This is a genomic window from Lignipirellula cremea (assembly GCF_056501455.1).
Window position 1 is genome coordinate 5,632,941 of sequence record NZ_CM151415.1, and the last position, 115,343, is coordinate 5,748,283.

Here is a 115,343-nt window from a genome sequence, read left to right on the forward strand (position 1 = left end):
GCCCCGAACCCGTCATAATGACGCGTTCGCTTCGCTCCGCTCTCTCGATCGATCGCATGGCCCGCAAGAAGTCCGAATCGCAAGGCCGCCTGGAATTCGGTTCGGGCGAGGCGAATCCCGGCGCTGCGGAAGCGCGGCCGGAGACAGCAGGGGGCGAGGTCGAATCCCGAAATGCCGCTGCGGCCGCGAAGCCCGCGGTCGAGCTTTCTGCCGCCGTTTCTGCTCCGGCCGCTCCGGTCGCTGCCGTCGATTCGGGCAAGTCAGAGACGGGCGGGTCGCGCAAGACGGTCTACGTCCTCGACGCGTACGCGATCCTGTACCAGGTTTTCCACGGCATGGGCCCGATGACGAGCCCGTCGGGGCAGCCGGTCGGAGCGATCTACGGCTTCTGTCGCGACGTGCTGGACCTGTTCGACAAGCGCAAGCCGGACTATCTGTTCTGCGCATTCGATTCGCACGGCGTCGGCTTTCGCAGCGAACTCTTCGCCGACTACAAGGTCCATCGCGAGGAGATGCCGGCGGACCTGCGGTTCCAGGTCGGGCGGCTGAAGGAGACCCTCGAAGCGCTGGCGATTCCGATTCTGGAATGCCCCACATTCGAAGCCGACGACGTGATGGCGACCGTGGCTCGTCGGGCCGTCGAGGATGGACTCGACTGCTATCTGGTCACGAACGACAAGGACTGCCGCCAACTGCTGAACGAGCACGTTTCGCTTTACTACATCCGCAAGCAGGAGATGTACGGCCCCGAGCGCCTGCTAGTCGACTGGGGCATCCGACCCGAACAGGTGGTCGACTTCCAGACCCTGGTGGGCGATCCGGTCGACAACATCCCGGGCGTCCCGCTGATCGGGCCGAAGACGGCGACCGCCCTGCTTCAGGAATTCGGCACGCTCGAAAACCTGCTCCAGAATATCGACAAGGTCCCCGGCAAGAAGAAGCAGGAGAACCTTCGCGACTCGCAGCCGACGCTTCCGATCAGCCGCGATCTGGTGCGCCTCCGCGACGACGTGCCGGTCGAAATCGATTGGGAACGCGGCTGCGCGGGCGGAGGCGACCCCGGCGCCGTCGATGCGATCGTGCGCGAGTTCGGCTTCCGCGGGCTCGGTCAGCGGATGATGGTTCTGGCGAATCGGGGCTGCGACAACCCGCTCTCCCTCGATCTGCCGGCAGACTTCGAGGTCTCGGGCGGAGCGTCTTCTTCCGACGATTCGCGGCGCCTGAGCAAGGTCGGCGACGCCGAATGGAAAGCCGACTATCGCCTGATCGACGACGAAGAGAAGTTCCAGGCCTTCCTGGCGGAGCTCTCCCAGGTCGAGGAGTTCGCCTTCGATACGGAAACGACGTCGACGCATCCGCGACACGCGATCGTCGTCGGCCTGTCGTTCTGCTGGAAGGAAGGCGAGGCGTACTACCTGCCGGTGATGGGGCCGCCCGAGTCGAAGCTGCTCGACCGGGAGTCGACCATCTCCAGCCTCAAGCCCATTCTGGAGGATCCGAGCCGGCGCAAGCTGACGCATCACGGCAAGTACGACGTCCAGGTGCTGCGCACCGCCGGGATCGTCGTTCGCGGGATCGTGTTCGATTCGCTGGTGGCCGATTACCTGCTTCAGCCGGGCGCGCGAGCGCACGGCATGGACGAGCAGGCAAAGTACTACCTGCGACACGAGAACATCTCGATCACGTCGCTGATCGGCACGGGCAAGAAACAGATCCGCATGGACGAGGCGGAGGTCGCCGACGTCGCCATCTATGCCGCCGAGGACGCCGACGTCACGTACCGTCTGGGGAAACTGCTTCGCGAATCGATCGACGACGCGGGTCTCGCCCTGCTGTTCGACGAGATCGAGATGCCGGTCTCCGAAACGCTGACGGAGATGGAATACCGCGGCATCGCCGTCGACGGCGATCGCCTGCGCCTGCTGGGCGAAGACCTGGGCCGGCAGATCGAGGCGCTGCGCGAACGGTTGTTCGAGATGGCGGGCGAGCTGTTCAACCCCGACTCGCCGAAGCAACTCGGCGTGCTGCTGTTCGAAAAGCTCAAGCTCCCCGTCATCAAGCGGACCAAGACCGGTCCCAGCACCGACGCTGAGGTGCTCGAAGAGCTGGCCGATCGCCTGGGCGAAGGATCGCTCCCCGCGGCGCTGATGGAGTACCGGCAGCTTACGAAGCTGAAGGGAACGTACATCGACGCGTTCCTCGACCCGACCTGCCAGATCATCCATCCGAAGACCAATCGGATTCACACCTCGTTCATGCAGGACGTCGCCGCGACCGGGCGTCTGAGCTCGAAGGATCCCAACCTTCAGAACATCCCGATCCGCAGCGAGAACGGCCGCGCGATCCGCAGCTCGTTCATCCCGGGCGAACCGGGGTGGAAGCTCTTCTCTGCCGACTATTCGCAGATCGAACTGCGGGTGCTGGCCCACTTCTCCGGCGACGAAGCGCTTCGCGACGCCTTCGCCCGCGAGGAAGACATTCACACCCGCGTCGCCGCCCAGGTCTTCGGCGTGGCGCCCGAGGAGGTCGACCGGGAGATGCGGCGCCGGGCCAAGGCCGTGAACTTCGGCATCATCTACGGCCAGAGTCCGTTCGGGCTGTCGAAGGGGCTGGGCATCTCTCGCGAAGAAGCGGCCTCCTTCATCGACGCCTACTTCCGCGGTTATCCCGGCGTGCAGGAATTCATCCTGCAGACTCTTCGCGACACCAGGCGGCTGGGATACGTCTCGACGCTGTCGGGCCGCCGACGACCGGTCGACGGCGTGCGGGATCCCGATACGGTGAAGGATCCGTACCAGCGCACGGTGCCCGAGCGGATCGCGGTCAACACGGTCATCCAGGGGACCGCCGCCGATCTGATCAAGGTTGCCATGGTTCGGCTGGAACAGGCCATCGCGTCGTCGAACCTTCGCGCCCGGCTGCTGCTCCAGGTGCATGACGAACTGGTGCTGGAGACCCCGGAGGAAGAGGTCGACGCGGTCGCCGCGATCGTGCGCGAGACGATGACCGGCGCCGATCGACATCCGTGCCTGCAACCGCTGGCCGTTCCGATCAGCATCGACGCCAAGGTGGGCGACAACTGGCGCGACGGCGTGCCCTACAAGTTTTCGAACTGATCGATCTCCTGTAGGGCAGGCGCCCCGCCTGCCATGAACGCTTCCTGCGCTGCGGCGGCAGGCGGGGCGCCTGCCCTACAAGACGCAGTTCGCGACTAAGACCACGACCCAGACGATACGACAGCGCATGATCATTCTCGGCGTGGCAGGCGGCATCGGAAGCGGGAAGAGCTTCGTCACGCAGCTCTTCGAGCGCAACCACGGCGCGGTCGGGATCTACGCCGATCGAATCGCCCATGAGCTGCTGGACCGGGAGGACGTGATCGAGGAACTGGCCTCCCGATTCGGTTGCGAAATCCTCGACGATGCGGGCAAGGCGGTCCGCTCGCGACTGGCGACGCTAGTGTTCGGCGACGACGAATCGCACACGGCGAATCGCAAATTTCTGGAGAGTGTCCTGCATCCCCGGGTGCGAAAAGAAATCCTGCGACGGATCGAGGAACTCCGACACGAAGGGGTCGCATTGGTGATCCTCGATATTCCGCTGCTCTTCGAGTCGGGGTGGGACCGCGACTGCAACGGCGTGGTTTTCGTCGATGCGAGCGAGGCGACGCGGATGGCCCGGACGGCTGCCCGGGGGTGGAGTTCGGCGGCCCACCGGCAGCGAGAGGCTCATCAACTGCCGCTGGAAGAGAAAAAAAATCGTTCCCGCTGGACGGTCGCGAACGAGGGGGACAGTTCGGTGACGGAGCGGCAGGTCGCGGACCTGCTACAAACACTTAAGGGGCATTAATCTCCTTAAACCGGTTTCTTCACGGAATTTACGGAACTCATCGCCCGCATCGGCGTTAGAAAAAGGCGAGATGCTTCGTTCCGTCGGAGCGCGGGAGTTTCTAGAATAACCCCACACCGCGAACGAACACGCCACTAAGGACGCGCTGCCGCCTGGCTCGGAATGCTCGGCGGCCCTTATCAACGCCCGGCCCCATTAGCCCCTCGTCGTTCGCTGCAGCGCCTCCGCTGCTTTCGCCGTTTCGCCTCCCCCGAGCGGGGCGATCGAAGCGATCTGATTCGGAGTCTCGGAAAGAACCGGACCGTCGTCCGGGACGTCTATTCTGCAAGTCGTCGGCAAGGTCGCCTCGACAACCTGACCCCCCTTGTCTCTCCGTTGCCGCAGGATCGCGACGCGGTCCCTCAATGCTCACGTCGAAATCCTGCAAGGCGGCGGCTGTCCCCAGCTTCGCCTGCCGCGCCGGTTGCGACAGAACTTGAAGGCGACGAGGAAGCCCCGCCGACCTCGTCTTTTCTCCCACTATCTGGTCGAAGGCGCCCGAACTTCGGTTCGCTTTCCCCAATCCACGATTTAGCCCGCGCAAGGAGCGATGCCGTTATGTCTGCGGACCACGGCGCCAATAGTTACCCGTCCGAAGATCGCCGTAACGGAGATAGCGACGGCGATGGACGCCTTCGCCGTCTGGCCGAGGAGCGACCCTCCTGGCGAACGGCCTATCGGTCGAACGGCGCCGATCGAACGGAAGCGCCTCTCCGGGGACCGCTGCGCGCGGCGCGGTTTCGCCGCGAACCCGGCGAGGGCGACCCCGTGTCGCCCGAGGTCGCGCAGCGTATGCGCGAACTGGAGGCCGAAGGCGAACCGCTGAGCCTGGCCGAGGAAGTCGCTCGCGAGGCCGACCGTCGGCGCCGGCGTCGCGAACCGGAAGGCGAAGTCGAGGTCGATTCGAGCTTCACCGAACTACAGAAGCTCTCGATGCCCGAATTGCTGGAAGTCGCCCGCAGCGCCGAATTGAACGACGTAGCCGATCTGCCGCGGGGAGATCTGATCGTCCGGATCATGAAGCGCCGCATGCAGGAAGCGGGCCTCATGTACGGCGAGGGGACGCTGGAGATCCTGCCGGACGGATTCGGGTTCCTGCGCAGCTCGGCCTATCACTATCTCTCCTGCCCCGACGACATCTACGTTTCGCCGAGCCAGATCAAGCGCTTCCGCCTCAGGACGGGTTCGACCGTTTCGGGACAGATCCGTCCGCCGAAGGAGAACGAACGCTACTTCGCGCTCCTCCGCGTCGAGGCGGTGAATCGGCAGGATCCGAACCTGGCGTCGAGCCGGCGGGAGTTCGACGACCTGACGCCTCTGCATCCGAACGAACGGATCGTCCTGGAACATGAGCCGGAAGATCTGGCGACGCGAGTCGTCGATCTGGTCGCGCCGATCGGCTTCGGTCAGCGCGGACTGATCGTCAGCCCTCCTCGTGCAGGCAAGACGGTCCTCCTGCAGAAGATGGCCCGCGCGGTTCTGGAGAACTACCCCGAAGCCTACGTGATCATGCTTCTGGTCGACGAGCGACCCGAAGAAGTGACCGACATGGAGCGGCAGGTCCGCGGTCGCAACTGCGAGGTCGTCAGTTCGACCTTCGATGAACCGGCGTCACGCCACGTCGCGGTATCGCAGATGGTCCTTGAAAAAGCGAAGCGGATGGTTGAAGCGGGGATCGACGTCGTCGTCTTCCTCGATTCGATCACGCGTCTCGCCCGCGCCTGGAATTCGGAATGCCCGCAGTCGGGCAAGACGCTGACCGGCGGTCTCGACGCGAACGCGCTGCAGAAGCCGAAGAGCTTCTTCGGCTCCGCCCGCAAGGTCGAAGAGGGGGGCTCGCTGACGATCCTCGCCACGGCGCTCATCGAAACCGGGAGTAAGATGGACGACGTGATCTTCGAGGAGTTCAAAGGAACCGGAAACCTCGAGATCGTGCTCGATAAGAAGCTCGCCGACAAGCGGATCTATCCCGCCATCGACATCAGCGCCTCGGGCACCCGTCGCGAAGAGATCCTGCTCGATCCGGAGGAACATCGCCGGATCACCCTGCTCCGCCGGGCGCTCAGCGAACTGAGCCCCGTCGACTCGATGGAGACCCTCGTCGGCAAGCTGACCAAGAGCAAGTCGAACGTCGAGTTCCTGATGGGAATGAACGTGAGAACGTGAGTCGACCGCAATCGGCGAGCGGGGGACGCGAGTCCCCCGAGTCCGACTTCCGTAGAGCAGAGCGCCTGCACGGCGACGATGCCATGGTCGAAACAACTCCGATCGCATCGCCCAAGGAAGCCGAGCCGACCACGTCCGCAGACAACGAAGGGCTGACGCCCTCCGCTCGCCAGGATGACGGGTCGCCCGTTCGCGAAGCTCCCGAACCGGCGCTCGAACTCGCTCCCGGTCGTCCCCTCGCGGCGACGGAGTCGGGCCATCATCTGTTTCGCTTCGGCATGAGGGCGTTCCTGATCGGGAGCGTCCTTTTTTCGTTGCAGTTCCTCGCCTGGAACCTGCTGGGCGTCCTGTTCGGTTCGCTCGTCAACCTGCTCCTGATCCTGATCGTCACCGCCGGCACGATCGCTTACGGAGCGATCGCCGGCGCGAAGAACAAGGGGCACGACCGGGCCTGGGATCAGGCGCTCGTGAGGGGGATGCTGGCCTTTTATCTGATGGGGGCGATCGCCCTCCTCGCCGGCGGCGGCAAGGCGGTCAACGATTTCGTCCAGGCGCGGCGCGTCCGCTACCTCGTCCAGGAGCGCTTCGGCTTCACGGCGAGCGAACGCTTCGCGATCGACGGGGCGAAGACCGTGGAACTGATCTCCGTCACGGACGCGAGGCCGGACGGAGCGTTCGCCCAGGCGGGTATCGCCCCCGGACAGGCGATCGTCGCCGGAGAATCGGCGGACGTTCTCTACGCCCGGATGCTCGACGCCGAGAGCGATTCGATCACGCTGACGCTCGTCCCCGCCCCGCTCGGCGGCTCGGTAGCGCCCGATATCTCGCGACTCCCCGCGCGTCGCGCGAAACTGGATCTTCGCCCTGCTCCGTAAAGGCCCATCTCGGGCTCGCATCCTTGTCCCGCTTCGCCCGGCGACGGATACTGGTCGGTTCGACTCGGGTAGAGGGTCAGGGCCGGTCGATTCGTTTCGGGCGAGGAACGTCAGTTTGGAGACAAGAGCTCAGGCGTCAGACGCCGCCGACGCGTCGTACGCCGTCGTCGTGTCGCGATACAACGAATCCATCACCGGTCGCCTGCTGGAGGGCGCTCTCTCCACCCTGCGCCAGGCGGGCGTCGCGGACGAACGCATCGGCGTTTTCTGGGTGCCTGGCGCCTGGGAGCTTCCGATCGTCGCCCAGGCCGCTCTCGAATCGCACGACGCCGTCATCTGCCTCGGCGCCGTGATCAAGGGCGAAACGACGCACGACGAACATATCAACCGTCAGGTCTCGCTGTCGCTGGGCGAACTTTCCCTGCGCACGGGCAAACCGATCGGATTCGGCCTGCTGACCGTGCTGTCGCTCGAACAGGCCCTGCAGCGTGCCGGCGGAACCGTCGGCAACAAGGGCGTCGAAGCGACCGAGGCCGCGATGGAGACTCTAGCCGTCCTGAGACGGGCGAAGCGAGCCGCCGAGTCATGAGCCGACGCAGCCGCGCCCGGGAAGTGGCGCTTCAGGTCCTGTATCAGGACGACCTCAATCCGGGCCAAAGCGCCGAGCGGGAAGAGGCGTTCCTCAAGAGTCGTCTTCGCGGCGATCCGGAGAACATGGCGTTCGCCCGCGCGATCGTCGCCGGCGTGCGCGAAAAGCGTCCGGAAATCGACGCCGCGCTCGGCGCCCGGGCCATCAACTGGTCGCTCTCCCGCATGGCGGCGACCGATCGCAACGTCCTGCGATTGGGCGCCTGGGAGGCGCTTTATTCAGAAACGCCCGCCGCGGTCGCGATCGACGAGGCGATCGAACTGGCCAAGCGTTACGGCGACCGGCGTTCGCCTTCGTTCGTGAACGGCATTCTCGACAAGGTCTCCCGTCAGGATCGGGAAGTCTCCCGTGAGGAACGCGGAGAATGAGCTATATCGAGCGGCTTCGGTCCGCGCTCCGCAAGACGATCGACTGGCTCAACCGCGACGTCCGCGACCTCTTCCAGAAGGGGGGCCGCCTCGTCGACGACGAGTTCCTGACCGAGCTCTACGCGATCCTGATCCGGACCGACATGGGCGTCGCGACGGCGCAGAAGATCCGCGACCGGATCGGGTACGAGTACCGCGCTCGCGTGCTCGAGATGGAGGATCTGATCCGGATCGTCAAGGAGGAAGTCCGCGAAACGATGATGCAGCCGGAGCATCCGGTCAAGTTCGCCGCGAGCGGACCGACCGTGATCCTCGTGGTGGGCGTCAACGGCTCGGGCAAGACGACGTCGATCGCCAAGCTCACGCACTGGTTCCGTTCGCAGGGGAAAACGGTCGTCCTCGGCGCCGGCGATACGTTCCGCGCGGCCGCGGTGCAGCAGCTCTCCGTCTGGGCCGGAAGACTCGGCGCTGAATGCGTGAAGGGCGAATCGAACGCTGACCCCGCCAGCGTCGCCCACCGAACCGTCGCCCGGGCGCTGGAAGTGGGCGCCGACGTCTGCATAGTCGACACTGCCGGTCGTTTGCAGACGCAGACGAACCTGATGAGCGAACTGGGCAAGATCCGCCGCGTGATCGCCAAGCTCATTCCCGACGCGCCGCACGAGTCGCTGCTGGTCCTCGACGCGACCGCGGGACAGAACGGCCTGAGCCAGGCGGCCGGATTCGCCGAAGCGGCAGGCTGCACCGGCATCGTGCTCGCCAAGCTCGACGGCACGGCCAAGGGGGGCGTCGCCATCCCGATTCGCCAGAAGTTCGACCTGCCGGTCGTGTTCGTCGGTAAAGGCGAAACCGAGAAGGACCTGGAACGGTTCGACGTCGACGACTACGTCGAAGCGCTGTTCAATTTCGAGCGCCGCTAAGCACGACGTCGTGCTCGCTTCACCGCTTTCGGCGCCGCCCGCAGGCGATCGTTCCCCCGGGGGGACCCAGAGCGCTGAAGGAAGCGACATTCACTGCTTGATGTCCTGGCGCCAAGCTGTCGTGCGGCAGATCCCGACAGAAACTTGCGTAAAATCGCAAGAAGTTAACTGCTTGCTCACGCGGTCGTTAGGCCCGCTCTTCCCTTGACGCCCCGGTTCTCGCGGCACGTTCCTTGCTAAGGGGAACGTTCGCCGCGCAGCAGGCGGAATGCTGCGGAGGCGGATCGTTTCACCACCGCATGCGCTCGAACGCGCGGAAGACCGACATCCTTCAATCAGGCAGGCGATTATGAAGTGGAAGCAATGCATCTGGGGATTCGCGCTCCTGGTCGCAGTGACCGGAGCGATGTCGGCCTTGGCGCCGACCGCGTACGGCCAGGAAGCGGACGCCGCAGCAGCGGCCCCCGAAGCTCCCGCCGCCGATGCGGCGCCCGCTGATGGCGAAGTCGTCGTCGCGGAAGAAGTCGTCGAAGAAGAGGCGCCCCTCACTGCTGAATCGGTGCTCCACGACGCGAACATCCTGTGGACCTGCCTGGCGGCGTTCCTGGTGTTCTTCATGCAGGCCGGCTTCGCGCTCGTGGAAGCCGGTTTCACGCGAGCGAAGAACGCCTGCAACATCATCATGAAGAACGTGATGGACTTCTCGATGGGGTCCATCATCTACTGGCTGGCCGGCTTCTCCCTGATGTTCGGGACGATGCAGGTCGGGCATTTCTTCGCCTGGGGCGGCGAAGGCGTCGCCTTCGTCTGGTCCGGCCAGACCGACGACCAGTTCAACTGGGCCTTTCTGATCTTCCAGACGGTTTTCGCCGCGACCGCGGCCACGATCGTCTCGGGCGCCATGGCGGAACGAACGAAGTTCGTCGGCTACCTGATCTACTCGGTCCTGATCACGGCGTTCGTCTATCCGGTGTTCGGGTCGTGGGCCTGGAACGGCCTCTTCTCGGGCGGCGGCTGGCTGGAAGCGCCGGAAGGCGGACTGCTCGCGGGCATGGGTCTGCCGGCCTTCAGCGACTACGCCGGTTCGACCGTGGTTCACTCCATCGGCGGCTGGTGCGCTCTGGCCGGCGCCATCGTCCTCGGCCCGCGCATCGGCAAGTACGGCAAGGACGGGAAGATCAACCCGATCCCCGGCCACAACATTACGCTCGGCGCCTTGGGCGTGTTCATCCTGTGGATGGGATGGTTCGGCTTCAACCCGGGTTCGACGACTGCGATCGGCGGCGGCGAGTTCGCCCTGATCGCCGTCACCACGAACCTCTCGGCCTGCACCGGCGCCATCGGCGCGATGGTGGTCTCCTGGATCGCCTTCAAGAAGCCGGACCCCTCGCTGACGCTTAACGGCGTTCTGGCGGGGCTGGTCGGCATCACCGCCGGCTGCTACACCCTCTCGCCGATCTCGGCGGCGATCACGGGTCTGGTCTCGGGCGTGCTGGTCGTCGGGTCGATCGTCTTCTTCGACAAGATCAAGATCGACGATCCCGTCGGCGCCATCTCGGTCCACGGCGTCTGCGGCGCCTGGGGCACGCTGGCTGCCGGTCTGTTCGCGATGGAAGGCGGTCTCCTCTGGGGCGGCGGATTCGCCCAGACGGCGACCCAGTTGATCGGAATCGGCGCCGCGTTCGCGTGGGCCTTCCCGACCAGCATGATCATCTTCCTCGGAATCAAGTACACGATCGGTCTGCGGGTCACCCAGGCGGAAGAGATCGAAGGCCTCGACATCGGCGAGCACGGCATGTACGCCTACCCGCCGCACCTGGTCGCGGACGGCATGACCAGCGGCGTGAGCCATGGTCATGGCGCGGCCTACTCGGCCCCGGTCGGAGCCCCCGCCGGCGCTCACAACTGATCGATTCGAAGTCGATGAAGAAAGCCGACCGCAAGACGCGGTCGGCTTGCGACGGCGCTCGCGAGCCAGGACAGCTCGACGGATCGCAGCGAAAGGCGCTTCTCAGGGAGATCGAGAGGCGAGAGTACGGCGAAGGGATTTCGTCATCGACCTCGGGCGTTCGCCGGACCTACGGGAACGCCCGCTGCACCAGGCGCTGACACCGTACAGCTCGAACTTCTTCGGCCTGCCTGGGCCAGAAGGATACCCCAATGGTCTGGGCGAACGTCCGCCTCGTTCGCTCAGACCGGGGTGTTCCTTCTTTTTCGAGCGGCCCTGCTGCGGGCGCTCGGATCGACCGTCTCTGACGCCCTTCGATCGCTCTTCGGCCGGCTTCCTTGCGGCGCTTCCGCGGGAGGACTAGACTTGCCCCGCGCCTGCCGTCTCCGAAGTTCCCGCTGACTGCTCCGTCATGAAGCTGATCATCGCCGTCATCCAGCCCAGCCGACTCGAAGCCGTCAAGGCGGCGCTGACCGATGTGGAAGTCTTTCGCCTGACCGTCGTCGACTGCCAGGGCTTCGGAAGACAGAAGGGTCACACGGAGATGTACCGCGGGCACGAAGTCGCGGTGAACCTGCTCCGCAAGGTGCAGTTGCAGATCGCGGTGAACGAAGAATTCGTTCAGCCGACCGTCGACGCCGTGATCAAGGGCGCCCGGACCGGCGACAAGGGAGAGATCGGCGACGGCAAGATCTTCGTCCTGCCGATGGACGACTGCGTCCGGATCCGCACCGGCGAACGCGGGCCCGACGCGATTTGACGCGTTCAGAATTCCTGAGCGGGGGACGTGAGTCCCCCGAGGTTTACGCGCAGCGCTCGTCGTCGATTTAGGCTCGGGGGGCTCACACCCCCCGCTCAGAGAAGACTGCTGCTTACGCCGGCTCGTAGGCTTCGCTGAACCGGCTGCGGCCCTTCGGCATGTACTTGCAAAGCAGGATTCCGACGCCGTACAGGATCACGAGCGGAATGGCCATGAAGAAGATGCTGTACGGATCGGACGGCGTCAGCACCATCGAGATCACGAAGATGGCCATGATCGCGATCCGCCAGTTCTTGATGTAGGCGTCCATTTCCAGGATGCCGATCCGGTTCAGGAACAGCATCACCAGCGGTAGCTGGAACGAAACGCCGAACCCGAGCGGCAGAAACAGCACGAAGCCGAGCCACTCGCTGATGCGCGGATCGGGGTCGATATTGGTCATCCGGTTGAACGAGAACAGAAAGCTCAACACCGGCTCGAACACGAACGAGTACGCCAGCAGCACGCCTGCCAGGAACAGCCCCAGGCTCATCGGCAGGTACATGAAGACGTACTTCTTTTCGTGCGGATAGAGGCCTGCCGAGACGAACAGCCAGATCTGATAGAAGACGTACGGACTCGCCAGCACCATGCCGGTGAAGAAGGCCGCCTTCATCCAGATCATGAAGCCTTCGGAAGCGCCGAGGGCCTGCACCCGCACGTCGGAGAGCTTCCACGTCGGCAGATCGACCAGCGGAATGCCGCTGCCGACAAGATCCGTCGGGAAGGCGGTCGAGATGGCGAGTTGATTGAGCGTTCGTACGTCCGACGGGTCGCGGGTTTCCAGCGCCTTCTCGCGAAGCTCGACGGCGGTCGGATAAACGACCTCTCCGTACGTCTTCTCCAGTCCGGTCACCAGGTCGGCCTCGAGCGCGAGCGACTCGTCGCCAATCAACCGATTGAGCGTCTGCAACATGCGCACGCGGGTCTCTTCGCCTACCGGCTCGGCCACGTCGAGCTTCGCCGTTTCCTCGACGAACTTGCGGTCTTCGTCGGTGAGATGTTCGCGCAGCGTCGCGACGATCGACGGCTCCTTCGCGGCAGCCGGATCCGCGGCGGGATCTGCGACCGCGGGCGCGGCCGACGGTTCTTCCGTCATCCGCTTCGCGAGCGGCACGACCCGGTTCAGCGGCAGATCGTTCGGTACGAAGACCGACATTCTCGCCGGCAGGTCGCCGAAACCCTCGGGCGCGACGGTCTTGAGCATCGTCAACAGGTGCGAAACGTCGACGCGGATATTGTTGTCGGGAACCAGGCGCTCGGTCCGGATCGCGATGCGGACGTCCTCCGCATTCACGCCGGGCGGAAGCTCCGTCGCGTCGACCTCGCGAATGGCCTTGTCGACGTAGTACTGCTCCAGCGCGTTCTGCAGCGGATGGGTCAGGATTTTGACGACGTTGTTCGCCGCCAGCATGCCGACGAGGAACCCCAGCACGATGCCGATCACCGCCCGGAACAGGCACGCCCGCAATTCCTCCAGGTGTTCCCCGAAGGTCATCGAGGTCCCTTCGAACAGGTCGTCGTTGGGATAACGGGACATAATGCTCGAACGGAGTGAAAGGGGTCGATCCGCGCAGGCGGAGGGACGGGAACCGGGGCGACGATCAGGGGGCGACCGGCGGGAAATGCCGAACGCTCCACGCAACGCCGAGAGGACGCGCGGACGTTCCGTCCAGATGGGATACGGAACGTGACGGCGGGCCCAGGCCTGCGTTTTTCGACCGCTTCCGAGCGCCGCCGGTTCTCGCTAGCGAAGCAGAAGGGGAAGAAGCGGTCGAGCGGCCGGCTCTTCGACGCGACCGAAGGAGCATTTCTCCCCCGTCGCGGCGCAGGAGCCGACCTGCTAGAGAAAGTCTATTCTCTCGCGTCCGGGAATTCAACGTTGCGACGGGCGCCTCGACTGCGGAGCGCGGTTCGCGGGCGGCTCCCGGCGCCGAGGATCTTGCATCCGCTGACGCGATTCGGTTGATCCGTGTGCCATAGCTGGCTTGTCCAGCCGTGCCGGAAGCGGGATTCATTCGCCCCAAACGCCTCGCGCTTCGCGATCGAACAGCGTTGCGCCCGATGACTCCGCAGGGACGAACGAAACCTGGGGCCCTGCACGGCTGGACAAGCCAGCCATGGCACACGGATCGTTCAAGACGCGCCGGAGAGAACAGCGCCTTACCGACCCTGCCAGGTTTCGGCGAACCAGCGGGCGCGGGCAGGTTCTGCGGAGGGCTGCTGGAAGTCGCGGGGGCGAACGCCTTCCATTTCCGGGCCCGCGTCGGGCAGGCCGTACGGATCGTGGATCGAAGCGGAATAGCGCTGCTGCTCGATGGTCCGGGGCTCGAACAGCCCGGGGCGATAGAGGTTGCAGCCGCCCACGATGCCGCCGAGCAGCGGCGCCGCCAGCGACAGGGCGAGGATCCGGCGAACGTTCCGACGACCGCGAGACATGGTGGACCTGGGGCAGTCGGATTCGGAGGAAGGGTTCGCCGCCGCTGCAATAGCGAATCTTGCCGGGGCGGGCTACAGCGATTTTCGACGCCTGGCGGCGAGCGACTGCATCCCGTGCCCGAGGGCGACGCGAAATGTCGCTCCCTCCGGTACGCAAGCGCCGCCCGAAAGGGTCGCCCGACCTTCGACGGCGGGACCGACAGGCGAAGGGGCGCCGTCCGGCGCGACGAAGCCGAAAGGAGCGGTTCTGCCGGCGACGAGCGATCCGAGCGGCGTGGGGCAGGCCCCCGGTCGTTACGGCAGCGACACGACGAGGGCGGTCAGCATCTCCCGCGGTCGCAGTTCGAACTTGCCGACCGAGGCGGGGATCAGGCAAGTCGCGCCCTTCGAGAGCGAGATTCCGGCGCGGTCCGGTCCCGCGACGAGGTCGCACGATCCCTCCAGCGCGACGACGATAAAGCAACTTCGGCTCGCGTCGAGCGGGACGGGCTCCGTCGTCCGGTACCGATCGAGCAGGAACTTGTCGCAATCGACCAGCCGTTCGCCCAGACCGTCGTCGGTCGGTTGCGGCTCCACCGGATTTACGGGTCCGCGGGCGAAGTCGGTCGTCTTCAGCGCTTCCTCGATATGCAGCGGCCGGCGGTTCCCCTGATCGTCGACCCGGTCCCAGTCGTACAGCCGATAGGTCGTATCGCTCGACTGCTGGATTTCGGCGACGACCAGCCCGGCGCCCAGGGCGTGAACCGTTCCTGCCGGAATGAAGACGCAGTCGCCCGGCTTCGCCTCGAAAACGTGCAGCGTCTCGGCGGCGCGACCCGTTTCGATCGCCGTTCGCAGCGTTTCGCGATCGACGTCGGGTCTCAGGCCGGCGTAGATCTTGCTGCCGGGATCCGCATGCAGGATGACCCACGCCTCCGTCTTTCCGAGGTCCGGCGGGCTCAGCGTCGCGGCGTAGGCGTCGTCCGGATGAACCTGGACGCTCAAGTCCTTGTGAGCGTCCAAGAATTTGAAGAGCAGCGGAAACGAATCGTACGTCCGCCCCGGCCCTAGCAGTTCCTCGCCCCGTTCGCGGACGAGTTCGCCGAGCGACTTCCCCGCCAGCGGACCCTCCGTCACGACGCTCTGATCGTCGCCGTGGTCGACGATTTCCCAGCTTTCGGCGTAGCGGGCCTCCGGGCCGAGCGGCTTGCCCAGCAGGCTCTTCAGCCGGCGACCGCCCCAGAGGTAGCTGCGGTAGAGCGGTCGGAACGTCAGCGGATAAAGCGGCGGCATGGGTCGAGTCGGGTTAGCGGTCAAGCACAGTTCGCAGTTGGCGCGGAGAGGAGTTCGACGTTCGGGCCTGGTCCGTGTGCCATGGCTGGCTTGTCCAGCCGTGCCGAATCTGGCGAATCGCCGACACGGCACAAGCTAACGCCGCTACCGCCTAAAGAAACTCGCGTCAGCCGCGGGTCGGCGTCTGCCGGGCGATTCTCGCCTCGTGCGATTTCACGGCGACGTACGCCAGCTTGAGCAGCGACCGATCGAGCGTCGTCGCCGGACCGCGTCGGACCAGATCGCCCAGGATATGGTCGGCCTCCGTGCGATGGCCCCGTTCCACGTCGGCCAGCATCGAAGCCGTCATCGGCGAACCGGCTGCCGTCAGACGCTCCCGGAATCCCTGTACGACGTCCGGTCGAGGCGCCGCGCCGGATCGCTCCGCGATCGATCGGCATTCCTCCAGCAGGCCCACGATCAGGTCGATTCCCCCCGCGGCGACGATATCGCCGACGGACGCCCTGGCCAGACAGGTCGCCCCGGCGAGCGTGGCGAGGAAGGTCCACTTCTCCCAGAGTTCGAGTTCGATCCGGTCGCTGGCCCGGGATTCGAACCGGGCGCCCGACATGGTCCGTTCGATGGCGTCGACTCGCTCCGAGCGTTCGCCGCTCCGTTCGCCGAAGGACAGTCCATGGACGTCGCTGGAGTGGACGATCGCGCCGGATTCTTCCAGGCGCGCGACGATGAAGCACCATCCGCCGAGGACGCGTTCGGCGCCGAAGCGCGCGTCGAGCGTCTCGAAGTGCCGCATCCCGTTCAGCAGCGGAAGGATCGCCGTGTCCGGTCCCACTGCGGGCGCGAAGTCCTCAAGCGCCTGCTCCAGGTCGTACGCCTTACAACTCAGCAGGATCAGATCGTAAGCCTCGCGCAGGTCCGACGCCTGAACCGTCCGAGGCGGCGGGAGCGCGACGTCTCCGAACGGACTCCGAATCGTCAGACCGTCGCCGGCGAGTCGCTCCGCCCGGCGCGGACGGACGAGAAACGTCACGTCGCAGCCCGCTTCCAGCAGGCGACCGCCGAAATATCCGCCGGTCGCGCCGGCGCCGATGACCAGGATTCGCATGGATGCCTCGCGTTCTTCACCTTCGCCACGGCGTCAATCCTTCGCCTTCACGAAGCCCGCTTTGACGAGCGCGTTGTAGTCCACGTCCAGCGGTTGCACCCGGTAACCCTGCTTCTCCAGCAGTTCCCCTGCCGACGCCGCGCGCAGGCCGATGGCGCAGTGCAGATAGACGACCTTTTCCTTGGGCAGCTTGGCCGCTTCTTCCTCGTTGAGCCCGTCGGCGATCGATCCGAGCGGCAGGAAGACGGCCCCCTGGACGTGGCCCGCGTCCCACTCCCGCTTCTCGCGGACGTCGACCAGGATCGCCCTTCCGGAATCGACGTCGGCTTTCACGTGGGCGAGCGGCGCATCGGTCGGATCGGCCGCGAAGAGCGTCGAGGCGACGAGACTGGTCGCGAGGAACAGGGCGAATCGGGCGGAAGGCATCGCAGATCTCCGATCGGGGTTCGGGAGGGCAGGCGCGAGCAGGCAGGCCATGGTTTAGTCTACCGACGACGGCCCTCCCCGTGCGTCCTCTTCGTGCGCCCGCCCAGGCGGCACGCCCTACGCGAACCGCCCCGGTCGCGGTAGACTCCACCCAAGAGTTCAGGGTTTCTGAAGCGGCAGGAGCGGGCGAATGAGCGACGACGATTCTCCATCGGGCGTTCGCCTGCAGAAGGTTCTCGCCGTCGCCGGCTTCGGCAGCCGACGCGAATGCGAGGAGCTGATCACCGACGGCCGCGTCGAAATCGACGGCAAAGTCGCCGACGAGCTCGGCGTGCGCGTCGACCCGCAGCGGCAGAAGGTCCACGTCGACGGCGTCCTCGTGAAGACGCCGAAGATGCGGTACTACATGCTGAACAAGCCGAAAGGCGTCCTCTCCACGAATCGCGATCCCGACGGACGCCCCCGCGCGATCGACCTCGTTCCGGAGGAGGATCGCGTCTTCACCGTCGGTCGGCTCGACAAGGAAAGCGAAGGCCTGCTGCTGCTGACGAACGACGGGGAGCTGGCCAACCGCCTCGCGCATCCACGCTACGGCGTGTCGAAAACGTACCTCGTCGCGGTGCAGGGCTCGCCGGACGAGGATACCCTGCGGCAGTTGAAGGAAGGCGTACCGCTGGCGGAGGGCATCGCCCGCATCGCCCAGTACAAGATCCGCCGGAAGACGTCGAACTACACCGAACTGGAACTGACGCTCCAGGAAGGGAAGAACCGCGAGGTCCGCCGCGTCTTCGCGAAGCTCGGACACAAGGTGCTCCGGCTGCGGCGCATTTCGCTCGGCCCGCTCAAGTTGGGCGAACTGCCCGTCGGCGCTCACCGTCTGCTGACGCACGAGGAACTGGACAAGCTCCGCGAAGCGGCGGGCACGGTGACCAAGCGACGGCCCTCGCGCCCCGGCACGAAGAACTCCCGCCAGGTGCTGGAAGAAGGCAAACGTAAGGCCGCGCTTCGTGCTTCCGAAGAGGAAGGAGCCGCGGAACGCCCCAGCCGACCGAGCGGCTTCCCGAAGAAGTCGAGCCAAGGCGGACCTCGCTCGGCGCCTCGCAGCGGCGCTCCCGGCAAGAAGGCGCCGTTCCGTCGTTCCGAAGGCGACGGTCCCGGCTATCGACCCGGAGCGGGCGGACGACCGAGCGGAGCGGCCGGACGACCGAGCTCTTCCCGGCCAACCGGTCCGCGCGGCAAGTTCGCCGGTCGGAAGCCTGTGGGCGAAGGACGTCCGGCGCCTCGACCCGCCCGCCCCGGCGCTTACGACGGCGGCGAAGGGGAGGCTCCCCGTCCGCGGAGGAAGTTCGCCGACGGCCCGCGTCCCGCGGGAGCCCGTCCGACGGGAACGCGTCCCGCTGGCGATCGCCCTGCGGGCAGTCGCCCCCCCGGCAAGCGCCCTGCCCCGCCCCGAGCCGGCGGCGCCAGACCGACCGGAACGCGACCTGCCGGAGCTCGGCCTGCCGGCTCGCGACCGGGGGCTGGACGTCCGGCATCCGGACGCCCGACGGGCGCGGCTCCTTACGGCAAGCGACCTGTCGGCAAGGGTCCTGCGGCCGGTCGCCCCCAGGGCGAAGGTCCCGCCGGCAAGCGTGCGGTCAAGAAGGCGGCTCCCCGTCCCGGCGCTCCGAAAAAGCGTGCTGACGGTCCGCCGACTCCGCTGTCGAAGCGTCTGAAGCGGAATGCCGAGGACGATTGAGCCGTTAGAATCCGATGCGGCTCGTCGCCTCTCTCTGAGCGGGGGGTGTAAACCCCCCGAGTTCGAAACCGGCTTGTGATCGCCTAACACGGAGGGCTTACACCCTCCGCTCGCCGAAGAGGTTCAGCTCCAGCCGATGTCCGTTCACGCGAAGTACAACCCGGATCGGGCGGTCTGCGAAAAGGCTCGCGTGCTGGCGACCAGCGAAGTCGCCCGCGACACGATGCGGATGGAGGTCGCGGCGCCCGAGATCGCGCGCCGGATCCTGCCGGGCCAGTTCTTCATGATCCGCGTCGCGGGTCTGGTCGATCCGCTAATCGGGCGACCGTTCGCCCTCTACGAGCGAATCGACGGACCTGACGGCCAGCCGCAGAGCCTGAGCTTCCTGTACCTCGTCAAAGGGAAGATGTCCCGCCAGCTCGCCCGCCTGCCGGTCGGCGCGGAGGTCGAGCTATGGGGACCGCTCGGCAACGGATTCGACCCGCCCGACGTGGAGCGCCTGATCCTCGTCGCGGGAGGCATCGGTCAGACGCCGCTTCTCTCGGTCGCGAGAGAGGCGCTAGAGAAGCAGTCGTTCGGCGACGACCGGGCGGCGAAGACTCGCGTGACGAAGACGATTCTCTGCTACGGCGCCCGCTCGGCAGACTATCTCGCAGGGGTCGAGGACTTCGCCGCGACCGGCGTCGACCTGCGGATCCGCACGAACGACGGCTCGCGAGGATCCTCCGGCTTCGTGACGGAAGATCTGGAAGCCCTGCTGCAGGAGAGCAAGGAGCCGACGCTCGTCTACTGCTGCGGACCCGAAGCGATGATGCATCGCACGAGCGAGATCTGCCAGCGCTACGGCGTCCCCTGCCGGGCGTCGCTCGAAACGCCGATGGCGTGCGGCATCGGCATCTGCTTCACCTGCGTCGCCCGCGTCCAGCAGGACGACGGCTTGTGGGACTGGAAGCGAACGTGCGTCGAAGGCCCCGTTTTCGACGCCGCCACGCTGGTGTGGTGAGCTGAACCCGGGTTGCCTTCGCAGGGTGGGTCAATGACCCACCCTACGAACTCTTCCATCACCCCGACAGAGTCAGACCGCGACGGCCAGCTCCTCAGAGGCTGAGCGGTAGATCCCGGTCTCGTTCGATCGCTCCGAACAGCCGGCGCCTCAGCGCCCAGCAGCGATTCTTCGTCGCCGGATCGTCCACGCGGTCGGCCAGGTCGGACAGCGTCTCGGGGCGGATGAAGACCTCCACGCCGCGCACGCCCGCCGCTGCGGCCGCGTCGAGCAGCGTATCGCGATCCTCCCGATCCAGACGATGGGCGTCGCAGAGGTCGCGAAACAGCGCCGCGTGATTGTCCAGCGGACGCCCACGCCGCACCTGCATCGCGTAGGCGATCAGCGCCCCGACCGCCAGGACGAACGCGCCCACGCTGGCGAAGGCCAGGAACGCCGCGACTTCGTCGCTCGCGGCGGGCGTGGAAAGAGCCTCCTCCCCCGACGTCACCGCGGCGAAGAGGCGAAGGCCGTCGATCATGGCGTTCGCTCTCCGGAGTCCGCCGGTTCGCTGCCGTAGCCTTGCGACGCTGCGGCGATGAACGCGGCGAGCTGCTTCGGACGGAGCGCCGGCGGGGCCAGTCCCGTCGGTCGCGCGATCCGCTCGATCAGCAGTCGCTCGGCCAGGTCGCGGATCTGCGGCAGCTCGTCGGAAAGCGCCTCCGTCAGGGCGTCGACGGAGGCCTCGGTATCGCAAAGCGCCAGCGCTTCGAGAGCCGCTTCGCGCACGAATTTGTCCGACTCCTTCGCGGCGGCCAGCAGCGTCGATTCGATCTCCTCAACGACGCCCACGCTGCATGCCAGCCGCAGGGAGCGCAGGCGAACGGCCCGATCGGCGGAGTCGATACCGTCGCGCAGTCGCTCCAGCGCCTCGGGTCGCACGGCGAAGACCGCTCGACCGATCCCCTTCAGGTCGTCCGCCTCCATGACGTCCGCCCGCCGCATCAGCGCCTCGTACGTCAGTTCCGGAAGCGCGCGACGCAGTCCGACGAGAACCTCCGCATGCGGTCGTTCGAGCGCTGCGATCGCCGCCTCGAACGTTTCGGGCGAGCTCTTCTCCCGCAACAGGATCAGCACGTCGCCCAGCGCCTGGGGATCGGCTTCGCTGCGGGCTTCGTGCAGCAGGTCGGCGATCAAATGCGGGGGAAGCCTCCGCGCCAGTCGCAACGCCTCGCGGCGAACGTCCGGCTCGCCGATGCGGTAGAAGCCTTCGAGAATCTCCCGCATGCGCGGCGGATGGTCGGTCAGCCGCATCGCCAGCCGCAACAGCAGCGGCCCGAATCGCCGCGGAACGGCGCGCAGCGTGCGCTCGCTCGGTTCGAGCCAGTCGAGCAGCTTCGTCGCGCGCAGGCGCTCGATCAGTTCGATCCGGAAGGGGGACTCCAGTCCTCGCAGCGTCGCCTCCACGAATTCTCCGTCGCGACGCTCCGCTAGAGCCTCCGCCAGCGCTTTCGAGGCCGAAGAGGTCGCGAACAGGTCCATCACCCGGTCGAGCGCCGCCGGATTGCGAGTGCGGCGCACCGCGGCGAGCAGCGGCCCGCGCAGTTCGGAACCGCCCGCCAGCGTCGAAGCGATCCAGTTCTTATCCTCGACGAGCACGAACAGGATCTCGAACAGCGGCGAATCGGGTCGGTCGAGCGACTCGCGGATCCGCTCCTTCACCGCCGCGACGCTGCGCGTATAGACGTGCAGAAGCTGCCGCTGCGTCAGGCGAGGCTGCATCGCCAGCCGTTCCCGCGTCAGAATCCCGGCCAAATCGACTGCCGCCCGTTCCGCCGCCGAGCGATCGGCTGCCGGCCCCCGCGTCGCGGCGCGGATCATGCTGGGGAGCAGTTCGCACGCCCCGAGGAATGTCGCGGCCGCGATCGCGTGCGTGCGAAGGGCGCCGACGAGCTGCGGTAGCCGCTGATCGAGCGTCTGCACGAATTCGTACCGGCATTTCGGCGTCTCGCCGCGGAGCGCCGATCCGAGCGTCGACCAGCGTTCGAGCAGCGCGAGATGGCCTTCCGGTTCCTTCCGCTTCAGATTCGCTTCGACCGCCGCCCGGCGAATCTGGAAATAGGGCGCCGCGAGCGCGGAGATCGCCAGCCGCGACGCCGCCCGATTGGGCGACTTCGCCAGCGTACGAAAGGTGATCTCCAGCCCCGTTTCGTTCATCGACGCCTGAGCCGTTCGGAGGCCGAGCCCCTATTCCTGCCGCATTTACGGAGATTCGGCGGCGCCCGCCCGTCGTCATTTTCGGACCGCCGCGCATTCCGCCTGCACCGCTTTCCGGCGGCCGTCGCTGGGAACGGGGCTTTCGCGAAAGTACACTCGGGACGTCCGCTTCAGCCGGGCAAGTCGTTCGGCTGACGCGCCCGCATATCCCTTCCCTCCCGGAGACTCGTATGATTCGCACCGCTGCATTCGGATTCCTCGCCGCCGGACTCGTCGTCGGCGCCTCGCTGGGCCTTACCGCGCACGCCGAAGAAAAGGCCGCCTCGGGCGAGGGCGTCGCGCTGTTCGACGGCAAGACGCTCGAAGGCTGGGAAGGGAAGGAAGGCTACTGGTCGGTCAAGGACGGCGCGATCACCGGCACGACGACCGCCGACAATCCGCTCAGCCAGAACACGTTCCTGATCTGGCGCGGCGGCAAGGTCGGCGACTTCGAACTGCATCTCAAGTTCAAGATCGTCGGCGGCAACTCCGGCATTCAGTACCGCAGCAAGGAAAGCGATGACTTCGTCGTCGCCGGCTACCAGGCCGACATCGAAGACGGCACCAAGCACATCGGCATCCTGTACGAAGAGCGCGGACGCGGCATCCTGGCCCAGCGCGGGCAGAAGGTCGTCATCGGCGCCGACGGCGCCAAGGAAGTCGTCGGCAAGACGGCCAGCGACGAAGAGGTTCTCGGCTCGATCAAGGAGCACGACTGGAACGACTACAGCGTGACCGTGAAGGGCAATCACCTCGTCCAGAAGATCAACGGCCACGTCACCGTCGACGTCACCGACAACCAGTCGGACAAGGCCGCGAAGGAAGGCATCCTCGCCCTGCAACTCCACCAGGGTCCGCCCATGGTGGTGCAGTTCAAGGACGTCGTGCTGAAGAAGTAGGCGTCCGCTTCGATAAGTCGACCGAACCGAAAGCGTCCCGCAGCGACTCCGCCGCGGGACGCTTTTTCGTACGATCCGCGGGAGTCCGAGGAGCGTTCCGGCAGGCAGCGAGATTTCGCTTCGCCCGCCGCCTCGGGATCGTTTACAACCATGGCGAAGTTTGGCGTTCGCTAACCCTTTGACGCGTAGGGCGAATCATGACCGTCGGATTCTTCAGCCTGTTCCTGCTCAGCTTTCCCGTCCTCGGCCCGATCGTCGAGCCAGCGACAACGCCTAGCGTTCCGCCCGCGACGTTCGTTCAGCAGCCGAACGCGCAGCCGGAGAGCCAGCTCGCGCAGCTGAAGACCGGGAAGTGGAAGGCGGTCGAGGCGCAGATGGGAGGCCAGACGATGCCCGCCCCCGTCGTCGCCCAGATCATGCCGGGACTGATGCAGTTCGGCGACGGGAAGGTCGTCGTCACGCTCGAAGGCAAACCGGCGGGCGAGGTCCCCTACACCGTTGATGAGAGCGTCGCCCCCGCCCGGATGACGATCGACGGCGCCCTGGTCGCGAACCCCTCGGCGGCCAAGCGCGGCAAGTCGACCGTCATCTTCCGCATCGAGGGAGACAAGCTCCAGATCTGCGGCGGCAAGGATCCGGCGAACCCTCCCGCCGAGTTCGCCGCCGACGCGAAGAACGGCAACGCCATGATCACTTACGAGCGGGTGAAGTAAGCGGTCTTCAGGAAAGCGTCTCCTGACTACCCCTTCCCGTCCATCTTCTGCACGATCCGCAGGCCGATGCCCTGGTCGGGGATCGAGGTTTCGGGGAACCACGACGCCTCGGAGCAGAGCAGCACGCCGCGCTGCTCGTCGCTGACGGCGGGCGCGCCGTGGGAACCCTTCACCAGCGTCGCGTCGAGCGGCACGCTCTTCGTCGCGGCGTCGAAGAAGAGTTCCACGGGGTCGTAACCCGGCTTCTTGTGGATGTCGACCGTTCGGGCGTAGGCCGGCGCCTTGTCGTCGGCCTCCCACCAGTAATACGCCTGCCAGGAGTTCGGCGTCGAGATCGCGACGATCTCGCCCGACCGGGGATGATCCATGGCGTACTTCTTCCGCTCCCCGAGCGCGAGGACTTCGGCGAAGCCCTCGGTCGCCTCCAGTTCCTGCTTGATCGTCGCGATGACCGTCGGATCGGCGTCCTTCACGAAGATGTGCGAGAACTGGTGATCGGCCAGCGCCCAGGCCTTCGACGCCCGGCGGTCGATCTCCTCCTGGCCGTCGGTCTCCTTCAGCGTCAGCAGGCCCAGCTTGCGCAGGATCCGGTTGGGATAGGTGACGTGGTCGACCGGGACGATCGCGTACTCGCTCTGCGCGACGAAGATCGGTCGACGGTCGCCGTACGCCTGCGTCACCGCCGGGAACCAGTTGGCCAGCAGCGCGTCCAGTTCCTGCACCGCCGCGTCGGATTCCGGACTGTCCGGGCCGTACTTCTGGGCCGCGTAATCGAGATGCGGCAGATAGATATAGAAGAAGTCGGGCCGGAACGTTTCCATCGCGACGATCGCCGAGTCGGCGATCCACTGCGACGACTTGATGTTCGCCAGCGGCCCCCAGAAGTTCACCAGGGGGAAGTGGCCCAGCTTTTCGAGCAGTTGCCCGTAGAGCGCCTGGGGCTGGGAATAGCACCAGGGCGACTCGCTGCCGTCGGGATTATGCACCGGCGCCGGCATGCAGATGACGTCCGCCCGGGAGCCCTTGCTGAGCATCGGGAACCAGGCGGCGCTGCTGAAGCCCTTCTCCCCGCCGCGCAGCATCTCCCAGATCTGCGGACGCTCGATCTTGTCGTTCCACGCGGTCCACATCTCGACTTCGTCGGTATCGCGCCAGTAGAAGCCGTTGGCGACGACGCCGCTTTCGCTGGGCCCTTCCCCTGTCAGCATCGCCGCCTGTACGGGCCAGGTGACGCAGGGGAACGTGTGCTCGACCCGAGTGCGGGAAGCGCTGACGTGGGCCGACAGCGCGGGCATCCGGTTGACGTCATCCGCGGCCAGACCCGGAAGCGTGAGATAAACGACAGGTCGCGTCATCAGGGGAGTTCCTCAAGGATCGATCGGTCGCGAAGGCAGCTCGTGCGTGCGTTCGCTCGGGCGAGGGCCGACTCGGCGCCCGCCGGGAACAGTCTTGTACGAGCCTTCGATTCGATCAGGTGGAATAGACGGCCGTTCCGACCAGCAGCGCGGCGACGTAAAGCGCGGCCACCCCTGCCGCCTGCGTCGGCGTGCCCAGGGCGAGTACGAGCGTCGCGTCGAACAGGATCAGCGCCAGAATCGACCACTTCACCGCGTACTGCACGATTTCCGGCTTCGGATGACGAATCGCCCGAACGCACTCCCCGAAGACCGCGAAGGCGGAGATCACCAGAAGCAGCCCGGGCAGCAGGTAGTCGTAGCTGATCCTCAGCGGCATATCGAACGGGGCGTACCGCGGCCACCATGCCAGGAAGAAGACCCCGATGGCCATGATGACCGTTCCCAGGATCATCCAGGCCTTGGACGGATTCTCCGCTTCGGTCCGCGCGAAGCAGGTCAGACCGACGATGTAGGTCCCGATCCCCAGCGCGATCGTCCACTGCGCCGCGTCGAATCCGAGCGCGAGCAGCGACATCCCCGGAAAGGGCGCCGCGACGCTCATCCCGAGCAGCACGTTCAGGAGCCGGCATGACCCCATGACCAGCGGACCGGCGACCGTCGCCTTCGCGAAGCGGTCGTACAGCACGATCGCCCCGGCCAGCAGAATGCCGATCAGGCCGGGCCTCCAGAACAGAGAGCCCTGCCCCGTGACTTCGTCAGGCATCGCGAAGGCCCCGGCGACGACCGCCAGAACGACGCCTCCCGCGAGCAGCCCCCAGCCGAGACGCGTCGCGACGCCGAGCGGAATCTTCTCCGAAGGCAACGGGCGCTGCGGGCGTTCCTTCCGATCGATCTCGACGTCGAACACGTCGTTCAGAACCATGCCGGCCATGTAGAGCAGGGCCGACGCCGCGATCAGAATCGCCAGCGTCGGGAGCTGCACGTTACCGGCGGTCACCGCGACGTAACCCATCGTCACGTCGGCGACAGCGGTGAAGACGTTCGGCGCCCTGAGCAGGCGGAGGTACTCGATCCAGATCGGCGCCTGGGCCGCGGCAGCCTCTTTCGACGACTCGAGCGCCCTCCCGCTCGTCTCGCGACTGCCCGTCGATCCGCCTGCCGTCGCGAGTTTCGCCTTCGCCATCGAATCGCTTTCTTCCGCCCGGTGAACCTGTTCAGTCGGCGGCATCCGATTCCGCCGACCGCGTCGATTCTATCTGAGGGGGGAGAGCGCCTGAAGGACGGCTAATTCGAGCCGTCCGGTTCCTGGCGCTCCGTTGCGACCGCCGTGCGTCGTCGCCGTCGACGCACGAAATCGGACACGAAGCCCGTCGCGACCCCAAAGATGACGGAGTTGCAGACGAAGCCGAACAGAAAGCAAAGCGATATGACGAGCCCGATCCGATCCAGCGGCTCTTGAGATGGAAAAACTTGGTCGACCGGCACGAAAGGCGTCAGAGACGCTCCTAGACACAACGCCGGCAAAACAGCGAAGATCGCCAGCCAGCTTAGGCTTTGCCACTTCAGGAATAGAAAATGAAGTGCGAAAAAGACCTGAGCGGCAACGAGCGCGCTGACCCTTCCTCGAAACGAAAGCCAGAAAGCGAAGACGCAGACCGAGAGCAAAATAAGCGATAGATAGACGACCGAAACGACGAGCGGAAAAGCGAGGTCGTTCATCGCTGTCAGGCTCAACTGCTCGCGCTGCGATAACTTCGCAGAGCCGCTTTGAAGATCTGCCGGGAGGCGAACAGGCAGGCGGGCGCGGCGAGCAGAGCGAAGAGCATCAGCGGAATCTCCCACCATGCCTGCGGATGCAGGGGCCGGGCGAGCACCCGGGCGGGGACGTTCACCACCAGCAGCACCGGGATCAGAAACGTCAGCGTCGCCGAGAGCGGAACGCCCCAGCCGCGCCAGTAGATTTCCATCGGGTACCGCGAGAAGTTCGTGATGTAGAACCAGAAGTCATACAGGTTCTGGTTCCGCCCCAGCCAGATGCTCGTGGCCGCGAGCGCGATCGTCAGGCTGTACATGATCGCCACGCCGCAGGCCAGAAACGCGACGTACAGCAGGACCTGCACCGGCCCGACGTGCAGCGCCTTCTTCCGCTCGGTCGTCGTGGGCGAGAGGTCGGCCTGAGCTAGCGCGGCCTGCGCCTGGCTTCTAGGCTCTTCCGCTGCGACGGCCGCCGCGACGACGGACGGCGCGGGCTCTCGTGGATATGAAAGCTGATAGAGCGACACGCCGAGCAGCGCGAGCCCCACGGCGCCGTTGGTCAGGCTCGACCATTCCATTTTCCGGAGCGAGATCAGGAACTGGGTATCGACGGGCTTCAGCAGGGCGAAGTCGAGCCCGCCCGTGCGGATCAGTTCGCTGAACTCCTCCGCATTGGGCATGAAGAACGTTTCGACGGCGCTGTTGACCAGCATGGTCGTCGCCAGGAAGACGAAGAACTCCCACCGTCCCCAGCCCGTGTCGACGCCGATCCGGTCGGTGACCGAGAAGACGATCAGGTAGAAGCCGACGTTCATCATCGTCCACGACAACGACGAGACGCACTGGATCAGGAAGTTGGCGCGGAACGTCAGATCCCGCACCAGGCTGTTCCGCGCGAACGTCAGCCAGATCGCCAGATAGGCGGGCCGCACTCGCGGACTAAGAGTTTCGCCGTCCATGGGTCAGCCTCCGTATCCGCTGTAGCGCTGGAGGCCCCGGGCGTAGAGGACGCGCGAAAGCGCGAACAGGCCGACGACCCACGCCCCCTCGACGGCCAGACCGATCGCGAGCTCGGTCCCTTCGATCTTCCCCAGGAATACGGCTGCCGGAAAGTACGCGAGGTACTGAAACGGCAGCGCCGACACGATCGTGACCCACGGCTCGGGCAGGAAGTCGAGCGGGAACATATGGCCCGACAGGAAGAACGAAAACAGCATGTAGACGAACAGCAGCGAACTGATCTCCAGGAACCAGAAGGAGACGAGTCCGAGGCAGGTTTCCAGATAGAACCCCAACAGGAAGCCCAGCACGCACGACAGGCAGAACGCCGCGAAGATGTGCAGCGGCGGAAAGCCGTCCGGGAAGAAGTCGCGGCAGAGGAAGAAGACCAGCGCGAAGGGCAAGACCGCGATCGCGTAGTAGGCGATCTTATGCGCCACCCGCGACGCGAACAGAAAACTGATGAAGTCGATCGGCTGCACCAGGTACTTCTTGATCTCGCCGTCGCGAACCTGCCTGGCGATGCCCGACGATAGCCCCGGCATGCTGGAGAACGCCCGGCCCACCATCGTCAGCAGGAAGTAGGCGACGATCTCCTGATAGCCGAAGTTCTCGATCCGCGTTCCTTCGGCGTTGCCGTGCCCGATCGCCGAGTAGATGGCCCACCAGAGAAAGATCTGGGTCACGATCGGGAGGAACCGCATCAGCGTCCCGATCATGAAATCGCCGCGATAGACGAGCCGCTCTCCCAGAGCGATTCGCATCACGGTCCACCAGGTAGTCGCAGAATTCAAAGCGGCGGCGAACAAGGTTCTTGTCTCGATCAGGAACGACTTAACTCGCCACCGCTACCGCCGACTTCGTTCCGCTCTTCTCCTCCGGCGGGTTCACCTGCGCGAACAGCGCGGCGATGACCTCTTCCAGCGGCGGATCCTCGACCGAGACGTCCTCGACCGCGTACTTCGCGAACAGGTCGGCCAGGACTTTCGTCACCAGCGTCCGCTCGATCTTCAGCTTGGCCTTCGGCGGATGAGCGTCGAGGACTTCGCCGTAGGAGGCCAGATCCTCGGGCAGCGAGTCGCCGGCGAATTGCAGCGTCACCACCTTTGACGAGCTGAACTGGTCGACGATCCCGGAGAGCGATCCGTCGTACTGAATCCGGCCCTGCGCGATGATCACCGCCCGCTGGCAAAGGGCGGCGACGTCCTTCATGTAGTGGCTCGTCAGCAGGATCGTGATCTTGCGGATCCGCTGGTAGGCCTTCAGGAAGTGCTGGATGTTGTGCTGGGCGACTACGTCGAGGCCGATCGTCGGCTCGTCCAGGAACAGCACCTCGGGCGAATGGAGCAGCGCCGCGGTCAGCTCCATCTTCATTCGCTCGCCCAGCGACAGCTCCCGGACGGGCTGCTTGAGCAGGCGCTTCGTGTCGAGCAGCTCGGTCAACTCGTCAAGCGTCTTTTCGAACTGCCCCTTCTCGATGCGATAAATCTGCTGGTGGAGGCGAAACGACTCCTGAGCCGGCAGGTCCCACCAGAGCTGGTTCTTCTGCCCCATCACCAAGGCGAACCGCCGGCGGTACTCGTTCTCCCGCTTCCACGGAACGTGCCCCATCACCCGGGCGGTTCCCGACGTCGGGGTGATCACGCCGGAGAGGAGCTTCAGCGTCGTCGTCTTGCCGGCGCCGTTGGGCCCGAGGAAGGCGACGAACTCGCCCTCTTCCACGGTCAGGTCGATGCCGCGGACCGCCTCGACCGTTCGCATCTCGCGCTTCCAGAGGCCTTCCAGCGAGGCCCAGAGCCCCTCGCGCTTCTGGTAGACCTGGTAGGTCTTAACGAGATTCTCGATTTCGATGATCGCCATAACCGGCTCATTGTATCCGGCAAACCTCCTGGCGAGCGGAGGGCGCGAATCCTCGGAGTTCGTCGCTGCGAATCGCTATTGGTTACAATCGCGAAATATCGATTCCTCGGGACGACGATTCAGCGATGGTCGAAATCCGATTCTCCGGCGACGCCCTGTGGGCACGAATCGAGCGAGCCGTGGAGAAAGTCAAGGATCGCATGCTCCGGGCTGCCGGCGCTTTGGAGTCCGCCGGCGTCCCCTATGCCGTGGTCGGCGGGAACGCCGTGCAGTTCTGGGTCGCGCAGATCGACGAGGCCGCGGTTCGCAACACGAAGGACGTCGACGTCGCGATCCGGCGTCGCGATTTCAAATCGGCCAAAGCGGCGCTTGAAGCTGTCGGTTTCCGCCATCGCGTCGTGCAGGACGTGGATATGTTTTTGGACGGGCCCGATGCTAGTCCTCGCGACGCTGTGCACGTCGTGTTCGCAGGAGAGAAGGTACGACCGAACTACGCGGAACCGGCGCCTGACGTTGAACCGTACGCCGCCATGCCCGGCGGGCGTACTCTGCCGCTGGAAGCGCTCGTGCGGATGAAACTCACGTCTTACCGTCGTCACGACCAGACGCACATTGTGGATATGATCTCGGTCGGCCTCATCGACGAAACCTGGCTCGATCGCGTTCCGCCCTCGCTTCGCGACCGTCTGCAACAATTGCTCGACGATCCCGACGGCTAAGCCGTCGCGACCGCGTCGCCAAACTGGGCGATCTGCGGCAAGGATCGCGATTGTTCCGCTTCGCCAGCGCCGCTAGAATGCGGCCCAATTGGCGCCCAGGGTCCGTCCGCTCTCCTCGGAGAACGCCGGGATTCGGCGTCGCTTCGCCCGTTCGTTCACGGAGGACGATCCTGAGTTCTCGCCGACAGATCCGCATCGGCCTGGGCTATGACCGACATCGCCTGGGACCTGGCGAAAATCCTCTGCTGCTGGGCGGGGTCGAAGTCGCTTTCGATCGCGTTCTGATCGGTCACTCCGACGCGGACGTGCTGCTGCATGCAGTCACCGACGCCGTGCTGGGAGCTGCCGGGCTGGGCGATATCGGGGAACTGTTTCCCAACGACGACGCGCGAAACCTTCGCCGCGACTCGGCGGAGATGCTCTCCCTCGCATGGCAGTCGGTCCGCTCCAGCGGATGGAACCTCGTCAACCTGGACATCGTCGTCCTGGCGCAGGCGCCGAAGATCTCGCCGTACAAGGACGCCATCCGCCGTCGCATCGCCGAAGTTCTCGGCGTCGAACCCGAACAGATCAACCTCAAGGGCAAGACGGGCGAAGAGGTCGGGACCATCGGTCGAGGCGAGTCGATCGACGTTCACTGCGTCGCGCTCCTCGAACGGGTCACGGAAGACGACGCCTGAACTCGACCGTTCGCTTCGCTCTCCGACGGCCCCCTGCCCTGCCCCGAAACGGATTTCCCTTCTCCTACCGAGACGCTTCCCCGGTCGTTATCCATGTCGATCCGCATCTACAACACGCTGACCCGCAACAAAGAGACCTTCGAACCCGTCAATCCGGGCAAGGTCGGGATCTATCTCTGCGGTCCGACGGTCTACAAGGAATCGCACATCGGCCACATGGTGGGGCCGGTGATCTTCGACACGGTTAAGCGCTACCTCGTTCACTCGGGTTACGACGTCACCTGGGTCGTCAACATCACCGACGTCGACGACAAGCTCATCGCCGAATCGAACCGCCGCGGCATCACGATGGCCGCCGTCGCGGAGGAGATGACCAAGGACTACCTGAAGAACCTCGCCTCGCTGGGCGTGGACGGCATCGACAAGATGCCGAAGGCGACCGAGCACATCGGCGGCATCGTCAAGATGATCGAAAGCCTGATCGAGCGGGGCTTCGCCTACCCCGTCGAGGGCGACGTCTTCTTCGACGTCACGAAGGACGACGACTACGGCAAGCTCTCCAACCGCTCCGCCGAAAGCCAGCAGGGCGAAGGGGGCGAAGCCGCGTCGAAGAAGCGCAACTCGGGCGACTTCGCTCTCTGGAAGGCGGCCAAGCCGGGCGAGCCTTCGTGGGACAGCCCCTGGGGCAAGGGTCGCCCCGGCTGGCATATCGAATGCTCCGCGATGGCGAGCGCCCTGCTCGGCGAAACGTTCGACGTCCACGGCGGCGGGCTCGACCTGCTCTTCCCGCATCACGAGAACGAGATCGCCCAGTCGGAATGCTGTCACGGCAAGCCGATGGTGAAGTACTGGATGCACAACGGCCTGATGCGGAAGTCCGCCGCGGGCAAGATCGGCGGCAAGTCCGATCGAGAACCGGGCGCCGGCGACATCGACAATCCGGAGCAGGCGAAGGAAGAGAAGATCAGCCGCTCTAAGGGGGCGGGCGGTCTCGCCGAACTGGTCGCCAAGGAGGGGGCGGAGAAGATCCGCTTCTTCCTGCTTCGCACGCACTACCGCAGCACGATCGTCTTCGACGACAAGGAACTGGTCGACGCGGGGACGTCGCTGGAGACCTTCTATCGCCTGTTCGAGCGGGTCGAGCGGATCCTGGGCAAGTCGTTCTACGACCTGCCCCTCCACCAGACCCGCAAGGCGGGCGAGATCGAGAAGGGCAAGCACAAGCTGACCGACGAAGTCGCAGTGGTCCGCGAGCGCTTCCTCGACAAGATGGACGACGACTTCAACACGGGCGCCGCGACCAGCGAGCTGTTCGACCTGGTCCGCCTGCTGAACCGGTCGATCGACGAGAAGAAGCTGGAAGAGCCGACCGCTAAGTCCGAAGACAAGGCCGCGTTTGAACGGGCCTGCGTCGCGCTCCGCGAACTGACCGGCATCCTGGGCATCTTCCGCGCCGCGCCGGCGAAGGCGTCCAGCGCCGACTCGGGCATGACCGACGACCTGATGACGCTGCTGATCGATCTGCGCCAGGTCGCGCGGCAGACGAAGAACTTCCAGATGGCGGACATGATCCGCGACCGGCTGACCAGCCTCGGCGTCACCCTGGAAGATCGCAAGGAAGGCACCGTCTGGCGACAGGGTGCGTAGCGACAGGAAACGCGAGCATGACGACCGGTAGAACTGGCATGACGACTGGCAAGGCTACCGGTAAACCGAGCACGACGTTCAGCCTGAAGGCCAAGTTCGCGGACGGCGCCCGGATCGTCGGCATCGACCCCGGTCTCAACATCACCGGTTACGGCGCAATCGAAATTCAGGCCGGCAAGGCGACGCTGCTGGAAGCGGGCGTCCTGCGACCCGGTTCGGCGCGAAAGCCGATCGAGCGACGGCTGCTGGAACTGTACGACAGCCTGTCCGAAGCCCTGACCGAGATCCGCCCCGTCGCGGTCGCGATCGAGCAGCTCTTCAGCCACTACGAGATTCCGCGCACCGCGATCCTGATGGGCCACGCGCGGGGCGTGATCTGTCTCGCCGCGGCGAAGCATGACGTGCCCGTCTTCTCCTACGCCCCGGCCCAGGTCAAGAAGACCCTCACCGGCGGCGGTCGCGCGGACAAGTCGCAGATGCAGCGGGCCATCGCGCGGGAGTTCGGTCTGGCCCAGGCGCCCGAGCCCGCCGACGTCGCGGATGCCCTGGCGATCGCGCTCTGTCACTTCTTTCTGGGCGGAAGTGGGGCGAACGAAGACGAGCCGGACGAAGTCGAAACGCCGACGAAGTGAAGTCTCTCCTGAGCGGGGCACGTAAATCCCCCGAGTCTTCGGCCCAACGCAAGATTCGGACTCGGGGGGTTTACACCCCCCGCTCAGATAACACATACCGCCGAAAGCCCTCCGTGATCTCTCGCATCTCCGGCAAACTGGTTCGCGTCGAGGAAGAGTTCGCGTTCCTCGAAGTGCCCCCGTTTCAATACGAAGTCTTCATCAGCGAGAACGCCCGGCGGCACTTGCAGGGGGAGATCGGCAACGTCGTCGAACTCCACACGCTGCATTACCTGGATGGGAACGCCGCGTCGGGCGGCAAGCTGGTCCCCCGGCTGGTCGGCTTCCTGAACCCGGCGGAGAAGGAGTTCTTCGAACTCTTCTGCTCGGTCGACGGCGTCGGCGTGAAGAAGGCGCTCCGGGCGATGGTCCGCCCCGTCCGCGACATCGCGATCGCGATCGAGGAACAGGACGCCAAGCTGCTCGCTTCGCTCCCCGGCGTGGGACCCGCGACGGCGGAGCGGGTCGTCGCGAAGCTCAGGCGCAAGATGCCGAAGTTCGCCCTCCTCGTCGGTCGCGAAGACTCCCGCGCCGCCAGCGATATCCAGCCCGACGTGCTGGCCGACACGTTCCAGATCCTCCTCACGCTCGGCCACTCCGAATCCGAAGCCCGCAAGCTGATCGACGGCGCCCTCGCCGGCAAGAAGAAGTTCAAGGACGTCGATGAACTCCTCAAGACGATCTACGAACGGGAACACGGGACGGGGTGAATGGGCCGCGCAAAAACTTTCGGACGATGAAGTATTCCTTTCGGGCGAAACTGTTCGAGACGCAGGCGCTGCTCGCGGAAGCGAACGAGCCGCGGTGGTCCGGCGTGCTGGCGGACCTGCTCGCTCGCTACGATCAGTCGCCGTCGGGAGTGCGCAAAAGCCTGCTCTCGTTGTACGCGCACAACGACTCGTTCAGCGATTTCGCGCTGGAGGCAGGCGACGGAGCGACCGAAACGAGTCGCCGGTTCGATCGACTGCGGGCCGAGCTCCATCGGGCCTGCGTCGATGAGGAGAACGCGGCGAACGGCATCGCAGACGATGAAGGAATCGATTTCCGCCAGCTCGCGATCGAGATCGCGATCGTCGCCGTCCTGCTGTTCCTTCTGGAATTCGCCGTCCTGACGAACGTCGGCTACTTCGCCGGGCCGTTCGCGTACGTCGAGGCGGCGTTGCGGGCGCTCGGCGGGTCCGTCGCCGTGTGCGCTTCGTACCGCACGCTGCGCACGATCCTTCGAGAGCAGCAGCCGCAGGGACCCGGCCAGTACGTCGCGCTCGGCCTCGGCACGATGGTCGTCTACTTCGCGGCTGTCGACCTGTTCTTCGCGATCTGGTCTCGCCTGGGGCTCGGCCTTCCCGCGATCGACTCGTTCAACCTGGCGATCGACTGCGCAGGGGTCGCCCTGCCTGCCGCGGCGATGTTCTACGGCGCGGGACAGACGTCGCCGCAATCGCCGTGGCGTTTCGCGCTGCTCGCCGGAGCGTTCCTCTTCGGGACGTACCTCGTGCCGGCGGGACTGTACGCGATCCAGTGGGCGGCTCTCGTCGCGGTCGGCCCGGTCGATCTGATCGACGGAGTCGCCTTTCTGGCTTCCGTGATTTCGATGTTCGTCTTGGGGTTCGCCGGCCTCGGCTGGCTCGCGTATTTAATCGGCATCTACTCTCGCGAACGCTCGAACGGCGAACGCTTCCCCTGGATGCACTACGCCCCCCTTGCGATGTGGGGGCTGTCGCTTCTGGCACACGCGATGATTGCGGTACAGTTCGCGCTCCGCGGTTGAATCCTGCCACTCCGATGTCGGAAGCGAAGAGTTGAGAAGTCGCCCGAACGCCCTGAACTATCCCGTTTCCGGGGCCGGCGATACGATGGAGGCTTCGGGAGCGCCTGTGCAGGCGTCGGCGGAGGAGGGCTTCTGCGCGACGAAGCCCCTGGCCCCCGATTGACGGACGGTACGACCGCGAGGGAGCGAGATGGCCCGGGAAAAGATCCTTTCCGCTGCGAGCGTGCTCGCCGCGCCGACGACGGCGCCGGCGATTCAGGAAAACGAGCCCGACGGCGTTCTGCGTCCGCAACGACTGGCCGAGGTGGTGGGCCAGCGATCCGTCTGCGAACGGCTGGAGATCGCCGTCAATGCCGCGACCAAGCGGGGCGACGCGCTCGGCCACGTCCTGCTCGACGGGCCGCCCGGTCTGGGCAAAACGACGTTCGCGACCTGCATCCCGCGGGAGATGGGCGTCGAGGTCCAGCTCACCAGCGGCCCGGTGCTCAAAGCGCCGCGCGATCTGGTCCCCTACCTGACCAACGCGGGCGAGCGGTCGGTCCTGTTCATCGATGAAATCCATCGCATCCCGCGAGCGGTCGAGGAATACCTCTACACCGCGATGGAGGATTTCCGGATCGACTTCGTGATCGGCGAGGGGATCAGCGCCCGCACGATCAACATGCCGCTGAAGCCCTTCACGCTGATCGGCGCGACCACCCGCGCCGGCATGCTGTCGGGCCCGCTCCGCGACCGCTTTCACATCCGGGAGCACCTGGAGTTCTATGACGTCCCGGATCTGAAGGAGATCGTCCTTCGCAACGCGAAGAAGCTGCAGATCCCCATCGACGACGCGGCGGCGGAAGAGGTCGCTCGCCGGGCGCGCGGCACGCCCCGCATCGCCAACACGCATCTCTACTGGATCCGCGACTACGCCCAGAGCGAGGCCGACGGGCGGATCAACCTGGCCGTGACGCTCGCCGCGCTGAAGATGTCGGGCGTGGACGAGATCGGCCTCGACCGGCAGGACCGGCGCTATCTCGAGACGCTGATCCGCTCTTTCGGCGGCGGACCTGCGGGCGTGGAAGCGATCGCCCACACGATGAATACGTCGCCCGACACGCTCTCCGACGACGTCGAGCCCTTCCTGCTCCGCTCCGAGTACATCACCCGCACCCCCCGCGGTCGCGTCGCCGGCCTGAAAGCCTTCCAGCATCTCAAGCTGACGATGCCCGCAGGTTTCGGGACGGGCGGAGCGATGTTCGAGTAACGCTCGCGTACCCCCTGTAGCCGCAATGGATACGCTCGACGTCTTGATGCGAGTCCGACCTCCTCGTGTCGCCTTAGTCATCAACAAGCGATCGCCGCTGCGAAGCTTGCTGGAGGCAATTACCTTTTCGAGCCGGCTGTGGGGCGGCGCCTATCACTGGATTGTTCCCGCAAATAGCGCACAGACCTCTCCCGACGCAGAAGCTCTTCTTACGGCGTATCGGCCTGACTACGTCTTTGGGAAAGACATCGACGATCACTACTGGGCGTCGATCGCGGAGAGGGTCTGCCAGCCGAGGAGCTACATGCGGCTCACTTCTGAGCTGGCGCGACGTCCTAGCGAGGCCTACGTTCTCGACCTTCCGCACGTCTTTTATCCGCTAACAGCCCGTTGATTTTCGCCCTGCCTGCGCTATCCTCGCGTGATCTCGACGCGGGGGAGGAATCGCGATGGGCTTGGGCAAGCGGAAGCGGGAGACGCAGGGGACGTTCTGGGTTCCGACGGACAAGCTGGGGAGCGGTCCGCGAAACGTCTTCTACGACCGTCTGAACGGGCTGCTGGCCGAGATCGAATTCGACGGACGGCTCGAAGAGGCGGCCGCTCCGTACTACGAAACGACGGGGCGAAAGAGCCTGGCGCCGGGCGTCTACTTCCGGATGCTGTTCATCGGTTACTTCGAGGGGATCGACAGCCAGCGCGGCATCGCCTGGCGCTGCGACGACAGTCGCTCGCTGGCCCGTTTCCTGGGCTTCGGTCCCGGCGAGGAGACGCCGGACCATTCGACGCTCACGCTGACGCGAAACCGGCTGCCGCTGGAGATCCATCAGCTCGCGTTCGACCTGGTTCTCGGCCTCTGCCACGAGAAGGGTCTGCTCAAGGGCAAAACGCTCGGCGTCGACGCCAGCGATCTCGAAGCGAACGCTTCGATGAAGTCGATCGTCCGCCGGGAGAACGGCGACGACTGGCAGGAGTACGTTCGCAAGCTCTACGAAGCCGAAACGGGCGTAAGCGACCCGGACGACGAGGAGCTGCGCCGCTTCGACAGGAAGCGGAAGGACAAGAAGGTCTCCAACGACGAGTGGGTCAATCCGCACGATCCCGACGCTCGGATCGGGAAGATGAAGGACGGTCGCACGCATCTCAAGTACAAGGTCGAACACGCCGTCGATCTGGAGACGGACGTGATCGTCGCGGCGGAAGTCTACGAAGGGACCGCCGGCGACTGCCGGACGATCGAAGATACCGTGAACGCCGCGCGAACGAACCTGCGCGAGGCGGGCACGGGCTGCGACGTGGAAGAGGTCGCGGCGGACAAGGGCTATCACAGCGAAGAGTCGCTCGACCGGCTGCAGCACGAGACGCACGTGCGGACGTATATTCCGCAGCCGAAGCGAGCGAAGTCTCGGAAGCGAAAACGCAAGCCGCCGAGTCGTCAGGCGGCCTATCGTCGCAATCGCCGGAACGCGCGCGGACGTCGCGGTCGCAGGCTGCAGCGTCTACGAAGCGAGAAGGTCGAGCGGACGTTCGCGCACGTGCTCGAAACGGGCGGCGGCAGGAGAACCTGGCTTCGCGGGCTGGCCAAGATCCGCAAGCGCTACCTCGTCGCCGCCGTCGCTTACAACTTGGGACGGATCCTGCGCCAACTCCTCGGCGCCGGTAAGCCGAAACAGTTCGGAGAACTGGGAGCAGCGCTTTCCGCCGCGTTTGGGCTCTCCAGCTTCGCTGATTTCGCCGTCGGATCGCATCGAGCGATCTTAAGCATCTCGGTCGCCGTCCGGCTCCCGCTCCTGATGCCTCGACGCTCAGCGACCTTTTGAACGCTCAGGCTCTCGCGAACAGGGAAATCAACGGACTGCTAACCCACTTGCGTCGCGAGCAGCACATACACGCGGACAAGTGCAGAACTCTCATCGCTCGCGAGTTTAAGCACGAGTCGTTGGTCTCGGCCTGCGGTGCCGCGCTCTTTGGAAACTCGGATCCAGTGGCTGAAGCCTTTGTGGAAGGCAAGTTCTCCTCTTTTGCCAAGGAATCGACCTTCGCGGACCTAATTCGTCAGCACTCGCAAGACATACGCTGGAACCGGATGTCGTGGATCGAATGCACGATGCTTAAGCTAACTTCCTTCTGTCCAAACGCCTTCAGTTCCGAGCCAACAATTGTAGTGGTGCGACAACCGATCGAGGACCTAGCCCTGTTTTGGAATCTTCGCTCCCGCTACGGTGCCACTCGCGACAGCTGGATTATACCTGTGCCAGCATTTCAGCTCCAGAAGCCTGACGTTATTCGAGCTATAAGCGACTGGCTGAACGCGATCCGGGAACGCCGGTCGAGTTTTAATTACTGCAATCTTATCTCTGTCGGCATGAAGGCGAGCGAAGGCATCGCGCTATCGCGTCGACTGCTTAGCAACCTCAGAGCGCACAATATTCGCTTCGTTGACTTCGCCGCGACGAAATATTTTACCTCGCCAATCTTTTATCAATCGGAACACACGCAAGGCGTGCGAATTCAGGGAAGTCGAGCGACGTTTAAGCCGCCAGAGTTCGAGGAATTCGGTGAGGCGGGCGCACCACGTTCATCATTCGTCGACATCGTTGGAGCGGTTGGAAGTCGCCGTTCGTTTAAAGACATTCGACTTCCTCGGCGAACCTCGATGCACAGGCTGCTCAATTTGCCCTCACCTCCCAGCCTCGGGGCTTACAGCCTTCCCCGGGTCGGGGAGGGGCCGGACTGCATCAACGTGAGGTGCTGGTCGAGTGACAAACTATTTGACATCTCGATTCCGTCCGATGAAGAAGTAATTTGCTCACTTCTTCGTGATGCAAGCATTGTCCCGAGCTTCGACGAGAAGCGAAACCTCTATGAGCCCGCGATCCAGCGATTCAATAGCCTCGACGCATGTGCCAATGCTTTGAGCGGCAAGAGTGGAGAAATCCTTCGATATCTGTCACGACAACCGCGGATGTACAGCGAAATCCTGCGAGAGTGCCGCCTTGGAGAAGGAGTCATCACTGATACCGTGAAGTGGATCGAACCGATGCTCGATCGGTTCTCGCCAACTGAGGCCGACATTGTACGCAAGCGATTCGCTTATCAGTCTGCTGAGACGGGACACGGAGACGGGTCGGTTCGTGGCTTCCTAGACATGTGGCAGAGACAAGACGTCATTGATATCTTCGCAAAGCTCGGACCGTGTGCGACCTGCGGTCGCCATTCGTTCGTATCTGAACTGCGCCTTAGCGAGTCGGCTTCCTGCTCAAACTGCGGGGCGGTGATCCCCTCGTCTCCTTCGGTTTTCATGGCGTACAGGGTAAAGGAGAATGTTGCGCTCGCGTTAGGACAGGGCCTGACTACGGTCGCACAAACGGGTCGGCTTCTTAAGGAATTGACGAGTCGCGGCTTTCAGTGGGTGCCGGGCATCAAGTATGCCTTCGGCGAGAAGCGAGGCGATATCGATATCGCTGCGAGCTGCGATGGCCATCTGGTGCTTTGCGAGTGCAAGAGTATCCCAAGTAACGAGCGACAGGCTCGTGCTGAGTGGGATAAGTCGCACCAGCAGATTTCCGACCTGATCAACGTCGCCGCAGCATGTCGTGCGAGCTTGGTAGTGCTAGCCGTAAATGTCGACGCGATTCCCAGCGACCTCGTCGAATCCCTGACTGCAAAGGCTTGGAGTGGCCTGTCGCTCTGCTTTCTGACCAAATCGACTCTAGAGACTGGTCATATGCGCCTGCTAATAGGCGATCGCACGGCACCCGCGTCTATTGGAGATCTGATTGCGCAGAGTCATCCGCCATTGAAGCAAGTGCTTTATGACGGAACTCGCAAGCTCCGTTCAGGCGGCGGAGAATTACGCCGCGTAGGCAAGAAGTTGCCTTACGCGGCGTTGACTGCTTCCCGAGTCCGCCGGGCAACTCTTGGCAACTCCGCTGGAACAGTACGTTCTCGTCGGCCGACTCCGCCCGTCTGATACGGAGAACTAAGCTTGCGCCGAGTTCAACCAATCCTCGAACTTCGCGGCGCCGAGGCGCTTCTCGCCGCCGGGAACGAGCGAGCGATCGTCGACCGCGGCGCCGAAGTAGCGGGCGGAGGAGTCGGTCGCGACGGGGCGGGAATCGAGCTTCGCCGCGAGATAGCGCCGCGCGAGGTCGTCCATCCGGATCGGCTCGGGCCCGGCCAGATCGACGATGCCGTTCGCCGGATCGGCGAGCGCGACGTCGGCCAGCGCGGTTGCGACGTCGGCTGACGCGATCGGCTGCATCATCGCGGAGGGGAGACGAATCGCGGCGCCGTCGAAGCTTCCCTCGGCGATGGCGCCCACGAATTCGAAGAACTGCGTCGCACGCACGATCGTGAAGGGGACGCCGCCGCTGGCGATCAGGTTCTCCTGCGCGACTTTCGCCCGCATGTAGCCGCTGTCGGGAATGCGGTCGGCGCCGACGACCGAGAGAGCGACATGATGGCCGACGCCGGCCGCCGCTTCCGCCTGAAGCAGGTTGGCCGTCGATGATTGGAAGAAGTTCAGGACCGCCCCATCTTCGAACGAGGGGGAGTTCGATACGTCGACGACGACCTGCACGCCGGCCATCGCCTGGGCCAGGCCTTCGCCCGTGACGGCGTTCACGCCCGATGACGGCGACGCCGCGACGGCTTCATGGCCCTGCTCGCGCAAACGAGCGACGACTTGCCTGCCGATCAGACCGGTGCCGCCGATGACCAGGATCTTCATATCTTCTCTCCTGAAATAGGTCCCGCGATTGCGGGAAGGATCGACCGAAACGTTCAATGCGAAAGCGAGTCTGACGGAGCCTCGACAGGACGCGAGTTCCGACTCACGGCGGCCAGCAGGAACGCGGCGCCGGCTGCCGATAGGACGGAGTAATCGAGCGGCGGCTTGGGACCGAGCGCGCCGAACATCGCGAGCGCGAACGTCGTCAGCAGCAATCCCGCGGCGAGCGCGAACCATCGCAGGCGCCAGCCCGCGATCAGGCCGATCGCGAGGACCACTTCGGCGATCGTCGCCGCCCAGCCGACGGGCGAAATCAGCGACGGCGGAAGGAACCAGTTCAGCAGCGCGACGTACTCCTCGTACTTCGGCACGCTCCCCCATGCGACGCCCTCGGCGCCCGGCGGGCCCCAGATTCCGAACCGGTCGGCGACCGCCGAGAGAAACGCCGCGGCCAGCGCCAGGCGCACGAACGAGCCGGCGAGCATGACCCGTCGTTCGTAAGGGAACGCGCCGCGATCGGCGGTATCGGAAGGGTCGCTCGTCTGGGTCATTCGACGTCCACTTTCGACCAGCGGGTCAGCTTGTCAGGGTTCCGCATGACGTAGACCGCATGCACGCGTTCGTGAACGTGAAACGAGAAGATGGCCAGGATCTTCTCCTCGTCAGCGAACAGGAGCCCCGGCTCGCCGTTCACCGAGGTCGGGGTCATGCGGCTGTTCTTGTGCTTGCGAAAGACGCCGGCGAGGAACCGGGCTGAGCGGGTCGGTCCGCTGATGACGACCCGCGCGGCGAACGCCTTGCCTCCGCCGTCGGAACGGATCTCCGCATCCTCGGCCAGCATCCCTTCGATCGCCGCCAGGTCCCCTGCCCTGCAGGCGGCGACGAACTGTTCGGCCAATCGGCTCGCCCGCTCGGCATCCGCGCGGAAGCGAGTCTCCTCGAGTCCCAGCCGCCGGCGGGCCCGGCTGACCATCTGCCGGACGCTCGCTTCGGATTTGCCGAGGAACTCGCCGATCTCGGCGTACTCGTAATCGAACACCGTCCGCAGGAGCAGGGCCGCCCGCTCATTCGGCGACAGGCGTTCCAGCAGGAGCAGAAACGCCTGGGTCAGCGACTCCGCGAAGTCCGACGTTTCGCCGTGCGTTTCGACCGGCTCAGGCACCCAGGGGCCGATGTACGTCGTGCGGCGTCGGGTCCGCAGCCGATCGATACAGAGCCGGGTCGTCGCGCGGACGAGGAACCCCTCGGGCGACGTCACGTGCTCGGCCGTCTGCAGTCGCAGAAAGGCGTCCTGCACGGCGTCCTCGGCATCGGCGACGCTCCCCAGCATGCGGTAAGCGATCGACATCATCCGCGGTCGAAACTCGTCCAGCCCTTCCGCCATGACGCCCTCACCCGCTTCACGAAGAGGAACCGCGACACGAACGCTCCGCGGCCTCAAGGCTCCGCCTTCTCCGGCACGGCGATTTCCTTCTCGCCGCGGGGATGGAGCACGAACGCGATCAGCCGGGTCTTGCCCTCGGAGGAAGGATTCTTCGACACGCGGTGCAGGCACCCGGTCGGTTCGTAGAAGGTCTCGCCCGCGCGGAACGTCTTCGTCGGCTGATCGTCGATGCCGAGTTCGTATTCTCCTTCGGCAACGTACACGAATCCCGGGCCGGGATGGCGATGCGGAAGTCCGGCTTCTCCCGGTCCGATCGTCACCTCGACGACCGTCACGGCGGCCTCCTTGCCGTCGAGCTTCTCCACGATCTCGGCGGTCGAAAGGACCTTCACCGATTCGCCGTCTTCGTGATGGGGAGCCGCCGCCATGACGCCGGCTCCGATCGCGATGCCGACGCCGATTCCCAAAGCCAGTTTGATCGGACCGCGAATCATGATCGTTCCTTCGCGTTGGAGACTCCCCCTCGCGAGGCTGCTGCCTCGTCTTTCAGCAGCAAGGACGATCGAGCGACCCGTTCTGTGACGGCGCCGCGAACATGATTGCCGGGATTCGCCATTCGCCGGTGAGCGCCGGGAGGGCGGTCGCAAAGGGCTTCGACTGCGTGGAAACCGACGCCCCGGTCACGAGGTCACGGAAACGCTTCGATCCGCTTCGTGACGTCGCGGGCGACGGCGTAGATGGCGCGGTCTTCGGGCCAGGCCTGGGCGTTCCACTCGAACCAGAGGTAGCGACCGTCCGCGCGGCGATAGCGGTTGCGGAACCGCACGCACTGGCTGCCGAAGGCGAGCGACGTGCACTGGTCGACGGTCTTCTGCCGATCGTCCGGATGGACGAAGTCGATGAAGGGTCGCGAGACGAGTTCCGTCGCGCTGTACCCCAGCGCGCGCGGGAAGTTCTCGTTCACGCGCAGGAAGAAGCCGTCGTAGGAGGCGATGCAGAACAGGTCGAGCGACAGGTCGAAGAACCGGACGAGGTCCTTCTCCGCCCGACGCTGGTCGGTGTGGAGATAGGAATCGAGCACCTCGACCACCTCCGCCGCGTCCGCCGGTCGATCCTCCGGACGCTTCGACAGACACCATCGCGTCAGCGCGATCAGGTCGACGGCGACCTGCGTCGACTCGAGTCGGGCCAGCACCTCCTGGGTGTCCGCGCTGGCGGCTTTCCTGAAGACCTCGCTGCCGTAGGCTCCGTCGTAGGGCGGACGCCCGGTGAGAATCTCGCACAGGATCGCCCCCAGGCCGAAAACGTCCGACCGCTTGCTGATCCGCTCGTTCTCGCCGCGGGCCTGCTCCGGCGGAAGATACGCCGGCGTCCCGAACACCGTTCCGAACTGCGTCAGCCGGGCGTCGCCGTCCGCGGGCAACGCCATCGCGGGACAGAAGCGGTTCACGGCGACTTTCTCCGCGGGCTCGCCCAGAATCTTCGCCGATCCCCAGTCAGCGACCTTCACGATTCCGAAGGTGCCGACGATCACGTTCGAGGGCTTCAGGTCGCGATGGATGATGCCCTCTTCATGGGCGTACGCCATCGTCTCGCAGATCTGAAGGTAGACGCTCAGGATTCGCGACAGATCGGCGACCAGGCTCGCCCGGCGCCCGAGGATCCGATCGAACGACTCGCCCCGGACGTGACCCATCACGAAGTAGGGCCGCCCGTCGGATGACGTTCCCACCTCGTGGATCGGCACGATGCCGGGATGTTGCAGCCGGCTTCCGATGCGGGCTTCTTTCAGGAATCGTCCGACGACTTCTCGATTACGGTCGTGCTTCGGGAGCAGTCGCTTGATCGCCACCTTGCGATTGAGCAGCGAGTCCCAGCCCTCGTTCACGACCCCCACGCCGCCGCGACCGATTTCCGGTCCGATGAAGTAGCGTTCCAGCGGATCGAGCGGCTCGTTCGCAGCGAGAACGTGCCCGTTATGCGAAGCGCCATCCCCCGGCGGCGCTGCCGTCAGACCGGGATCGAAATCGCCGGAGTCAGTCGCATCGTTCGGAGGACGTGACATTCCGTTCGGTCGTCCTGCTGCGACATAGAGTTCGGAACCATCTTCCACGCAAACGAAAACGCATCGAATCCCTTTGTTGTATCCAGGTTTTCGTCCATCAAGCGGAAATATTGCGGCGCCAAGGGGGAAATCCTTAGCCTCAATGGGGTCCCCCTACTCTGCATGCACTACCACGTCACTGGTGCGGAGGGCGATTGCGAGAGGCGGGGAACGGGGGCTGGTTGAGGACCGCCCGTCGCGATCCGCCGCCCGTGAAATCCTGCAGCAGGGCCCCGCTCCAACGCAGGCGATCTGCGGCGGTGAGATCCTTTCCGTCGAGCACCGCGAAACCGACGCCTGACAGATCGCTTCCCCGGATCTTCGGCAGCACGTCCGTGCGGAGTTTCGACAGCAACTCCGGCTGCTCGACCGCCGTCTCGACCGCCCCCCTGCCGAGCAGGATCAGCCAGTCGCAGAACAGGGCCAGGTCGTCTTCCGTCGCGGCTCGACCGAGGAGCCGCGCGAGGGCGGCGCCCAGCGGCTCGGAATCGAGTTCCTTCGCGACGAACGCCCGATGACGCTCGAACGCGACGGCCTGCTGGACGTCGAATCGGGCCAGCCGCTTCACGATCGCGGCGACATGCGTCTTGGCGTCATCGCGGCGCGGACGCGACGACTCGATCAGGCGCCAGAATTCGTCGCGGTTCATCAGGCAACCGGCGGAAGCGAACCAGAGACAGGCGAACGAGAAGAGAGAGGCGTCGCATATCTGACGCGAGGTTCCCCTGACAGAAACCCTACCTTACGAGCCGTCCGGGCGACGTGCAGAACGTCCGGTTTCGCCCTCGACGGTCCGACTCGCGCAGAAAAAGTCGATCTCCGCCCCCCGAAAAGCTGGAACGGGATCCGCCGGATTAGTATACTCTCGATCAGTAACGCGGAGCCGCTTTCCCGAGTCCGCCGCGAGGGGCTCTCCAACCGGCTTCCTGAACGCGCCAGTTCGACGCTCGAAAGCCGCTGGAAGATCTTCGAACTTTCATGTCATCGGAGCGCGCGTTCGTTCGACGCACGGATAGAACGATTGATCGATGCAGCGTGAATCGACGGATTGCCGGGGCGTTCCCGGACCGTCGCTGAATGCAGGTTTGCCGGGAGAGATTCCATGAAGACGTCGCTGTGGGTTTCGCTGTTCTCGCTGACGCTGCTGCTGTCGGCGACCCTGATCCGGGCCGAGGAAGAAGCCCAGCAACCTTTCCCTGAGCCCGGCCCGGAGCAGAAGCTCCTCGCCAAGATGGAGGGCGAGTGGGACACGAAGATGAAGTGCCAGATGGGGCCGACCGGCGACGGACCGGTCGAGGGGAGCGGGACCTACACCGCCAAGATGGACCTCAACGGCTACTTCCTGGTTTGCGATCTCCGGGCGACGCTCGGGCCGATGCCGTTCGAAGGCCGCGCGATCACCGGCTACGACCCCTGGAAGAAGAAGTACGTCGGCACGTGGGTCGACTCGATGAGCCCGTCGCTCTACACGATCGAAGGCGAGTGGGACAAAGCAGGCAAGGTCTACACCGAGACGATCGAGGGCCCCGATCCGACCGGCAAGCCGATGAAGTTCTCGATGATCACCGAGATCAAGGACGCCGATCACATCGCTTCGAAGATGGTCATGCCGGGCGAGGACGGCAAGGAAATGGTCATGATGGAGATGACCTACACCCGGAAGAAGTAAGCCACGTAGCCGCAGCAGCGCTTACTTGACCCGACGCCGGAGCCGCTTTCCAGAAGCGCTCCGGCGTTCCGCTTTTCCGCCCGGCGGCGCCGCGGTCGCCGACTTGAGAATCAGTTCAGCGAGAACCCGGGCCCCTCCCCGAACAATCGAGACCGGCTCTCAGCGATACGAATCTAACGTTTTACTGCGCAAGGGCTTAAATCGATCTGGACAGCGCTCGTCCAGGCGCTAAGATGCCTGCGGTTCGGAGGCGTTTTCACGGACGAATCTTCGCCTCGCACGTACATCGCCAGCAGAGGAAACGGATCATGGAATACGGCAAGGTCATCGATAAGCTCAACGAAGCGCTCAAGCACGAATGGACCGGCGTCGCCCAGTACGCTCAGGCCGGGTTCCTCGTCACGGGCATCTGGCGCGAGGTTTACTCCGCCAAGTTCCTCGAAAACGCCGAAGAATCGTTCGGCCACGCCAAGCTCGTCGGCGACAAGATCGTCGCGCTGGGCGGCATCCCGACCTGCGAACGGGAACCGATCAAGCAGACGCACGATCTGAAGGAAATGCTCGAAAACGCCCTGGCGTTCGAGATGGCCGCCGTTCGCGTCTACACCGAGGCGCTGGCTGTCGCCGAGGGCGATCGGGCGCTGGTCGTCTTCCTTGAGGACATGCTCAAGGCCGAACAGGAAGGCGTCGACGAATTCGTCAAGATCGTCCGCGACCTGCCGCAGATCGCCAAGGAACAGGAACAGCTCCACAAGGCGGGCTGAGCCGGTTCGCGTTCGAGTCGATTACGAGAAAAGGCCGTCGTTCGCTCGGAACGACGGCCTTTTCTCGTTTCGTCTTATGATCGGTAGTTCGCTCAGGCGCTGCCGACGTGAACCGTTTCGCGATCGTGCGACTCGACGGCGGGGCGTCGCGGCGGACGCTTGTCGGTTTCGGCGAACGCGCCGAAAACGTTCCGCAGCCCGGCAGCCTGCTCGCTGGTGATCGGCACGCGGTGTTGCGTGAACCAGCCGATCCGCTCCGCCCAGGACTGGTAACAAAGCTCGAACGCCGCCTCGGGTTCCGGCGCCGCCTGCGGGCGAGCGTTGCGGAACGCCTCGAACGAGAGAATCTCCCCGTCGGACGATTCCTCGTCGAACGACGCGGGACCCTTCGCAGCCGCGGCGGGCGCAGATTCCACGCGCAGAGCGAGGATGCGCTCGTCAGCGGACTTGCCGGGCAAAACGGCCAGCACGGTGCGGGAGAAGGTCATCGGCGGGCGGGAAGGCAGGCTCGAACTTGAGATTCAATATCATCATGCTAAGCATTCCGCCTGCTCAGTCAAGCCAGATTCGCCGGACAGAGCTTGATGCGATCTTCCCTCATCGATGCCGGACGGACGCGCGGTACCCCGACGGTCTCCCGGAATCCGTAAGCCGGGCGCCGGTCGATCCTTGACCCATCCCACGGACGCCGATACCTTATGCCCTTTCTGATCCGGGTGCGGTTCGGCCGTTTCTCCGGGACTTTCGGCGCTCACGCCTTTTGGCGCTCACGCGCTGCTGCGACCGTTTTTCGATCCAGGACGACGTTTCGATGGCCGTTCCCAAGCGCAAGAGTTCCAATTCCCGGACCGGCGCCCGTCGCTCGCATCACGCCAAGACGCCGCGTCAGCTCTCGACCTGCCCCAAGTGCAGCGAGCAGATCCCGACGCACGTCGTCTGCCCGACTTGCGGCTATTACATGGGTCGCGTGGTCGTCGACATGACGCCCGAGGAAGAAAAGACGGCCTGATCAGGCTCGTCCGGCGTTCTCCTCGTCATCGGTTCGCTCGTGCGCGACAGGCTCCGTCGCGGCGCTGACGTAATCTCTGCGGAAGGGTCTGCGCCTTGCCTTCGATCGCCTGCCTGTTTCCCGGCCAGGGCGCTCAGTTCGTCGGTATGGGCGCCAAGCCGATCGAGGCGAGCCCCCGCGCCCGGGCCCTGTTCGATCGCGCTGCCGAGGTGCTCGGCTACGACCTGCTCGAACTCTGCCTGAAGGGGCCCGAAGAGCGGCTGAACGCGACCGACGTCGCCCAGCCCGCTCTTTTCGTTTGCAGTCTCGCCGCGCTCGAAGTCTGGCGCGAAACGTCGCCCGCGGAAGTCGACGCCTGCACGTATGCCGCCGGCTTGAGCCTGGGCGAGTACACCGCCATCACGATGGCGGGCGGGCTGAGCTTCGAGGAAGGCCTCCGCGTGGTGCAAGTTCGCGGTCGGGCCATGCAGGCCGCCGCGGAAGCGAATCCCAGCGGCATGACCAGCGTGCTAATCGTCCCCCGCGAGGACGTGCAGAAACTCTGTGACGACTGCCGCCTGCCGGGCGAAACGCTGCAGATCGCCAACCTGCTCTGCCCCGGCAACACGGTCGTCGCCGGGCACAAGCCCTCGCTGGCGAAGCTGGCCGAGCGGACCGATCTGAAGATGGTGCAACTCTCCGTCGCCGGGGCGTTCCACACGTCGCTGATGGCGTCTGCCGTGGAGGAACTCCGGGCGGCGCTCTCCTCGGCGAAGCTTGAACGGCCCCGGATCCCGATCGTCTCCAACGTCGACGCCGCGCCGCACGACGACCCGGAGGAGATCCGCGATCTGCTCATCCGCCAGGTCGAATCGCCGGTTCGCTGGGAGGATTCGATGCGAAAGCTGGTCGATCTGGGCGTCGAGAAGATGGTCGAGGTCGGCCCCGGCCGCGTGCTCGCCGGCCTGATGAAGCGCATCGACCGAAAGTTCCCTCTGGACAACGTGGAAGGCTGAGGGCGCTCCAGGAATCGACGATCGCGAATCGACGAGGCAGGCCGGGCGCCTCGCGCTGGACCGAGCTCCCGCGATTCCGACCGCGCAAAGAAGCGACCGTTTCCGCCTCCGGTAACGTGGTCTCAGGCGGGACGCCGGGCGTCATGCTCCTCTTGCGTCGCTCGCCCTGAACCGGAACAATCACCCGATCTACCGCAACCCTCCAGTCCGCCGAAACCGAGCGGGCGCATTCGCCGAACGACAAGCCGCATGTCCGACGCCGCCTCCTCGCCGTACAACCTTTCGGCGGATCTCTCCGGCCAGATCGCGCTCGTGACCGGGGCCTCCCGCGGACTGGGCCGCGCCATCGCGGTCGTGTTCGGCAAGAACGGCGCGAAGGTCGCCTGCGTCGCCCGCGACGAAAGCAAGCTGAAGGACACTGTCGAAGAGATCGAACGACTGGGCGGCGAAGCGATCGCCGTCTCCTGCGACGTGAAGGACGGCGAGAGCGTCGAACAGGCCGTCAAGGCCGCCACCGACAAGTGGGGACGCCTCGACATCCTGGTCAACAACGCCGGCGTCACCCGCGACACGCTGCTGCCCGTCATGAGCGACGAGCAGTGGGACGAGGTGCTCCTGACGAATCTTCGCGGAGCCTTCCTGTTCTCCCGTGCGGCGTCGCGTCTGATGATGCGGCAGCGTTACGGTCGCATCATCAACATTTCCAGCGTCTCGGGCGTCGTCGGCAACGCGGGCCAGTGCAACTACTCGGCGTCGAAGGCCGGCCTGATCGGCATGACGCGCAGCCTGGCGAAGGAACTCGCCAAGCGGAAGGTCACCGTCAACGCGATCGCGCCCGGCTTCATCGAGTCGGATATGACCAAGGCGCTGGGCGAAGTGGTGATGGGCGAAGTGGTCAAGCGGATCCCGGCCAACCGGATCGGCCTGCCCGAAGACATCGCCGCCGCGGCCCTGTTCCTGGCCAGTCCCGCGGCCTCGTACGTCACGGGTCAGACGCTGGTCGTGGACGGGGGAATGACCGGCTGAGGTCGATGCGCAAACTCCCGAAGCCGCACCAGTTGCGTCGCGCTTCCGTTTTTTCCTGAAAAGCGTCGCGAGGGGGGTCCGAATCGCCTTCCGGCGCCTTGACCGTTCTTCCGAACGTTTTCTATCTTGTGAGACTTCGCCGCTGCCGCGGGAGAGCCTGCTTTCCGCGACAGCCGCGGAACGAGCGAGCCGCCCGTCGGCGAGCGAACCCGATCGACGCGACCCGCGGCGCCTGCCGCATCCGTCGCATGACTGACATCGTGGCGCGTAGTCGAGCGATTCGTCTCGCGCAGTCGTTACTGAACACGCGCAAATCCCAGCGTATACGCTCCTAGAAAGGTCGAGTCGATGGCGTCCGTCGAAGAACGCGTCATTAATATCGTGTCCGAGCAGCTTGGCGTGGATAAGGCGAAGATCACGCCCGAGACGTCCTTCATCAACGACCTCGGCGCCGATTCCCTCGACACGGTCGAGCTGGTCATGGAACTCGAGGAAGAGTTCGCGATCAGCATTCCGGACGACGCCGCGGAAAAGATCCAGACCGTCGGTCAGGCGATCGATTTCATCAAGATCGCGGTCGAAGAGAACAAGTAGCGTTCGCTCCGACTGGTCCCTTTCCCGTCGCTCGCGAACGGGAATAGATTCGACTCGCGGGCGCTCGACCGACTGGCGGACGCTGAAACGTCCGCAGGAGCGTCCGCGGATTATCAGCCGAAGGCTCGCGGAGCGAGCCGGGACCGTTCGACGGCGCCGCGCATTGACGCTTCGACCGCGAACGTTCCGTTTCTCGGCCCGATCACCGTTCGCGTCCGGATTGCGGCTTTCGGGTCGCGACCGACGCCGCCCCATCTGCTTCGAATCTCGATGAAACGACGCGTCGTCATTACGGGCCTCGGGGTCGTCACCTCGCTCGCCGCGAAGGTCGATCTCCTGTGGGAGCGGCTGCTCGCCGGGCAGAGCGGCATTCACCCGCTCAGGGTCTTCGACGTTTCCGCGTACAAGGTCCGGATCGGCGGCGACGTCTACGACTGGGACCCCGCCCCGTACATCGACTTCCGCGAAGCGAAGCGGCTCGACCGCTTTTCGCAGTTCGCGATCGTCGCCGCGGCGGACGCCGTCGAACAATCAGGTCTCGACTTCTCGAAGGTCGATTCGTACCGCTGCGGCGCGATTCTCGGTTCCGGCATCGGCGGAATCAACGAGATCGAAGAGCAGATGGAAAACCTGATGACCAAGGGGCCCAATCGGGTTTCCGCCTTCACGATCCCCCGCATGATGCTCAACGCCGCGGGGGGCAATCTGTCGATCAAGTACGGCCTGCGCGGCCCCAACTACACGGTAGCGACCGCCTGCGCCAGCGCGAACAACGCGATGGGCGACGCCTACAAGACGATCGCTTACGACGAGGCGGACATCCTGATCACGGGGGGCGCCGAGGCCGCGATCACCAAGATGGGCCTCTCCGCCTTCCAGAACATGAAGGCGCTCTCGGACCGGAACGAAGAGCCTGAAAAGGCCAGCCGACCGTTCGACGCGGGCCGCGACGGCTTCGTCTTCAGCGAAGGCGCCGGCATCCTGATCTTCGAAGAGTACGAACACGCCCGGAAGCGCGGCGCGAACATCCTGGCCGAGGTCGTCGGCTACGGCGTCAGCAGCGACGCGGGGCACATCACCCAGCCGGACGAATACGGCGCCGGCGCCGCGCGGGCGATGTCCGCCGCGTTGAAGGAATCGAAGCTCTCCGCCGATCAGGTCGACTATATCAACGCCCACGGCACGAGCACGCCGCTGGGCGACGCGGCCGAGACCCAGGCGATCAAGTCGGTCTTCGGCGATCACGCCAAGAAGGTCGCGATCTCCAGCACCAAGAGCTCGCTCGGCCATTCGCTCGGCGCCAGCGGCGGCATCGAGATGGTCGTCACGACCCTCGCGATGCAGCAGGGCATCGTCCCGCCGACGATCAACCTCGACGAGCCCGATCCGGCCTGCGATCTCGACTACACGCCCAACGTTCCCAGGGAACGCAAGATCCGGGCGGCCATGAGCAACAGCTTCGGCTTCGGCGGCCACAACGCCAGCCTGGTGATCGCCGCCGTGAACTAAGCGGACGGCTCGATCTATGAGATGCGCGAACGCCGGCTGAAAGGCCGGCGTTTTTTCGTGCGCACGCGAACGCTGCGAGTCACGCCGCGTTCAGGACACGGAGGGCTGACACCCTTCGCTCGCCCCGGACTTCTGAAGCCAGACGCCAGGCGGGGCGTAAAGAAAAGTGTCGCCTTCTGGACTGGACAGCGCGTATCGTTCACTTGGCGGGGATAAGCGCCGGCCCAGGTGTCGCGGTCGAAATTCTAGATACTCGACCCTCGACTTGCCCACGACGACCGTTATCCCTATTGCGCCCCCCGCCAGCCGACGTCGGCCTTTTTCGACCACCCGAGGAGAGTCACAGCGAGTAGAAGCCGCCAATGAGCTGAGGCGTCGGCCCTCCTGGGTTTCCGGCCCGACGATCGATGCAGAGGACACGGAGGGCTGACACCCTCCGCTCGCCTGATCACGAATCGATCCCTGCATCATGCCCACGTTCGAACGAACTCGCCTTGTGCGGGATCGCCGGCGATCGCTACCCTCCCCGGCGATCTGCGTAACGACGCGGAAGTCGAACAGGAGTTCTCGCACGACGCTGGCGGATGAGCGGCTCGAAGCGATCGACGAGAGGGGCATGCCGAGGACGCGCGAGCGTCTGGTTGCCGCCGCTTGCGCTGCTGTTCGCCTCCGTCGCCGCCGCCCAGGTCGCCCCGAGCGTGCCTGCGACCGCGCCCTCCGGTGCAGGCACTTCTGCGGCAGCCGCGCCGGCGCCGAGTCCCGCGAATCAGGTTCCTCCCCCGGCAGGCTCCCCTGCCCCGACGGCTTCTCCGGCGCCCGCTCCGACCCCGCCTTCGCAGAGTCCGACCCCGCCTTCGCAGAGTCCGACCCCGCCTTCGCAAATTCCGACGTCGCCGATCCCGTCGCCTTCCGCCGCCACGGCGCCGCGAGAGGAATTTAATTCGCGAAGCGCCGCGCCGTCCGGCCTGTCGTCTTCGCAGTCGCTGGGCGGATCGTCCCCGTTCGGGAACGGGCAACTCCCCCGCACGCATGGCCAGATCTGGCGGACGTACGACCTGTCGCCCTACGTCGATCCGATCCGCAACGTGGCTCAGCCCGAACAGGCGGCGCTCGACTGGATCCTGCGAGAGACCGGTTCCGACGTCTGGTTCAGCCAGCCGTTCGGCTTTCTGTCGGTCGACCGGAAGGCCGTCCACGTATACCACACGCCGCAGATGCACGAGTCGGTGAAGGCCGTCGTCGACCGGCTCAACGCGTCCAAGGGCGAGTCGTACCAAGTCTCGCTGCGAGTGCTCACGGTCGGAAGTCCCAACTGGCGCAGTCGCGCGTTCGCCTCCCTGCAACCCGTCCCCGTCCAGTCGCCCGGCGTCGAAGCCTGGCTGCTCACGCGGGAGAACGCGACGCTCCTGATCGCCGAACTTCAGCGTCGGCTGGACGTGACCGAATTCGAAGCGTCGGTCACGCCCGTGGTCAACGGTCAGTCGCTTATCCGGGACGTGCGACGCCCGAAGCAGTACGTCAAAACCGTCGCTCCCGCGCCCGGCTCCGCCTCGCCCTACGCGGTGGTGCCCGGGTCGGTAGACGAAGGGTATCAAATACAAATCTCGCCGCTGATCGGCGACGGCGGGCGAGTCGTCGACGCGGCGATCCGCTGCCGGGTCGATCAGGTGGAGAAGCTGATCGCGGTACCGCTGGAAGTGCCGCTGCCTGCCGGGGGAAAGCAGAGCGTCGAAGTGCAGGTGCCGCAGGTTTCGTCGTCCCAAATGCACGAACGTTTCCGCTGGCCTGCCGACGCGGTGCTGCTCATCAGCAGCGGCATGGGGGCGGCTCCGGGCGACGGAGCGAGCAAGAACATGCTGGGCCTTCCCGCAGGACTGCTCGAACCGGCGCCTCCCCGGGCGGACGGACTTCTGTTCATCGAAATCCAGGGCCGGGTCCCCGATCCGGCAGCCGACGCGCCCCGAACCGCGGAGAACTGGAACGTCAGCGGCGGGAGATATTGATCCGACGCCGGCCTGCGACCGTCCGCCGAGTCGCCGCCATCGTCGCTCTCTGCCGAATCGGATGCCTTTTGATATACTGCGCCGCTTGTTCAGCCGATGAAGTCGGGCGGCACGGCGGTCGTCCGGTTTCCTCCGCCGGGCTTCGCGTACCGCGAGTTCCGAAGGCGAGATTTCTCGGACCTTCCGTCGCCGGTCGCGATCTCCTGACCACCACTACGAGTCGCCGCGCACGCTCGCGAGCGCTACCTATCACGGATCGAGCATGGATAACGTGAATCGACGGGTCGTCATCACCGGCGTAGGGCTGGTCAGCCCTCTCGGAATGGAACGATCCGCCCTCTGGAAGGCGCTCACGCAGGGACAGAGCGGCGTTCGGACTCCGCAGACGCTGCCGGAAGGGTCGATCCCGATCAGCTACTGCGCGGAAGCGATCGACTTCACCGGCGCGATCGAGGACTTCGCCGTCGAAGACAAGACGCTGCAGCGATCGATCAAGAAGAACCTGAAGGTCATGTGCCGCGAGATCGAGATGGGGGTCGCCGCCTCGCAGCGGGCCCTCGTCGACTGCAAGCTCGACCTGGGGAGCATCGATCCGGGTCGGATCGGCGTCTCGTTCGGTTCGGACTACATCATGACGTTGCCGCAGGAATTCGCCTCCGGCATCTCGCGGTGCCTGGACGAGAACGGCAAGTTCCAGTTCTCGAAGTGGCCCGAATTCGGCCTGCCGAAGGTCGATCCGCTCTGGCTGCTGAAGTACCTGCCGAACATGCCGGCCAGCCACGTGGCGATCTTCAACAATCTGCTCGGCCCGAACAACTCGATCACGCTGCGCGAGGCGTCGTCGAACCTGGCCGTCGGCGAAGCGCATACGACCATCGCTCGCGGAGCGGCGGACGTGATGATCGCGGGCGCCACGGGCTCCCGGGTTCACCCGCTCAGGACGCTGCATATGTTCCTACAGGAGGACATGGCCGACCCGCAGGCGGAACCGGCGAAGGCTTCCCGACCGTTCGATAAGGATCGCACCGGCTGCGTTCTGGGCGAAGGCGCGGGCGCGATCGTCATGGAAAATTACGACCACGCGGTGAAGCGCGGTGCGCCGATCCTGGCGGAGGTCGTCGGCTGGGGTTCGTCGACCGTGGTCCAGCGCGGCATGCACGCGAACCTCGCCAAGGCGCTCAGCAACTCGATGAAGGTCGCCCTGAAGAAGGCCCGCCGAGAGCCCGATTCCGTCGGCCACGTCCATGCCCATGGTCTGTCGACGCTGGTCTCCGATCGGGAAGAAGCGAAGGCGATCAACGACATCTTCGGCGAGGGATCGTCGTCCAAGCCGGTCGTCGCGGCGAAGAGCTACTTCGGCAACCTGGGCGCCGGCAGCGGCATGATCGAGCTGATTTCCAGCCTGATCGCCCTGGAAGCGGGAGAGCTTTTCCCGACGCTGAATTACGACACGCCCGATCCGGAATGTCCCATCCGCGTCGTCACCTCGGCCGAGCCTGCCGGCGACAGCTTCCTGAACCTGAACGTCACGCCGCAGGGCCAGGCCAGCGCCGTCGCCATCGCGAAGCTGGCGGCGTAGATCGAGGGTGAAATAGGTCGCGAGAGAGTTAGAATGGAAAGTGGCGACTGACCGGCCATCCCTGATCCGCCGGTCAGAACCGTCGCCATTCGATCGACGGAGTTCGACATGCTTCTCCGCGAACCTCAAGGCGATTCCGAAGGCAAGGCCGGCGCCGAGGCACGGCGTGACGCCGCGCGCGTTCGCTCGCTCCCTTACCGACGGATGAAATCGGAAGCCTGCACGGCGATTCAAAACTCGAAGCGACTTCCTTCGTCCGTCGCTTCAGCGCCCGAGCCGACCGTGCCCGATCCGCTCGACGATCCGGTCGCGCGACTTACGGAAGTCTTCTACGAAATGGGCCGTCCGGAAGGACGCGGCCGGCTTGCGGAATACTTCGCGCGCGGGCCCTATCCCCGGTTCGAGCCCATCGAGGGCGATCCGACGGCTTTCGTCAAAATCGACGAAGACGGCACGCGGACGACCGGACGCTTCGTCGACAATGAGTTCCGAGACGGCGCGTGACGGACCTCTCGGCGTTTCCAAGGCCCCTGCTGGTCGCTATCGCCGGTCCGAACGGCGCGGGCAAGTCGACCTTCTATCACTCGCAGCTTGCGCGCTTCGGGCTTCAGTTCGTTAACGCGGACGAGTTGGCGGCCGAGCTCTGCATCGACGCCTACGCAGCGGCCGAGGTCGCGGAAATCGTCCGCCAGTCTTACGTCCGGCAGCGGACCAGCTTCGTGTTCGAAACCGTGCTGTCTGATCCCGTCGGCGAGAAAGTGTCGTTTCTGGAACGAGCGGCAGCCGAAGGTTACACGGTGATCCTGTATTTCATCGGGATTCCCGACGCCGGCACGTCGAAGCTGCGGGTCAAGATGCGCACGATGCGCGGCGGCCACGACGTGCCTGAGGATAAGCTTCGGGAGCGGTACCCGAGGACGCTGGAGAACCTTCGTCGCGCGATCGCTCGGCTTCCGTACGTCCTCGTTCACGACAACAGCCTCCCGTATGAGTCGCATCGGCCGGTCGCCAGATTCGAGTCCGGCAAAGCGGTATGGCTTGCCGACTCGATCCCCGACTGGCTGAAGTCCTGCCTGCCGGACGCCTCTTCCTGAGTATCCTTCGCAGAGGCGACGCGACCCTCGTGCCCTCCCTTCATCTCGAACACGTCACCAAGCGCTACGGGCGGGGCGAGCCCGCGGTGAGCGACTTGTCGCTCGACGTCGCGGAGGGAGAACTGCTGGTCCTGGTGGGACCGAGCGGATGCGGAAAGACGACGACGCTCCGCCTGATCGCCGGCCTGGAGCGAGCGGAGTCGGGGACGATCCGCATCGGGGAAAAGACCGTCGATCGACTGGCGCCGCACGCGCGCGACGTCGCGATGGTCTTTCAGAACTACGCCCTGTATCCCCACCTGACGGTCTTCGACAATCTCGCCTTCGCCCTGCGGATGCGGGCCGGCGGGATCGTCCGCCGCACGCTCGGAAAGGCGCTGGCGGCTCTCGGGCAGAACAAGTCGGAGAGTCGACTGCGCGATCGGGTCGTCGCCGTGGCGGAGCAGCTTTCTCTCACAGGGCTTCTCGCCCGCCTTCCCCGGCAGCTTTCCGGAGGCGAGCGGCAGCGAGTCGCCGTCGGTCGCGCTATCTTGCGGGAACCGGCGGCGTTTCTGTTCGACGAGCCCCTGTCGAATCTCGACGTCCGCCTGCGCGAGCGGACCCGCCGGGAACTGAAACGCCTCCATCAGGCATCGGGCGCCGCGGCGATCTACGTCACCCACGACCAGCAGGAAGCGATGACGCTGGGCGATCGGGTGGCCGTGATGCACCGGGGAGCGCTGCAACAGATCGCGACGCCTATCGACGCCTACGATCAACCGCGAAACACCTTCGTGGCCGGGTTCTTCGGTTCGCCGGGCATGAACCTCGTCGAGGGCCATCTGACCGACGAAGGAGGGGATCCGGCGTTCCGCGGCGGCGGGCTGCTCGTGACGTTTCCGAAGGAGCTCTTAAGCCGGGTGCCGCGGGATCGGCGGATCACGCTCGGCTTCCGCCCGCACGAGGCGCAGCTCGTCTCGTCCGAGCGCGGCCAGGGTCGGTTCACCGTCGAAGCGGCGGAAGATCTGGGCGATACGGTTCTGGTCGCGCTCGGCGGCGCCGGTTCCGCGGGCTTAACGATCACCGTCGGCGAAAGTTCCCCGGCGTCGCCCCTGCACCCCGGGACCCCCTGCGGTATATTATTGAACGATTCACGGTTGCATTGGTTCGCGACGGAAACCGGGGACAGCCTTCGAAACGCCTGACGCGACGCATGTCGCCCGGGCGGTTCAGGGATCGCCGGTTTTTTCGTTTTCGGTTCCGATCTTCGGAGGCGGCGGTTCTCGACGAATCCGCCTCTTCCGATACGATGGAGCGCGAATCGTCCAGGGCTGACGGAGGGATGTCCGTCAGCTCGTCGCATCGACGAACGGGCGAGGCGGCGCCGACGCAACCGCCGTACTCTCGTCGTATAGGGCCGACCGATGAACGCGAAAATGATCCTGCAGATCGTCGACTCTCTCCATCATGAGAAGAGCATCGACAAGGAGCTGGTCTTTCAGGCGATCGAGTCGGCCCTCGTCTCCGCGTCGCGCAAATACTACGGCGAAGAGACCGTCATCGAATTCACGATCGACCGCAAGAGCGGCGACGTGACCGGCCACGTCGACAATGTGCCGCTCGACTTCGAAGAGGCCTTCGGACGCATCGGCGCGCAGACCGCGAAGCAGATCATCATCCAGAAGGTCCGCGAGGCCGAGCGCGACGTCCTGCTGGAAGAGTTCCGCGAGCAGATCGGCCAGCTCGTCAACGGCATCGTGCAGCGCAACGAAGGCTCCGTGACGATCATCACGCTGGGCCAGGTCGAGTCGATCCTCCCCCGCTCCGAACGCATCCCGGGCGAGACGCATCACCCCAACGAGCGGATCCGCGCGGTCATCGCCGAGGTCAAGACGCAGGGGAACAAGGTCAAGATCGTCCTGTCGCGCAGCCGCAAGGAACTGGTCGAGCGGCTCTTCGAGCAGGAGATCCCCGAGATCGCCGACGGCGTGATCACGATCAACGCCGTCTCGCGCGAGCCGGGCTATCGCAGCAAGGTCGCCGTGAGCAGCTCTGACCCCCGGGTCGACTGTCTCGGCGCCTGCGTCGGCCTCCGCGGCAACCGCATCAAGAACGTCATCGACGAACTCGCGGGCGAACGGATCGACGTGGTCCGCTACTCCGAGGATCCGCAGGAATTCATCCGCGAGGCGCTGAAGCCCGCCGTGATCAGCGAGGTCATCCCCTGCCAGATGATGGGCCGGGCGATCGCGCTCGTCGCCGAGGACCAGACGTCGCTGGCGATCGGTCGCCGGGGCCAGAACGTCCGTCTCGCCAGCAAGCTCTGCGGCTGGGACATCGACATCATGACGCAGGACGAACTCGAAAAGAAGATCGAGAAAGCGGTCGGTCAGTTCTCGTCGATCGAAGGGATCGACGAGGATCTCGCCAATCGCCTCGTCGCCGAGGGCTATCTCTCCTACGACGATCTGTCGGTGATCGAGCCGGACGATCTCATGGAGATGGGCGGCCTGTCCATGGAACAGGTCGAACGGATCAGCGAAATCGCGGAAGAACGCGGCGACGCTGAAGAAAAGATCCGGAAGGAAGAACTCGCCAAGCGCCGGGCCGAAGAGGCTCAGGCCGAAGCTCGTCGCCACGCTGAAGAAGCCGAACGGATCGCAGCCGGCGGTGACGAACCCCCGCTCGCCGACGCCTCCGACGCTTCGGACGAAGGGGCGGACGAGTCCGAAGAGCCCTCCGACGAAGCGTCCGACGTCTCTGCCGAAACGACGGAAGAGCCCGCGGAATCGGTCGATGCCGGCGAACCGAACGCTCAGCCCGTCGCCGACGGCGAACAGACCTGAGCGAACGCCGTCCGCTTCCGATCGCCGCGATCCGACTGATCAGGCGAACATAGGCGGAGCGGCGACGGTTCGACGACTGCCCTTCGTCCGCTGCTCAGGCGGCGACGAGGGGGAGGCAAAATCCGCCCTTCGACAAGCAGAGAATTGACGAATCGATCCTCGATCGGATACGATCATCGTTTCCATCGTGCGCGATTGGCCGGTCGATCCGTCTCCAAGGACGTTTCGCTGCCGTGTTTCAGTGGCGCTCGACCGTTTCCCCGCCTCAGCCCCGCTCATCGTTTCGTCGAAGGATGTCACGCTTTCAGATCGTTTCAGACAGCGTCGCCGACCTCGGTCGCGCTACCTCGTTCTTTCGTAGTCGATAGAACGTCATGAACGTCCGCGCGAATCTTTCGTTACCGCCCAGGAGTCGAGTTTCGAGTGCCTCGCATTTATTCGATCGCAAAAGACCTGAACTACGAATCGAAAGATTTGCTCGACGTCATCCGTAAGGCGGGGATTACGGGCAAGACGTCTCCGCTCGCGTCGCTGGAAGACGACGAGTACGCCAAGCTCAAGGCGTTCCTGAAAGATCAGGGGAAAGCTGAAGCCCCTGCCGCCGCCGCTCCCGCAGCGCCGCGCATCGACGCCCCGGTTCGCACGGCGGCTCGCAACATGGAACGACCGATCCCGGTCGTTTACTCCTCCCGCTCCAGCTCCCCGGGCAGCGTCAAGCCGCTTCCGGCCGGCGTCGAGCGATCTTCGCCCGGCGATCGCGCTCCGGTCCCGGTGCGAGCCGAAGCGGCTCCCAAGTTCGCGCAGCTGCCGCGCGGAAGCTCCCTCGACGAACAGATCGAAGCGGCGGTGCTCGTCGCTCGCGAGGTCGAGCGCTGGCGGACGGGCGAGGCCCCCGCGGATGGCGTCGAGGCTGACGCTCGCGAAGAATCGAACGTCGCGACGCTCGAGGCCGAGGAATCGCCCGAGGCGATCGCGACCGCTCCCGAAGAGGAAGAGACCGCCGAGCCTGCGGGCGAAGCGGAATCCGTAGACGACGACGCGGACGGCGGCGCTCCCGCGGAAGCGGAAGTTGCGCCGGCGCCTGCGACCGAACGCCCTCGCGAAACGGGCGGAATGCGTCGCGTCGCGCCGTTGGGCCGCGACCGCGGGATGCGCGTGATCGGTCCGATCGGACGTCGCAACAACAAGCCGGGCGGCGAAGAGGCTGCTCCCGTCGAAGGCGCCGCCGAAAAGCCGGCTGCCGAGAAGCCGGTCCGCAAGGCGCCGCCGCGGCCCGCGATTAACTTCGCGCCGATGCCGACGGCCAAGCTGCCGCCCGGCCCGAAGGAAGAGAAGGCCCAGAAGCCGGAGCTCGCCTTCACGCCTGATGCGATGATGCGGGCCAAGGAATCGGGCAAGCTGCACAAGCTCGAACCGGGTCAGCGGGCGCCGCTGGGCGATTTCACCAAGGGCGGCAAGAAGAGCCCCGGCGCTCCGGGATCCCCGGGCGCTCCGGGAGCCGGAGTTCCTGGCGCCCCAGGCGGAGGCTTTCGCGGACGCCGTCCCACGACCTTCATCGGCGGCGCCGAGGAAGCGAAGGACAAGCCGCGTCCGAAGCGTCGCGGTCGGGGCGACGAAGAAGGGGGCTATTCCCGGCCCCGGATCGGCACTCGCTCCCGCGGCAAGACGACGGACACGTCCGCGCCCCGAAAGCAGGCAGCCGTGCTCGAACTTCCCGCTTCGGTGCGGAGCTTTTCGGAAGCCGCCGGCGTTCCCGCCGGTCGCCTCCTGAAGTACATGATGGTCGAGCAGCAGAAGTCGATGGCGAACTTCAACATCAACTCGCTGCTCGCCGACGAAGAAGTCGAAATGCTGCTGATGCAGTTCGGCGTCGAACTGGAACTCCGGCGACCCGAGGACGCGGAAGACGCTGCAACGGCGGCGTTCGAAGGCGAAGAGGACGATCCGGCCGATCTGGTCGAGCGTCCCCCGATCATCACGTTCCTGGGTCACGTCGACCACGGTAAGACGTCGCTGCTCGACCGGATCATCGGCCTGAGCGTCGTGAAGGGCGAAGCGGGCGGCATCACGCAGCACATTCGGGCTTACCGCATCGAAAACGAAGGGCGTCCGATCGCCTTCGTCGATACGCCCGGTCACGAAGCGTTCACGGAGATGCGTGCCCGCGGCGCCAACGTGACGGACATCGCCGTTCTCGTCGTCGCGGCGGACGACGGTATCATGCCGCAGACGGAAGAGGCGATTTCCCACGCGAAAGCGGCTGGGGTTCCCATCGTCGTCGCGCTCAATAAGATCGATCTCCCGGGCGTCGACGAACAGAAGACGTTCCAGGGCCTGGCCCAACACGAATTGCTCCCCAGCGCCTGGGGCGGCGACGTCGAAGTGGTCAAGACCAGCGCCCACACGGGCGAAGGGATCGAGGAGCTCCTCGAAACGCTCCTCACCATCGCTGAAATCAACGCGTACCGGGCGAATCCGGACCGTCCGGCGGTCGGCGTCTGCCTGGAGGCCGAGCAGGAACCGGGCCGCGGCGTCATCGCCAAGATGATGGTCCAGAACGGTACGCTCTGCGTGGGCGACGTGATCGTCTGCGGCTCCTCGTACGGTCGCGTCAAGGCGATGTACGACACGCTCCAGCCGCGAAAGCGCCTGCTGCAGGCCGGCCCCTCGACGCCGGTCAACATCACCGGTCTCGAGATCGTTCCGGGAGCGGGCGACAAGTTCGTCATCATCGACGACATCGCCAAGGCTCGCGAGATCGCCGAGCAGCGCGAATCCCGGTTCAAGTCCTCGCAACTCTCCGGCGTCACCCAGAAGGTGTCGCTGGAAGAGTTCCAGCGTCGTCTGGCCTTGGGCGACTTGGCCGACAAGACGAAGGACATCGTCACCCTCAACCTCGTCATCCGCGCTGACGTTCGAGGTTCGATCGAAGCGATCCTCAAGGAACTCGGAAAGCTCGACCATCCGGAGGTCGCGGTGAAGGTGCTGCAGGCGGCCGTCGGCGGCATCACCGCCGGCGACGTCGCCCTGGCGGAAGCGTCCGACGCGATCGTGATCGGCTTCAACGTCGTGCCCGACGATAAGGCGCGTTCCATCGCCGAAGAGCGAGGCGTCGAGATCCGCCGGTACGACATCATCTACAAGCTGACCGACGAAATTCGGGCGGTGCTCGAAGGTCGCCTGAAGCCCGAGAAGCGGGAAGTCGAACTCGGCACGGTCCTCGTGCAGAAGGTCTTCAGCGTCTCGCGCTACGGCAACGTCGCGGGCTGCCGGATCCTACGCGGAACGGTCGAGCGCAACTCTCGCATCCGGCTGATTCGCGATCAGCGCATCCTGGGCGAGTACGGCATCGATTCGCTGCGACGCGAAAAGGAAGACGTGGCCGAGGTTCGCCAGGGCATGGAGTGCGGCATCAAGCTGCAGAGCTTCAACGACATCAAGGAAGGCGACGTCCTGGAGGCGTTCAAGATCGAGGAGGTCGCGCGTACCCTGTAACGCGCGGGCTGTCGCGCCGGCTGGGGCTTTCCCGGTCGGCGACTCTCCCGTGCCCTGCGGTCCTCCCGGGCCGTTTCTTCTCCAGGGCCGCTCGTATCGGAACCCCTCCATGTCTTCCCGTCGAACGCTGAAAGCCGCCGAGGCGATTCGCGAAGTCGTCAGTACGGCCATCCTTCTCGAAATCCGCGACCCGCGCGTGCGCGACGTGACCGTCACGAAGGTCGACGTCGCGCCCGACATGAAGTCGGCGAAGGTCTACGTCTCCATCATGGGAGACGAGCGAAAGCAGCGTCTGAGCCTGCTGGGGCTGCAGAACTCCGCCGGCTTTCTGCAGAAGGCGATCGCTGACAACATCGATTCCCGCTACACCCCCCGGCTCACCTTCGAGACCGACGAGGGCGTGAAGAAGTCGCTGGAAGTCCTGCGACTGCTGAAGGAGGTGCTCCCGCCGGAGGAAGCCTCCTCTGCCGGCGCAGGCGAAACGACCGCACCGGAAGATCCCGCTTCTGCCCGGGACGACTCGGACGGCGGCGACCTGTCCGATCATAATGGCGCCGACCTGAACGACGCCGATTCCGAGGACGCGGACGATCCCGACGGCGAAGCCGCTGACGATTCGGACGACCGGCGCTGAAGCGCTTCCCGTTCCGATCGACGACGCGGAAGCGTCTCCGGCGCCCGCCACGATCCCCCCCAAGACTGACGCTACGACGATTGACGCCCATGGCAACGAGCAAGCGCACTGTCGATTTCGCCAAGCTGGATAAGGCGCTGCACAAGCACTACGCTCCGGTCTGGATGCCCGAGCGGTCGCTGCTGGAGAACCTGCTCTTCGCCTGCTGCCTGGAGGATTCCGATTTCCAGGCCGCCGAGGACGCGTACGCCCGGATCCAGCAGGTCTTCTTCGACTGGAACGAGATCCGCGTCACGTCGGCGACCGAACTGGGCGAGGCCATGCCGTCGCTGACCGAGCCGCGGGCGGCGGCGCTCCGCCTGAAGAACTCCCTGCAGTCGGTGTTCGAGCAGGGGGTGATGACGGTCACCTACGACTTCGACCTGGAGTTCCTGAAGAAGGAGAACCTCGGCAAGGCGCAGGGCGAACTGGCCAAGATCAAAGGTGCGAGTCCCTTCGTGCAGGCGTTCGTCGTGCAGCGGTCGCTCGGCGGCCACGCCATTCCGCTCGACCGCTCGGCGATGAAGCTGTTCGCCGCCCTCGGCGCGGTCAAACCGGGCGAGGAAGAGACCTTCCAGATCTCCGGGCTCGAACGGGCGATTCCGAAGAACAAGGGAGCGGAGTTCTCGACCCTGCTCCATCAGGCGGCGGTCGAGTTCGCGGCGGACTCCGGCGACGCGAAGATCCGCAAGTTCCTCAAGGAAGTCGATCCCGATTCGATCAAGCGCCTCGACGCGCCTCCCGAACCGGAAGCCGCCAAACCGGCCAAGAAGAAGCCCGCGACGAAGGCGGCGGAGCCGACCGAGACGCAGGCTCCCCAGGCCAAGGCCGCGGTGCCTGCGAAAGCCGACGCGAAGCCTCCGGCGAAGAAGGCCGCGGCGCCGGCCGCCGGCGCCAAGAAGCCGGTCCCCAAGAAGAAGGTCGCGTCCAAGGCGACCGCCGCGGCGAAGCCTGCCGCTGCCGCGAAGGCGAAGCCGAAGAAGCCTCGCTGAGCGACCCGGACTTCCGAATCCGTCTCGCGACGGCGCCGCGGTCTCTCACGCCGCCGCCGTCGCGCTCCTCGCCACCCAACGTCTGGATCGACGATCGCATGGCCGGTCATTCGCATTGGGCGAACATCTCCCGCAAGAAGTCGCTCGTCGACCAGAAGCGGGCCAAAGTCTGGACCAAGCTGTCGCGCGCGATCATCGTCGCCGCGCGGCTTGGCGGCCCCGATCCCGACGCGAACTTCCGTTTGAGGAAGGCCGTTCTCGACGCCCGCGCCGTGAGCATGCCGGCGGACAACATCGACCGGGCGATCAAGAAGGGCGCCGGCGGAGGCGAAGGGGGCAACGTCGATGAACTGACGTACGAAGGCTACGGCCCGGCCGGCGTCGCGATGATGCTCGACATCATGACCGACAACCGCAACCGCACCGCCAGCGAGGTGCGCAAGATCTTCGACATCCACGGCGGCAAGCTAGGCGAGTCGGGCTGCGTCGGCTGGATGTTTCAGCGGAAGGGCGTCTTCATCGTTCCGGCTCCGTCGATCGACGTCGACCGGCTGATGGAGATCGCTCTCGAAGCGGGCGCCGAAGACGTCAGCCAGGAAGACGACAACTTCGAAGTCGTCTGCGCGCCCGACGCCTTCACTGAAGTGTCGGACGCCCTCGAAGCGGCGAAGATCCAGGTCCTCGACAAGCAGGTCACGCGGATCTCGGAGAACTACGCCGACGTCGGCGTGGAGGACGCGAAGAAGATCATGAAGCTGATGGACGCGCTCGACGACCAGGACGACGTCCAGGCGGTGACGTCCAACATGAACCTCACCCCCGCCCTGCTGGCCGAGATCGAGAAGGGTTAGCTTCGAGCGGCCGACCCGTCGCTCAGCGAACGGACCGTGCCGAGAAGCCGCGTTCCGGCTTCTCGAAAGGGAAAGGGAACTCAGTCCTTCCCCTTGTGCTCGATCTGCTTCCAGTACTCCTCGAACGCCCCCTCCTGATGGAAGTCGGGGCTGTTGTCGAGGTCGTGGCATTCGAGGCACTTCTGCTTGGCGCTGGCGAGCGGAAGCTGCATCGCGCGGCGAATCTCGGCGATTTCCTGCTCGGTCGCCTGCTTGTTCCCGCTTTCGACGGCGACGTGCACCGCGCCGGGTCCGTGGCAGTTCTCGCACCCCTGCTGCTGCATCTCGGGCGTCTCTTCAAGGCCGAGATAGCCCGTCAGATACGGGTAATAGTTCTGCGCGTTCCAGCCGGTGACGTGGCAGCTTAAGCACTCCGGATCGAAGTGCCGCGCGATGTCGGATCGCTCGCCCGGCTGCACGATCGAATCGGTCGCGTGGGCGTGCGGCGTCTTCTCCCAGATGTCATAGGCCGTCGTGTGGCAATCGGCGCACGCCTTCGACCCGACGAACCGGCGACCGTCCGGGAACGGAACGGGCGCGATCCCCAGGCCTTCGAGCCCCGCGTTCTTCAGTTGGTCCTGATACGCCGCCATCTGACGACGCATCGCGGGCGCGTCCTGGAAGCGATCGGTCATCGCGATCCGTTCGTACCGCAGCTTCGGTTCGCCGTCGGCGAAGAAGCCGACGACGCCCGCGTACATCCCCTTCACGCCCGACTGGATCACCCACGTTTTGCCGTCGTTGACTCGCGAGGGCTCGAACTCCGGTTCGCCGCCGCCGCCCGAGGTGAGGACGACGTCGAAGCCAGGAACCGCACGGGCGATCGCGTTCGATTCCTCGAGCGTTGCATGCGCGAGCAGTACGTAGAAATCGCAGCGCTCCGCCCGCAGCGCGTCGAGCGCCCGCTTCGCCGCCGGCGCGGGAGGCTCGAACGTCAGTTCGCCGCCGGTGAGATCTTTCTCGTAGCTCGCCCCGACGATCGCGGTCACGCCGATCCGTTTATCCCCCGCTTCGACGACGCGAAACTCCGGGATCAGCGTGCGATCGAGCACGTACGTATTCGCGCTGACGTACAGTCCGGGGGTCGCCGGATCGAGCGTCGCGGCGCCCGCGATCAGCTCGGTCGAATCGAGCCGGAGGTCCTCCATGCCGAAACCGACGGCGGCGTACTCCATCTTCTTCAGAGCGTCGACGGACGTCTGGAACTTGATCTCCGGCTGGCGCCCGAAGCGGCGAACCTGGGCGCCGACGTCGAGCGGCACGACCGGCCATTCCTTCGCGCGGATCTCCTCCAGCAGCGTAAACCGCCGGGCGAGGCCCCCCTTGGCGTTCGCGAGCCCCGTGCAGCCGCACGGCTCGATATAGCCCGCCTGATTCCCGGTCAGGAAGAGCGCGAACGTCGGCTGGGGCCAGCCCTGAAACAGCGGCGGTTCCGGCTGTTCCTTCGCGCTCGAAGGCGAGGCGGCGCGATCGACGGCGTCCGCTTCTTCCTTCGCAGGAGCGGCCCCCGGTGCAGCAGCTTGGCCGGCAGCACTGGGGCCGTCGGCTGCGGCGGGGCGCGCGGAAGGCTGGAACTGGACCCGTTCCTGCGGCGGTTCGCGTCCCGGAATGCGGGGGCGAGGAAGGCCGATCTGAGCCAGTTCCGCCCGATCAGTCCCCGCTCTTTCAGGCAATGCGGAGGGACGTTCCTGCGCCGCGACGATCGCCAGACAGCAGAGCGCGGCGACCGCGAAAAAGGCGCAGGCCGCCGCGATGGGGAGCGACCTGGCGCTGAGGGTTCGTCGTCGATTCATGACGTCCTGTCGCTATCGAAAGCCGAGACCGCACACGGGGGCGAGGCGACTCGGCGAAGTCCGTCGAAGGAGATGAGGCATTCGACGTCAGTTTACCGAACGTTCTCCATCGCCGCCGCGCCGAAATTGCGAGGCCGTCCGCGACCGATCGGACGCGAAGGCGTCGGTGGATGGCTCGATCAGCGCCGGTCGGTCGTGACCGAGAAGCGGACCCACAGGGGGAGCGTCGGATAGTCGGGATGCGTCGTTTTCAGCGTCAGCCTTCCGAGGGGCTGCGTCTCCGCGCCGACGCGAACCATGTTCTCCAGGCCCGGCTTCACTCGGACGGTGAAGGGAATCATGGCGGCGCCCGAGTTGAGAATCCGCTTCTCGCCGAACTCGACCTCGAACGCGTCGCCGGGATCGCTCTCTTCGGCGGAGAACGTCACGTCGACGTCCCCGGCGTTCTCCCCCTTCACCAGGAGATTCAATTTCGCTTCCTTGCCCGAGACGGAAAGGACCTCGCCCAGTTCCAGGAGTCCCCGCTTGCCGTCGTAAGCCGGTCCGATCACCTGCAGATCGCCGACGAACGTGCCGGTCATTTCCATCTCCAGCGGCGCCTCGCGAGGCGGATCGGTCTTCACCCGCAGGGTCTGCTTGAAGATCCCCAGCGGAAAGCCCCGCTCGAAGCCGATCAGCAATTTCACGCCGGACTTCGCGCCGATCTGCGCGGCGATTTCTTCGGGAGTCGCGGGAACCGTCTCCACGGTCATGTGTTCGTTCAGCCGCTCAGCCGTCAGTTCGGGCTCGATCGCGGGCATCTGCTCCAGCAGCGACCAGACGAAGGCGGTGACCGTCCGATCCTCCGCCGGGTTCATATCGGGAAGCGACATCTCCGACGGCGAGATCCAGACGTCCGCCAGCGAGGCGCCCTTCACGGTGAGCGTGATCTCCGGCCGGTTCGGGTCGTTCGTATGGACCGGCGCCGTCTGCTTGAACTCCGGAGCGACCGCCTTGGGCGTCCACTTGAGTTCGATCTCGGCCGAATCGCCGGGCGGCAGTTCGTTCTTCGTGAGACCGCTGACCGTGCATTTGCACGAAGTCTGCCCCAGCGTGAGCGTCATGGGAGCCGTCCCCTCGTTTTTGATGACGAAGGTATGGCTCAGGCTGTCGTCGCTGCTCATCACGCCGAAGTCGTACGTGTCGCTCCCTTCGACGACCGCGACCGGCCGCCCCTCGGCGGCATAGCGAAGCTCCGGCACGTACGGGTTCGACCGGTATTCGGGCGGTCGCACCTCGAACCGCTCCTCGAATCCGGCGAACTCCATCCGGGCGGCAGCGAAACCGAGAGCCGCTCCCAGACCGAGCGACACGGCAAGAATCGCGAAGAGCAGACGCACGAGGAAGACTCCCGAGTTGGCTGAACAAGACCGCCCTCCATTATAGGCGCGGCGGGCGGCGAAGCCGGCTCATTCGGATCGGCGGGAGCGGAACCGGGCGATCCATTCGCCTGCCGGAGATTCGCGAGTGGGCGAAGAGGGGTCGGCGATCCGCTGGCGTTCGAGTCGCCGGTCCTCGTGCGGGTTCAGCGCGTCGAGCCGCTCGGCCTCCGCGATCGCTTTCCGAGCCTCCTCGGGCCGCCCGGCCGCGTCGAGCGCGACCGCCAGTTGTGCATGCATCCACGAAGCGTTCGGATAACGCTCCGCCGCCTGGGCGAAACGTTCGACGGCCCGGTCGGCCAGATCCTGACGCTCCGTGACGGACGCCGCCTCGAGCAGACGTTCGCCTGCGAAGCGATAGGGCGAATAGCTGGCCGGATCGCGGCGAATCGCCTCCTCGATCGCCGCGAGGAACGCCTGCTCCCGAGCGTCGTCGGGGTCGGCCAGAAACTTCACCCACCGCGCATCGACGAGCGTCCGCGCGGGCGGAGAGAACTCGCGAACGTTCGCCAGATAGGGGTCGAGCGTCAGCGCCAGCAAGGCTTCGCGTTCCGCCTGCGGGACGAAGCGTTCGGAGAGCGATCGAGCCGCCTCGTCGCTCGCCGTCAGCGCGGGACCGGTCGGCAGGACGGGAGGCACGGCGCCGAACTGCACGACCGCGGCCATTATCGCCGCGGTCAGCGATAGAGCCACGGCGCTCCGGCGTCCCAAGCTGATCCGCGACAGCGCCCCGCCCGTCGCGAGCGCGGTGGCCAGCGCCAGCCAGGGCAGGATCCCGGGATAGCTGATGCCGCCCGACGCGGAGAGATGCAACAGCAGCGTCGCGACCGCGATCGCTCCCACGCCGGCCGCTTCGTTCGCGCCCGCCTGCTCGCGAGCCAGCGCCCACCGCGCGAGCACGAACGCGACCAACCCGACCGCCATCATCCATACGTCGTCGAGCGGGATCAGAAAAAGGATCGTCAGCAGGTAGCCCACGATCGCGCCGCCCGCGACGCCGAAGTCGTAGATCGCGAAGGGACGCCGCTCGAACAGCGACGCGTCGGAGCTCTCCGGCGCGAGGGAGGCTTTCGGTTTTGTGGATAGCTTTTCTGGTTCGTCGCCTCGGCGGAACCACGCGATCATTCCCGCGACGAAGGCGAAGGCGAACGCCAGGAGCAGCGCCGCGGCGCCGGGAAGCCCCACGGTGGCGGCGATCTCCAGCAACCACTGATGCGGGTCCTTCACCTCCTCGCTCGCCTGCGGCAGCTTCTCATGCAGGTACCAGGCGCCGAAGTTCCCGGGCCCCGTTCCGAAGACAGGACGCTCGCCGATCATCGCGGCGGTCGACTGCCAGTACTCGACGCGGTAGGCGAACGACTTCGCGGCCTCGGTGAAAACCTCCCGATCGACGGCGCCCGTCGTCCAGGCGATGCCGCCGAGCAGCGCCGCGCCCGCCGCCGCCGCCGCGAGGGTCTTCCAGGGGAGCTTTCGTTCGCGGGCGAGAAAGAGCAGCGCCAGCTCGGCGCCTCCGATCGCGGCCGCGGCCCAGGCGGTGCGGCTCTTGGTCAGGAACAGCACGAACGAAGCGAGCAGCCAGATCAGCGCCCAGGCGACGAAGCGGCGGAAGTCGCGGCGGTCGAACGCCTGCCGCAGCGTGCCGTAGCCCGCGAAGATCCAGCCCGGCAGCAGAAATCCGGCGAGCGTGTTCGTGAGCGAAAACGTCGTCAACGGCTCGACGCTGCGCAGGCGATCCTCGAATCGCTGTCGCTCGTTCGGATCGTTCGCGGCGCTCCCGAGCGTGTCGGCAAGCAGCACGAGCTTCTCCTGCTCAGGCAGCGAGGAGTAGGCGTTCGCGATCGAGGGCATGCGCACGTAGTAGTCGTAGGCGCCCATCGCTCCCCACGCCGCGGCCGCGCTGCCGATCATCACGATCGCGTAGCGACGAAACGCGGCTTCGCGAATCAGACCGATGCCCGCCGCAAGGAACGCGGCGTAGCCGATCCATTGCACGCTCATCGTGATCGCGGCCCGTCGATCGCCCGTTTCGCCGAGCACGACGATCGCCGCGCTGATCGCGGTCCAGAGAGCGAGCGACGCGAAGCCAAGACCTGTCAGGCCGATCGGCACGCGCCGGCCCGTCCAAGCCGCGACGCCGCATCGCGCGCCGAGAATCAGGATCTGAAACGTCACCAGAGGCAGCGCCGCGCCGGCCTGCACCGCCTCGCTGGGCACGATCGTCCCGGCCAGCAACGTCCCGAAGAACGTCGCCCCCACGATGCGATCGGCGAGTTCGACGACGGGGGAAGCCGGCGCTTCGCCGTCGTTATCTCCGCCCCGTTCGGATTCCGCCGGATGTTGGAAGGGAGAACCGGCGTTCGGTTCGTCGGCGTTCGGCGGCGCAACGCCCGGGGGAAAGGGAGAGCCCATCCGCTCGGGCGCCTTCGACGTTCCGCCGACCTTGTCCCGCTTTCGCGACCGAGGCGCGGAGGTCGAACTTCGCAGGACCGCCGTCACTTTTGCACCGTCGAAGGCGAGGGCTCGGCGCGGCGCCGATGCCGCTCCTTCCGCCTGGCGGCGGCTTCCAGCAACGCGACGAGGATCAGCACGCTCCCCACGATCAGCAGAATCACGACCGCGCCGAACGAATCGACGCGTTGCAGCAGCAGCGCGGAAAGGCCGCAGATGGCCGTCAGCAGGTAGATCGCGAGCACGGCGATCGTCTTGTTCATGCCCAGTTCGACCAGCCGGTGCGAGAGATGGTTCTTGTCCGCCTGGAAGGGACTCGTGCCCGAGCGGAGGCGGATCCAGATCACGCTGGTCATGTCGTACAGCGGCACGGCCATCACCACCAGCGGCGCCAGGATCGCGTGCGGCTTCGGCGACACGTAGCTGGTGTAGGTCGCCAGCAGCGTCGCCACCGCCACGCAGAAGCCGACGAAGTAGCTCCCCGCGTCGCCCATGAAGATCTTCGCCGGCGGACGGTTGTGCCACAGAAACCCGGCGAGCGATCCGACCAGCACGAGCAGGAAACCGGCCACGAACAACTGCGGGCCGTCGTTCGCCGGTTCGTACGACGACAGCGCGACCGCGGCAAGCGAAGCGGACGCGATCAGCGCCACGCCGCTCGACAGGCCGTCCATGTTATCGAGCATGTTGAACGAGTTGATCAGGCCCACGATCCAGACGACCGACAGCGCGAGCGCGACGTACGGAATCGTGACGAAGGCGGTGAGCTGCCACCCCTGCCAGAAGACGCAGAGGGCGGCGACCGCGAACTGCGACGCCAGCCGCGCCTGCCAGGGCAGGCCGAAGCGATCATCCGCCAGACCCAGTCCCATAAAGAACGTCCCCGCGCCGAGGATGGCCCAGAGACTGTTCGTCCTGGCCCGAATGCCGGGCAGGTGCTCCGCGATGGAACTCGGAATGGCGAAGCCGAGGAGGTCCGTCTGACCCTGCTCGAGCCGCGACAGAATCAGTTGACCGATCGCGAACGTGATGATCACGCCGAGCCAGATTCCGATTCCGCCTCCCAGCGGCACGGCGCGAACGTGGACCTTCCGCGGGTCGGGATGGTCCATTAGCCCCAGCTTCGGGGCCGCCGCGCGGATCGCGTAGATCGCCAGGCACGACACGACCGCGCTGGGGAGCAGCGTCCCGCCTACCAGCCAGGTCAGCAAAGCGCTTCGAAGATCCATGCGGCGGGCATCGAGCGAAAACCGGCGACTTCTCCGGTCCGCGAAAGGTCGGACGCCGCCTGCACGATTCGCCGGCAGCGGGAGGGTAAATCGCACGCCCATCGTACTCCGCAGGCGCGGCGCCCGGGAGCGGGAGAGACGCCGCGCGAAAGGCCGCCCGAAGCTTTTCCCAGCGTTCGCTGAATGCGGAAGATCACCGCCTAATGCACCGAAAACGGACGTTTATGTGAAGTTCCGCGCAATTCAAGTTCGCGGCATGTGAAAGCCGTCGACTTCTAACGAACGCCGGAGATACTTCGGCGATCCCGCTTCGGACATCCCGCCTGACCTTCGCCCTTCCGCATTCAAGACATGGTTTACCGGTTCTGTAGACGTTCGCATCGGTTCTCGACGGGTCCGCTGCTCGCGACGGCGATCGCCTCGGTTCTCCTGCTGACGGGTTGCGGCGGCGAGTTCGTGCCGACGACCGGCATCGTCAACGTCGACGGCGCTCCGGCGAGCGGCGCCACGGTCATCTTTCATCCCGTCTCGGGTTCCGATCGGGCCACCGGACGTACGGACGAGTCGGGTCGCTACACGCTCATGACCGCGACGCCCGGCGACGGCGCTCGCCCGGGCGATTACGTCGTCACGGTCGTCTGGCTGGACGAGTCGAAGCCGGCCGTCGGCGAGGCGCCTGGCGATCTCGAAAACAAGACCGTCTCCGAGGACCGGTTGAAAGGTCGCTACGCCGCCAAGAGCGATGCGTCTCCCAAGGCGACCGTTCCTCCGGGAGGGGGCGAGCTTCCCCCGCTCGATCTGAAGACCAAGTAGTCCGCTTTCATAATCTGTCGTCGCTAAGGATCCCGATCCATGCACCCGTCCCCTGCCCTGCGTCGGAGAGCGTTCACGCTCGTCGAGCTGCTCGTCGTGATCGCCATCATCGGCGTGCTGGTCGCGCTGCTGCTGCCTGCCGTACAGGCGGCGCGCGAAGCGGCGAACCGCATGTCCTGCTCCAACAATCTGAAGCAGGTCGGCATCGCGGTTCACAATTATCACGATACGCACAAGCGCTTCCCGCCCCTCGGGATCCGGCTGCCTCCCAGCAATTCCATTCAGGGCCACTCCATCCATACGTTCCTGCTTCCCTACCTGGAACAGACTGGCGTATATGACCGGATCAACATGAACGTGGGCGCTTATAACCCGCTCAACATCGATCCGGCGACGAGCGTCTACGCCACGCAGATCCCGGCCTATATGTGCCCTTCGGCCGACCAGAACCTGGCCGACTACGTCGCCGCGGGCTACGTGACGGGCACGTCGACCCTATTCGCCACGACCGATTACGGCCCTCTCTCCGGCGTCAGCACGCCTTTCACGTCGTTCATTCCGGGTGCGAAGACCGGCGCGCTGGGCATGTTCCATTACAACGGCATCAACGGCTTCGCCCAGATCAAGGACGGAACCTCGAACACGGTCGGCATGATCGAAGACGCCGGCCGTATCGAGCGCTGGGAAATGGGCAAGAAGGTCGACGGCGTCTACAGCAGCGGCGGAGCCTGGGCCGACTACAACACCGAGTTCCATATCCATGGCTCGTCCCTCGACGGCAGCGGCGGACGCTGCGCGATCAACTGCAGCAATGACAACGAGATCTACGGCTTCCACTCGGGCGGCGTGATGGCGATGTACGGCGACGGGTCGGTGCACTACATCTCCGAAACGACCTCCGCCGAGATCCTCTACGCGATGGTCACCATCCGCGGCGGCGAGAACGTCGTATTGCCGTAACGACCGCCCCTCTTCGAATCGCTCGAACCGTCTCGGACGCCCGGCTCTTCCTCAGCGAAAGCCGGGCGTTTTCATGCGCTCGCGCAGCCGCTCGCGGACCTGCGTCAGGAAGGCCTGCACGTCGGCCCGCTGATAGTCGGCGTAGGTCCAGGGATGGCTGACCCATTCGCCCCGGCGCCAGGTGAGCGTCACCTCGCCGAAGATCCCCTGCCCCAGATAGAGGCGGTGGTCGCGATCCTTCGTCGTCGCCAGGACCAGCTTCGCCTCCGTCACGTAACCGGGATCGAGATTCAGCGGACGAACCTCGTTATGAGGTCGCAGCCCCGCAACCTCCTGCTCCCAGCCGTTCGTCGCCAGCTTCCGTTCCGGCAGCGCCTCCGTCGCGAAGGGCCCTTCCACGACGAAGAAGACTTTCTTCAGCCCCTCGCCCATCTCCTTGGCGTAGTACTCCGTCTCCGTGAAGTCGAAGACGTCGCTCGCGAGCAGTACCTCCCCCCACTCCCGTTCGATCCGCTCCTGCGTCCAGACGAGCGCCGCCTCATGCCGGCTGAACGCCGCCACGAGAAGCAGGCCTGGTTTGGGAAGTTGAAGATCGCCCATCGTCTCTTCGTAGGGTGGGTCTTGACCCACCTGTCGTTCTCACGGTCCTTCGATACCGATCCGCTAACCACATTCCGCAATGGTAGTCGCTGACTCCGAAGCGCAGTCGATAGCAGGATCGCGGGCAGCCGTCTCTCGGTTAGGGCGCGAGCTCGACTCCGCATCGAACCTGGTGAACGCGACAGGTGGGTCAAGACCCACCCTACGGCTGGTAGAAAGGCCTGCTACTTCGTCCTCCAGAGCCGAACCGTCCCATCTTCGCCGACGGAGACGATTCTATGCTGGCCCGGGACGAACTCGATCGAAGTGACCGCGCCTTCGTGGCCTTCGAGCGAATCGAGGATCGTGCGAGTAGGCAGGTCCCACACCAGAAGTTTGCCTTTCTCCCCTCCCGCAGCCAGGCGCGTCGAGTCCTCGCTGAAACGGACGGTCACGACGAGGCCGTCGACGCCGACGTACGAACGGTCGGCCTGACCGATCTTCACGTTCCAGACTTTCGCGGTTCCGTCCCAGGCGCACGAGGCTAGCTGTCGACCGTCAGGACTGAACGCGACGTCCATGATTCCGCCGTGATGGCCTTCCATGCTCATCGTCAGCTCGCCCGACTCGGCGTGCCAGACGTGAACCAACTGATCCCAGCCGCCGGCGGCGACGAGCTTCCCGTCGGGGCTGAACGCGACGCAGTTGAGACCCGACGCCGGTCCCGTCAGCGTCCGAATCAGCGCCCCGTCGGCAGCGTTCCACAGACGCACGGTCTTATCCCAACTGGCTGTCGCGATCGTTCCGGCGGAGTCGATGGCGACCCCTTCGATTCGGTCGCCGTGACCTCTCAATCGGACCAGTTCCCGACCGTTGACGAAGTCCCAGACGATCGCGGTCTTGTCCGAACTGCCGCTGACGAGACGCGAAACGCGTGCATCGAACGCGAGAGCGGTGACCGTGTCGTCGTGTCCCTCGAGCGGGCCGAACTCTTTCCCGGACGGCAGATCCCACAACCGCACCCACCGGTCGACGCCGCCCGACGCTACGGTCGCGCCGTCGGAGGCGACCGCCAGCGCGATCGCCTTATCGTGATGCCGCCCCACGACGACCATGCGCGGCAGGAGAAGCGGACCCGCGAAGAGCGCCGCGGCAGCCAGGAGCGTCGCCAGCAGTACCGCGGCCCCGGTTCCCAAGAACATTCGAGCGCGCGTCATGACCTCACCTCGTCGATGCAATGCGGAGCAGCGCCGGTTCAAGAAAACGCCGACGCGGCCACGATCAGGACTGGGAGAGGGGCCTGTGTTTATAGTTCGCTGAGCTGCGCCCGGTCAATCGAACCGCTAGCGCCGTCGCTTTCGCAGACGCCTTAGTACGCCTTCGCGAAGATCGCCCGCTTCGTCGCCGGCCTTCCGCTGAACAGGCAGGGGCCGGGGTCGTCGGCGCCTTCGAGCGGGATGCAGCGGGGGGTGACCTTCAGGTCCTTCAGTACGGCGTCCATCTCCTCGCACTCCACGAAGCGGCAGGAGGCGAAGCCGGCGTGAATCTCCGGGTTCTCGGCGTCCTTCGGCGTGAAGTAAGCCTTGAACTCGTCGAGCGAATCGATGGGGCGCGTATGCTCCTCGCGGAAGGCGAGCGCCTTCTGGAACAGATCCCGCTGCACCGCGGCGAGCTGATGGGAGATATCGGCGACGAACTCCGCTCGCGGCACGGCGCTCGGCTTGCCGCCGTCGCGACGCGCGACGAAGAGCTGGTCCCCTTCCACTTCCCGGGCGCCCACTTCGATCCGAAACGGGACGCCGCGCTTCACGTGCTGCCACTTCTTGTCGCCGCCGCCGATGTCCCGGTCGTCGATCGCGACGCGAACGGGCTCCCCGTCATAGACCTGGGCCTCCAGTTCGGCCTTCACCTTCTGACAATATTCCAGCGTCGCGGTCCGCTGCGATTCGTCGCGCAGTACGGGCAGGATCACCACGTGCTTCGGCGCCAGCTTCGGCGGCAGGACCAGCCCGTCGTCGTCGCTATGGCTCATGATCAGCGCCCCGACCAGTCGCGTGGAGACGCCCCACGACGTGGTCCAGGCGAACTTCTCCGCGTTGTCCTTATCGAGGAACTTGATCTCCTGGGCCTTGGCGAAGTTCTGCCCCAGGAAGTGACTGGTGCCCGCCTGCAGGGCCTTGCGGTCCTGCATCATGGCCTCGATGGAATACGTCGACACGGCGCCGGGGAAGCGTTCGCCCGAGGTTTTTTCGCCCTTGATGACCGGCATGGCCATGTAGTTTTCGGCGAAGTCGGCGTAGACGTCGAGCATCAGCCGGGTCTCCTCCATCGCCTCGGTATCGGTGGCGTGCGCGGTGTGCCCCTCCTGCCAGAGGAACTCCGTCGTGCGCAGGAAGAGCCGCGTCCGCAGCTCCCACCGGACGACGTTGGCCCACTGATTGATCTTGATGGGGAGATCGCGGTACGACTGCACCCACTTGGCGTAGCTGGCGCCGATGATGGTTTCGCTGGTGGGCCGCACGATCAGCGGCTCTTCCAGTTCGCCGGCGGGCTGCAGGCCGGGCTTGCCGTCGGAGCGCGGTTCCAGCCGGTGGTGCGTGACGACGGCGCACTCCTTGGCGAAGCCCTCGATGTGCTGGGCTTCCTTTTCCAGGAAGCTCATCGGGATGAAGAGGGGGAAGTAGGCGTTCTCGTGCCCGGTCTCGGCGAACTTCCGGTCGAGGATCTTCTGCATCCGCTCCCAGATGGCGTAGCCCCAGGGCTTGATCACCATGCAGCCGCGGACCGGCGACGCCTCGGCCAGATCCGATCCGCGGATGACCTGCTGGTACCACTCGGGATAGTCTTCCTGACGGGTCGGCGAAATCGCCGTCTTGGCTTGCTTGGCCATGCGGATGCGAGAGCGGAACGAGAGTCGGGAAGGCGTACTAAGACGCGAAAGGGGGCATTCTACGGCCTATCGACAGGAGCCGCGAAGGGGCGGGATGGTTCGGCCCGCGACGCCAGCCCCATTGAGAGGCATCCGCATCTTGCATCGTCCGTGTGCCACGGATGGCTTGCCCATCCGCACCGGGAGCGGGAGGACGCGTCGCTATCGATTCGATACGTCACGAAGCCTCGGGCGGCCCAGGTCGCTCATCATCGGGACCGCGCGAATGAAATGAGCGGGGCATCATCCGAACCAGCCGCGCTTCGTTACGTAGCACTTCCGCTTGGGATTGAGGATCGGCGGATGCGACTTCTTGTCTAGTACGTCGAGGAAGGCGTCGAAGCTCTGGTCGATGTTGAACTGCCGCTCGGCGTTCGTGATCGGCATGACCCACAGTATCTCGACCGCGTCGCTTTCGATTCGTAGCGACTGGCTCAGCTGACCGTCCGTCCCGACGATCGGCGGCATGAAAAGATAGCAGTCGAGCGCCGATCCCTCGAAAGCCGGCTGCGGCGGACTTCCGTTCGTCATCGTGCTGCTGATCGAGTACCACGTGTTTTGACGAAACGGAAGTTGGGCCAGGAACCGCAGGAGTCGCACGTGCTCCTCCTTCGCCTGATCGACGTATAGAAGCAACTCGGCGCGCGGCGGAGCGGGGCCAGGCGGCTTGTTCATCCGGCGGTCGCTCATCCCGCCCGTGACGAGCGTCGTGAAGTCGCGATCGCCGTGCGGGGGATGGATGTAAACGTCGATGTGAGGCACGACCGGCAGCAGTTCGTGACTGACCGTCGAATAGGGGCCGAACTGTCGGACATAAGCCGCTTCCCGCACGGCGACGTAGTCCGCGGTCGACTGTTCGGGAAAACCGAAGACCGGGCCGGCAGCGCCGTCCGCCAGAGGGTCGGTCGCCGGCGAAGCGAATGTGCCGTCTTCCTCGTCCTCTGCTTCGAGCGGAGACGCTTCCGGAAACTCGAGACCTTTCACCTTCGAAGCGACGGACCATTTCTGGCCATCGAGGCTGATCGGCGTATCGGGCCCGACGGCGCCGATCGCAGCCATCATTTCAAGCTGTCGGGAGTCTATCGGTCCCTTCGTTTCGCCGTCCAGCTTCACGAACCAAGTCTTCGACATGGGAGAGTTCCCGGAAGAGAAGGATGCGACGACGAAAATAGCCCGACGCGCCGTCCGACGCGAGCGAATTCGCCCCGCCGCGTCGCCGCGGCTTAACGACTCCCCTCCCCTGCCCTAGAATCGCGGCCTTGCTTACGCCGGGCGGCTCGTCGCGAATGCGAGGGAGCGTCACGGCCCGTTCCGCTCGTAGACCGTCGCCCATGTCCCGCCGTCCGATCGCCCAACTGACCGAACAGGATGCCGTTAACCAGGTCTTCCTCGTCGCCGAGAAACAGCTTCGCACCAATCGCCAGGGCAACCCCTACGTCATGCTGAGGCTGGCCGACGCGAGCGGCTACCTGACGGCCATGCTCTGGAACGCGACGGAGAAGATCGCCGCCCTCGTCGAGTCCGGGGGCTACGCCCGGGTGCAGGGAACTCTGCAGCGCTACAACGGCACGCTGCAGATGATCGCCGTGCGGATCGACCCGGTCGACGCCAGCGAGGTCGACGAGAAGGACTTTCTTGCCGCGCCGTCGGCCAACTCGGCCCAGTACCTGGAAGAGCTGCGGGACATGCTCGGCGCGATCGCCGAGGAGCCGCTCCGCACGCTGGGGCAGGTCTTCCTCGCCGACGAGGCCTTCCTGACCGACTTCGCTCTCGCGCCCGCCGGCATCAAGAACCATCACGCCTACCCGGGCGGCCTGCTGGAGCACGTCGTCCAGGTGATGAAGCTGGCCGCGGCCATCGCCCCTCTCTATCCGCAGCTCGATCGCGATCTGCTCGCGATGGGCGCCTTCCTGCATGACGTCGGCAAGCTCCGCGAACTCTCCTACCAGCGCGAACTGGGCTACACCGACGAAGGCCAACTCATCGGCCATCAGGTGATCGGCACCTGGATGCTCGACCGGAAGATCGCGGAGGTCGAGGCGCTGACCGGCGAGCCCTTCCCCGCCGAGACCCGCGTCCACCTGCTGCACCTGATCCTGAGCCATCATGGCGAGATCGCCCTCGGCGCCGTCAAACTTCCCATGACGCTGGAGGCGCTGGTCCTGCACGCGGTCGACAACCTCGATTCCAAGGTGCACGCCGTCACGCAGATGCTGGAACAGGATCCGACATCCGACAGCCGCTGGACGAACTTCTATCCGAACTGGGATCGGAAGTTTTATAAGAAGGCGAAGAAGGGCTGAGCCGAAGCGAAGGAGGAGGCCGGTGGCGTCGATCTATCGCGTACTATCCCCGTACGATCTCTTCCCCGCGCCGGGGTTCGGCGAACTCTTCAATCAACGGGCGTGGCTCGATCGCTTGCAGGATTCGCTCAACCGCATGAGCGTCGAAGGCTGGGAACTCGTCTCGCATACCGACCACATCTATATCTTTCGGCATGACGGAGCGACGCCGATCGCTCCGCTTCCTCCTGCCGGGATGCGGCGGTCCGCGTCGCGTTCTTCGGCCACCGAAGAAGAACCCCTCGACCCGGATGCGGACCTGCGCGACGGCCCGGCCGAAGCCGTCGTTCCGACAGAACCCCCTCCGAGAGCGTCTCGCATTCCGGTTCTCCACGGCGACCTGATCAAGCTGGCGCTCGCCGGTCGGTTCGACGTGATCGTGCATGGCTGCAACTGCCGGCACACGATGGGGGGCGGCATCGCCTGGCAAATCAGGAACGCCTTCCACGAGGCGGAAGACGCCGATCTGGCGACCGAGTACGCCGCGCGCGAGAAGCTCGGCACGCTTTCCACGGCGACGGTCGTGCGTGACGGCAGAGAGTTCTTCGTCGTGAACGCCTACACGCAGTTCGAGCCGGGGGCGAACGCCGACTACGACGCGATCCGCTCCTGCTTCCGCGAAATCAAGCGACGCTTCGCCGGGATGCGAATCGGCTACCCCCGCATCGGCGCCGGCATCGGCGGAGGCGACTGGTCCATCATCTCCGCCATCATCGACGAAGAGTTGGCCGGCGAAGATCACACGCTCGTGGAGTATGAGCCCGGCTGATTCCTGTAGGGCTGGCGCCCTCGCCTGCCGGAATCCTCGTTCCCGCTTCGATGGCAGGCGAAGGCGTCAGGCCTACGGGAAACGCGAACCAGGGACGGACGCGGCGTGTCTCAGCGATCGAGCGTGGGTCGCGAACTTCAGCGTTCCCTGAGAGCCGCCCGATGACGAATCGCGAATCGATCGATACCGCCCTGCTCGACTACGCCCGCGTCGTCCCGCGGCTGCGGCAGTCGATCGCCGGACTTTCGCCGAAACAGTTGCAGGAGCGGCCGGGGCCGGGCGACTGGTCGATTCACGAGGTCGTGATTCATACCGTCGACAGCGACCTGGTCGCGTGGGACCGGATGAAGCGGATCGCCGCGATGGAGCGCCCCACGCTGATCCCGTACGACGAGACGGCGTTCGCGAAGACCCTCCACTATCACGAGCAGAGTCTCGACGACGCGCTCGCCCTGTTCGAGATCGGCAGGCGGCAGATGTCGCGGATCCTCGAACGCCTGCCGACGGAGGCTTTCGATCGCAAGGGCCTGCATACCGACGACGGCGAACTGTCGCTGCTCGAATTCGTCCGCCGCTACGTCGACCACGTCGAGCATCACATTCGCTTCATCGACGCGAAGCGGGAACGAATGGGCGTGCCGCGCGCGTCGTAAGTTCCTGTAGGGCAGGCGCCCCGCCTGCCATCGACGTTCGTTGCCGCTGCATTGGCAGGCGAGGCGCCTGCCCTACAAGAAAGACGCGCGAATCGCGGCTACCAGAACTTCCACCACGGACGATTCTGCTCCTCGAATTCGAGCAGCCAGAAGGGCTTCTCGGCGAAGGCGGGCGGGTGGTCGAGCGGGTCGCAGAGCGCGTCGGGGCCCTGCAGCATCGGCGGGCTGGCGTCGAGGTCTTCGATGCGGCTGCCGCGGGAGAGCGCGGCGTCGATCGTCTGGCGCTCCACGCTGACCAGGGCGAGACGCTCGGCCACGTCCGGCTGCGTCGCGAAGAGTTCCGGCGCGAGGGTCTGGCATTCGCGATAGACCGGCTCGTCGCTGAGCAGGCGATAGGTGCGCAGGCGACTTCGCGAGTCGAGCCGGACGTAATGGTCGCTCAGCTTCGCGCCCCGTTCGATCAGCCCGATCCGGGCCAGCGCGAGGGGGAGAAAGTCGGCGATCTCCCACGCGAGGCGATCGAAGTCCTCGGTCGACTTGCGGTGGACCTTCGACGCGCTGGCGAGCAGCACGCGCTCCTGATCCTCGACCAGCAGATCGAATTTCGCGAACGTGCCGAAGCCTTCCACCGCCCCCAGAATGGCTTCCCGCAGTTCCATCTCGCTGGCCCCTCTGTCCGGACGCGTCCCCGCTGCGGCGATTGTATCGGACGGTCGCGAGGCGCCTCCCGCCCGGTTTAACGCTCGCCGAGCGATCGGCGACGGCCTATCATTTGCACAGAGGCGAAACGGCGGACGCTCTGTTCGATCGCGAGTTTCGCCCCGTCGACCGCATGGCGGCGACGGCATCTAACCTGTTTGGAAGAGGAACGTTGCGCTCGCTGGAGCGCGAATCATGGCGGATCTGGAACAACTGAAGAAGTCCATCGCGGATCACGTCGGCAAGCCCGGTTACCAGCCGGTGAAACCGAAGGTGATCGCCAAGAAACTGGAAGTCCCTCCCGAGGAAATCGATCTTTTTCGCAAGGCGCTGAAGCAGCTCGTCAAAGCGGGCGAGGTCCATTTCGGGGCCGATCATCGCATTCAGGCCTCGCCGATCGCGAAGCCAGGCGGAACCGGAGAGCCCCGCGCGGTCTCGTGGCAGGACGGCGTCTCGAAGAAGAAGAAGGCCCGCCCGAAGAAGCCGGTCGACGCTCTGCTCGACCACGCGGAGGACGAGGCGGCGCCGGAGCACGCGGCCTACGAGCCGCCGCACGACGCGCTCGTCGAACCCGATTCGGATTCGGACTCACGCGCGCCGCGCAAGAACAAGGACGAGAAAGCCCGCGACAAGGGCTACCTGGTCGGCACGTTCCGCAGGGGTCGCGCCGGCGCGGGCTACGTCCGCGTCGACGAACGGATCCGGCTCGGCAAGGCGGGCGAGGTCTACATCCCCGCACGCTACGTCGGCGACGCCGTGACGGGCGACCGGGTCTCGCTCCGACTGCTTAAGGCACGTCGGGACTCGCGCGACGACGTCGCGGGAAGACCGGGCAAGAATCGCGGCGGTCGCCAGGATCGAAAGCCCACCCGGCAGCAACTGGCCGACGCCGACAAGGACGCGGGTCAGATCGTCCGCGTGCTGGAACGCTCGCGGCAGGGCTTCGTGGGCACCTACACCGACCACGGCACGCACGGTTCGGTGCTGATCACCGGGGCGGAGTTCCCGCATCCGATCGTCATTCGCGACACGACGGCGCACAACGCGGTCGACATGGATCAGGTCGCCGTCGAAATCACCCGCATGCCGACGCAGTGGGAGTTCGGCGAGGGGGTCGTCACCGAGGTCCTCGGCGCGCGCGGTCAGCCGGGCGTCGACACGCTCTTCGTGATGCGACAGTACGAACTGCCCGACGCGTTCCCGGAAGAGGTTCTGGAACACGCTCGTGAGGAAGCCCAGCGTTACGCCGACCTGAAGCTCGACGAGCGGATCCCGAAGGGTCGCGCCGACCTGACGGGGCTGATGCTCTTCACGGTCGATCCCAAGGACGCGAAGGACTTCGACGACGCAGTCTCGCTCGAACCGCTGGAGAACGGCCATCGCCGGCTGGGCGTCCATATCGCCGACGTGGCGCACTTCGTGCCGATCGATTCGGTTCTGGATCGCGAAGCCCGCGAACGGGCGACGAGCATCTACCTGCCCGACCGCGTCCTGCCGATGCTGCCGGAGATCATCTCCAACCACCTGGCCAGCCTTCAGCCGGGTCAGCGTCGCCTGGCGCGAACGTGCTTCATCGAGTACGGCCCGGGGGGCGAGTTCGTCGGCTCGGAGGTCGTCGCCTCGGTCATTCACAGCAAGCGGCGCTTCACCTACGAAGAGGTCGACGAGCTGCTGGACGACCCGAAGACGACGAAGGTCGAACTGACCCCCGAGATGCGGGCGAAGGTCCTGGAGATGCGGGACTTCGCGATGCTGCTGCGGGGTCGTCGCCGTAGGGCAGGCGCGATCGAGCTCTCGTCGACCGAGGTGAAGCTCGACCTGGACAAGGAGACCGGCAAAGTCATCGGCGCCACGCGCGCGGTGAACACGGTCAGCCACCAGATCATCGAAGAGTTCATGCTGGCCGCGAACCAGGCGGTCGCGTTCCGCCTGGAGGAATTGGGCCTCCCCTTCCTGCATCGCGTGCACGATGCGCCGCCGCTGGACAGGATCGAGAGCCTGCATGAGTTTCTCGTGGAACTCGGCATCGAGGCCAAGGATCTCGAGAACCGCTACAACCTGCAGGAACTTCTCCAGTCCGTGAAGGGCGAGCCGTTCGAGCAGGCGGTCCACATGGCCGTGCTGCGAAGCATGTCGAAGGCGGTCTACAGCCCCGACGAAGCCGGGCACTTCGCCCTGGCCTTCGAGGAGTACGGCCACTTCACGAGCCCGATCCGGCGCTATCCCGACCTGACGATCCATCGCACGTTCGACGCGATCGCCAGCCATCGCAAGCCGCCCTACGACTTCCGCCAGCTCGTCACGCTGGGCGTCCATTGCAGCGAGCGCGAACGCCGGGCCGAGACGGCGGAGCGGGACCTGATTCAGCTCAAGCTGCTGCACTACTTCGAAGAGCACCCGGAACGGATCTGGCACGCGACCGTGACCGGCGTCGAAGAGTTCGGCGTCTTCGCGCAGTGCAAGGAGTTCCCGCTCGAAGGGCTCCTTCCCCGCGAGGCCCTGTTCGAAGGACCGGGCGACTACGACCGCGGCAGTCACACGCTGATCTCTCGCCGAACGGGAGAGCGTTTCCGGCTGGGCGACGACCTGTACGTTCGCGTGCAGGCGATCGAGTGGGAACGCAAGCAGGTCCGCTGGTCGCTGGAGCGCCACGAACCGCATCCCGACAAGCCTGTTCGCAAGGTCGGTTCGGCGGAGAAGGCTGGCGCTCCGCGCAAGGGCGACGCGAAGGCGAAGGATTCGGGGCGAAAGCGGCGGCGCTGAAAGAGAGAGAGCGTTCCCGGAAGCCCGGGAACGCTGGTCGGAGCCGCATCGGATAAGCGGTGGCTGCGCCGATCAGGGATCGGGTGCGCCGATCAGGGATACTGCGACCGGAACTGCTTCGTCCAGTCGTAGTAATCCTTGGTGATGCGGGTCGCGCCGTTGACGCGGCGAGAGCCCAGCTCTTCCCACGCATTCACGCCCACTGCGAAGCGTTCCTTCTTCTCGATCACGTACATCGGGGAGCCGGAGGAGCCGCCCAGGATGTCGTGAAAGTGCTCGAACTGCATCTTGAAGACGTTCTGGTTCTTCGTCTCGAAATCGCGCCACTGCTGCTGGTTCTTCGCTCCGGGATAACCGGCGCTGTTGAGGTTCATCTCCTCCAGCTTCGCGTCGGTCGTCGTCTGGAACCCGAACGAGAAGCCGATCTTATTGAAGAGCGACTTCGACGGCAGAATGATCCAGCCGATGTCATAGTCCCACTGAGTATTGATGGTCGAAGAGATGTAGCCCGTCGGGATATAGAGATCGGAATTGATCTCGCCCCCGTACGGCGAGTCGTTCCCGTCGCGGCCCGGGTAGACGCGGACGGTCGTCGCCCAATGTTTCTTACGGCGGTCGTACAGATTGTGCGCGTTCGTCAGGAGAACCCGTTTCCCGACGAAGAACGCCGTACCGATGGTTTCGCTCCCGTCCGGCCATGAACTCTCGATGTAGCAGACCGCCCGGTACGGAATCGCCTTCGTGTTGGTGACGCGTTTCCAGTCGTTGTCGATGATGCGTTCCGGACGAAAGGCGTTCAGGACCGCCTGGGCGGCCTGATCGACGAGTTGGACGGACTCGTATCCGAACTGGCGGGATGCGAGTGCCGTCGACTGAGCGAAGGTTCGTCGCGGCATCCGGGCGGTTCCCTCGACGTCGGGTCCGGAGGGCGCCAGATGAGCGGCGACCGCCGCGAGCGAGTCGGCGAAGTTTCCAGGTCGCGGCTCGACGCGGATTTCGCCGACAGATCGTTCCTCGGCGTTCGGCTTGAGAACGCCGGCCTGGCCGAAAGCGGGAGCGGCGCTTACCGCCAAAACGAGCAGGAAGAGAAACGCCCGTTCCTTGCTCCGACTTGGAGCGACCGAGCTTGGTGACTTACTCATGTGCGGCCTTGGATAGAGATGATTCGCGTGGAGAACCGACCGTGCCGCGAGTTGCGGAGCGCCTGACGCCCTGAATTACGGCGAACCGAATCATACTTAGGCAAATCTGACGAAACAGCGTCGCATCGACGAATTTTGCCGCGACTGTCGAAGGGCGTGTGGTGCGGAGCTCGCTGCTCGCGAAGACCGCGTTCGCGCGCCGCTCCGTTCCCTTTCACAAGAACCGTTTCCATTTTTTCGGAAACGCTCCTGTCCCGGCTACCGGGATCGCTTAGAATCGCCCCATTAAGGTCGTGTCGCACGACTGTAAGCGGCGATCGTCGCTCCCCTCGATTCGCAGGTCGGCTTCCCGGCATGTCCGCCAGTCTCGCGCAGACCCCGCTTCACGAATGGCACGCCGACCGCGGCGGGCGAATGGTCGACTTCGCCGGCTGGTCGATGCCGGTGCAGTACTCGTCGATCATCGAGGAGCATCACGCCGTCCGCCGGGCGGCAGGCTTGTTCGACGTCTCGCACATGGGGCGCTTCGACATCTTCGGACGCGACGCCCGGGAGGCGCTGGAAGGCCTGCTCACGCGCCGCGTCGCCGACATGACGCCGGGACAGGTGCGGTACTCGCTCGTCACCGACGAGACGGGCGGGACGCTGGACGACATCCTCGTCTCGTGCGTCAGCGACGAAGAGTTCGCCCTGGTGGTGAATGCGTCGAATCGCGAGAAGCTCTGGAACTGGTTCGCTGAACGGACCGCGGGCGACTCGCTGGAACGGACCGATCGGACGCTGGAAACGGCGATGATCGCCGTACAGGGTCCGAAAGCGGCGGCGCTGACGCAAAGCGCCTTCGAATTCGCGCTCGATTCGCTGAAGCGCTATACCTTCCGGCAGGCGTTCTGGAACGGCGTCCCGGTCGTCGTCAGCCGCACCGGATACACGGGCGAGGACGGCTTTGAAGCCATTCTCCCCAGCGAGATCGCCGTCGATCTGTGGAACTCGCTGCTGGAAGCAGAGGCCGATGCGCGGGCCTGCGGACTCGGCGCCCGGGATACGCTCCGCCTGGAAGCGGGCATGCCGCTGTACGGCCACGAACTGGACGAGAGCGTAACCCCCATCGAGGCGGGTCTGAAGTTCGCCGTGACGCTGGGGGGGCGGAAATTTCCCGGTTCGGACGTGCTGGGCAAGCAACTCGCCGACGGCACGAGCCGCGTCCGGGTCGGCGCCGTCCTTGCCGGAAAGCGTGCCGCACGCCAACATTACCCTGTCCTGAGTTGCCCTGGGCCGGCCGGCGATGGCCAGCCGATCGGCGAGACGACAAGCGGCACGTACTCGCCGACGCTGGAACAGTCGATCGCCATGGCTTACGTTCCGCCACGCTTCGCGGCGGAGGGAACGACCCTGGAGTTCGATCTGCGCGGGAAGCCGGAAGCGGCGACGGTGACGACGCTTCCCTTCTACCGTCGCAGCGACAGCTGAAAGATCTTGTAGGGCAGGCGCCCCGCCTGCCATGAACTTAACTACCGCTGCGATGGCAGGCGGGGCGCCTGCCCTACGGGAAACGGCTGGCGATCAAGCGGCTACCAGACGAGAAAGCGACGAATGAAGCGCGAAGACCTGCTTTACGCCGAAACGCATGAATGGGCCGCCGTGGAGTCGGGGGTCGCGACCGTCGGCATCACCGACTTCGCCGTCGAGCAGCTCACCGACCTCGTCTTCATGGACCTGCCGCCGGTCGGCAAGAAGGTCGAAGCGGGCAAGGAGTTCGGCGAGGTCGAATCGGTCAAAGCCGTTTCGCCCCTCTACAGCCCGGTCTCCGGCGAGATCGTCGAGGTCAATTCCGATCTGCCGCACAGCCTGGAGACGCTCAACAGCGACCCCTTCGGCGCCGGCTGGATGATCAAGGTGAAGCTGACCGACGAGTCGACCCTGAAGTCGCTCCTGACGTACGACGCCTACAAGAAGCAGATCTCCGAATCGCACTGATTCGGAACCGCGACGAACCGCGGCGGAATCGAATCCTGAGCCGGGGGTGTTAATCCCCCGAGGTCGGAGGCGGTTCGCACGAGGGCGGCGCCGAAAGCTCGGGGGGGTTCACACCCCCCGCTCAGAGTTACGTTTCTCTCCCGATCTTTGACATCTTCCCGCTCCCCTGGTTCCTGTCGCGCGGGCGTCAATCGCCGCGCGACCTGGCCGACGCACGGCGCTTCGTTCCGAACGGCGCTGCCCCTGAATCCGAGGCGACAAGACGCTCCATGGGTTATCTGATCAATGCGCCGGCCGACGTCGAAGAGATGCTGGCCGCGATCGGCGCCTCCTCCGTCGACGAACTGTTCGACGGCGTTCCGGCCGACTTCCGCCTGAAGCGTCCGCTCGATCTGCCGCCGGCGCTGACGGAACTTGAACTGACGCAGGAACTCTCTTCGCTGGCAGGGAAGAACGTCGCGGCGGGAGAGCGGGCCTGCTTTTTGGGGGGCGGCAGCTACGACCACTTCGTGCCCGCGGTGGTCGATAACCTCGCCGCGCGGGGCGAGTTCTATACGTCGTACACGCCCTACCAGCCGGAGGTGAGCCAGGGCAACCTCCAGTGCATGTTCGAGTACCAGTCGCTGATCTGCGACCTGACGGGCATGGACGTCTCGAACGCCAGCCTGTACGAGGGAGCGACTGCAGCGCTCGAAGGCGTCCTGATGGCGGTCGCCGTCTCCGGTCGCACCAAGGTCGTCATCCCCGAGTCCGTCCATCCCGAATATCGCCAGACGATCCTCACCGCCACGGCCAACCTGGGCCTGGAGATCGTGACGACGCCCGCGCCGGGTCTGGTCTCCGACGAAGCAGCGCTGGAAGGGGCGATCGACGATTCGACCGCCTGCGTGCTGATCCAGCATCCGAATTTCTTCGGAACGCTCGAGAACGTCGAAGCGATCGCCGCGCTCGCCAAGAGCAAGGGCGCCGCGGTGGTACAGATCTTCGACCCCATCAGCCTGGGTCTGCTCAAGGGGCCAGGCAAGCTCGGCGCCGACGTCGCCGTCGCGGAGGGGCAGTCGCTCGGCAACTACATGGCGTTCGGCGGCCCCTACCTGGGCGTAATGACTTGCAGCGAACGCTTCATGCGACGCCTGCCCGGACGCATCGCGGGGCAGACGTTGTCGTCGAACGGCAAGCGCTGCTGGGTGCTGACGCTGCAGACCCGCGAACAGCACATCCGCCGCGAGAAGGCGACGAGCAACATCTGCACGAACCAGGGCCTGCTGGCGCTCCGTTCGGCGATCTATCTCGCCCTCGTCGGTCCGCAGGGACTGAAAGAGGTTGCCGAACTCTGCCTGAAGAAGGCGGAGTACCTGAAGCGGTCCCTCGCGAAGACGAAGCGCTTCGAGATCGTCTCGGACGGACCGACGTTCAAGGAGTTCGTCGTCCGCGACAAGAAGGGCGACGTGGCGACGCTGGTCGAAGCGGCTGCCCGCGACGGCTTCTTCGTCGGGCCGGGCCTGGGGCAGTTCTATCCGAACCTCGACGACTGCTTCCTCGTCGCCGTGACGGAGAAGCGCACTAAGACCGAGTTGGACCGGCTGGTGCAGGTATTGGAAGCGGCGTAGACGCTCTTCGTAGGGTGGGTCATTGACCCACCTTCTCCTCGGCACGGATCGCACTGCCATTGGTGGGTCAATGACCCACCCTACGAATACACAAGCACGAAACGAATCACAGCGTCATGCGCAATCGCCAAGCCGTTCAGCTTCTGACCGAACTCGCTCGCCCGGGTCGCCGCGGGGTGACGTTCCCTGCTGCCGACGTACCGTCGCCGGAGGTCGAGGACCTGCTGCCGGCGGAGTTCCTCGCCGAGGAGCCGCCCACGCTGCCGGAGGTGGCCGAGCCCGACGTGGTGCGGCACTTCACGAACCTGTCGACGCTGAACATGTCGGTCGACACGCACTTCTATCCGCTCGGGTCGTGCACGATGAAGCACAACCCCAAGCGGAACGAGCGCCTGTGCAGCCTGCCCGGGATGCTGTCGCTGCACCCTTATCAGCCCGAGTCGACCCTGCAGGGCATGCTGCAGGCGATGTACGAACTGCAACTGTTTCTGGGGGAGATCGCCGGGCTGCCCGCCGTATCGCTTCAGCCCGCTGCGGGGGCACACGGAGAGTTGACCGCGCTGCTCGTCGCGTCGGCCTACTTCCGAGAACGGGGCGAGAAGCGGACCAAGGTGCTCGCGCCCGATAGCTCGCACGGGACGAACCCCGCGAGCGCCCGCTTCGCCGGCTTCGACACCGTGACGGTCAAGAGCCGGGCCGACGGCTTCGTCGACCTGGAAGACCTGGAACTCAAGCTCGACGGCGACACGGCCGTCTTCATGATCACCAACCCCAGCACGCTCGGCCTGTTCGAGAAGCAGATCAAGCGGATCGCCGACGACGTCCACAACGTCGGCGGACTGCTTTATCTCGACGGCGCCAACATGAACGCCATCCTGGGCATCGCGCGGCCGGGGGACTTCGGCGCCGACATGATGCACTACAACCCGCACAAGACCTTCAGCGGTCCGCACGGCGGCGGCGGACCGGGAGCGGGACCGATCTGCGTCCGCGACTTCCTGGGGCCCTATCTGCCTCGCCCGATCGTCGTGAAGGAGGGCGACCGGTACGTCCTCGACGGCGGGGACGAGCATTCGATCGGACGCGTCCGCTCGTTCTTCGGCAACGTCGGCATCCTGCTCAGGGCCTACTGCTACATCCGCACCTACGGGCCGGACGGGCTGAAGTCCGTGTCGGAGCACGCGGTGCTGAACGCGAATTATCTGCTGGCCAAGGTGAAGCACTTCCTGCCCGTGCCGCAGGGCGACCGGTGCATGCACGAGTTCGTCGCCAGCGCGGCGAAGCTCAAGAAGGAGCGCGGCATCAGCGCGATGGACCTGGCCAAGCGGCTGCTCGACTACGGCTTTCACGCCCCCACGGTCTATTTCCCGCTGACCGTGCCCGAGGCGATGATGATGGAGCCGACGGAGACCGAGAGCAAGGAGACGCTCGACGCGTTCGCCGAGGCCCTGTTCCGGATCACGGGCGAAGACTCCGAGATGCTGCACGACGCGCCGCACACGACCGCCATTCGCCGGCCCGACGAAGTCCGCGCCGCCCGCTCGCCCGAAACCAAGTGGCCCAGCGCGCCGACGCCTGCCCCGGAAGAATCTCCGTCGTGAGCGAGTTTCAGTCGATCGGCGCTGCCGTCGTGCGCATCCTCGACGACGGGCCTGCCTCCGGCGCCTGGAACATGGGCGTCGACGAAGCCCTGGCGAAGAGCGCGGCGGATCAGGGCGTCGCGACGCTGCGGTTCTATCGCTGGTCGCCCGCGACGCTTTCTCTGGGCTACTTTCAGTCGCTGGCCGATCGGGAAAACCACGCGGCCAGCAGCGACTGCCCCGTCGTCCGACGCAGTACGGGCGGCGGCGCGATCCTGCACGATCGCGAACTGACCTACAGCTTCGTCGCGCCGGCGAAGATCGGCGACCGCGGGGCGGCGGAGTCTCTTTACGACCTGTTCCACGACACGCTCATGGAGACGCTCAGGTCGTTCGGCGTCTTCGCTTCCCGGCAGAAGGCGACGGAACCCTCGCTCGACAACGAGTTCCTCTGCTTCAAGCGAAGGGCGAAGGGCGATCTGATCTACCGCGGCGCCAAGATCGTCGGCAGCGCGCAGCGCCGGTCGCACGGCGCCATCCTGCAGCACGGCAGCATCCTGCTCGCCGCGTCGCGGTATGCGCCGGAGTTGCCCGGCATCGCCGAACTCGGGGGCATCGGCGTTTCGGAAGACGCTTTGATCAGCCGCTGGATCACGAGTCTCGCCTCCGCCAGCGGGGCCGACTTCAATCTCGGCGAACGTATGCCCGCCGAAGACGCCTTCGCAGCCCAGCAGGTGGCGGGTCGCTACGACGCTTCGGACTGGACCGCGAAACGCTGAATTTCGTGCCCGCTGCCAGCGATCTCAACCCGTGATAGCATGGTGCGACGGCAATGACGCATCGCCGGAAGGTGAATTAAGGTCGCGTTAAGTCCGCCCCTGCTGGGTGGATTCCTACCGCGGCCCGCATTGCCGATATCGCGGAATGTACTCACGACTGGCGGAAAAGTTTTTGACGGGGCCCCGGCGCCTCGATAACATGACCAGTGGAGGACGCGTGGACCAGGCTCTTGCTGGTCGACGAAGGCTTCCTAAAGTACTGAGCTCTCGCGACCCGTTCGGCGCTTCGGCGCAGCGGCATTCGCGTTTCGAATAGACGGAATTCGGTCGGCCTTTCGGCTGCTCGACACGATCGCCTGCGATTCTCCTATACAGGATGCTGGTTTCCGCTTCGTTCACGCGTGCCGTCCCCGCCGATCTGTTCACGGATTTTTCTTTCGACTGTCGTACGTCCGGCAAACGGCTAGGTGCGTTTTATGAAGGTGAAACTGAAAGTCCAAAACGGGAGCCATGCCGGGACCGAGATCGCGATCCCCGGCCCGGAGTTCGTCATCGGTCGCCAGGAAGGCTGCGACCTGCGACCCAAGAGCGAGACCGTCTCCCGGCGGCACTGCTCGATCACGCTGACCGATTCGGGCGTCGTCGTCCGCGATCTGAAGAGCCGTAACGGCGTCTACGTCAACAGTTCCAAGATCGAGGACGAGGTCCTGCTGAAGCCGGGCGATCAGCTCCGCGTCGGCAAGCTCGAATTCGAAGTCCTGATCAACTACGGCCTCGGCGCCTCCAAAAAACCGCACGTCGCTTCGGTGAAGGACGCCGTGAACCGCGTAGCCGGCGCCAAAAAGAACGACGGCGATATCGGCGACTGGCTGCTCGAGGCCGACGAGGTCGAACGGATGCGGCAGCTCGCCGACCCCGAGACGCGCCAGTTCCGGCTCGACGAAACGAAGAAGGTCTCCGCCGAAGATCTGGTCGAAGGCGCCGAAGCGGATGCGTCCGAGGAAGAGGCGGCCTCCGGCGAAACGAGCGCCGCCGAAGAGAAAAAGGGCGATTCCGGCTTCTTCGGAAAGAAGAAGGCGAAGAAAGTGAAGGGCAAGCTTCCGCCCCGTCCGGCGAATGATACGAAGGACACCAAGGAAGCGGCCGCCAATACCCTGCGCCGGTTCTTCAACAACCGCTGATTCCTTCGGCTCTGTTATTCTTCTGCGGAACGCCGTCGTGGCGTTCCGCAGACTCGCCAAGTTCGAAACGAGTTTCTCACGGCTCGCGAAAGGATCGTCGACTCTCCTTTCGTCGCCGCATCCTGCGACGACTCGCAGGCTGACGGCCTGCGGCAGCAGCCTTCGATAAGGACGCAATCTTGGAGACGGAGCTTCGCGATCTTACCGGCGCCTGCTTGCGCGGGGACGAAGTCGCGAAGCTCCGACTGGTCGAGCGCTTCGCTGACTTGGTGATGGCGATCTGCCTCCGCACGCTGGGTCGTCGCGAAGACGCGGAGGACGCCTTCCAGGAGACGTTCATCCGGACCTTCCGGAGTCTCCACCGCTGGGATCCCGCTCGCCCGTTCGAGCCCTGGATCGCGACCATCGCGGTCAATCGCTGCCGCACGACGATCGCGAAACGCAAGCGCGAACCGCGGGAGCTGGGCGAACTGGAGACCGATTCGCTCGCCGCGGCCCCGTCGGGCGATTATTCGCTCGCCTTCGCCGAGGACCTGGAACTGGCGCTGGCCCAGTTACGCCCGGAATACCGGCAGGCGTTCGCGATGTTCCACTTTCAGGAAAAGAGCTATCAGGAGATAAGCGAAACCTTGGGCTGTCCCCTGGGTACGGTTAAGACATGGGTCCATCGGGCCCGATGCCAGTTGCAGGAAATCTTCGAGCGACGGGGATGGACGCCAGAGCCTGACCGCGATGCAATGCCCAGAATTTGAACAGCGACTCCAGCTCGCCGCGGATCTTCGCCAGGATCCGCCGGTCGATGCGGAGTTCGACCTTCACGCCGCGCTTTGTGCCGACTGCTCGGCGAAGCGGGACTGGTTCGTCGCGCTCGCGAAGATGACCGGCGCCTTTCGCAAGACTCCCGGACTCGCCGCGACGGACGTCAGCGCTTCGGTCGCGACGTACGACCGCGTCCGCCTGATCCGCGAAACCTGGTCCCGATCGTCGCAGGAAGAAATCCGACTCGCTCCCACCCCGGTCGCCGAAGAGCCGGTCACTTGGGAGCCAGTCACTCGGTTGCCGGTCGCTTCCGAGCCCGTCGTTCTGGCGCGGAGCGCTTTTCCGCCAGTCGCTTCGTCGCTGATCGAGCCGCCGCGACGTCGGTCCCGGCTGCTGCTCGCGGGGAGCGGGCTCGCCGTCGCGGCCAGCATCGCCCTGTTCGTCACGCTCGCCCTGCTGCCGCCGCCGCAGCCGGTTGGGGGCGAAGTCGCGAACGCAGCGCCCGCCGTTGTTGAAACGACGGCGCCGGAAGACGCTCTCCCCCCGGCGCCGACCGTCGCCGAAACTCGACCGGCGAATCCTGCGGCGCCCGGTAACGCTTTCATGCTCTCGGGCGTCGACGGGACGCTCTCGCTGGAGCAGCTTCGCGAGCGGCTGTCGTCGCTCCCCAGCGATCCGTCGATGACGGGCTCGCTCCGTCCGATCACCTCGTCGTTCGGCGTCGCCTGGGAAACGCTCCGCAGCGCCCTGCCCGCCGGCCACGGCGCGACCGATCGGGCGCTCGATCAGGCGGACGTTCGCGAAGCGGGCCTGTTCGCGGTGGCCTGATCCGCTGGTCGGACCTGAAACGCTCGAGCGCGTATCTGCGATCCGCATCGCGCCGCGGAGGGCTCAAACCCTCCGCTCGCCAGGAACGCACGCTCCGGTCGTACCGCCTGTGCCGCTGGGGCGAACTGCGACGGCGCCCCTCCCTATCTTCGGCGCCGTCGTTGTCGCTTTTCTGCCACGCATGTCTTAGCCAGGTTGTAAATACTCCCCAGACGACAACCTTTCACGTCCTAACCGGGGAGTCAGGGGCATGGTCAAGGCGACGAGCAAGACGAAGAGCCAGGCGGTCGAGAGCGAAGTCGTGATGGACGCCCGCAGCGGAGAGCGACGCAAGAGCAGCGAGCCGGTCGCCGTCGAGCGTCGCAGCAAGGTGCAGCGCCGTCGCCAGATCGACCCGACGACCTGCGAACGCGACTACTCCGACGAAGAGGTCGAATTCATGCAGGCGCTCGACGCCTACAAGCGTCGCGCGGGCCGCATGTTCCCGACCTGCAGCGAGATCCTGGAAGTCCTCCGCGACATGGGCTACGTCCGGATGACGCCCGAGCAGAAGAACTGGCTCGACCAGATGCCGGGCGCCGCGCCCGTCGCCTCGTTCGAAGACGCCCCCGTCAGCGAGTCCGAAGAGCTCGTCGCCGGCTGAGCGATCGTCCGACAGCGTTTCGAATTCCGAGCACGAGCCGCGGTCAACCGATCGCGGCTCGTGCTCGTTCGGAAGTCAGCTATCGACCCGTTTCACCGTTCGATCTCCCGAATCACCCGGCAGGGATTCCCGGCGGCGAAGACGTCGCTGGGGAGGTCGCGGGTGACGACGCTGCCGGCGCCGATCACGGTTCGCGAGCCGATCGTCACGCCGGGGCAGACGATCGCCCCGCCGCCGCACCAGACGTCCGACCCGATCCGCACGGGACGCCCCAGTTCGTACTTTCGACGGGCCTCCGCGTTCAGCGGATGGGTCGCGGCGTAGATCTGCACCCCGGGGCCGAACATCGACCGCTCGCCGATCTCGACCGGGCAGACATCCAGCACGACGCAGCCGAAATTGAAGTAGACCCCCTGCCCCAGCGAAATGTTGAAGCCGTAGTCGCAATGGAACGGCAGCTCGACCGAGACGCTCTCTCCGCCCGCCGCGAAGAGTTCCTGCAGCAGGCGCCTGCGCAGCTCCGTCGCCTCCTCGTCGCTCGCGTTCAACTCCCGGCAGATCCGCCTCGCCCGGCGCCGCAACTGCGTCAATTCCGCGTCCGCCGGATCGTACGGCTCCCCCGCGACCATCTTCGCCCGTTCGCTGCGCATCGGCTCGGTTCCCTTGGCTGAGTCGTTTCGGCTGAAGATGCTTATCGACCGCACGGCGACTGTATCGGTGCGCGTGTGTGCCACTGCTGGCTTGCCCAGCAGTGCAGAGCCCCGGTGTTGATTCGGCTACCCCAACCGATCCGTCACGATGGAAATCGTTCCCTCGTGTCGATCGATCAAGCTGGAACCTCCCTCCCCGCCAGCTGCACTGCTGGGCAAGCCAGCAGTGGCACACAAGCCCATCCGCATGCTCCCCGATCCAATCCAGCTCTCTTCTGTTCAGCCCTCTACAGCAGGTCGTACGGCAGGGGCGAAAGAGCTGGCGCCTCGATCCGTCGAAAGGCCTCAGGTAGCAGGAACTGCCGAGCGCTCGACCACTCCCAGTCGACGGCCCGTTCGCAGAGACCCCGTTTGACCGGGTTCGCGTGGACGTACTCGATCGCCGCTTCGATCGCTCGGGGTTCGGTCAGATTGCGATCGAAGCCGGGGCCCTCCTGCCAGAAGCGAAAGCTCTCGACGCCGGCTCTTTGACGTACGGTCAAATCTTCTACGACGCGAGGACGCCGCTCCGTCAGACCCTGCTTGATCCGATAAGACGACGGTCGCTTGATCGCCCGGAGCAGGTCCGCCGTCGATGCATTCTCGGCGTCAGGCTGCACGATCAGATGAACGTGCTCAGGCATCAGCACGAAGGCGAAGAGGCGCCAGCCCCGCCCCTGCATCGCCCGGTCGATCGCCCGACAGACTTCGATTCGGATCCAGTCCTCGTTCAGCAACGGACGTCGCTTATAGCAGGAAAACGTCAACTCATGGACATGCAACGGCTCGTCGTAGTGACGCACTCGCTTTCGATGGCCGAGGTCCATGTCGCACTCCTGTCAGTATCCTTCGAGAGTATGTGTGCCACTGCTGGCTTGCCCAGCAGTGCAGAGCCCCGGGAGCTGTCATGCTACCTCGAACGATCCGTCACGAGGGAAAACGTTCCATCGTGTCGATCGATCGAGATGGAACCTCGGTCCCCGCCCGCTGCACTGCTGGGCAAGCCAGCAGTGGCACTCACGGAACCAGTCCGTCGGCATCTATCGGCTCCTCACGAAGCAGGAACCTACCGCCGTGCCGATCGATCGAATTCGAGTCCCCTGTGCCGGTGCTGGCTTGCCCGGCAGTGCAGTCCCCCGGGAGTTGTCATGCTACCTCGAACGATCCGTCACGAGGGAAAACGTCCTATCGTGTCGAACCGACGACAGGATAGTCGCGTGTGCCACTGCTGGCTTGCCCAGCAGTGCAGAACCCCGGCCATCGTACTGCCATTCCGACCGATCCATCACGATGGAATACGTACCATCGTGACGAATGAACGTGTTGGAAAGCCAACCTCCGCACGCTGCACTGCTGGGCAAGCCAGCAGTGGCACATAAGTTCGCTCGATCTCCGTGGCTCTTCCACGCTTCAAGTCTTCACGCCTACAGCGCGTACCGATCGTCGGGCGTGACGCGCGCCTGGCCGACGGCGACGAGGGTCTCGAGCAGCTCGTGGACCTTCTTCTTGTTCGCCTTGGAGAAACGGACGGCGACCTCGCCTGCGGAGAGGGGTCGGGCGGCTTCGACCAGAGCCTGCCGCAGCAGGCGGACCCGTTCCTGATGAGGCTGGCGGTCCTTCTCGGTCGGCCAGGGGATCTTCTTCGCCGGCACGGGGGCGGGAGCCTGCTCCTCGTCGTCGGTCTCGCCGGGAACGACCAGATCCTGCTGTTTCTTGCCGGGGTCGACCCCGGTCGTCGGGTTCTGGAACTCGGGCCGCAGCCACCGGACGTGCCCGCGACGTTCTTCCTCGGCCCGCTGCTGGTTGAGATCGACCAGCCGCTGCAGGATCGATTCGTCATCTCGCCGGGCCAGCTGTACGCGGCGGCGACGGCGGCGTCGAGGTCGTCGTGAATCTGCTTCAGGACGGAGACGAGGCCCTGCTCGTGAATCGTCTGTTCCTTCTTCGAGAGCCCTTCGCCCGAGCGGAGCTTTTCGAGGACGTTGTACATCCCCGTCATGGTCAGGGTCGGATGGAGTTCCTGCTGCCGCTTGCGATGGGCGTCGAGCTGTTCGCCCAGCTCCCGAATCCGCTGCTTCGTCCCTTCGTCGGGATCGGGGAACGGGAAGGTCTCGAAGCAGCGGGTCTTGTTGTAACGGGGATCGTTGCCGACCCCGAGCCGCCCGCCCGTCGCGAGCGCCCACGTCACATGGATGCGGCTCGACAGCACGCCGAGGAAGTAGGCGTCGTCGAACGCGAACGCGGTCAGCATATTGTCGGGAAGAACGCTTCGGTCGAGAAAGACGAAGAACCGATGCTTGGATGTCTCTACTGTCGCCACGTAACGGCTAAGCGGCGCAAGGGCGGGACGAAACGTCCCTCGGGGCTTACCGAAGATCCACCAGTTCTTAGCGTAGAGCACCGAATCCTTTGTTCCGCCAATCTTGTTATCTCGTTCAGCTTTTACGCGTTCGACTATCCATTGGTACGCCTCGGGAAACTTGTTTCGTACCTCCTCGGCATCGAGGCCGTACATGTCGATGACAAGAACGTCACGGCTGTTCTGCGTTAGCAGCCCGTTGATTTTTGCCCTGCCTGCGCTATCCTCGCGTGATCTCGACGCGGGGGAGGAATCGCGATGGGCTTGGGCAAGCGGAAGCGGGAGACGCAGGGGACGTTCTGGGTTCCGACGGACAAGCTGGGGAGCGGTCCGCGAAACGTCTTCTACGACCGTCTGAACGGGCTGCTGGCCGAGATCGAATTCGACGGACGGCTCGAAGAGGCGGCCGCTCCGTACTACGAAACGACGGGGCGAAAGAGCCTGGCGCCGGGCGTCTACTTCCGGATGCTGTTCATCGGTTACTTCGAGGGGATCGACAGCCAGCGCGGCATCGCCTGGCGCTGCGACGACAGTCGCTCGCTGGCCCGTTTCCTGGGCTTCGGTCCCGGCGAGGAGACGCCGGACCATTCGACGCTCACGCTGACGCGAAACCGGCTGCCGCTGGAGATCCATCAGCTCGCGTTCGACCTGGTTCTCGGCCTCTGCCACGAGAAGGGTCTGCTCAAGGGCAAAACGCTCGGCGTCGACGCCAGCGATCTCGAAGCGAACGCTTCGATGAAGTCGATCGTCCGCCGGGAGAACGGCGACGACTGGCAGGAGTACGTTCGCAAGCTCTACGAAGCCGAAACGGGCGTAAGCGACCCGGACGACGAGGAGCTGCGCCGCTTCGACAGGAAGCGGAAGGACAAGAAGGTCTCCAACGACGAGTGGGTCAATCCGCACGATCCCGACGCTCGGATCGGGAAGATGAAGGACGGTCGCACGCATCTCAAGTACAAGGTCGAACACGCCGTCGATCTGGAGACGGACGTGATCGTCGCGGCGGAAGTCTACGAAGGGACCGCCGGCGACTGCCGGACGATCGAAGATACCGTGAACGCCGCGCGAACGAACCTGCGCGAGGCGGGCACGGGCTGCGACGTGGAAGAGGTCGCGGCGGACAAGGGCTATCACAGCGAAGAGTCGCTCGACCGGCTGCAGCACGAGACGCACGTGCGGACGTATATTCCGCAGCCGAAGCGAGCGAAGTCTCGGAAGCGAAAACGCAAGCCGCCGAGTCGTCAGGCGGCCTATCGTCGCAATCGCCGGAACGCGCGCGGACGTCGCGGTCGCAGGCTGCAGCGTCTACGAAGCGAGAAGGTCGAGCGGACGTTCGCGCACGTGCTCGAAACGGGCGGCGGCAGGAGAACCTGGCTTCGCGGGCTGGCCAAGATCCGCAAGCGCTACCTCGTCGCCGCCGTCGCTTACAACTTGGGACGGATCCTGCGCCAACTCCTCGGCGCCGGTAAGCCGAAACAGTTCGGAGAACTGGGAGCAGCGCTTTCCGCCGCGTTTGGGCTCTCCAGCTTCGCTGATTTCGCCGTCGGATCGCATCGAGCGATCTTAAGCATCTCGGTCGCCGTCCGGCTCCCGCTCCTGATGCCTCGACGCTCAGCGACCTTTTGAACGCTCAGGCTCTCGCGAACAGGGAAATCAACGGACTGTTAGGTCGCGTCCGTTCCGATACTTCTTTATGCGTTCTTCAAGGCCGGGGACTCTGCCGAGACCGAGACGGGCTGCTTGCTCATTCGTAACGATGAAGCCGGCTCCGTGAAGCTTCACGCCCGGGCAAGCCAAGTTACTGAGTGCGCGAAGCGGAGTCGCGGCCGACGTGTCTGGTCCGGCCTTGAGGTCGGCGGCGATCGCACCGTCCAACGATCGCAGCTCAACTTTCGCTCCTTGCTCACCATCGTCGGCTTCACGAGTGACCACCTTCAGCAGACCGAGCCGCTTACCAGAATCGGCTGAGGTCATCGCTATTCGAACCTGCGCTCCGTCCGTGCTATCCACCCACGGATGGTCCGGGATCGCGAAGATGATCGAGAGCGGGTTCTTGGCAGCGAGATGCGGTTCGATGACGCGGCGGTTGAAGGTCTGGCGGATGCTGTTCGTCGTGATGAAGCCGAAGCGCTTCGCGTCGCCGGCTCGCACGATCTCGGCGGCTTTGTGCCACCAGTACATAACGAAGTCGCAAGACTCCGGCAGTTCCTTGTAAACGCTGCGCACGGTCGTCGTGTATCCGTCGCCGAGGGCGTACCGCATCCGCGACGCGCCGATGAACGGCGGGTTCCCCACGATGTAATCCGCCTTGGGCCACTCGGCCTTGCGGGCCTTGAGATAGCGGCGCTCGGTCACGCGGGCGGTCTCGTCGGGGATCTCTTCGCCGGTGACGGGGCTCGGTTTGGTGGTTCGCCCATCCCAGCGGGTGACGGGCTTGCCTTCGGCGTCCAGCACGTCCTCCTCCGCGTCCCAGACGAGGAGCGCGTCGCGGCATTCGATGTTCCGCTCCTTATCGAGGATCGGTTCGTTGACGTGCTCCCGACCGACCGAGCGGACCTGCCACTGGAGGTAGCCGATCTCCAGCACCAGATCGGCGATGGCGGCCGCGCGGGGGTTGACCTCGATGCCGTGGAACTGCGGCGGGCGGACGTGATGCAGCGGGGGCGCTCCGCCGAACTCCTTGAGCGCCAGCAACACCTCGCCCTCCAGGCGCTTGATCAGTTCGAGCGCGACGTACAGAAAGTTGCCCGTGCCGCAGGCGGGGTCGAGCACCGAGACGTCGCAGAGCGTCTGGTGCCAGTCGCTGACCAGCTTGATCGCCTCCGCCTTGTCGTCGTCCTGGTACCGGGCGAAGGCCGCGGCGTAGGTCGCCTGCCACTCTTCGCGCAGCGGTTCGATGACCGTCGGCAGGACCAGCCGTTCGACGTAGGCCCGGGGCGTGTAGTGGGCGCCCAGCTTGTGCCGCTCGACCGGGTCGAGCGCCCGTTCCAGCAGCGTGCCGAAGATGGCCGGCTCGACATGCTCCCACTTCGAATCGGCGGCCTCGATCAGCAGTTCGAGTTGATCCTCGGTCAGCGGCAGCGCCTCGCAGTCGGCGAACAGCCCGCCGTTGAACTTCGCGAGCTTGGCCTCGACGGCGTCGGAATAGGTTCCGCGGTCCATCGCCTGCCAGAGGTTTTCGAGCGAGGGCACGAACCGGTCGAGCTTGTCCCGGCGGCTCTTGAGGAAGTCGGTGAAGCCATCCTCCGGGAAGTTGCCGATACGGATGTCCTCGGCGAACATCGTGAACAGGCACCGCATCAGGAACTGGGCCACGCGGTCGGGCGCGAAGTTCTTTTCGAGCTGCTTGGCCAGCTTCGCCAGGCGACCGGCGACCTCCCGCGTGACGGCGGCGCTTCGCTTCGTCGGGTCGAGCGAGAGGGGATCGGTCCAGATCGTACGGAGGAGATCGCGGGTCGCCTGATTCGCGAGGTCAGCCAGTCGGATGCGGAAGGAGAGCGTATCGGGGAAGGGCTGGTACGACTTGCCCGACCGGCTGAAGTCGGCGTACAGATCGATGCAGTAGCCGACGTCGACCACGATCAGGAAGGGGGGCCAGGCGTGCTCGACCGCCGCGGCGTAGCGCCGGGCCTGGGCGGCGGCCTTCTGCATGGCGACGGACCAGGGCGACGTGCCGCGGAGCGCCGTGCCGACCTTCCGCCGGGCGTTGGCTTTCTTATCGGAGAGGATTTCGCTTTCGCGTTCTTCCTGGCGTTCGACGCCCTGCTTGGACTCCAGGACGAAGCAGTCCTTGCGGTAGAGATCGATCCTGCCGCGGGAATCGGCGCCCAGGTCGTGGAACAGGACGGTCTTTTCGAAGACGTACTCGTTCTTCTCCTCGTCGGCCTGCGACGGATCGGGATGCGGCACGCCGAGCAGGTCGCACAGCTCGTTCAGGAACGACTGCGAATTGGCCAGTTCCGCCCCGGCGGAGTCCTTCCAGCGGGCGATGAACTCGGCAGGCGTCTGCGACATGGCGGGAAGGAGGAAGATGAGTTGGGACGAGGCGGGCCAGGAGATTTCCTGTACGCCAGCATCGTATCGAATTTTGGAATTGGCCGTGTGCCACTGCTGGCTTGCCCAGCATTGCAGCGCCCCGGTGTCGATTCGGCTACCTCGACCCTTACGTCACGATGGAAAACGTTCCTTCGTGTCGAACGATCGGGATGGAACGTCAACCTCCGCCCGCTGCACTGCTGGGCAAGCCAGCAGTGGCACACAAGGGACGGGAGACGGACTCGCATTTTCGTAGGGTGGGCCTTGGCCCACCTGTCGTTCGCACCATCGATCGATAAGGAGCCGTGGTTCGTTTACCCGATCATTCGATCCGGACGTTCCCTCGCTTCGGAAAACGTACTCGCCCTATGCGGCAACTCGGCGATGACGGCAGGTGGGCCAAGGCCCACCCTACGAAAAAAGGGGGACTTCCATCAACCGTTCGCCAGCCGGCGTCCCAGTCCGCTAGGACCGTTTCCGCCGCACAGGTACGATAAACCCCTTCATTTCACGAGAGAAAACGGACGGACCTCAGTTCATGTTCATGAAGACGGACGAGCTACGCGAGAAGTACCTCGAATTCTTCGCCGGGAAGGGCCACACGCGCAAGGACAGCGACGTCCTCGTCCCCCGCTGGGATCCGTCGGTGCTCTTCACGCCGGCGGGAATGAACCAGTTCAAGGACCACTTCCTGGGTCGCGTGAAGCTCGACTTCACCCGCGCGACGACCTGCCAGAAGTGCCTCCGTACGGGCGACATCGACAACGTGGGGCGGACCGCCTACCACCACACGTTCTTCGAGATGCTGGGGAACTTCAGCTTCGGCGATTACTTCAAGCGCGAAGCGATCGAGTGGGCCTGGGAATTCCTGACCAGCCCCAAGTGGCTCGGCATCCCGAAGGACCAGCTCACCGTCACCGTCTACCTGGACGACGACGAAGCCTTCGGCATCTGGAACGAGAAGATCGGCCTGCCCGCGTCGCGGATCCAGCGCTGCGGCGAGGACGAGAACTTCTGGCCGGCGAGCGCCCCCAGCCAAGGTCCGGACGGCGTCTGCGGCCCGTGCAGCGAGATCTATTACCACCCGCCCGGGAAGAAGGAAGTCGAGATCTGGAATCTCGTCTTCACGCAGTTCAATCGCGTCGGCCTGCCGCCCGAGAATCTGCGACCGCTGCCGAGCAAGAACATCGACACGGGCATGGGCCTGGAGCGCTGCGCGTCGATGCTGCAGGGGGTCGATACGAACTACCACATCGACATCCTGCGACCGCTGGTCGAAGCCGCGGCCCAGTCGGCGGGAACGACGTACGACCCCGCGAGCGACGAGGGGCGCCGCTGCCGACGGATCGCGGATCACGTCCGCGCCTGCACGTTCGCGATTCACGAGAACGTGCTGCCCGGGCCGGAGAAGGAAAACTACGTCATTCGCCGGCTGCTCCGCCGGGCGACGCTCGACGGTTACCAGATGGGTCGGCGGGAACCGTTCCTGTTCGAGCTGGTCGGCGACGTCGTCCAGGCGATGAAGGTCCCCTACCCCGAACTGGCTCAGACCGCCGATCGCGTCGCGAAGCAGATCAAGCTCGAAGAGGGCGCCTACTTCAACCGCCTGGGCGACTGGATGGGCCGGATCGAGAAGCTGCTCGACGCGAAGACGTCCAAGGGGAACGCCGTCGTCGGCGGCGAAGACTCCGGGCAACTCCTCACGACGTACGGCATCCATCCCGAACTGCTCGAAACGGTCGCCAGCGAGCGCGGGCTCGCCTTCGATTGGAAGAGCCACAAGGAATGGATGGAGACCCACGGAGAGATCTCCGGCTCGGGTCAGAAGGTCCTGTTCGGCGAAGGTCCGATCGAATCGCTGAAGAAGGCGCTCGGGTCGACGCCCTTCCTCGGCTACGACGGCACGTCCGCTGAAGTTACGGTCAAGGGGATCGTGTTCGAGGACAAGCTTCACGAGGAGATTTCCTCGGCTGCCGCCGCGCAAGGCGGACAGGCGAAGCTGGTCGCGATCGCACTCGACAAGACGCCCTTCTATGCCGAAGCGGGCGGTCAGGTGGCCGACACCGGCACGCTCCTCGCGGACGACATGAAGGTCGACGTCGTCGACGTCCAGAAGAAGGGCGACCTGTACGTTCACTTCGGTTATCTGCGTTCCGGCACGCTGAAGGTCGGCGAGAAGTTGCACGCGGAAGCGAATCCCGAACGCCGCGACGCCATCCGCCGGGCGCACTCCGCGACCCACCTGTTGCAGCACGCGCTGCAGCAGGAACTCGGTACGGAAGTCCATCAGCAGGGGTCGAAGGTCGAGCCCGATCAGTTGCGGTTCGACTTCTCCTTCGGGCAGAGCGTCCCGGCGGAAGAGCTGACGCAGATCGAAGAGCGGATGAAGGCCCGCATCGCCGAAGACGCCGCCGTGTCGGCGAAGGTCATGCCGCTGGGCGACGCCCGGCTGCTGGGAGCGATGATGCTGTTCGGGGAGAAGTATCCCGACCCCGTCCGCGTCGTCTTCATGGGCGACTGGAGCAAGGAGTTCTGCGGCGGAACCCATCTGGAACATCTGGGCCAGATCGGAACCGTCGAGATCCTGAGCGAAGAGTCGGTCTCCGCCGGCACGCGGCGCATCGTCGCCCTGACCGGTCGCAAGGCCGAGGAGCATGCCGAGCGGACGATGCAGACGCTGCACGACGCCGCCGCGATTCTCGGCGTCGCCGATTCGCAGGTTCGCGACGCCGCGGCCGCGCTGGCTCGCGAGGTTCGCGAACTGAAAAAGGAACTCTCCGGCGGCCCGAAGCCAGAACCCGCTGGCGCTCTTCCTTCCGCTTCTGCCGGCGAACCTTCGTACGCGGAAGCGCGCTCGATCCTGCGCGACGTTTCGCGAACGCTGAACGTGCCGACGTTCGAAACGCCGGCGCGTCTGCAGGCGATGCTCGAAGAGCGAAAGCGCCTCCAGGCCCAACTCGCCGAGCTGTCGCAGTCGGGCGACATCTCCAGCGATTCGATGCTCGCCCAGGCGGAACGGATCGGCGAAACATCGGTCGTCGTGATCGAGACGCCGGGCGCCAATCCGAACCTGATGCGGCAGTGGATCGACCAGCTTCGCAAGAAGGCGGGCTCCTCCGCGACGCTGTTCGCCGCCAAGCAGGGCGACGATAAGGTGGTCGTCATCGCCGCGCTGAGCGACGATCTCGTGAAGCGGGGCCTCAAAGCGGGCGACTGGGTCAAGCCGGTCGCGGAGTCCGTCGGCGGCAGCGGCGGCGGCAAGCCCGACCTGGCGCAGGCAGGCGGCAAGTCGCCGGAGAAGCTGAGCGAAGCCCTCGACATCGCGCGCAGCAAGATTCGCTCGCTGCTCTCCTGAGCAAAGTTCGCGGTTCGTGATCGGCGACGCGTCGTCGGTTTCGACGAACTGCATGGTCTGGGCGGCCCGGATTGCTCGTCAATCCGGGCGGCGCAGCCGCAAGAGGCCGTCAGCGGCGGTCGAAGGTCTAATCCGAGGCCTGCCCGGAATCCTCTTGTCGAACTTCGTTCGACCCAGATTGCAAGCAATCTGGGCCACCCCTCAATCCAGCGCGTAAACCGGAAGCTTCTCCGTCCCGTTCCCGACAGAGCGTCCATTCGCTACGACGCGACGTTCTCGCCTCCCTTGCGCGGTTCGCAACAGCGACTTCTTTTCCCCAGCCGCTTCGTGCTCTTAAGACAGGCAATAATCCGGGGTTACGCAAAAGAATTCGCTGTTGCTCCCATCGAACGAGAGGCATAAAACCAAGGGTATGAGGCTCTCTCCCTTTAGCCTCACGTTCGAATCAGGCAGGGACGTCTACGGGTCGAGCGCTCGCGCGCGAAGCCCGATCGCGTCCATCGACTGTCGCAGCGAAATCAGGAGCGAACCCATGCTGCAGCTTTGCCCTGGCTGGAAAGCCACCGTGGAACGAGGCCCGAACTGCCTGTTCGTTCGCATGGAGGACTCCGACACTCTCCCCTCGCCGGGCAAGATCGCCGAGAACCTGTGGAGCCTGATGCAGGTTCACAACACGAATCGGCTGGTCCTGGAGCTCGACCAGGTTCGCCTGATGCGGAGCGCCTTCCTCGGCGAACTCCTGACGCTCCGCCGGACGATCTCCGAAAGCGGCGGCGTTCTCCGGATTTGCGGCCTGAACGAAGACAACCGTCGCACGACGACGATCGCCCGGATCGACCGCATCATCCCGCTCTACAACACGCGCAACGAAGCGGTCCGCGGCGAAGCGGTCACCGTCTGACGCGAGTCGGGTCGAAGAATCAGAAACGCCGAACGCCTTCCTCTCGGAAGGCGTTTTTCGTTCAGCGACCGAGCGGTACGAAATCTCCGTGGCCATGCGTGCCGCGACGGAGACCCGCATACGATCCTGGACCGGATGCGTCGGCAGGCGAACAGGCGCTGGAGGCAGAGTGAACGCGATGGCCTACGTCGAAGATGTTCCGGCAGTTAAACCGAGGCGATCCCGTCATTCGCTCGGCTGGATCGCCATTGGAATGCTGATCGCGATCTCGTTATTTCCTGTCGCGTTCGTTTGCTGGATAGTTGAGAGTACCGTAGCGATCTCGGAGTGGAACGATCTCGGAGGTTCGATCAACGTCGAGAACACGAACGTCATGATGTTCGGCCCTGAGTCACAGGCCTCGATCGACGAGATCGCGGCGTCGCTACGAAGGCTTCGGTGGATGCCTGGCTGCGACGGACTCTCGATCCAAGAGTTCTCTTCGGGCGATATCGGCCGCATGGTGCATGCGTTTCGCCCGGTCGACCTCGGCGTCTCGGATTCGACGCTGAACGACTCTGCCCTGCAGCGCATAGCTGAAATCTCGTGCCTCCGTCGCGTCAAGCTTCAAGGAGAACTGGACGTCACTGCTGGCGGTCTGCGGCAGCTTCTCGCCGCACGCTCAGACATCCTGATCTTTGTCGAGCGAAGTTCGTACGGCCAAGAAGACCTCGACGCGCTTCAGCGAGACTTTCCGAACCGCGTAGAAATCTGGAACCAGTAGGAAACTCGTCGCGAGCGTCGCACGGCTGGACAAGCCACCCATACACACAGACGAGAAGCCTTATCGCTTGTACGCCTGCAGGTTGGCCACGAACGGAGGAAGCTGGCCGCGCTCGGGCAGGACGAAGATCCGCACGCCCCCTTCGTGGATCCCCTCGAGCTGTTCGGTATCCTTCTCCAGCGACGCCAGGGTCACCCCCTCGGGCAACTTGTCGAGCTGGATCACGCCGATCGCTTCGGCGCCGGGCAGGTCGGAGAGGGGACCGACGGCCATCTGCTTGATGTTGACGTCGTTCTTCCCCATCAGCGTCCCGACCTTGCCGATGATGCCGGGCCGATCGAGGTGGTAGAAGACCAGCAGCGTCCCGTCGAGGTAGGCCTCCAGGAAGTAATCCTGAATGCGGATGATCCGCGGGTCCTGACCGAACAGGGCTCCGCCGATCTTGTAGATTTTGCCGTCGGCTTCGATCTCGACGCCGATGGACGAACGGAAGGCGCTCGGATCCTTGCGAGTCTCGACGGAGAGTTGCACGCCGCGGTCGGCCAGCAGAGCCTCCGCATTGTTGATGTGGACGTCGTCCATCGCCCCGGCCAGCATGCCGACGCAGAACGAACCGGTCAGCAGACGCGTGTCCTTGCCGGCGATCTCGCCGCGGAAGTGCAGGCGGCACTGGCTGACGCCCTGGTTCCGCGTCCACTGGTTGAGGAACAACCCCATGCGGTAGATCAGGTCGAGCTCGCCGCGGAGGTCTTCCAGCGCGTCGGGATTCGTGAGCACGACGTTGACCGCGTGCTTGATCTGCCCCCGCGTCAGGAAGTCGATCAGGAGCTGCACGCCTTCGACCGCGACGCTGGTCTGGGCCTCGTTCGTGCTGGCGCCGAGATGGGGCGTGCAGACGACGCCTTTCTTGCCGAACAGGGGATGCGACGTGACGGGCTCGGTCTCGAATACGTCGAGCGCGACGCCCGCGATCTTGCCGCTTTCGAGTCCCTGCACCAGGGCCGCTTCTTCGTAGATGCCGCCGCGGGCGCAGTTGATCAGTCGCACGCCGTCCTTGAGCAGATGGAGGTTCTGCTGGTTGACGAGGTACTTCGTCTGATCGGACAGGGGCGTGTGAACCGTGAGGAAGTCGACCTGCGGAAGCATGTCTTCGACCTTCTCGACCTTCTCGATGCCCAGTTCGCGAGCGTACTCGGCCGAAAGGAACGGATCGTAGCCGAGGATCCGCATGTCGAAGGCCTTGGCCCGCTTGGCGACCTCGCGACCGATGCGGCCCAAGCCGACGACGCCGAGGACCTTCTCGCTGAGCTGGGTCCCCATGTACTTGCGGTTCCAGACTCCCTGCAGGAGTTCCTGGTACGCCGGCGCGACGTGGCGACACATCGCCAGCATCAGCGTCATGGTGTGTTCCGCCGTGCTGACGGTGTTACCCGACGGCGTGTTCATGACGACGATGTTTTCCATCATCGCCGCGCGGACGTCGATGTTGTCGACGCCGACGCCGGCCCGGACGATCGCCTTCAGGCGCGGCAGCCCGCGGAGGATATCCTCTGTGATCTTCACGCCCGAGCGACAGACGGCGCCGTCGGCTTCGGAGAGCGCCTTCCTGAGATCCTCGCCCTTCAGTCCCGTTTTGACTTCGTATTCGACCCCGGGAGCCTTATCGAGAAGATCGAGGCCTTCCTGCGCGATCGTGTCCAGAACGAGAATGCGAGTCATGTTCGATCAGCGTCGAGGGAGAGGCGGGAAAGCGAGATCGCCGGATGCCTGACAGGCGCCCGGCGAAAGGGTGACGCGGAAATCAGCCGCGGGACGTCGCGAACTCGCGCATGAAGTCGGCGAGCGCTTCGACGCCCTCGCGCGGCATGGCGTTATAGATCGACGCCCGGATGCCGCCCACGCTGCGGTGACCCTTGAGGTCGGTGAGCTGGCGCTCCTTCGCCCCTTTGACGAACGCCTTTTCGTGCTCTTCGCTCGGCAGTCGGAACGTGACGTTCATCAGCGACCGGGCGCCGCGATCGGCGTGTCCCTTGTAGAAGTCGCCGAACTCGTCGATCACGTGGTAGAGCAGCGTCGCCTTTTCCTTGTTCCGTTCGTGCATCGCGGCGAGCCCGCCGACGTCTTCCTGCACCCACTTCGCGATCAGGCCCAGGGCGTAGATCGCGAACGTCGGCGGCGTGTTGAGCATGTCGGATTCGGCATGCTGCTTGAAGTTCAGATACGTCGGCAGCGTCGCCTGCGACCGCTCGAGCAGGTCCTTGCGCATGATGACGACCGTCACGCCCGCGGGGCCCGCGTTCTTCTGGGCACAGGCGTAGATCAGGCCGTACTTCGAAACATCGACGGGGCGATGCAGGAAGTCCGACGAGGCGTCGCAAACGAGCGGAGCGTCGCCGAAATCGGGGTCGGCAGAGAACTGCACCCCCTGGATCGTTTCGTTGGACGTGAAGTGCACGTAGGCGGCGCCGGCGGGAACCTTGACCTCGCCTGCCTGCGGCAGATGGTCGTACGGCTTCCCGGCGTCGTAAGCGACGGCGACTTCGCCGAACTTCGTCGCCTCTTCGGCGGCCATCTTGCCCCAGGCGCCGGTGACGACGTACGTCGCCGGACCCTGCGACGGACCGGCGAGGTTCATCGGAATCATCGAGAACTGCAACCGCGACCCGCCCTGGAGGAACAGCACGGCGTAGTCGTCAGAAACGCCCAGCAGTTCCCGCAGGCGTCGCTCGGCATCGTTCGCGATGTCGATGAACGGCTGGCTGCGATGGCTGATTTCGAGGATCGAGGCGCCGACGCCCGGCAGGCAGAGCATCTCGTCGCGGATGCGTTCGAGGACCGGTACCGGGAAGACCGCCGGACCTGCCGAGAAGTTGTAGACCCGCTGCATGTCGGAACCGCGAAGATCGTCGAGAGGAAGCGTCGCCGAAGCGCCGTCGGACCGGCGCGAAAGCCTTGCGGCTTCAGGACATAGCCCGCGAGAACCGACGGCGACGAAAGAGGCGATTTTAAGGCCGACGCCGGCCCTTGAACAGCCGCCGGGGGAGGCTCTGAGCGGAGGGCGTAAGCCCTCCAAGGTGCTTGGCACGATCGAGCGTCCGGACTCGGAGGGCTTACGCCCTCCGCTCAGGTCCCGTGCAGAACTGCCAGCGCCCGTCGTTACGCTCAGTAACGAGAGCTGCCCGAGGGGATCGGTTCGGTGACGATCCGCGTCCCTTGGGCCGCGGGGCCGAAGGAGGTCATCGTCTGCCCCTGCAGCGAGGCGATGCGGGGGACCAGATCCTTCTGGAAATTGTCCCCGTAGTAGCTGCGCTGGTAGTTCGCCAGCGCCTGGGCGGGCTGACCCGCCTCCTCGTAAAGCGCCCCCAGGGCTCGTGCCACGCGGGGGTTGTACGGCGCGATCGTCATCGCCGTGTCGAGCTGCTGCCGGGCGGTCGCTTTGTCCCCGAACTCGTAATAGAGCCGGGAAAGTTCCACGCGAGCGTCAGGCGAGCGGGGGTTTTCCGTCGCCCAGTTCTTGAGCAGCGCGAAGGCCCGATCCGCCCGATTGTCCTCGACCAGCATCACGGCCAGCGAGCGGTTGCAGTCGACGTGGTTCCGGTCGAGATCCAGGCAGCGGTTGTAGAGCCGCTCCGCTTCCTGGTAGTAGCGGCGGTCCTTCGTCTGCGTCCCGAGCTGATGATAGATCCGGGCGGCGTTGTAGTTCGCGTCCGGATCGGTCGGGTTCGCTGTCAGCGCGCTCTGAAATCGGGTGAGCGCGGCCTGCTGTTGCCCCTGATTGGTGAGTGCGACGCCAGCGGCGTTGTGGTTGCTCGACGCGAACTGGGCGCACCCGCTCGCCAGTCCGCAAAGCGCAAAGAGCGCAGCGACGGAAGCGTTTCGCGCAGCGACGGAAGCGTTTCGCGCAGCGACGGAGGCGCGGGGCGCTGCGGCAGCGAGTCGAGAAGCCAGATTGGTTCGCGAGGCGTTCAAGCGTGCGAATCCGTTCGCAGTTCGAGCGGAACCTTCTTCCCGCTCGCTAATCCGAAGCAGCGGAATCCTTCCGCCTCCCGCGAACCTAGCGAATTTCGATCATGCGACGCAAGACCGATCGTGAGGCGGAAAGCGCTCGCGAGCGCAGCCTGCGGTTTGCGATCGGCTCGAAAATTCGTCGAACGGATACGGGAATAGTCGGCGAGTGGGTGGCGCTGGTTGTCTCAACCAGCGTCCGCGCAGCGGATCGGAGGCCTCGGAGGCACGTCGGAACCTCGCAGCCGGGTTCCGTCAAAGCGCCTTCTTGACGCAGAACGGCGACCTTGCGCCGAATTCGCTCCGAGGCCTCCGACGGGCTGCGCCCGCGCCGGTTGAGTCAACCGGCGCCACCCTGGAGCGCTCGCCGCTCACAAACCGCAAGGTGCATTCAAGCGTGCTGCTCACGGCGCCGCGGGGGGATCCTGAGGCGGGGCGACGCGGTACGTCTTGGGGGAGTCGTCGAGCGGCAGTTCCTGGAGGGGCACGACGCCGGGCCGGGAGTTCGCGATCTCGTAGAACTCTGCCGGCGATTCGATCGCGACGCCGTCGATCCGCTCGATCAAGGCGCCGGGACGCAGACCCGCTTTCCACGCCGGCGAATCGGGTTCGACCGTCGCGACGGCGAGGCACGTCCGCGGACCGATCAGGTGCTTCCGCTCGTGAAAGCTGGCGAGCGACAGGGCCGACAGATCGTCGACCGTCAGGCCCCGCCACGACGGATCCGGCGCCGTCGCGTACTGAGGTCGCAACGTATCGATCGCCCGCTTCGACAGTCGCACGGAGACGGAGAAGGGATCCTCGACGGCAGAAAAACGCGACGAGCGGATGACGGAGAGTTCCACCTCCGACCGGGCGGGACGCTTTCCGATTTCGCGAAAGAGATCCTGCGGACCGTCGATCGGGATGCCGTCCACGGCGACGACGACGTCGTCCAGACGCAGACCCGCCCGCCTCGCCGGCGACGCGTCTTCGACCTGATCGAGCGACACGCCCGTGGCTCCTCTCCGCTGGGCTTCTCCGCCCGCAGCGCCGAGCGCCCGGGGAGCGACGCCGAGGAATCCGTACTCCGGTCGACGTCCTTCGCGCAGCGCCTCGACGGCTGCCCAGAACGGTTCGTCGCAGGGTATCGCCAGCCCGCCGGCGCCTTCGCCGTCGGATGCCGCCATGCCGGTCAGCAGGCCCACCATGCGCCCCTGCAGGTCGAAAAGAGCTCCGCCCGCGATGCCGGGCGTCGCCTTGAGGTCGACGTAGAGCAGGTTCGCGAAGTGATGGACGGTCGGAGTCTTCGACGGGGGCAGGTCGCCGGAGGGCGTCGCCGGTCGCCGACGAACGCCGCCGATCATGGTCCACGCGGCGGTCAGTTCGCCGTCCCGGGCCAGTCCGTACGGATTGCACAGCGCGATCGCGTAATCGCCCCGCTGCAAATCGAGATCGAGCGACTTTTCGATCGGACGCCACTCGCCGCTCGCGCGAAGCGTCGCCAGGTCGTACCACGGATCCGCCGCGAGAAGCTGCACCGGAACCAGTCCCGCGGCAGCGTCGCGGATGACGAAGTAGTCGAACTGTTCCGGATCGCCGATCGCCGCATACGTGGTGAGCAGCGTCCCCCGGTCGTCGATCGCGACGGCGGCGGCGAACGCCTGCGGATCGAGATCGACCTCGCTCGCATCCTGACCGAAGGCCTGCCGGCGCCCCTTCGGCAGGCGGACGAGCGCCGCCATCGACGGCCCGGCCTTCGCCAGCGTCTGCCGGGTCGCCCGCTGGAGCGACTCGAGCGCTTCGTCCTCGATCGTCACCACAGGCGGCGGGTCGGACGCGTCGCCGGTCGGACCGATCTCGGGCGTCGCCTCGACGCGAGGCGCGTCGGGCTGGACGGCGATCGCCGTCGAAGACGCGAACAGCGCCGTCGCGACGGAGAACGAGAGCGTCGCGAGGCTCGCCGATCGGAGCATAACGTTCTCGGAAAAGGTTCGAGCGCGAGGTCGCAGCTACGGAAAAAGGTCGCCCGCGCGGAATTGCGCGGACGACCTTTGCATTATGCGGGACGTATGCCCTCGAAAACAGCGTCGGAATCGGGCGAGTTCCCGCCTTTACCGCAACATCAGGGGCGGGAACGGGAGATCCGGGTCGAACTTCTGAAGACCCGGGTCGAGCTATTGAAGACCCGGGTCGAACGCGGGCGTTATTCGTTACCGGCATCCGCTTCATCGGCGGCGGCCTTCTCTCCGGGCACGGCGCCTTCGCCCGCTTCGTTGACGGCGTCGAGCACCTTGGCCCGAATCTCTTCGGCCAGCTTCGGATTCTCCTGCAGGAAGACCCGGGCCTTCTCCTTGCCCTGACCGATGTACTCGTCGTTGTATTTGAACCAGGCTCCGCTGCGGGCGACGATCTTGTGCAGGACGGCCAGGTCCAGGACGTCGCCTTCGTAGCTGATGCCGTTGCTGTGCATCATGTCGAATTCGGCGATCCGGAACGGCGGGGCGACCTTGTTCTTGACGATCTTACAGCGGACGCGCTGACCGATCGTCTCTTCGCCTTCCTTCAGGGCGCCGATGCGACGGACGTCGATCCGGCAGGAGCAGTAGAACTTCAGCGCCCGACCGCCCGGCGTCGTTTCGGGGCTGCCGAACATGACGCCGATCTTCTCGCGGATCTGGTTGATGAAGATCACCACCGTCTTGCTTTTGGCGATGCAGCCCGTCAGCTTTCGCATCGACTGGCTCATCAGACGGGCCTGCAGGCCGACGTGCGAATCGCCGATCTCGCCGGCCAGTTCCGCCTTCGGAACGAGGGCCGCGACCGAGTCGATGACGATGACGTCGACCGCGTCCGACTTGACGAGCATTTCGACGATCTGCATCGCCTCTTCGCCGTTGTTCGGCTGGCTGACGAGCAGTTGATCGCACTGAACGCCGATCTTCTTGGCCCACATCGGGTCGAACGCGTGTTCGGCGTCGATGAGCGCGGCGATGCCGCCTGCCTTCTGAGACTGGGCGATCGCGTGCAGGGCGATCGTCGTTTTACCGCTCGATTCCGGGCCGAAGACTTCGACGATGCGGCCCTTGGGCAGTCCCTGGCCGCCCAGCGCGATGTCCAGCGACAGCGAGCCGGTCGGGACGCCCTCGATCCGCTTCATCCGATCGGCGCCGAGGGGCATGATCGACCCCTCGCCGAATTGCTTTTCGATCTGCTGCAGCGTGGTCTTCAGATCGGAGTTGCGGTCCAGAAGGGCAGCGAAATTCTTCGACATGCCATCGGCCGCAGCGCCCGCGCCGGAAGCCTTCCCTGATTTCTTCTTTGCCATCGTTCGCGAGCTCACGGCGACCATCGGACGCACCTTCCTCTTGTTTATCCGGCGCCTGCCGGAGGGTTGCAATGGGCGAGGGTCCCGCCTCGCGACCGGTAGTGTATCCACGCGTTCAGTACGAAGCAAGACTCGCGACTTATCGCCTGTTCACCGGCCATCCGCATCGCGAATCCGCTTCACGACATCACTATCGGAGGGTCGTTTGACACGTCCGGTCGAGGCCGATCCTGCTGCGTGAAAAAATCACGAAAGCGGTCGCAGCGCACGCCACCGCCCGCACGCGGGACGCATGTACGTTCTTCAATTAAGGTGATCCACCCGCCCTTAGCCCGCCGCTTGCCATCTACGGAGCTGGTCGCCCACGAAGGGGACGCATTCGCCAAAGCAGTTTGCTGGTAACTGGTTAAGGCAATCTTTCACCTTGACGTTTGTGCACCTTGTGCACTTGGCTTGCCGAGCGCAACGGCGTGAGCGACAATCTTTAAATGCCGACTCCTCTAAGCGATCCGAACGATGAATTTTCTGCGCAGTCGCTTGCCGCGGCCTTGC

99 protein-coding genes and 1 pseudogene (1 of these 100 only partly in view) are annotated in these 115,343 nt (G+C 65.2%); 60 read left to right on the forward strand and 40 right to left on the reverse strand.

Annotated features, from left to right (window positions below; genetic code table 11):
• The first annotated feature begins 17 nt into the window (after positions 1-17).
• From polA to SH602x_RS22130, 9 genes are all read left to right on the forward strand, one after another.
• Positions 18-3,116, forward strand: coding sequence for a DNA polymerase I (gene polA, locus SH602x_RS22090; RefSeq protein WP_479474346.1), 3,099 nt, complete (start codon positions 18-20; stop codon positions 3,114-3,116).
• Between the two features lie 127 nt (positions 3,117-3,243).
• Positions 3,244-3,849 (forward strand): dephospho-CoA kinase, encoded by a 606-nt coding sequence (gene coaE / locus SH602x_RS22095; RefSeq protein ID WP_479474347.1) that lies wholly within the window; start codon positions 3,244-3,246, stop codon positions 3,847-3,849.
• A gap of 831 nt (positions 3,850-4,680) precedes the next feature.
• Positions 4,681-6,054 (forward strand): transcription termination factor Rho, encoded by a 1,374-nt coding sequence (rho, locus tag SH602x_RS22100; protein WP_479477130.1) that lies wholly within the window; start codon positions 4,681-4,683, stop codon positions 6,052-6,054.
• A gap of 83 nt (positions 6,055-6,137) precedes the next feature.
• The gene (locus tag SH602x_RS22105) at positions 6,138-6,929 is read left to right on the forward strand and encodes a hypothetical protein (RefSeq protein WP_479474348.1); all 792 of its coding nucleotides are present in this window, start codon (positions 6,138-6,140) and stop codon (positions 6,927-6,929) included.
• Positions 6,930-7,044: 115 nt separating this feature from the next.
• A complete protein-coding gene (ribH, locus tag SH602x_RS22110; protein ID WP_479474349.1) occupies positions 7,045-7,518 on the forward strand; it encodes a 6,7-dimethyl-8-ribityllumazine synthase in 474 nt (157 codons plus the stop codon).
• Positions 7,515-7,946: a transcription antitermination factor NusB gene (gene nusB / locus SH602x_RS22115; RefSeq protein ID WP_479474350.1), complete on the forward strand. Its 432-nt coding sequence runs from the start codon at positions 7,515-7,517 to the stop codon at positions 7,944-7,946. The genes ribH and nusB overlap by 4 nt, the downstream gene beginning before the upstream one ends.
• Entirely contained in the window at positions 7,943-8,866 is a 924-nt protein-coding gene (ftsY, locus tag SH602x_RS22120) for a signal recognition particle-docking protein FtsY (RefSeq protein ID WP_479470953.1), read from the forward strand. Before nusB ends, ftsY begins: the two co-directional genes overlap by 4 nt.
• A gap of 349 nt (positions 8,867-9,215) precedes the next feature.
• Positions 9,216-10,775 carry an ammonium transporter gene (locus SH602x_RS22125; protein WP_479474351.1) on the forward strand — a complete coding sequence of 520 codons (1,560 nt, stop codon included), beginning with the start codon at positions 9,216-9,218 and terminating at the stop codon, positions 10,773-10,775.
• Between the two features lie 451 nt (positions 10,776-11,226).
• Positions 11,227-11,574 carry a P-II family nitrogen regulator gene (locus SH602x_RS22130; RefSeq protein ID WP_479470951.1) on the forward strand — a complete coding sequence of 116 codons (348 nt, stop codon included), beginning with the start codon at positions 11,227-11,229 and terminating at the stop codon, positions 11,572-11,574.
• 112 nt (positions 11,575-11,686) lie between these two features.
• Here SH602x_RS22130 and tatC read toward each other — a convergent pair whose 3' ends face one another.
• From tatC to SH602x_RS22155, 5 genes are all read right to left on the reverse strand, one after another.
• The gene (gene tatC, locus SH602x_RS22135; protein WP_479474352.1) at positions 11,687-13,153 is read right to left on the reverse strand and encodes a twin-arginine translocase subunit TatC; all 1,467 of its coding nucleotides are present in this window, start codon (positions 13,151-13,153) and stop codon (positions 11,687-11,689) included.
• Positions 13,154-13,776: 623 nt separating this feature from the next.
• Positions 13,777-14,052 carry a membrane or secreted protein gene (locus SH602x_RS22140; RefSeq protein ID WP_479474353.1) on the reverse strand — a complete coding sequence of 92 codons (276 nt, stop codon included), beginning with the start codon at positions 14,050-14,052 and terminating at the stop codon, positions 13,777-13,779.
• 294 nt (positions 14,053-14,346) lie between these two features.
• Entirely contained in the window at positions 14,347-15,324 is a 978-nt protein-coding gene (locus SH602x_RS22145; protein WP_479474354.1) for a type I phosphomannose isomerase catalytic subunit, read from the reverse strand.
• A 166-nt stretch (positions 15,325-15,490) separates the two neighbouring features.
• A complete protein-coding gene (gene panE / locus SH602x_RS22150) occupies positions 15,491-16,429 on the reverse strand; it encodes a 2-dehydropantoate 2-reductase (RefSeq protein ID WP_479474355.1) in 939 nt (312 codons plus the stop codon).
• 33 nt (positions 16,430-16,462) lie between these two features.
• A complete protein-coding gene (locus SH602x_RS22155; RefSeq protein ID WP_479474356.1) occupies positions 16,463-16,855 on the reverse strand; it encodes a rhodanese-like domain-containing protein in 393 nt (130 codons plus the stop codon).
• A 190-nt stretch (positions 16,856-17,045) separates the two neighbouring features.
• On the opposite strand from SH602x_RS22155, the gene SH602x_RS22160 reads away from it, so the two are divergent.
• Together SH602x_RS22160 and SH602x_RS22165 are read left to right on the forward strand one after the other, a co-directional pair.
• Positions 17,046-18,593, forward strand: a complete 1,548-nt coding sequence (locus SH602x_RS22160) for a pseudouridine synthase (RefSeq protein WP_479474357.1) — start codon at positions 17,046-17,048, stop codon at positions 18,591-18,593.
• 136 nt (positions 18,594-18,729) lie between these two features.
• Positions 18,730-19,596, forward strand: coding sequence for a dihydroorotate dehydrogenase electron transfer subunit (locus SH602x_RS22165; RefSeq protein ID WP_479474358.1), 867 nt, complete (start codon positions 18,730-18,732; stop codon positions 19,594-19,596).
• 94 nt (positions 19,597-19,690) lie between these two features.
• Here the strand turns inward: SH602x_RS22165 and SH602x_RS22170 are convergent, their stop codons facing one another.
• Entirely contained in the window at positions 19,691-20,116 is a 426-nt protein-coding gene (locus tag SH602x_RS22170) for a hypothetical protein (protein ID WP_479474359.1), read from the reverse strand.
• On the reverse strand, positions 20,113-21,792 hold the full coding sequence (locus tag SH602x_RS22175) for a HEAT repeat domain-containing protein (RefSeq protein WP_479474360.1): 1,680 nt from the start codon (positions 21,790-21,792) through the stop codon (positions 20,113-20,115). The genes SH602x_RS22170 and SH602x_RS22175 overlap by 4 nt, the downstream gene beginning before the upstream one ends.
• A 230-nt stretch (positions 21,793-22,022) precedes the next feature.
• Here SH602x_RS22175 and SH602x_RS22180 point away from each other — a divergent pair, with 230 nt between their 5' ends.
• Together SH602x_RS22180 and SH602x_RS22185 are read left to right on the forward strand one after the other, a co-directional pair.
• Positions 22,023-22,730 carry a 3-keto-disaccharide hydrolase gene (locus SH602x_RS22180; RefSeq protein ID WP_479474361.1) on the forward strand — a complete coding sequence of 236 codons (708 nt, stop codon included), beginning with the start codon at positions 22,023-22,025 and terminating at the stop codon, positions 22,728-22,730.
• A gap of 197 nt (positions 22,731-22,927) precedes the next feature.
• Positions 22,928-23,443: a TIGR03067 domain-containing protein gene (locus tag SH602x_RS22185; RefSeq protein ID WP_479474362.1), complete on the forward strand. Its 516-nt coding sequence runs from the start codon at positions 22,928-22,930 to the stop codon at positions 23,441-23,443.
• Positions 23,444-23,469: 26 nt separating this feature from the next.
• Here the strand turns inward: SH602x_RS22185 and SH602x_RS22190 are convergent, their stop codons facing one another.
• The 6 genes from SH602x_RS22190 to SH602x_RS22215 all read right to left on the reverse strand — a co-directional run bounded on the left by SH602x_RS22190 (position 23,470) and on the right by SH602x_RS22215 (position 29,415).
• Positions 23,470-24,798: an alkaline phosphatase family protein gene (locus tag SH602x_RS22190; RefSeq protein WP_479474363.1), complete on the reverse strand. Its 1,329-nt coding sequence runs from the start codon at positions 24,796-24,798 to the stop codon at positions 23,470-23,472.
• Positions 24,799-24,913: 115 nt separating this feature from the next.
• Positions 24,914-26,029: a UbiA family prenyltransferase gene (locus SH602x_RS22195; protein WP_479474364.1), complete on the reverse strand. Its 1,116-nt coding sequence runs from the start codon at positions 26,027-26,029 to the stop codon at positions 24,914-24,916.
• Between the two features lie 56 nt (positions 26,030-26,085).
• A complete protein-coding gene (locus tag SH602x_RS22200) occupies positions 26,086-26,520 on the reverse strand; it encodes a hypothetical protein (protein ID WP_479474365.1) in 435 nt (144 codons plus the stop codon).
• Between the two features lie 11 nt (positions 26,521-26,531).
• Entirely contained in the window at positions 26,532-27,515 is a 984-nt protein-coding gene (locus SH602x_RS22205) for an ABC transporter permease (RefSeq protein ID WP_479474366.1), read from the reverse strand.
• A 3-nt stretch (positions 27,516-27,518) separates the two neighbouring features.
• Positions 27,519-28,319, reverse strand: a complete 801-nt coding sequence (locus SH602x_RS22210; RefSeq protein WP_479477131.1) for an ABC transporter permease — start codon at positions 28,317-28,319, stop codon at positions 27,519-27,521.
• A gap of 70 nt (positions 28,320-28,389) precedes the next feature.
• Positions 28,390-29,415: an ABC transporter ATP-binding protein gene (locus SH602x_RS22215; RefSeq protein WP_479474367.1), complete on the reverse strand. Its 1,026-nt coding sequence runs from the start codon at positions 29,413-29,415 to the stop codon at positions 28,390-28,392.
• 125 nt (positions 29,416-29,540) lie between these two features.
• Between SH602x_RS22215 and SH602x_RS22220 the strand changes: the two genes are divergently transcribed.
• The 10 genes from SH602x_RS22220 (at position 29,541) to SH602x_RS22265 (ending at position 40,119) form a co-directional block, all read left to right on the forward strand.
• Complete coding sequence (locus tag SH602x_RS22220) at positions 29,541-30,134, forward strand: hypothetical protein (protein WP_479474368.1); 594 nt, start codon at positions 29,541-29,543, stop codon at positions 30,132-30,134.
• 77 nt (positions 30,135-30,211) lie between these two features.
• Complete coding sequence (ispF, locus tag SH602x_RS22225; protein ID WP_479477132.1) at positions 30,212-30,814, forward strand: 2-C-methyl-D-erythritol 2,4-cyclodiphosphate synthase; 603 nt, start codon at positions 30,212-30,214, stop codon at positions 30,812-30,814.
• A 93-nt stretch (positions 30,815-30,907) separates the two neighbouring features.
• The gene (gene cysS / locus SH602x_RS22230) at positions 30,908-32,461 is read left to right on the forward strand and encodes a cysteine--tRNA ligase (RefSeq protein ID WP_479474369.1); all 1,554 of its coding nucleotides are present in this window, start codon (positions 30,908-30,910) and stop codon (positions 32,459-32,461) included.
• Positions 32,462-32,499: 38 nt separating this feature from the next.
• A complete protein-coding gene (ruvC, locus tag SH602x_RS22235) occupies positions 32,500-33,093 on the forward strand; it encodes a crossover junction endodeoxyribonuclease RuvC (protein WP_479474370.1) in 594 nt (197 codons plus the stop codon).
• A 113-nt stretch (positions 33,094-33,206) separates the two neighbouring features.
• Positions 33,207-33,842 carry a Holliday junction branch migration protein RuvA gene (gene ruvA, locus SH602x_RS22240; RefSeq protein WP_479474371.1) on the forward strand — a complete coding sequence of 212 codons (636 nt, stop codon included), beginning with the start codon at positions 33,207-33,209 and terminating at the stop codon, positions 33,840-33,842.
• A 26-nt stretch (positions 33,843-33,868) separates the two neighbouring features.
• Positions 33,869-34,900, forward strand: coding sequence for a hypothetical protein (locus SH602x_RS22245; protein ID WP_479474372.1), 1,032 nt, complete (start codon positions 33,869-33,871; stop codon positions 34,898-34,900).
• A 190-nt stretch (positions 34,901-35,090) separates the two neighbouring features.
• Complete coding sequence (gene ruvB / locus SH602x_RS22250) at positions 35,091-36,149, forward strand: Holliday junction branch migration DNA helicase RuvB (protein WP_479474373.1); 1,059 nt, start codon at positions 35,091-35,093, stop codon at positions 36,147-36,149.
• A gap of 25 nt (positions 36,150-36,174) precedes the next feature.
• Positions 36,175-36,543, forward strand: a complete 369-nt coding sequence (locus SH602x_RS22255) for a hypothetical protein (protein ID WP_479474374.1) — start codon at positions 36,175-36,177, stop codon at positions 36,541-36,543.
• A 55-nt stretch (positions 36,544-36,598) separates the two neighbouring features.
• A complete protein-coding gene (locus SH602x_RS22260) occupies positions 36,599-37,966 on the forward strand; it encodes a transposase (RefSeq protein WP_479472661.1) in 1,368 nt (455 codons plus the stop codon).
• 164 nt (positions 37,967-38,130) lie between these two features.
• Entirely contained in the window at positions 38,131-40,119 is a 1,989-nt protein-coding gene (locus SH602x_RS22265; protein WP_479474375.1) for a hypothetical protein, read from the forward strand.
• A gap of 9 nt (positions 40,120-40,128) precedes the next feature.
• Here the strand turns inward: SH602x_RS22265 and SH602x_RS22270 are convergent, their stop codons facing one another.
• From SH602x_RS22270 to SH602x_RS22295, 6 genes are all read right to left on the reverse strand, one after another.
• Entirely contained in the window at positions 40,129-40,878 is a 750-nt protein-coding gene (locus SH602x_RS22270; RefSeq protein ID WP_479474376.1) for an SDR family oxidoreductase, read from the reverse strand.
• Positions 40,879-40,931: 53 nt separating this feature from the next.
• A complete protein-coding gene (locus SH602x_RS22275; protein WP_479474377.1) occupies positions 40,932-41,429 on the reverse strand; it encodes a DoxX family protein in 498 nt (165 codons plus the stop codon).
• Positions 41,426-42,262, reverse strand: a complete 837-nt coding sequence (gene sigJ / locus SH602x_RS22280) for an RNA polymerase sigma factor SigJ (protein WP_479474378.1) — start codon at positions 42,260-42,262, stop codon at positions 41,426-41,428. Before sigJ ends, SH602x_RS22275 begins: the two co-directional genes overlap by 4 nt.
• 53 nt (positions 42,263-42,315) lie before the next feature.
• A complete protein-coding gene (locus tag SH602x_RS22285; protein ID WP_479474379.1) occupies positions 42,316-42,756 on the reverse strand; it encodes a cupin domain-containing protein in 441 nt (146 codons plus the stop codon).
• Positions 42,757-42,950: 194 nt separating this feature from the next.
• Positions 42,951-44,327, reverse strand: coding sequence for a protein kinase domain-containing protein (locus tag SH602x_RS22290; RefSeq protein WP_479474380.1), 1,377 nt, complete (start codon positions 44,325-44,327; stop codon positions 42,951-42,953).
• Between the two features lie 175 nt (positions 44,328-44,502).
• Positions 44,503-45,015: a DUF4240 domain-containing protein gene (locus SH602x_RS22295; protein WP_479474381.1), complete on the reverse strand. Its 513-nt coding sequence runs from the start codon at positions 45,013-45,015 to the stop codon at positions 44,503-44,505.
• 453 nt (positions 45,016-45,468) lie between these two features.
• Here SH602x_RS22295 and SH602x_RS22300 point away from each other — a divergent pair, with 453 nt between their 5' ends.
• Both SH602x_RS22300 and SH602x_RS22305 read left to right on the forward strand, forming a co-directional pair.
• The gene (locus tag SH602x_RS22300; RefSeq protein ID WP_479474382.1) at positions 45,469-46,035 is read left to right on the forward strand and encodes a DUF1579 domain-containing protein; all 567 of its coding nucleotides are present in this window, start codon (positions 45,469-45,471) and stop codon (positions 46,033-46,035) included.
• A gap of 308 nt (positions 46,036-46,343) precedes the next feature.
• Positions 46,344-46,799, forward strand: coding sequence for a ferritin-like domain-containing protein (locus SH602x_RS22305; protein WP_479474383.1), 456 nt, complete (start codon positions 46,344-46,346; stop codon positions 46,797-46,799).
• A gap of 92 nt (positions 46,800-46,891) precedes the next feature.
• Here the strand turns inward: SH602x_RS22305 and SH602x_RS22310 are convergent, their stop codons facing one another.
• Entirely contained in the window at positions 46,892-47,287 is a 396-nt protein-coding gene (locus SH602x_RS22310; protein ID WP_479470924.1) for a hypothetical protein, read from the reverse strand.
• Between the two features lie 323 nt (positions 47,288-47,610).
• Between SH602x_RS22310 and rpmF the strand changes: the two genes are divergently transcribed.
• The 15 genes from rpmF to SH602x_RS22385 all read left to right on the forward strand — a co-directional run bounded on the left by rpmF (position 47,611) and on the right by SH602x_RS22385 (position 65,444).
• Positions 47,611-47,808, forward strand: a complete 198-nt coding sequence (gene rpmF / locus SH602x_RS22315; RefSeq protein ID WP_479470923.1) for a 50S ribosomal protein L32 — start codon at positions 47,611-47,613, stop codon at positions 47,806-47,808.
• A gap of 95 nt (positions 47,809-47,903) precedes the next feature.
• On the forward strand, positions 47,904-48,803 hold the full coding sequence (gene fabD, locus SH602x_RS22320) for an ACP S-malonyltransferase (protein ID WP_479474384.1): 900 nt from the start codon (positions 47,904-47,906) through the stop codon (positions 48,801-48,803).
• 249 nt (positions 48,804-49,052) lie between these two features.
• Positions 49,053-49,829 (forward strand): 3-oxoacyl-[acyl-carrier-protein] reductase, encoded by a 777-nt coding sequence (fabG, locus tag SH602x_RS22325; protein ID WP_479470921.1) that lies wholly within the window; start codon positions 49,053-49,055, stop codon positions 49,827-49,829.
• Between the two features lie 348 nt (positions 49,830-50,177).
• Positions 50,178-50,423, forward strand: coding sequence for an acyl carrier protein (locus SH602x_RS22330; RefSeq protein WP_479470920.1), 246 nt, complete (start codon positions 50,178-50,180; stop codon positions 50,421-50,423).
• Between the two features lie 270 nt (positions 50,424-50,693).
• Entirely contained in the window at positions 50,694-51,932 is a 1,239-nt protein-coding gene (fabF, locus tag SH602x_RS22335) for a beta-ketoacyl-ACP synthase II (protein WP_479470919.1), read from the forward strand.
• 641 nt (positions 51,933-52,573) lie between these two features.
• Positions 52,574-53,935, forward strand: a complete 1,362-nt coding sequence (locus SH602x_RS22340) for a hypothetical protein (RefSeq protein ID WP_479474385.1) — start codon at positions 52,574-52,576, stop codon at positions 53,933-53,935.
• A gap of 262 nt (positions 53,936-54,197) precedes the next feature.
• Positions 54,198-55,514, forward strand: coding sequence for a beta-ketoacyl-[acyl-carrier-protein] synthase family protein (locus SH602x_RS22345; protein WP_479474386.1), 1,317 nt, complete (start codon positions 54,198-54,200; stop codon positions 55,512-55,514).
• A gap of 108 nt (positions 55,515-55,622) precedes the next feature.
• Positions 55,623-56,018 (forward strand): hypothetical protein, encoded by a 396-nt coding sequence (locus SH602x_RS22350; protein ID WP_479474387.1) that lies wholly within the window; start codon positions 55,623-55,625, stop codon positions 56,016-56,018.
• A complete protein-coding gene (locus tag SH602x_RS22355) occupies positions 56,015-56,608 on the forward strand; it encodes an ATPase (RefSeq protein ID WP_479474388.1) in 594 nt (197 codons plus the stop codon). The genes SH602x_RS22350 and SH602x_RS22355 overlap by 4 nt, the downstream gene beginning before the upstream one ends.
• Before the next feature lie 29 nt (positions 56,609-56,637).
• Complete coding sequence (locus SH602x_RS22360; RefSeq protein ID WP_479474389.1) at positions 56,638-57,792, forward strand: ABC transporter ATP-binding protein; 1,155 nt, start codon at positions 56,638-56,640, stop codon at positions 57,790-57,792.
• Positions 57,793-58,011: 219 nt separating this feature from the next.
• Positions 58,012-59,433, forward strand: a complete 1,422-nt coding sequence (gene nusA, locus SH602x_RS22365) for a transcription termination factor NusA (RefSeq protein ID WP_479474390.1) — start codon at positions 58,012-58,014, stop codon at positions 59,431-59,433.
• A 423-nt stretch (positions 59,434-59,856) separates the two neighbouring features.
• Positions 59,857-62,928 (forward strand): translation initiation factor IF-2, encoded by a 3,072-nt coding sequence (gene infB / locus SH602x_RS22370; RefSeq protein ID WP_479474391.1) that lies wholly within the window; start codon positions 59,857-59,859, stop codon positions 62,926-62,928.
• A 109-nt stretch (positions 62,929-63,037) separates the two neighbouring features.
• Positions 63,038-63,562, forward strand: a complete 525-nt coding sequence (gene rbfA, locus SH602x_RS22375; protein WP_479474392.1) for a 30S ribosome-binding factor RbfA — start codon at positions 63,038-63,040, stop codon at positions 63,560-63,562.
• An 89-nt stretch (positions 63,563-63,651) separates the two neighbouring features.
• Positions 63,652-64,593, forward strand: coding sequence for a hypothetical protein (locus tag SH602x_RS22380; protein ID WP_479474393.1), 942 nt, complete (start codon positions 63,652-63,654; stop codon positions 64,591-64,593).
• 98 nt (positions 64,594-64,691) lie between these two features.
• Entirely contained in the window at positions 64,692-65,444 is a 753-nt protein-coding gene (locus tag SH602x_RS22385; RefSeq protein WP_479470908.1) for a YebC/PmpR family DNA-binding transcriptional regulator, read from the forward strand.
• An 80-nt stretch (positions 65,445-65,524) separates the two neighbouring features.
• Here the strand turns inward: SH602x_RS22385 and SH602x_RS22390 are convergent, their stop codons facing one another.
• The 4 genes from SH602x_RS22390 to SH602x_RS22405 form a co-directional block, all read right to left on the reverse strand.
• Entirely contained in the window at positions 65,525-67,276 is a 1,752-nt protein-coding gene (locus tag SH602x_RS22390; protein ID WP_479474394.1) for a multiheme c-type cytochrome, read from the reverse strand.
• Positions 67,277-67,455: 179 nt separating this feature from the next.
• Entirely contained in the window at positions 67,456-68,655 is a 1,200-nt protein-coding gene (locus SH602x_RS22395; protein WP_479474395.1) for a DUF1573 domain-containing protein, read from the reverse strand.
• 69 nt (positions 68,656-68,724) lie between these two features.
• Positions 68,725-71,190 carry an O-antigen ligase family protein gene (locus SH602x_RS22400; RefSeq protein ID WP_479474396.1) on the reverse strand — a complete coding sequence of 822 codons (2,466 nt, stop codon included), beginning with the start codon at positions 71,188-71,190 and terminating at the stop codon, positions 68,725-68,727.
• Entirely contained in the window at positions 71,187-72,371 is a 1,185-nt protein-coding gene (locus tag SH602x_RS22405; RefSeq protein WP_479474397.1) for an MraY family glycosyltransferase, read from the reverse strand. The genes SH602x_RS22400 and SH602x_RS22405 overlap by 4 nt, the downstream gene beginning before the upstream one ends.
• A gap of 351 nt (positions 72,372-72,722) precedes the next feature.
• Here SH602x_RS22405 and SH602x_RS22410 point away from each other — a divergent pair, with 351 nt between their 5' ends.
• Together SH602x_RS22410 and SH602x_RS22415 are read left to right on the forward strand one after the other, a co-directional pair.
• On the forward strand, positions 72,723-73,184 hold the full coding sequence (locus SH602x_RS22410) for a carboxypeptidase-like regulatory domain-containing protein (protein ID WP_479474398.1): 462 nt from the start codon (positions 72,723-72,725) through the stop codon (positions 73,182-73,184).
• A 39-nt stretch (positions 73,185-73,223) separates the two neighbouring features.
• On the forward strand, positions 73,224-74,144 hold the full coding sequence (locus SH602x_RS22415) for a DUF1559 family PulG-like putative transporter (protein WP_479474399.1): 921 nt from the start codon (positions 73,224-73,226) through the stop codon (positions 74,142-74,144).
• A 51-nt stretch (positions 74,145-74,195) separates the two neighbouring features.
• On the opposite strand, the gene SH602x_RS22420 is transcribed toward SH602x_RS22415, so the two are convergent.
• From SH602x_RS22420 to SH602x_RS22435, 4 genes are all read right to left on the reverse strand, one after another.
• Complete coding sequence (locus SH602x_RS22420; protein ID WP_479474400.1) at positions 74,196-74,744, reverse strand: DUF4416 family protein; 549 nt, start codon at positions 74,742-74,744, stop codon at positions 74,196-74,198.
• A 224-nt stretch (positions 74,745-74,968) separates the two neighbouring features.
• A complete protein-coding gene (locus SH602x_RS22425; protein ID WP_479474401.1) occupies positions 74,969-75,940 on the reverse strand; it encodes a WD40 repeat domain-containing protein in 972 nt (323 codons plus the stop codon).
• Between the two features lie 152 nt (positions 75,941-76,092).
• Complete coding sequence (gene proS, locus SH602x_RS22430) at positions 76,093-77,613, reverse strand: proline--tRNA ligase (protein WP_479474402.1); 1,521 nt, start codon at positions 77,611-77,613, stop codon at positions 76,093-76,095.
• Between the two features lie 282 nt (positions 77,614-77,895).
• On the reverse strand, positions 77,896-78,783 hold the full coding sequence (locus SH602x_RS22435; RefSeq protein WP_479474403.1) for a suppressor of fused domain protein: 888 nt from the start codon (positions 78,781-78,783) through the stop codon (positions 77,896-77,898).
• Between the two features lie 200 nt (positions 78,784-78,983).
• Between SH602x_RS22435 and SH602x_RS22440 the strand changes: the two genes are divergently transcribed.
• The 3 genes from SH602x_RS22440 to SH602x_RS22450 all read left to right on the forward strand — a co-directional run bounded on the left by SH602x_RS22440 (position 78,984) and on the right by SH602x_RS22450 (position 81,416).
• Positions 78,984-79,955, forward strand: coding sequence for a 3'-5' exoribonuclease YhaM family protein (locus SH602x_RS22440; protein ID WP_479474404.1), 972 nt, complete (start codon positions 78,984-78,986; stop codon positions 79,953-79,955).
• A gap of 22 nt (positions 79,956-79,977) precedes the next feature.
• Positions 79,978-80,763 carry a macro domain-containing protein gene (locus SH602x_RS22445; protein ID WP_479474405.1) on the forward strand — a complete coding sequence of 262 codons (786 nt, stop codon included), beginning with the start codon at positions 79,978-79,980 and terminating at the stop codon, positions 80,761-80,763.
• A 161-nt stretch (positions 80,764-80,924) separates the two neighbouring features.
• A complete protein-coding gene (locus tag SH602x_RS22450) occupies positions 80,925-81,416 on the forward strand; it encodes a DinB family protein (protein ID WP_479474406.1) in 492 nt (163 codons plus the stop codon).
• 98 nt (positions 81,417-81,514) lie between these two features.
• Here SH602x_RS22450 and SH602x_RS22455 read toward each other — a convergent pair whose 3' ends face one another.
• On the reverse strand, positions 81,515-82,075 hold the full coding sequence (locus SH602x_RS22455) for a hypothetical protein (protein WP_479474407.1): 561 nt from the start codon (positions 82,073-82,075) through the stop codon (positions 81,515-81,517).
• A gap of 235 nt (positions 82,076-82,310) precedes the next feature.
• Between SH602x_RS22455 and SH602x_RS22460 the strand changes: the two genes are divergently transcribed.
• A complete protein-coding gene (locus tag SH602x_RS22460) occupies positions 82,311-84,878 on the forward strand; it encodes a ribonuclease R family protein (protein ID WP_479474408.1) in 2,568 nt (855 codons plus the stop codon).
• A 92-nt stretch (positions 84,879-84,970) separates the two neighbouring features.
• Here the strand turns inward: SH602x_RS22460 and SH602x_RS22465 are convergent, their stop codons facing one another.
• Positions 84,971-86,020 carry a trypsin-like serine peptidase gene (locus SH602x_RS22465; RefSeq protein ID WP_479474409.1) on the reverse strand — a complete coding sequence of 350 codons (1,050 nt, stop codon included), beginning with the start codon at positions 86,018-86,020 and terminating at the stop codon, positions 84,971-84,973.
• Between the two features lie 354 nt (positions 86,021-86,374).
• Here SH602x_RS22465 and gcvT point away from each other — a divergent pair, with 354 nt between their 5' ends.
• The 9 genes from gcvT to SH602x_RS22510 all read left to right on the forward strand — a co-directional run bounded on the left by gcvT (position 86,375) and on the right by SH602x_RS22510 (position 95,377).
• On the forward strand, positions 86,375-87,490 hold the full coding sequence (gcvT, locus tag SH602x_RS22470) for a glycine cleavage system aminomethyltransferase GcvT (RefSeq protein ID WP_479474410.1): 1,116 nt from the start codon (positions 86,375-86,377) through the stop codon (positions 87,488-87,490).
• Positions 87,491-87,613: 123 nt separating this feature from the next.
• Positions 87,614-87,997, forward strand: a complete 384-nt coding sequence (gcvH, locus tag SH602x_RS22475) for a glycine cleavage system protein GcvH (protein ID WP_479474411.1) — start codon at positions 87,614-87,616, stop codon at positions 87,995-87,997.
• 269 nt (positions 87,998-88,266) lie between these two features.
• Complete coding sequence (gcvPA, locus tag SH602x_RS22480; RefSeq protein ID WP_479474412.1) at positions 88,267-89,607, forward strand: aminomethyl-transferring glycine dehydrogenase subunit GcvPA; 1,341 nt, start codon at positions 88,267-88,269, stop codon at positions 89,605-89,607.
• Between the two features lie 116 nt (positions 89,608-89,723).
• Positions 89,724-91,208 (forward strand): aminomethyl-transferring glycine dehydrogenase subunit GcvPB, encoded by a 1,485-nt coding sequence (gene gcvPB, locus SH602x_RS22485; protein ID WP_479474413.1) that lies wholly within the window; start codon positions 89,724-89,726, stop codon positions 91,206-91,208.
• A complete protein-coding gene (locus tag SH602x_RS22490) occupies positions 91,205-91,966 on the forward strand; it encodes a lipoate--protein ligase family protein (protein ID WP_479474414.1) in 762 nt (253 codons plus the stop codon). Before gcvPB ends, SH602x_RS22490 begins: the two co-directional genes overlap by 4 nt.
• Before the next feature lie 476 nt (positions 91,967-92,442).
• Positions 92,443-93,147, forward strand: a complete 705-nt coding sequence (locus SH602x_RS22495; protein ID WP_479474415.1) for an FHA domain-containing protein — start codon at positions 92,443-92,445, stop codon at positions 93,145-93,147.
• A 179-nt stretch (positions 93,148-93,326) separates the two neighbouring features.
• Complete coding sequence (locus tag SH602x_RS22500) at positions 93,327-93,899, forward strand: RNA polymerase sigma factor (RefSeq protein WP_479470887.1); 573 nt, start codon at positions 93,327-93,329, stop codon at positions 93,897-93,899.
• Positions 93,880-94,734 (forward strand): hypothetical protein, encoded by an 855-nt coding sequence (locus SH602x_RS22505; RefSeq protein WP_479474416.1) that lies wholly within the window; start codon positions 93,880-93,882, stop codon positions 94,732-94,734. Before SH602x_RS22500 ends, SH602x_RS22505 begins: the two co-directional genes overlap by 20 nt.
• 250 nt (positions 94,735-94,984) lie before the next feature.
• Positions 94,985-95,377, forward strand: a complete 393-nt coding sequence (locus tag SH602x_RS22510; RefSeq protein ID WP_479470885.1) for a hypothetical protein — start codon at positions 94,985-94,987, stop codon at positions 95,375-95,377.
• A gap of 92 nt (positions 95,378-95,469) precedes the next feature.
• Here SH602x_RS22510 and SH602x_RS22515 read toward each other — a convergent pair whose 3' ends face one another.
• From SH602x_RS22515 to SH602x_RS22530, 4 genes and pseudogenes are all read right to left on the reverse strand, one after another.
• Positions 95,470-96,027 (reverse strand): sugar O-acetyltransferase, encoded by a 558-nt coding sequence (locus tag SH602x_RS22515; RefSeq protein ID WP_479474417.1) that lies wholly within the window; start codon positions 96,025-96,027, stop codon positions 95,470-95,472.
• Positions 96,028-96,314: 287 nt separating this feature from the next.
• Positions 96,315-96,893 (reverse strand): REP-associated tyrosine transposase, encoded by a 579-nt coding sequence (locus tag SH602x_RS22520; protein WP_479474418.1) that lies wholly within the window; start codon positions 96,891-96,893, stop codon positions 96,315-96,317.
• Between the two features lie 597 nt (positions 96,894-97,490).
• A complete protein-coding gene (locus SH602x_RS22525) occupies positions 97,491-97,718 on the reverse strand; it encodes a hypothetical protein (RefSeq protein ID WP_479477143.1) in 228 nt (75 codons plus the stop codon).
• 500 nt (positions 97,719-98,218) lie between these two features.
• A pseudogene (locus SH602x_RS22530) lies at positions 98,219-98,581 on the reverse strand (hypothetical protein); the annotation flags it as partial.
• A 102-nt stretch (positions 98,582-98,683) separates the two neighbouring features.
• Here SH602x_RS22530 and SH602x_RS22535 point away from each other — a divergent pair.
• A complete protein-coding gene (locus SH602x_RS22535) occupies positions 98,684-100,051 on the forward strand; it encodes a transposase (protein WP_479472661.1) in 1,368 nt (455 codons plus the stop codon).
• Positions 100,052-100,078: 27 nt separating this feature from the next.
• On the opposite strand, the gene SH602x_RS22540 is transcribed toward SH602x_RS22535, so the two are convergent.
• Positions 100,079-102,439 (reverse strand): class I SAM-dependent DNA methyltransferase, encoded by a 2,361-nt coding sequence (locus SH602x_RS22540; RefSeq protein ID WP_479474419.1) that lies wholly within the window; start codon positions 102,437-102,439, stop codon positions 100,079-100,081.
• Positions 102,440-102,998: 559 nt separating this feature from the next.
• On the opposite strand from SH602x_RS22540, the gene alaS reads away from it, so the two are divergent.
• The 3 genes from alaS to SH602x_RS22555 all read left to right on the forward strand — a co-directional run bounded on the left by alaS (position 102,999) and on the right by SH602x_RS22555 (position 107,479).
• Positions 102,999-105,815: an alanine--tRNA ligase gene (alaS, locus tag SH602x_RS22545; RefSeq protein WP_479474420.1), complete on the forward strand. Its 2,817-nt coding sequence runs from the start codon at positions 102,999-103,001 to the stop codon at positions 105,813-105,815.
• Between the two features lie 532 nt (positions 105,816-106,347).
• On the forward strand, positions 106,348-106,716 hold the full coding sequence (locus SH602x_RS22550; RefSeq protein WP_479474421.1) for an STAS domain-containing protein: 369 nt from the start codon (positions 106,348-106,350) through the stop codon (positions 106,714-106,716).
• A gap of 373 nt (positions 106,717-107,089) precedes the next feature.
• Positions 107,090-107,479 (forward strand): hypothetical protein, encoded by a 390-nt coding sequence (locus SH602x_RS22555; protein ID WP_479474422.1) that lies wholly within the window; start codon positions 107,090-107,092, stop codon positions 107,477-107,479.
• A gap of 60 nt (positions 107,480-107,539) precedes the next feature.
• On the opposite strand, the gene serA is transcribed toward SH602x_RS22555, so the two are convergent.
• From serA to recA, 5 genes are all read right to left on the reverse strand, one after another.
• Positions 107,540-109,198 (reverse strand): phosphoglycerate dehydrogenase, encoded by a 1,659-nt coding sequence (gene serA, locus SH602x_RS22560; protein ID WP_479474423.1) that lies wholly within the window; start codon positions 109,196-109,198, stop codon positions 107,540-107,542.
• Between the two features lie 82 nt (positions 109,199-109,280).
• Positions 109,281-110,366, reverse strand: coding sequence for a 3-phosphoserine/phosphohydroxythreonine transaminase (serC, locus tag SH602x_RS22565; protein ID WP_479474424.1), 1,086 nt, complete (start codon positions 110,364-110,366; stop codon positions 109,281-109,283).
• Positions 110,367-110,641: 275 nt separating this feature from the next.
• Positions 110,642-111,448 carry a tetratricopeptide repeat protein gene (locus SH602x_RS22570; RefSeq protein WP_479474425.1) on the reverse strand — a complete coding sequence of 269 codons (807 nt, stop codon included), beginning with the start codon at positions 111,446-111,448 and terminating at the stop codon, positions 110,642-110,644.
• 440 nt (positions 111,449-111,888) lie between these two features.
• The gene (locus SH602x_RS22575; protein WP_479474426.1) at positions 111,889-113,439 is read right to left on the reverse strand and encodes a PDZ domain-containing protein; all 1,551 of its coding nucleotides are present in this window, start codon (positions 113,437-113,439) and stop codon (positions 111,889-111,891) included.
• A 230-nt stretch (positions 113,440-113,669) separates the two neighbouring features.
• On the reverse strand, positions 113,670-114,737 hold the full coding sequence (recA, locus tag SH602x_RS22580; protein ID WP_479477133.1) for a recombinase RecA: 1,068 nt from the start codon (positions 114,735-114,737) through the stop codon (positions 113,670-113,672).
• Positions 114,738-115,279: 542 nt separating this feature from the next.
• Here recA and SH602x_RS22585 point away from each other — a divergent pair.
• On the forward strand, positions 115,280-115,343 hold the beginning of the coding sequence (locus tag SH602x_RS22585) for a hypothetical protein (protein ID WP_479474427.1). Its footprint extends 1,634 nt past the window's final position; the window shows 64 of its 1,698 coding nt (coding positions 1-64); its start codon is at positions 115,280-115,282; its stop codon lies beyond the right edge, outside the window.

Bases quoted from the DNA above. Each gene is read 5' to 3' on its own strand.
- SH602x_RS22425 (WP_479474401.1), bottom strand. From the start codon at position 75,940: ATGACGCGCGCTCGAATGTTCTTGGGAACCGGGGCCGCGGTACTGCTG.
- SH602x_RS22130 (WP_479470951.1), top strand. From the start codon at position 11,227: ATGAAGCTGATCATCGCCGTCATCCAGCCCAGCCGACTCGAAGCCGTC.
- gcvPB (WP_479474413.1), top strand. From the start codon at position 89,724: ATGCGCAATCGCCAAGCCGTTCAGCTTCTGACCGAACTCGCTCGCCCG.
- fabF (WP_479470919.1), top strand. From the start codon at position 50,694: ATGAAACGACGCGTCGTCATTACGGGCCTCGGGGTCGTCACCTCGCTC.
- proS (WP_479474402.1), bottom strand. From the start codon at position 77,613: ATGGCCAAGCAAGCCAAGACGGCGATTTCGCCGACCCGTCAGGAAGAC.
- alaS (WP_479474420.1), top strand. From the start codon at position 102,999: ATGTTCATGAAGACGGACGAGCTACGCGAGAAGTACCTCGAATTCTTC.
- SH602x_RS22435 (WP_479474403.1), bottom strand. From the start codon at position 78,783: ATGTCGAAGACTTGGTTCGTGAAGCTGGACGGCGAAACGAAGGGACCG.
- panE (WP_479474355.1), bottom strand. From the start codon at position 16,429: ATGCGAATCCTGGTCATCGGCGCCGGCGCGACCGGCGGATATTTCGGC.
- rho (WP_479477130.1), top strand. From the start codon at position 4,681: ATGCGCGAACTGGAGGCCGAAGGCGAACCGCTGAGCCTGGCCGAGGAA.
- SH602x_RS22200 (WP_479474365.1), bottom strand. From the start codon at position 26,520: ATGAACGACCTCGCTTTTCCGCTCGTCGTTTCGGTCGTCTATCTATCG.
- gcvPA (WP_479474412.1), top strand. From the start codon at position 88,267: ATGGGTTATCTGATCAATGCGCCGGCCGACGTCGAAGAGATGCTGGCC.
- SH602x_RS22125 (WP_479474351.1), top strand. From the start codon at position 9,216: ATGAAGTGGAAGCAATGCATCTGGGGATTCGCGCTCCTGGTCGCAGTG.
- SH602x_RS22105 (WP_479474348.1), top strand. From the start codon at position 6,138: ATGGTCGAAACAACTCCGATCGCATCGCCCAAGGAAGCCGAGCCGACC.
- SH602x_RS22185 (WP_479474362.1), top strand. From the start codon at position 22,928: ATGACCGTCGGATTCTTCAGCCTGTTCCTGCTCAGCTTTCCCGTCCTC.
- SH602x_RS22170 (WP_479474359.1), bottom strand. From the start codon at position 20,116: ATGATCGACGGCCTTCGCCTCTTCGCCGCGGTGACGTCGGGGGAGGAG.
- ruvB (WP_479474373.1), top strand. From the start codon at position 35,091: ATGGCCCGGGAAAAGATCCTTTCCGCTGCGAGCGTGCTCGCCGCGCCG.
- SH602x_RS22410 (WP_479474398.1), top strand. From the start codon at position 72,723: ATGGTTTACCGGTTCTGTAGACGTTCGCATCGGTTCTCGACGGGTCCG.
- SH602x_RS22440 (WP_479474404.1), top strand. From the start codon at position 78,984: ATGTCCCGCCGTCCGATCGCCCAACTGACCGAACAGGATGCCGTTAAC.
- SH602x_RS22535 (WP_479472661.1), top strand. From the start codon at position 98,684: ATGGGCTTGGGCAAGCGGAAGCGGGAGACGCAGGGGACGTTCTGGGTT.
- SH602x_RS22505 (WP_479474416.1), top strand. From the start codon at position 93,880: ATGCAATGCCCAGAATTTGAACAGCGACTCCAGCTCGCCGCGGATCTT.
- fabG (WP_479470921.1), top strand. From the start codon at position 49,053: ATGTCCGACGCCGCCTCCTCGCCGTACAACCTTTCGGCGGATCTCTCC.
- SH602x_RS22520 (WP_479474418.1), bottom strand. From the start codon at position 96,893: ATGGACCTCGGCCATCGAAAGCGAGTGCGTCACTACGACGAGCCGTTG.
- SH602x_RS22405 (WP_479474397.1), bottom strand. From the start codon at position 72,371: ATGGATCTTCGAAGCGCTTTGCTGACCTGGCTGGTAGGCGGGACGCTG.
- SH602x_RS22155 (WP_479474356.1), bottom strand. From the start codon at position 16,855: ATGCCTTCCGCCCGATTCGCCCTGTTCCTCGCGACCAGTCTCGTCGCC.
- gcvT (WP_479474410.1), top strand. From the start codon at position 86,375: ATGTCCGCCAGTCTCGCGCAGACCCCGCTTCACGAATGGCACGCCGAC.
- SH602x_RS22165 (WP_479474358.1), top strand. From the start codon at position 18,730: ATGTCCGTTCACGCGAAGTACAACCCGGATCGGGCGGTCTGCGAAAAG.
- ispF (WP_479477132.1), top strand. From the start codon at position 30,212: ATGCGGCCCAATTGGCGCCCAGGGTCCGTCCGCTCTCCTCGGAGAACG.
- serC (WP_479474424.1), bottom strand. From the start codon at position 110,366: ATGCAGCGGGTCTACAACTTCTCGGCAGGTCCGGCGGTCTTCCCGGTA.
- rbfA (WP_479474392.1), top strand. From the start codon at position 63,038: ATGTCTTCCCGTCGAACGCTGAAAGCCGCCGAGGCGATTCGCGAAGTC.
- SH602x_RS22180 (WP_479474361.1), top strand. From the start codon at position 22,023: ATGATTCGCACCGCTGCATTCGGATTCCTCGCCGCCGGACTCGTCGTC.
- polA (WP_479474346.1), top strand. From the start codon at position 18: ATGACGCGTTCGCTTCGCTCCGCTCTCTCGATCGATCGCATGGCCCGC.
- SH602x_RS22385 (WP_479470908.1), top strand. From the start codon at position 64,692: ATGGCCGGTCATTCGCATTGGGCGAACATCTCCCGCAAGAAGTCGCTC.
- cysS (WP_479474369.1), top strand. From the start codon at position 30,908: ATGTCGATCCGCATCTACAACACGCTGACCCGCAACAAAGAGACCTTC.
- SH602x_RS22305 (WP_479474383.1), top strand. From the start codon at position 46,344: ATGGAATACGGCAAGGTCATCGATAAGCTCAACGAAGCGCTCAAGCAC.
- SH602x_RS22295 (WP_479474381.1), bottom strand. From the start codon at position 45,015: ATGAACCGCGACGAATTCTGGCGCCTGATCGAGTCGTCGCGTCCGCGC.
- SH602x_RS22220 (WP_479474368.1), top strand. From the start codon at position 29,541: ATGGTCGAAATCCGATTCTCCGGCGACGCCCTGTGGGCACGAATCGAG.
- SH602x_RS22210 (WP_479477131.1), bottom strand. From the start codon at position 28,319: ATGCGAATCGCTCTGGGAGAGCGGCTCGTCTATCGCGGCGATTTCATG.
- SH602x_RS22330 (WP_479470920.1), top strand. From the start codon at position 50,178: ATGGCGTCCGTCGAAGAACGCGTCATTAATATCGTGTCCGAGCAGCTT.
- coaE (WP_479474347.1), top strand. From the start codon at position 3,244: ATGATCATTCTCGGCGTGGCAGGCGGCATCGGAAGCGGGAAGAGCTTC.
- SH602x_RS22345 (WP_479474386.1), top strand. From the start codon at position 54,198: ATGGATAACGTGAATCGACGGGTCGTCATCACCGGCGTAGGGCTGGTC.
- SH602x_RS22575 (WP_479474426.1), bottom strand. From the start codon at position 113,439: ATGCTCCGATCGGCGAGCCTCGCGACGCTCTCGTTCTCCGTCGCGACG.
- SH602x_RS22550 (WP_479474421.1), top strand. From the start codon at position 106,348: ATGCTGCAGCTTTGCCCTGGCTGGAAAGCCACCGTGGAACGAGGCCCG.
- SH602x_RS22195 (WP_479474364.1), bottom strand. From the start codon at position 26,029: ATGCCGCCGACTGAACAGGTTCACCGGGCGGAAGAAAGCGATTCGATG.
- ruvC (WP_479474370.1), top strand. From the start codon at position 32,500: ATGACGACTGGCAAGGCTACCGGTAAACCGAGCACGACGTTCAGCCTG.
- SH602x_RS22380 (WP_479474393.1), top strand. From the start codon at position 63,652: ATGGCAACGAGCAAGCGCACTGTCGATTTCGCCAAGCTGGATAAGGCG.
- SH602x_RS22465 (WP_479474409.1), bottom strand. From the start codon at position 86,020: ATGAGTAAGTCACCAAGCTCGGTCGCTCCAAGTCGGAGCAAGGAACGG.
- ftsY (WP_479470953.1), top strand. From the start codon at position 7,943: ATGAGCTATATCGAGCGGCTTCGGTCCGCGCTCCGCAAGACGATCGAC.
- SH602x_RS22145 (WP_479474354.1), bottom strand. From the start codon at position 15,324: ATGCCGCCGCTTTATCCGCTGACGTTCCGACCGCTCTACCGCAGCTAC.
- SH602x_RS22420 (WP_479474400.1), bottom strand. From the start codon at position 74,744: ATGGGCGATCTTCAACTTCCCAAACCAGGCCTGCTTCTCGTGGCGGCG.
- nusA (WP_479474390.1), top strand. From the start codon at position 58,012: ATGAACGCGAAAATGATCCTGCAGATCGTCGACTCTCTCCATCATGAG.
- SH602x_RS22175 (WP_479474360.1), bottom strand. From the start codon at position 21,792: ATGAACGAAACGGGGCTGGAGATCACCTTTCGTACGCTGGCGAAGTCG.
- tatC (WP_479474352.1), bottom strand. From the start codon at position 13,153: ATGTCCCGTTATCCCAACGACGACCTGTTCGAAGGGACCTCGATGACC.
- SH602x_RS22555 (WP_479474422.1), top strand. From the start codon at position 107,090: ATGATGTTCGGCCCTGAGTCACAGGCCTCGATCGACGAGATCGCGGCG.
- nusB (WP_479474350.1), top strand. From the start codon at position 7,515: ATGAGCCGACGCAGCCGCGCCCGGGAAGTGGCGCTTCAGGTCCTGTAT.
- SH602x_RS22190 (WP_479474363.1), bottom strand. From the start codon at position 24,798: ATGACGCGACCTGTCGTTTATCTCACGCTTCCGGGTCTGGCCGCGGAT.
- SH602x_RS22270 (WP_479474376.1), bottom strand. From the start codon at position 40,878: ATGAAGATCCTGGTCATCGGCGGCACCGGTCTGATCGGCAGGCAAGTC.
- SH602x_RS22515 (WP_479474417.1), bottom strand. From the start codon at position 96,027: ATGCGCAGCGAACGGGCGAAGATGGTCGCGGGGGAGCCGTACGATCCG.
- gcvH (WP_479474411.1), top strand. From the start codon at position 87,614: ATGAAGCGCGAAGACCTGCTTTACGCCGAAACGCATGAATGGGCCGCC.
- SH602x_RS22460 (WP_479474408.1), top strand. From the start codon at position 82,311: ATGGCGGATCTGGAACAACTGAAGAAGTCCATCGCGGATCACGTCGGC.
- SH602x_RS22285 (WP_479474379.1), bottom strand. From the start codon at position 42,756: ATGATTCGCGGTCCGATCAAACTGGCTTTGGGAATCGGCGTCGGCATC.
- SH602x_RS22260 (WP_479472661.1), top strand. From the start codon at position 36,599: ATGGGCTTGGGCAAGCGGAAGCGGGAGACGCAGGGGACGTTCTGGGTT.
- sigJ (WP_479474378.1), bottom strand. From the start codon at position 42,262: ATGGCGGAAGGGCTGGACGAGTTTCGACCGCGGATGATGTCGATCGCT.
- SH602x_RS22160 (WP_479474357.1), top strand. From the start codon at position 17,046: ATGAGCGACGACGATTCTCCATCGGGCGTTCGCCTGCAGAAGGTTCTC.
- SH602x_RS22140 (WP_479474353.1), bottom strand. From the start codon at position 14,052: ATGTCTCGCGGTCGTCGGAACGTTCGCCGGATCCTCGCCCTGTCGCTG.
- SH602x_RS22540 (WP_479474419.1), bottom strand. From the start codon at position 102,439: ATGTCGCAGACGCCTGCCGAGTTCATCGCCCGCTGGAAGGACTCCGCC.
- SH602x_RS22275 (WP_479474377.1), bottom strand. From the start codon at position 41,429: ATGACCCAGACGAGCGACCCTTCCGATACCGCCGATCGCGGCGCGTTC.
- SH602x_RS22415 (WP_479474399.1), top strand. From the start codon at position 73,224: ATGCACCCGTCCCCTGCCCTGCGTCGGAGAGCGTTCACGCTCGTCGAG.
- SH602x_RS22495 (WP_479474415.1), top strand. From the start codon at position 92,443: ATGAAGGTGAAACTGAAAGTCCAAAACGGGAGCCATGCCGGGACCGAG.
- SH602x_RS22450 (WP_479474406.1), top strand. From the start codon at position 80,925: ATGACGAATCGCGAATCGATCGATACCGCCCTGCTCGACTACGCCCGC.
- rpmF (WP_479470923.1), top strand. From the start codon at position 47,611: ATGGCCGTTCCCAAGCGCAAGAGTTCCAATTCCCGGACCGGCGCCCGT.
- SH602x_RS22255 (WP_479474374.1), top strand. From the start codon at position 36,175: ATGGATACGCTCGACGTCTTGATGCGAGTCCGACCTCCTCGTGTCGCC.
- SH602x_RS22215 (WP_479474367.1), bottom strand. From the start codon at position 29,415: ATGGCGATCATCGAAATCGAGAATCTCGTTAAGACCTACCAGGTCTAC.
- SH602x_RS22245 (WP_479474372.1), top strand. From the start codon at position 33,869: ATGAAGTATTCCTTTCGGGCGAAACTGTTCGAGACGCAGGCGCTGCTC.
- serA (WP_479474423.1), bottom strand. From the start codon at position 109,198: ATGACTCGCATTCTCGTTCTGGACACGATCGCGCAGGAAGGCCTCGAT.
- SH602x_RS22350 (WP_479474387.1), top strand. From the start codon at position 55,623: ATGCTTCTCCGCGAACCTCAAGGCGATTCCGAAGGCAAGGCCGGCGCC.
- recA (WP_479477133.1), bottom strand. From the start codon at position 114,737: ATGTCGAAGAATTTCGCTGCCCTTCTGGACCGCAACTCCGATCTGAAG.
- SH602x_RS22390 (WP_479474394.1), bottom strand. From the start codon at position 67,276: ATGAATCGACGACGAACCCTCAGCGCCAGGTCGCTCCCCATCGCGGCG.
- SH602x_RS22290 (WP_479474380.1), bottom strand. From the start codon at position 44,327: ATGTCACGTCCTCCGAACGATGCGACTGACTCCGGCGATTTCGATCCC.
- SH602x_RS22510 (WP_479470885.1), top strand. From the start codon at position 94,985: ATGGTCAAGGCGACGAGCAAGACGAAGAGCCAGGCGGTCGAGAGCGAA.
- SH602x_RS22455 (WP_479474407.1), bottom strand. From the start codon at position 82,075: ATGGAACTGCGGGAAGCCATTCTGGGGGCGGTGGAAGGCTTCGGCACG.
- SH602x_RS22300 (WP_479474382.1), top strand. From the start codon at position 45,469: ATGAAGACGTCGCTGTGGGTTTCGCTGTTCTCGCTGACGCTGCTGCTG.
- SH602x_RS22310 (WP_479470924.1), bottom strand. From the start codon at position 47,287: ATGACCTTCTCCCGCACCGTGCTGGCCGTTTTGCCCGGCAAGTCCGCT.
- SH602x_RS22205 (WP_479474366.1), bottom strand. From the start codon at position 27,515: ATGGACGGCGAAACTCTTAGTCCGCGAGTGCGGCCCGCCTATCTGGCG.